This window comes from Psychrobacillus sp. FSL W7-1457 (genome assembly GCF_038593405.1).
Taxonomy (GTDB): domain Bacteria; phylum Bacillota; class Bacilli; order Bacillales_A; family Planococcaceae; genus Psychrobacillus.
Window position 1 is genome coordinate 2,420,299 of the sequence record NZ_CP151993.1, and the last position, 115,343, is coordinate 2,535,641.

The window sequence follows — 115,343 nt, forward strand, 5'->3', positions numbered from 1 at the left end:
TATGTTAATGATGGAGTCAAATAAACCAATAGCTGCTGCAAAACTATATTGACCTTCTAGTAACCCAGCTTGATATACATAGGTTTGTATGACATCTGAGGTTTCAGAGTTCAAGCTATTTTGTAATAATAAAACTTTTTCAAATCCTACAGACATAAAACTACCAATGTTTAAAATTAGAAGCACGACAATTGTTGGAAAAATGCCCGGTATGTTGATATGTAGAATTCGTTGTAATTTGGACGCCCCGTCGACTTCTGCTGCTTCATGTAGTTCTGGGTTAATGCCCGCTAATGCAGCTAAGTAAATAATGGAGCTCCATCCTAATGTTTGCCATACTCCAGACCAAACAAATATATGTCTAAACCAACTAGCCTCATCTAAAAAGCGAATTTGTTCCCCGCCAAATAGAGTAATGATTTGATTGACTAAACCGTTTACAGGATCCAAGAAAATAACAATCATCCCAACTACTACAACTACGGATATAAAGTGAGGAGCATATGTAAGTGTTTGAGCCCATTTTTTAAAAGCACCATTTTTCAGCTCGTTTAATGAAAGGGCCAAAATAATTGGCAAAGGGAATAATAACAATTGATATAGACTAAGAATGATTGTATTTTTTATTAATCTCCAAAAGTAGTATGAATCAAAAAAGCGCGTAAAATGATCAAATCCAATCCATGGACTTCCCCAAATCCCTTGATTAGCCATAAAGTTTTTAAAGGCTATTTGTACTCCATACATAGGAACATAGTGAAAGATTAAAAAATATAAAAGCGCAGGAAGTAAGAAAACATAGAGCTGCCAGCTTTTTAGGAAATTTCTTTTGATTTTAGCAAAACGACTCACTTTCGGAACAACCCCATGCTTTGCTTTTGTTTCATTAATGTGCATATTTTTACCCCCTTCTCCCCGTTTTTCTAATATTGCAGAGGAAGATACTTCCTCTGCAAATTAGAAAGCAACTCATTTATTAATCTTTGTATCTTTCATACGCCTTTTGTTGAAGCTCCATGAAGTCCTTTAATCCCATTTTTTCAATGGTTCCCACATAAGAGTCCCATTCAGTTAAAGGAGTTTCTCCTGTTATAAATTTCGCTTGCATTTCTTGTACGTATTTATCAATATCTGCTTTTAAAACTGATACTCGATCATTTTCCTCTGCAGTATAGGTAAAGTTAGGCCATACTTCATCTATTAAATATGGTTCAAGCTCTTTCGTAGCCTCTTTATCACCTGGTGCATTCTCTGATCCAGTGAAGTAATCATCTGTAATCATTACGGGATGATTTCCACCTGGATTGATTAAATATTTTGCTAGTTCTTGTGTCATAGTAAGTCCGTCTTTACTATTTGTGATTTTATCTAATAGCTTCGGTCCATCAGCTGTTTGTTCAAATGTTTCTCCTTCAATTCCCATGAAGAACATTAAAGCTCCCTCATCACTGTAGAAATGATCTAACCATCTTACCGTTTCAGCAGGGTATTTATTTTCACTCGTAATAGCAAAGTTCCCTAAATCTCTTAATGGAGAGGTAATTCCTGTGTATAATTTTTCCCCACTCGGGCCAGCTAGTGCATTACCTACCACATAGTCCTTACCGATTTCTTCTCCAAATAGTTCAACAGGGTTGTAGAATTGAGTAGCTCCATACAACTCCTCAGCTGCAGCTGCCAAATATTTAGGTACGTCAATGGAGTAAATTCCTTGATCGATTAAGCCCTCTGAGTATAATTTATGCATATACTCTAACATTTCTTTATACTCTGGAGCAGTTGGGAAGAAACGAAGCTCACCAGCTGAGTCGGTATCAAGTAAGGTGTGAAGAGATCCTTTGTTTTGTACACCGAATGCACCGGAAATCCAATGTAGTATACGAGTCATAGAAACACTACTTAAAGGAATCTCGTCATTTTTTCCATTTCCATTCAAGTCAGTTTCTTTTACTGCCTTCAAGTAAGCATATAGCTCATCTAAATTCTCAGGGTTTTTCATACCTAATTGATCTAACCAATCTTGTTTGATCCAAGGCTTAGCACCTATTAATAGAGAAGTGAACTCTGGTGAATAAATAGTAGGGAACGAATAAATATTCCCATCTGGGAAAGTAAGTCCTTTCTTAATTTCCGGATTTGCTTCTAACACTTTACTTAGGTTAGGTGCATAATCCTCAATTAAGTCGTTTAATGGAATAAATGTGCCTTGTTGGCCGTATTTCTGTAAATCCCCTACTGGAATTGTTGCCGCATAAAACACGTCAGGCAATGTTCCACTAGCTAAAGCAAGATTTCGTTTTTCTTGTAATCCATCGGCTGGTACCTGCTGCCAGGTGATATCTATATTTGACATTTTTTCATATTCATTAAGTATTAATACATCGTTCCAGTCATCAGCTGTAGTAGCTGACTTACCAGCAAAAATGTCCAATTTAATTGTTTCGTTTACAATGGGCATTCCAGTTTTGTTAAAATTTTTGCTATCTGGTTCTACAGTACCTTTTGCTTCATCATCCGAACATGCTGCTAAGGCTAATGCTGCTATAAGTGCTAACGAAATTATCTTTTTACCTCTCATTTGTAATACCCCCTAGTTTTTTTAAAATAGTCAATGCGCTATTTCTGTAAACATATCTTCCCTCCCTGCTTATGTATCCCTCACCCCCTAAAATGTCTGATTTTCAAGTAAAGTTACTGGAAGTTTTCCACTAACGGAGACTTTTCCAAATATTGCTTGAGCTGCGGTTCTTAGTGCAAGATAAGTAAACTCGTAGGTTGCTAAGTATGCAGCTACCTTTGGGAAAAACCTTAAATCATACGGATTTCTCATTGCTACACCAACAATCGGAATATCTATTTTTAAAAGTCTATTAAACAACTCCATCTCAGAACTTGAACCCGAGACGGAAAGAGTACCAATAACAATTACATCAAATTCTTTTGCTCTTTGAATGAGTAAATCCATATCATTTAGAGTGAATGATTCAGGAAAATCATAAGCCTCTACTTGATCACTAAATTCCTTCATTGCATCACTTAGTGTTGTTTTTATTTCCTTTACATCCTCAACACCGTAAATAGTTTGGTTAGGTGGATTAATTACTAATATATTTTGATCCATCTTTAAAGGAAGTAGGCCCTCATTCTTCACGATTGTAATGCTCTCTTTAAATACCTTCTCAGCTAATATTTTATGTTCTTCACTACCAAGGGAAACAAACTCGGAATGGAAGGGAGTGTTTTCCCAAGACAAATATTTTTCCTTAAGTCTATTAATGCGATTAAGGGAAGCCTTTAAGCTCTCTTCTTGTAATACACCCTGAGCTAAGGCTAGCTCTAATTCCTTTATCGTACGTAGCTGTACTTCATGTGTATGTGAGACCATTACTAAGTCTACGCCTGCATTAAGGGCCTCAACGGCACCTTTTTCAGTACCAATTGTTTCTGAAATTGCCTTCATTTCCAGACAATCTGTTGTGACCACACCGTCAAATCCAAGTTCCTCTCTCAACAGCCCACTAATCACTTTTTTGGACAAAGTAGCAGGGACATTTTCTCTATCCTCAATTGCAGGAAAATAAACATGAGCAGACATAATAGTATCTGCCCCTTCTGCAATGCAAGCTTTGAATGGTACAAGCTCTACTTCATCTAACCTTTCTCTTGTATGACCAATCACCGGTAAGGATAAATGAGAATCTACATTTGAATCACCGTGGCCTGGGAAATGCTTTAGCGTAGTGATCACTCCAGCACTTTGCAATCCCTTCATCGCATTTTTTCCAAATTCAGCTACTAAATGTGGATTTTCTCCAAAAGAACGAACCCCAATAACCGGATTATCCGGGTTATTATTTACATCTAGTACAGGTGCTAAATTCCAATTAACCCCTAACTCTTTTAGCTCTTTTCCAGTGGCAAGGCTTATATCAAAAGCATTTTCTGAGTTTTCCGTTGCCCCAATGGACATTGCTCCAGGGAATGTAGTTGCACCTTTCCCCAATCTACGCACTACCCCATTCTCTTGATCCAAGCAAATCAGAAGAGGATATTCATAGCCTGCTTTTTGTGCTTCACGCTGAAGAGAAGAGGTTAAATTTAAGAGTTCCTGAGGTGTTCCAACATTATGACTGAACAATATAATTCCACCAATTCGGTGTCGATGGATCTGCTCAACGATACTCTTTGGTGCAATTTTCCCTTTAAATCCTACAACCATTAATTGTCCAACTTGAATAGACGCAACCTGTTGACTCAAATAAACACCTTCTTTATATTAATCAATTTAAAAAATAGTTCTCATAAAAACAACTTTTCTATTAAGTCTGAATATTAAATAACATATCATATTTATTTTGAAAATGAAACATGATTTTTGAAATTTATAATTATTTTCGTTTTAATATTTCAATTTATGTTTTAATAAAGATAGATTTCATCCATATAAAAAACCTGAAGCCTAAACGGCTTCAGGTTTTGAATAGCTTACTTTTTGGTTTTTGTTTCCTCGGCATTCTTGCTTTCCATCCCTGTGTAAGAAATAGATGTTACACCATAAGTGTAACGCTTATTCGGATCCACGTTCTGATCTTGAAAGTTAGCAAAGCCGTTTTGGTCAAAAACTACCCCGACAATATTTTTAGGGTCATTGTAATCCCCAGCGTGATTGCCCTCGAAGCGGTAAATCACATATTTCCTAGCATCTTTCCGCTTCTTATTGTCGATTGATATTTGAACAGAGTTCCCATCATTTTTAGCAGTCACTAGTATAGGTTTTTTAGGTTCTTCTGCTCCGTTCCATGGAGTAGGAGGGGTTAAGGATTTTGTCTGATAAATTTCATTTTCTACTATATCAGCATAGCCAAGCTTATTTGCAAGGATATCCCGGAGAGTAAAATGCATTTGGCCCATCGTCTTTCCATTTATACGGTTGTCCAAAATTTGCTCTGGTAATTCATACGGATTGTCCCACGCCGTATCAAAGTTAGCATTTACTTTGTAATCTGCCATTCCAATGTAAAGATTTATCGGATATCCTTCTGTTTGTCTACTCCACCACTCTAGAAGTACCGAATAGTTTGCTATAGCCAACTGACGAGACCAGTATACTTGCGGTGTAATATAGTCTATATACCCTGATTGAATCCACTTTCTACTGTCTGCGAAAAGTGAGTCATAGTGTGCAGATCCATTTGTCTCGCTTCCATTCGGATCATCCTTACTATTTCTCCAAATTCCTGATGGAGAAATACCAAATTGTACCCAAGGCTTAATTTGTTTGATATTACTATTAATATGTTGAACTAGCTCATTCACATTATTACGTCTCCAGTCACCGATGTCGTTAAAGTCAGTACCATACTGTGCGTATGTTGCAGCGTCATCAAAATTAACTCCTGGATAGAAATAATCATCCATATGAACCGCATCCACGTCATAATTTGACACTAGTTCTTTTACAGTGTCTATTAAGTAACTTTGGACACCTGGAATTCCTGGATTTAAGTAATATTGAGTCCCATGCTTAACTACCCATTCAGGATGAATAGAAGCTATATTATTTGATGCTAGTTCCTCTAGTTTTTGATTAGCCATCGTAACTCGGTAAGGATTGATCCAAGCATGTAACTCCATACCATGTTCATGTGCAGTATCTAGCATAATTTGCAACGGGTCGTACCCTGGGTTTGTCCCTTGCTTACTACCTGTGATGTAACGTGACCAAGGTGCTAACTCAGATGGATATAATGCATCTGCAGTTGGTTTAACTTGAAAAACAACCGTATTAAAATTTTTTCTTTCTAACTCTTTGATGGTAGAGCGAGCCCATGATGTATAAGCAGCTTCATCCATACCTGGCTTCAAGTCTATATTTGCTACAGTAGAAATCCATGAAGCTCTCATTTCAACCTTAGGAGAGATTGTACTCACCGCACTTCCTGTTTCGATACTTGTAAAGAATAGAGTAAACGTAAGTAACACAGCAATAAAGGCTTTAAAATACCTTCTGTTCATTCTTTTCCTCCTCTTTCCAATTTATATTTTATAAAACTAAAAAATACCCTCCTTTTCCATAAGATTTATATAATACTAAGTTATTAGTGTGATGCTAGAGAAGGAAAATCTATAATTCACTACCACATGTAATTGTGGTTTCTTCTTGGCTCACTTTCTCCACTTTAGATACTTATTACCGCTACAAAACTATTACTTCACAACACTATTACTCAAAATAACTAAATTTTACAAAATATTAGCAATAATTTGTATATTATTTGAATTGATAAAAAAAGTCAATATAATTCTTTTTAAATAAAATATAGTTTCATTATTTTCCAATAAAAAAACTCATTAATTACTACTTAAACTTAAGTGTAACGAATGAGTTTCTTATATTTATGAAATAAAGATTTATTTTCCTTTGAAAAACGCGAGAAATTAACTTAAGGCTTTTCTATCGAATTTTCTATTGTCTCAATAAATTCCAACAAGGAATTTAAATGCACGTTTTCTTCCCCAAACATAATTTTAATAAAATCAATGTACGCCATTGCAACCTCTTCATTTTTGTACCCTTGCCAGTCAAAAGGAAAAAGAGCATATGCATGGCGGTGTAAAAGCTCCGTCGTAAGCATTTGTTTAGACGGGTCTTTTTGAAGATATTCTTGTACATGCTGATTTATTTCTTCCATTCGATCTACTCCTGTTTGAGGAGGAGGAGAAGAAGGATTTACCTGCTGAGTCAAACCAAACTTACTAATTGTGATAGTATCAGTAATTCCAGCACTACCCAAAAGTAAAAGTGCTAGTGTTTGAACGGTCGGAGAAACGTCAGGATATTCTACAATTGCCTTAATTTCAGGAATAGCTGAATGGATGTCTTTATAAAAAGCTTGCTGTAGGATTTGCTCCTGTTCAACAAAGCTTAGTTGTTTAAACGTTTTTAACTCAAGTTGCTCCTTCTCAATAGGTATAAGAGCATTTCCCTCATTATCATCTATAAGCGGTTGCTCATTAGCAAGGCGATTACTTAAATCTTTTAGCTGATTAAAATTGGTCTTTCTTTCATCTGAAAAATTATATTCAGTTAAAATTCGGTTAATCACTTGATTTAACTCGTAATACTCCTTTAAATCTAATAATATAGTCAAATAAAGCTCTACTATCTGTTCAAAAACCGGAGATTTTTCTTCTAGTAGGCCCTCACATATTTGCTTTGCCTCTTTGGCCCTCCTAGTTTCTAACAAGGTAAGCACATAAACACTTAGAATCACATCATCGAGCACCACATATTTCTTCGCTTCGTCAAAGCAAGCTGCTGCTTTAACATAATTATTAGCCTCCGCATAGGCAAGCCCATCACTTATTAATGTGTCCACCATTCCCGGAAACACAATTACATTTTCATTTGTTTGGAGGTTATGTTTTTTCTTCTTCAATATATTCAGCCGCCTTTTATATTCACTATGTATATGTATTATTTTATACTAACTCTTACTTATGTACTAACTACAAACTGTAAAAAAGGCAATTCATTTATAATCGCAAGAAATAAAATCAGCCTGGTTATATTTTACCTATTATAAAAATAACTATGTGAGAAATTAACGTTATTAAGATAGGGTATTATTATTATTATATAAAAATAAAAGGATATCCCTAAATAATTCTTTCAAGGAATACCCTTTCAAACACTCACTTATTTATTGAAGCTATCTTCTTGTCTACTAATTGTATCATTCATCGGAAAGTCTTAGTTTTCTTTGGCTTTTTGTGTATGGTTTTTTTCCGTATTTGGAGGCTGCTCCTGGAAACTATTAGGCTGTCTAGTATCTTTTTCATCTTTGGGATGAGCAGAATTACCTTGCTCTTGAAAGCTATTTGGTTGTCTCATATCTTTTTGTTCGTTTTTTTGTTGCATTAAGATTTCCTTCTTTCTCTAGATGGATTTACTATATATATTCCCTTTTAGAGATTAGTGAAACCCTTAGAGAAAAAATTAAGCCATCTGTATATAGATTACAGATGACTAGGACTTACGCGATTTGTTCATTGTTTTCTTCCATAAGACTGTTATAAATAGAAAAATCAGCCTCGTATGAATCTATATAGGTAGACAAGCTATGTTTTTTAACAAATTCTAAATGAACAGGATCTACTATTTTATATGTTTCGTTAAGTGTCCCCGCATTAGTCCAGGCTGTTTCCTCAAAGACAAGATTCATTTCATGTTCTTCCAAAATCACAGATAACATTTCTAAATTATTGTAAATTTCTTTTATCGAATGATTTCGTTTCATATGAAAAATTTCTTTTGTTCGCTCCAGAGTATTCATTAATGCAACACGATCCATGGCATGACCTAGCTCATGCATTGTTAGTATTTTAACATATAACTCCATTGTTAAAGAGCAAGGCATCTCTTCTATGGCTATAAATAATCTGTGCAAATCTACTCCGATATAATTGCCTATAAAGTTGTAGCTCATATTAATCCCTGAATTGTCTTTATAAACCTCCATTGTCATGTTAACCGAGTGCACTGTTGAATGGATTATTTCTTCTATATTATTTTGTGTTTTAACATCTGTCATTTTGTTTCTTTTTTACCCCTTGTAAGTTTATTCTAAGGACGAGTTTTCAATGAGTAATACTATATAACAACAACTAAAATTTTACAATATTTTAGCATATAATCTTCAAGCACAATTCAAGTAAGTGCATAATGAGCTTAATATGCTTTTTAATAAGCAATTAGAAGTGATTTTCACTTATCTGTATCATTATCCATGGGCACGCTAGTTGCGATCTCTTTTTACCTTTTACAATGCAGTTTGGATACTATACCTAACATTAAATCGTTATGAAGTGACTAATGAAGATGTAATTATACTTATATCATTTCCGAGGAAATAAACAATATTCTATCTTTGAATACAATAAGGAATTCTTTGTACCTTTGCTTAAAAGTCAATAACCTGCTTGTAAGTAGGTCTTATATAAAGTTCCTTACAACATTCTAATACAAAAAATACCCGAGTCATAATCGACTCGGGTATTTCAGATATGTTCTTCTTTTTGTATATCAGATTGTAGTAATTAGTTATTACCTTGTTGACGAGTTTCCCCGCCCTTACGTCCAATTTCCTTATAGACGTCTTTATTATGGTTACCGGTTGTTGCTTCTCCGCCTTTACGTCCGATTTCCTCGTAGAATTCTTGTCCGTGATTATTGGATGTGGCTTCTCCACCTTTACGTCCTGCTTCTTCTACAGACATTTTACCATTATTGTTTCCTCGATTGTTTGTAGCCATTAAAATCATCCTCCTAGTAATACTTAATACTCACTATTTAGATTCTTTTTTAAATTTCATCTTACTATAATTTGATCTGGGATTAATTATTGTTCGGTTTCGTATAACTTAGGTTTAGTTGTTACTATTGTTGCCGGAATTACTTTGTGACTCTCCGCCTTTACGGCCAATTTCCTTATAAAAGTCTTTGTTATGATTATCGGAAGTGGCTTCTCCACCTTTGCGTCCGATTTCCTCGTAAAATTCTTGCCCAAGATTATTGGAGGTAGCTTCTCCACCTTTACGTCCTGCTTCTTCAAACGACATGTTTCCATTGTTATTTCTTCCGCGATTGTTTTGGTTGTTGTTAGCCATATTAATTCCTCCTTTTGCTTGTTTTGAGCTTTTATCTCAAGCTCACTAATCATATTCCCATCTAATAATTGCTGAAACATTTTCTTGTTAAAATAGTACCTTCCTCTTAAGTGTATAATTAAATTAGTATGTTTTTTAACTGTTCTATTACTTTTTTGAATGCACGTTGATTGTCTACATGTCTAAACGTATGAAATATATCTCCATGCTTACTAACTCTTTCTAAAACAATTGGAATTGTAAACAAAGTGGGACTCAGCTCTTTATTTACCTCATCCCAATTTACTGGAGTAGCAACATAGCCACCCACGTTACCGCGTGTAGAATAGGGAGCAATAATTGTTTTCCCTTCATGGTGCTGCACGTAATCCAGGTAAAGCTTGTTATCTCTATTTTTTTTCATGCGTTCAGTCGTAAAAAGGTTTGGCTCCTGCTCACATAGAAAATCGCAAACAAACTTAGTAAAAACCCTAGTGTTCTCGTAGGAGAAAATACCTTTAGGTAGTGGAATATAAATTTGCAATCCCTTTCCCCCTGATGTCTTAATAAATGAAACAAGAGAAAATTCATCGAAAATAGCTTTCATTCTAACTGCTGCTTCAACTGCCATCCAAAAATAATCCACGGACGGGGGATCTAAGTCAAATACAATTTCTGTTGGCATTTCTGTATCAACTGTTTGAAAAGGAATATGGAATTCTAGTGCTAGCTTATTTCCCAGCCAAAGAAGAGTTTCGATATTATTACAAATAACATACCTATTATCTTCAAAAAGTTTGGTTTCTACATATTTAGGGATGTTATCCTCCCAATTTTTTTGATAAAATCGTTCTTCCCTTATCGTTCCATGTGGGTATCTAATGACAGTCAAGAGTCTATTTTTTAAAAAAGGTATCATATAAGAAGAGACTCGTTGAAGGTAATAGAGATAGTCCTCTTTTCTAATATCATTTGAAAGCCATATAGGCTTGTCCGGATGAGTTACTTTCACTTTTTCGGGCAGAGGATATAACTGTAAATTAAATTGTCTTTTTGTACACTCAGCTGGTTCACAATCAAAATTAAATCGATGGAACCTTGGTTCTCTCAAACTTTTTCCATCAAAATCGATTGAAGCAATATCCACGCATATCGAAGGTTCTATGACCCACTTATTTTTCCCAACCATTTGACCGTTAGTATAAAAAAAGTTTTGAAGCGTTAGAAGCTCTTCTTCCTTTAGACCGTGGCTAAAGTTGACCACTTCTATTAATTTATCCTGTTCATAGATAGCTCCAAAAAAATAATTATTGTTCTTATCAAATGAGGTTAGGATGATGGTTGCAATCTTCCAATTTTTGATTTTGAGCCAATCAGTTGAACGCTTTCCAATAGTCCAAAAACTATTCTTTTTCTTAGCAACCATTCCTTCTCCATTATGAGCTACAATCCTTCCCCATAGTTGTTGACTCAATTTACTTTGTTCAATTATTTGTAGTCGTTTATTATTTTCACAATCAGCAGTAGGTAGACTAAGCTTCTTAAACATTAGACTAAGCTTCTCTCTTCGTGTAACAAGTGGAAGACTATGAATGCCATCTCCATTAATGGTCATGAGATCAAAAATTACTAGGTGGCAAGGGAATTTAGCAGCATGCTGTTCAATTGCATCTTTAGTTCTCATCCTGCCTCTTGTTTGAACGACTGTAAAATTACTCTTATAATTATTTACTAAATGTACAATCTCCCCGTCCATCACTATTGGTAAGTATGGTTTTATTTTGTCCTGAATGGAAATGCAAAATTGGATAATTTCTGGAAACATTTTATTAAGAACGTTCTCATTTCTACTTTTTATTATAGGTTCCTCATGCCATTCTAATATACATCGAAAACCATCATATTTAGTTTCATATATCCAATCCTCATCTAAAGGAATATCGTCACTAGGAGTTAAAAGCATAGGTTTAATATTTTTTCCTACTTTCTTTTTCATTAGCTTTTGATAAATTTATCTTCCTCATACATAAAAACTGTCGAAAGATATCATAGTAAGGGAAAAGAAAAGCAGGTGTAACACATATGCATACAGTTTGGAAAGGAAGCATCAGTTTTGGACTTGTCAATATTCCTGTAAAGCTTCATACTGCAACTGACAATAAAGATATTAAATTACGCCAACTTCATAAGGAATGCATGAAGCCTATTTCCTATAAAAAGGTTTGTGAGGGCTGTAGTGAAGAAGTGAAAGCTGAAGATATCGTGAGGGCTTACGAGTATTCTAAAAACAAGTTTGTCGTCTTGGATGATGAGGAACTTGAAAAGCTACGAAAGGAAAATGAGGATAAAGCCGTACAAATAATCGATTTTGTGAAACTAGAAGAAATTGATCCTATATATTTTGAAAAAAGCTATTTTTTAGCTCCTGACAATGGTGGCTCTAAGGCATATTCCCTTTTAAGAAAAGCTTTAGAGGAATCTGGCAAAATTGGCGTAGCTAAAATTATTATAAGAGCTAAAGAACAGCTAGCAGTTGTGCGTGTATACAAGGAATTGCTCGTCATGGAAACCATTCATTTCCCTGATGAAGTGAGAAAGGCTTCAGACGTTCCAAATATCCCACTTGACCAAACAGTCGTACAAAAGGAATTAGAAACTGCCTTGCTATTAGTCGATCAGCTAACTACTGAATTTAACCCTGAAAAATACACAGATGATTACCGCACTGCACTTATGGAATTAATCGAAGAGAAAAAAGTTAGCAGTCCGCCTATTGAAACGGACAGTAAACAACAGCCTGCAGCCGCATCAAATGTTACGGATTTAATGGCAGCGTTACAGGCTTCATTAGATAAAACAAAAAAGAAAAAGACGCCTGCTCGGAAAAGAACTCCAAAAGCAAAGACATCTTAAGCTTATTTTATATCAAAGCATACTTCCTAGATTCAATATACACATAATTTATTGAAAACAGCTTAAGCTAGTCCCAAGCTCTCTATATATTACGAGGGCTTTGTTTTGATTTTAGGAACTCCTTTAACCTACAATAAAAGGAGAGAGAATCATAAAAACTGACACTGTAGCAATAACATAAGTAACTGAATTGGGTAATTTTTTTCTTCCTTCTCCTTTATACCAACCTGAGAATTGAAGTCTATTCCTATATAGTACAAATAGTAATAATAAAATCGCCACGCCACCTAACCAAGAATAAGTTCCAACCTCGAACCTAATATAGAGTGCATTCAGTAAACCACTCAAAATTACACCAAGGATTGCAAAAATGAAAATGATACGAAGAATTTCTAAAAGCATTCTTATAAGCATTTAGATGCATCTCTCCTTTAAAATCACCTAGAAGGTCATCCTTTTTTAGTTTTACTTGTAGCCATAAAGATAATAATAAGTGCTATGATTGCTATAAAAGCAAGAACTATAATAGTAAATAAAAAACCAGGCTAGAGATAGTATAAAAAGTAGACATGTTAAAACACGACCTTCATACTTATAGAAAATAAAGGGAGCGTGTTTATTATGATAAGGACAAGTAGAGAAATGCGTGATTATCTGGTGAAATTGGTAATCGAAGATGGAAGAAAGGCAACCGAATTAGGATATGAACATGGGATCAAGCCGCAAAGAATTCGTGCCTGGGTAAGGGCCTACAACAAGAAGCAGGAGCTTTCAAATAATGAACAGCTCATCTCTTCTACAGAACTGAAAAGACGCATAGCAGAGCTAGAGAAGAACGAAAAAGAACTGAAGGAGGAAAATGAAATCTTAAAAAAGGCCATGCATGTCTTCGCCAAAGGCCACACGTGATATTTACGTTCATAGAGGAACATCAAAATGAGTTTCGCGTGGTGAAGATGTCTGAAGTTTTAAAGGTTTCAACTAGTGGTTATTACAAATGGTTGAGAGAAAAAGAGAAACGGAACAGAATTCAAGAGGAAAAAGAAGAAATCAACCAACTGATCCGAACCAGCTTCATTGAAAGTCATGGAACTTATGGCAGCCCGCGAATCGCAAAAGATTTGGAGGCGCAAGGTGTTCACGTGTGTGAGCGGACAATAGGGAAACGAATGAACGAGATGGGACTCCGTGCGACATCAGCGACCCCTTACGTGGTGACGACGGATTCCAATCACCAACATCCTATCTATCCAAATCTGCTTGAACGCAAATTCTTGGCGGAAGCACCTAATACCGTATGGGTAACAGATATAACGTATATCTGGACTATACAGGGGTGGTTATATCTGGCGAGCGTGATGGACCTTTTTTCACGAAAAATTATTGGCTGGAGTATTAGAGACAATATGAAAAAAGAATTACCCTTCGAAGCCCTCCAACAGGCAATTATGATAAGGGACCCAGGGGAAGGACTAATTCATCACTCGGACCGTGGATCGCAATATTGTTCGCAGGATTATACCGGATTATTGACCGAAAGAGAAATGAAGGGCAGCATGAGTCGCAAGGGAGATCCTTATGACAATGCCTGTATCGAGTCGTTCCATGCGACGATCAAGAAAGAGTTGATCTACCGCCATAAATGGGAGACGCGTGAGCAAGCAATCAAAGCGGTTGGGCATTATATTGACCAATTCTATAATACGAGAAGAAGGCATTCCACGTTGGGTTATGTGAGTCCTGTAGACTTTGAACAAGCGTTCATTAAAAGTTGTCTTTTGGCTGCAGGGTGAGAAAATCAGAGATGGTGGAAATAGGATAGGTATGGTTGTGACCTATCCTGTTTTCACCATCCCAGCAAGCGACAGCGCGGTAGTGGAAGAAAAAAAGTTGTGAATTAATTTGTCTACTTTCTTTACAGAAGACCAAGGCAATGCTATTGTTGGCATTCCGGCACCTCCATTTACCTAATATTAGCACAGTTATTTTACATTTCCCACCATATCTCAATTCCCTACAACAAACAAACGCGAAAATTCAAACATTCATCATTGTTTGAAATAACATGAATGTTTCTAACACAGGGGCAACTTCACAGGGGCACTTTATAAAGGAGATGTTTTATTTGCGCTTATGGCATCAACATTTACTAAGCTCTTTACCGAAATCCCAGCTGTTGGCACAATGGCGCGAGTTAAACAGTATTTTTGCGAAAGAAGATCGCCATATTTTAATAAACTATATCTATGACTACCCAAAAGATGATCTGTTTGCTTATACCCAATTGGTCTTACTGGAAATGCGTAAACGCAACATAAATATACGTACAGTAGACAAAATGGAAAAATATTTTGAAGGTCGCTCTTATAAAACGCTAGCAGATCCATTTGAGCATCATCATACGAAAGAATATTTAGAGATATGTTTTTTCAATCTAAAAGAAAAATTTATGCGTGGGCAGAAGGATTTTAATACTGAACAGTATGAATCCTTAATGTCCGTGTACAAAAAGGAAACGTGAATGTAAATACATTCACGTTTCCTTGAACCTTCATGTGTGTTTCTCATCCATGGCGAAAATCATTTTTTCTTCTTCAAACGATCCTCATAAAACACATTAAAGTTTGGATCCACCACGCCTATATTTAAATATCTAGCCTTGTAATCTCTTAATAACTCAAAGAATTTCTTGCTTAAAAATAGTAAGACAACTAAGTTTACGAAGGTAGGGATCGCTGTAGTAATATCAGCAAAGTACCATACCGCCTTCCCTGGCAGATTATACATCACAGCATAAACAACCATTAGGAATCCAGGTATTGGGTAAAGCCATTTAAACCAAAGCAAAATCTTATATTTTAACGTTAACTTCTTCTCATCTCCAAATACTTGTCTTAACAAAATTTCGTAATACGTATACCAGCCTGTAGATGTAGTTAGACCGAAAAGGAAAATAGAAATAGTGATTACATATCTACCAAACTCACCAATTCCAATTTCAAAAGCTGACAGTGTCAGCGCTGCTCCATCTAATCCTGATGACCAGACACCAGTGATAATTATAGTAAATGCTGTTATTGTACAAACGATAATTGTATCTACAAATACTTCTACTGCTCCCCACATTCCTTGTTTAATGGGATGACTAGTTTTAGCTGTTGAGTGAATCATTGGGGATGTCCCCCATCCAGCCTCATTACTATAAACTGCTCTTGCCACTCCCATGCGTATTACTTGAGCGATTGCAGCACCAGCAAATCCTCCTACTGCAGCAGTTCCAGTGAAGGCACTTTCAAATATTAAAGCAAAAACGGGAATAATCTCAGAGTAATTTTTTAAAATTATAAATAACCCCGCTAGCACGTAAAAAATACACATAAAAGGTACAAGTCGGCCAGCGATTTCTCCAATCCGTTTAATTCCTCCATAAATAATAATATAAATGAGAACTAGATAAATGAAGGATGCAGGAATCATACCTATATTAAATGAAGAACTTAATGCCTCGGAAATCGTATAATTTTGAAGCGTGATGAAGAATGTAGTAAAAATCCCAATGCCAAAAAGAATGGCAGGTATCTTCCAAAACTTAAAGTTTTTCTCTTCTCCTAGACCCTTCTCCATATAATAAGTGGGTCCACCAAAGGGCTGTCCTTTTTCATCTGTATTTCGATAATGGACTGATAAAGTTACCTCAACTGTTTTGGTAATCATCCCTAGTAAAGCAGTAAGCCACATCCACAGGACAGCACCCGGTCCACCAATAGCTATAGCGGTTGCGACACCGCCTATATTCCCAACACCGACGCTACCTCCTATCGCTGTGCTTACAGCTTGAAATGGCGTTAATATACCCTTTGTATCAGCTGATTTATCTTTCTTTTTAAATAGTTCCCCGAAAGTTACCTTGAAAATATGAGGCAGATAGCCAAATTGAAACAATTTACTTCCTATCGTAAAGTAGAGTCCTACAAAGAGAACTGTAAATATTAATGGTAAACCCCATAGCCATGCTACTATCGTTTCCAATAATGCTTCCATGCTGTAACCCCCTTATTCTATTATTTTCTATATTTTATTTCTCCGCCAATAATAGTCATTTCTACTTCTGTTTCTAAAAGTTGATCTGCATTTTCCATAGTAAATGGATTTTTGTTCAATACAGTCATATCCCCAAACTTTCCTCTTTCTAAAGTTCCTTTGGTATGTTCTTCATTAGTAGCAAAAGCCCCTCCAATAGTAAACATTTTAAACGCCTGATACATGGTAATTTTCTCTGCTTCATTATAGCCATTATGTACTTCCCCTATCTTTTTACGAGTAACGGCTGCATGAATTCCTAGCAAAGGATTTAATGGCTCTATTGGTGCATCAGAGCTACCCGCAGTGATTACACCTCGTTCAAGTAAAGTTTTAAATGGATAGGACATATTAGCACGAGTCTCCCCGATACGGTCGACAATCCAAGGATAATCGCTTGCTACAAATCGAGGTTGTACATCTATTATTCGATGAGGACTGCCCAGTCGTTCAATTAAGTCATTATTTAAAATAGACACATGTATTAGCCTATCTCTAAAAGCAACTGGCTTTAAATGGTCCAGGTTATCCAAAACGTCTATTAATGCCTGATCACCAATGGTATGCACTGCAATTGGCATGTTAAATTCTCTACAATTTTTCATAAGTTGCAAAAGCTCTTCCTTATCGTACATCGCGCTTCCATAATTACCTGGATTGTCCGCATAAGGCTCAGATAACAGCGCCGTTCTTCCTCCCAATGCACCATCAGCAAAAAACTTTATCGCCCCGATCGTCACCTTATCATTACCAAACCCAGCAGACATACCGGCATCCTTTAGTTCTTCCAGATATTTATAGTCCATTAATAGATTACTTCGTGGACCCATTCCTTCTTGATTGATAAGTTCATCAAAGAGCTTGTAAGTTTGCTTTGCACCATTCAAATATGTAGGATCGTTCGTATGAATACTTGTCATGCCAAATTTTAGAGCTTCCTTTAAGCCCAACTTTAAAGCAACTTTGAGCTGATCATAGCTTTTTGTTGGAATTTTTTCTGTAATTAAATCTGAGGCTGTCTCAAGCAATAATCCAGTCGGTTTATTCGTTTCCAAACTAGTTACGACTGTTCCTCCAAAAGGTACTTGCATATCCGAATGATACCCACTTTGCTCTAAAGCCTTTGAATTCACAAGGAAGGCATGACCACAAATTCTAGGTAAAAATAATGGTGACCCGGGTGAGACATAATCTAATTCTTCAATGGAAGGAATTTGCTTGTCGGGAAAAATATTTTCATCCCAGCCTCTACCTAAGATCCATTCACCAGGTTGAATAGAGCTAGCCTTGTTACTAATAACATTTAGTAGTTTCTCTTTCGTTTCAATTCCAGTCAGGTCTAACTCCTGTGCATTAATCCCTACACTCGAAATATGTAAATGACTGTCTATCAATCCTGGAAATACGTACTTACCATCCAAATCGATTACGGTCGTATGATCTCTCCCCCATTGAAGGAGCATATCCTCACTCGTTCCTAAATCTATAATTTTTTCATTTTCTATCACAATGGACTGGACAAGCGGCTCCTCCAAGTTCATCGTGAAAATGTTGCCGTTAGTATACATTATTCGCATCTACATTTTCCTCCCTTTTTCGTCACTACTTTATTCTAACAATTTATTTAATATTCAGATATATATTATTGAATTTTTATCGTGATTTTGATGAATAAAAGCAAATTAGAACTAGAAAGAAAAACCTTAGATAAATCTAATGTACTACAGTTTCCTTAGGAATCGGCTTAGACATTGTCTTTCTAACAATGAGACTCGTAGTCATTGCCACTGATAATATAGTCATAATCGAGAGTAAAAAAGAATCCATGGAAAGTAAAAGTCCTCCTACTACTAACACTAGTGAATCGATTACAAAGATATTAATCCCTACATTTACACCTGTTTTGGCACTTATAAACTGCGCGATTAAATCCGTTCCACCTGTACTTGTCCGGTACCTAAGCATGAAACCTATCCCGATGCCTACCATCGAACCACCGACTAAAGCACTTGGAACAGAATCGAAAACTACTAATGTACTGAAAGGTTTAAGTAAATCAATAAAAAAAGAAGAAATAATCATTCCGTGCAAACTATTATAGAAATACTCACGGTACTTAAACCAGGCAATCACAAATATTGGAATACTAAAAAATATAATAGTAGCACCTGTTTTAAAACCCCATAAATAATTTAAGATTAACCCTATACCTATTACTCCACCGTCTAATATCTCATAGGGGACTAAAAACATATTTATTCCAAGTGCGATAAAAATACTGCCAAAGATAATTACTAAACCCTTTTTAAATAAATACATATGAACCTCCATTGTCTGGATATGTATTTAATTTATGTACAGTAGGAGGACAAAATGTCTAAATCTTATTTGTTCTAAACAAAAAGAAGGTTAGTAGCGTCAAACACTACTAACTTTCTTTTTAGTGAACTATTATATACTTCTACTATGCTTTTGAAGATACTTTTCAATGTCGTTATATAAGCCACCTTGATTGGAATATCTAACATAATTCTTGGCTGTCCGTAGCCAATCCAATGTAGAAGGCTGCTGATTACTTAGTGCCTCCAGCATATCATCTGTACTTAAAGGTCTTTCGTTCCCAGTAGTTAAAATTTCAGAAAGGACATTTTCTGATGCTATTTCTATGACGTTTTCTATATCTGCACCAGAGAAAAACTCTGTTTTTTGGGCTAATAGCGCTACGTCAATTTTTTCCGCATACCGATCACTCAGTTTAAGCTGAAAGATTTGCTTCCTCGCTTCTTCATCGGGAGGTGCCACAAATATGAGTCTGTCAAATCTTCCGGGACGCTTGAGTGCATTATCTACATCCCACGGAGTATTAGTAGCAGCCATGACTAGCACTTCATCTGTACTTGTATCAATACCCTCCATTTCGGAAAGAAATGTATCGATTATCCCCCTATGAGTTGCAGAGGATTTAGAACGGCTAAAGCCGATTGTATCTACCTCATCAAAGAACATAATGCTTGGTTTCTGGAAGCGTGCTTTGTCAAAGATACCTTTTAAATTTCTTTCGCTAACACCTATGTAAGGATCAATGATGTCCGTAATATGCACCGGATAGAAGTTTGCTTTACATTCTCCCGCTGTTGCTCTCGCAATAAATGTTTTACCACAACCTGGAGGACCATAGAGCAGCACCCCACCACCTGATTTTTTCTTAAACTTTGCAAACAACCCTTTATTGTAAAAGGGACTAATGATACGGAGCGTGATCGTTTTCTTTAAATCCTCTAAGCCAGCGACGTCTTCAAAAGTAATATGGTGAGACTTCTTATTAACTACCTTAGGCTTTTCATCTCCATCGATTACCTTTAGTTTTGTCTTTAATAAACTCAGGTTATCTTTTTGTTCAACTAAATAATCTGCTTCTACTTCTTCCACTTCTTCTGATTCTACATTTTCCTGTACGTTAGTAGTAAAAACCATTTCATTGTTCACTGGTTTTTGCAAGTTCATACTTACGATAGATAACTCTTGAATTATTTCCTTTCGAAGTTCCTCGTCTTCACAGCAAGAAAGAGCAGTAGAGAGGGATTGCACTGCCTCAAAAAGATTTCCACTTTCTGCTTGTTCCTTCGCTAGCCAGTAATGTGCTTGAGGATCCTGTGGGCTTTTTTTTACCATTTCATGTAGCCACTCTATTTTTTCCACTTACTCACCTTCTCTTCTTTAATAATAACTTCACTATTGGTTCGGACACCCATATATAGATACAAAAAACCACATACAAGGAAAATAAAGCTCCTCCTGCAGTATCAAAATCTAATGAAAACAAGAGAATAGAGACACCAATGCCCACAATCCATGTATAGTGCATACCTATTTTATGAGCCCAGCGACTAATGGCTAGTAATGGATGGTTTATAATCTCTAATTCTTGAAGAATATTTAATAGCTTCTCATTATTCGGATCTAATGCAAATGCCTGGCGAAAATATTCCTCTGCCTCTTTTGTTTTATTTCGATTTTTGGCCGTTACCCCTAAGTGAAGAAGTTTGTTCAGTTCGTTATCATTTGAATTAATATAAGTTTGAATGGTATCTAAATGATCTTTTTCTTTTTTTTCGTCACCTTCGATTAAATAATGTAACCGTAGAATACGTCCGTCCTCAGGATCTAATTCAATCGCTTTTTTTATTAACCTCGAAGCCTTTTTGTTTTGACCTACACTCTTCATCAAATATGCATAGCTAGCATGAATATCTGCATTATTAGGATTCAGTCGAAGTGCTTCAAGAAATGCTTTTTCAGACTCCGGCCACTCTTCCATGGAATAATAGATTAAACCCAACAGATGAAAAGCAGATTCCTCATTTATACCTAATCGTAGAGCTTCTTTTACTTCCTTCTCAGCTAACTCAAAATTGTTTAGACTATAATGACTGTATCCAAGATAATACCAGGCTTTCTCATTATTCATGTGCTCATCCATATTATTCTCTAGCATTTCTATAACCTGTTCATAACGGTCCATTTGAAAATAATGTTCTATTAAATCAAATGAATTCATCTCTTTCTGAATCATTCTATAGTCACCTTCCCCAGCATCTATATAAGAGAAATAGTTATTATTAATATCATTTCTACTGCCACACTGGTAATACACCAAATGATGCCAGGAACAACAAGTGACTTAGTATCACCCTTTGTAGACACATGTAAATTAAATGAGCCCTTTAACAAATTATAAACAGCTGCGAAGCATATAATTGCCATTACACTCCCCATTAATCTATAAGTAGATCTTTCAATATCAATCATTTGATGGGTATAGGCATAGATTAAAAAAAATTTCAAAATAAACAGCACAGAAATTATGCTTAAAAGTGTATACAAAACCTTCTTTTTAACTTTAAGCCAAATAGCATTCTGTAAACCAAGTGCGCTAATCGCTACAAGCTGCCCAAGAGCCGCCACGACAAATAAACTCGATAAATTATAGCTTTTCGTTTCCTCTATTTGTTCTCCTGATAAACTAGGAGAATAAAGATCTCCCTCCATTTAGTATTTCCTCCCTTCCTACTTATGGTATATACATAATTTTCTATTTATTCCCTTGTAAAGTCAAATATTTATATAATAATCGTGCAGCAATTTCATAAACCCCATTTTTACTGTAAAATACGAACATTAAAGAGAAAATCATTTTACCGAGCTTATAAATTCGTATAATTTTAATTGCTATAATATTCTAACGGTTCATTTAGTCAAAAAGACAGGAAAAAACAAAAAAGCTTTCCATCCCTGTTAGAATGGAAAGCTAGCAACAAGATTAAATTTTTCCTTAGCCAAATAGATTGCAGACTGTTTTAGTCGCAGTTTGCTAGTTGATTAATTACTTTAAAACATTTTTCTTATGCCACTTAAGATACTTTTTATGCTCTTCCTGTCGTTTTATACGTATTTTCGAATGAATCATATATTTTTCATAATCCATTTCTTTTATACGATCTGAAATATGGATTTTACCTTGACCATCAAATGCAATATACCCCTTTCTATATAATGCATCATGGTTTGAGCAAAGCAAGATTCCATTAAAGGGATCGAGTTTTTCTTCCTCTGTACTGTCTTTCCAAGCCTTTGCTGGTGAAGCATGTAACAAATCTGAAGAATTAATGCTACAGATAGCACATTCATTATCCCATATCGGAGAAAGGGCTAGCTTAAACCTTTGCTTACCTTTACGGATTTTCGACTTTGCCTCCGACTCCATTATTGCTATGATTTGTAGTAGGAGATTGCGTTCCTTAAACAGAACTGGACTGATCGCAAATTCCAGCTGTTCTTGTTTTTCAAGGTTTACATTCATCTCGGCTATTAACTCTAGAAGCTTGATAGCCAATAGCTCGTTACAGGGATAAAGATACCCTTGGTTTCCATCCCCATTTTCTTGAAAAGCTGAATACTTTATCGGGAGTAATAACTCTATCTCTTGAAAATATTCCTTAATACTTAATGGGTTATGTAACTCCTCATAAGATGTTTCTACTAGATATCCCTTTTTCTGATATTCCTTGTCATAAGGGTTAACTGCCTCGTAGTAATCTCTTTTAGCAATACTAACTGCCACAATATCACCTTTTACATAATGGAAAATGCAGTCCCCTGCTTGCACTTCTTTCATACGCTCCCAAAACGGTGGACGCATCCCACTCTTATCAACCTGTTTGGACCAAATAATACTGTGCTGTTTTTCTTCTATATACGTTTGTCCTTGCATGACAATATAAAAATTCATATCAATACCTCTACTCTCCAATAAACCATTACAAATATTATAGCAAAAAAACAACAAAATATTATAGGTTAATACCTCTTCCAATTTTAGTTAGATTATTAAAAAAAGTTCGAAAAGCATATATATAACAGCTCTTTCCATTCATAACAAAATGAAGAGAAAAAATATATGAAAATAACTACTATAATATGATAAGGTAGAATATCTAGAAATTAAATTTAGAAGGTGAAGAAGTGTTAGAAGTAAATGAAAGTAAGTTAGATCAATATATAGTGCATTATGCAGGAGATTCACTCATTTTAGGTGACGAAGCTTATCCCCAGCCTGAGGTTATACTAGAAGCAGCGTTCACTCAGCTAGCATTTAACAAAGTGGATTTTGAACAACAATATGATTTTTTCCACCAAACAGATTTAGGCTTAAACGAAGTATACACATACGTGAAAACTATCTTTGAAAATAAAAATAGCTTCTTAGAACAATCCAAGAATATAGCAGTTCATTTACAAAGTGTGTCCCAGCACCCTAATATTAAAAACGGTGAATTATTTATCGGACTGTTTGAAAACTGCATTTGGAATACAGAAGCTAAAAGAGCTATTTCCATCGTTAAAATCGATGAAAAAGAAATGTATTTAGACGTTAAAAATGAACAAGAAAAAGTTATTGTAAACGGTGTAGATGGTATAAACGTAAAGAAAATAAACAACATAGCGGTAATTCTAGATATGGGTGCAGACGCACCACCAGCTGTTTTTATGAAAACGAAGAAAAAGGAAGATGTTGTTTACTGGCAAGAACGTTTTTTAAATATTAGAGTCGCGGACGAGCATTTCCAAAAAACTAGTCTTGCTCTAACAGAGTGCAAAAAATATATCGTAAAAGAAGAGAGCTTTACGAATACAGAAAAGCTAGGACTTCTTAATAAGACACTCGATTACTTTAGAAACGAAGAAGCATTTGAAGTAGACGAATATATAGAAACGGTATTTGAAAAAGCGGATCAAGTACAAAAGTTATAAATTCAGTAAAACCTTTTGAAACTGTTATTTCAGAAAGTGCGATTGCTAAGATTGAAAAGAATTATAAGCGTAAAATCAAGCTAGATTCTAATATTGAAATACAAGTGAACGTTAGAGATATCGAGCAAGTTGAACAGCTGATTGAGGTTGGTTATGATGAAGTGACCAATCGTAAATTTTATAAGATTTACTTCCAAGAAGAGCTATAAAAGAATACTATCTTGTTTATTATAAAAAAGGCTATCTAAGAGATGAGTAGATTCATCTCTTAGATAGCTTATTTGATATTATTGAATTGTCTCCGTCGATTGAACTGCTTCGGGTTTCTGATGTTTCTTTTCACTTTCTGTCACATATAGGGCACATGTTAAATCTCCAGTACAATTGACCATTGTTCGTGTCATGTCTAGTAAGCGGTCGATACCAATGATTAACGCGATACCTTCTACTGGTAAATTAACAGATTCCAGCACCATAGCCAGCATGATCATGCCTGCTCCCGGTACAGCCGCAGTTCCTATAGAGGCAAGTACAGCCGTTATTACAACAGTAAGCATTTGGACAAACGTTAAATCAACGCCATATACCTGAGCAATAAAAATGGTTGCAACCCCTTGCATAATAGCTGTTCCATCCATGTTAACTGTTGCTCCTAAAGGTTGTACGAAACTACTAATCCCCTTTGGAACTCCAAGTTTATTTTGTGCAATATCCATAGAAACTGGCAAAGTAGCACTACTACTTGAAGTACCGAAAGCGACAGTTAAAGCAGGGATATATTCTTTAATGACCTTCACTGGGTTTTGTTTAGCTAAAACCTTCAATGCCCCCCCGTAGACGATAACTGAATGAACAGCTAATGCTAAGAATACGACAAACATATACATAAGCATTACTTTTAATGCGTCAAATCCTTGTTTACCTACAGCCGAAGCTAATAACCCAAATGTACCGATCGGCGCAAATTTCATAACTAATGTCACCAAAAACATCATCAGCTCATTTGCCTGCTCCATAAGTCTTTGAACACTTTCTACCTTGCTTCCTAAATAGCTAATACCTAAACCAATAAATACAGCAAAGAAAATAATTTGGAGCATATCTCCGCTAGCCATTGCTTCAATTGGATTAGCTGGGATTATACCTAGAAGTGTTTCAGAAACTGGTGGTGCTTCTGCCGCTTCATAATCAGTTGCTCCGACTTCAAATTGCCCACTTTCTCCTGGTTGGAAAACTAATGCAAGTATTATTCCTATTGTAATCGCTATAGCTGTTGTAGTTAAAAAGAAAAGCATAGCCTTTGCGCCCATGCGCCCCAGCGATTTAGGATCTCCTATATTAGCAACCCCTACTGCTATGGAGAAAAATACTAAAGGTACAATCAACATTTTTATGAGATTTAAAAATATTGTTCCTAATGGTGTAAACAAATAATTGTCTGCCGTTTTAAAAAAATCAGGTGCAGCTAAATTCAAAATCACCCCAACGAGTGCACCCAGTACTAATGCCCACAAAATCTTAGTTGCTAACTTCATTTGACCACCCTTTACTTTAAAATATTATATAAAAAAAACTATTAGCAGGTTAGTGATCTCTTTGTTTAAATAACTGCCGCATCCTTAACACGAATAAAGAAAATAATACTATAAGTATTTGATCGAATCTTCTATTATGTAAATCCTTTAATCTCATTATTCGATGTTTTCTAAAAACAAGATACCCAATTAAACTAATCACTTACTTGCTAATACTTTTTATTAATTTAACTTAACTTTCTACTTTATAAGTTCCACAAAATAATAGATTCTAATCCTAAATATTAAAAAGTTTAGATTTTTTAGCTTAAAAAGTTATTTTAGGCACTAAATACTAATTGTCTTTTATACCAAAATAGCATCATTCCCAGTAAAGAGAGTGATGCTATTTAAAATGTAATTTAAATAAAGATACCAACTAAAGTTGCTGTTAAGAAAGATACCATAGTAGCAGCGACTAATAACTTAAGACCATGTTTCGAAATAATAGAAGCTTTCTCTCCATTAATTGCTTGAAGAGAACCACTGACAATTCCGATAGAACTGAAATTTGCAAAACTAATCAAGAATACAGAAACTACTGCAACTGTTTTCTCCGATAGGTTAGGAATTTGATCTCTAAATTGTAGCATTGCTACGAATTCATTTGTTGCAAGCTTAGTACCCATCGTTTGACCTGCTATTAAAATCTCACTTGCAGGAACACCCATTAACCAAGCAATTGGAGCAAATACATATCCTAAGATCTCAGTAAATGTGATACCGACTGTAGCTTGGAACCCTGCATCGATTAACGCCATTAAACCTACATAAGCAACAAGCATAGCAGCAACGATTAATGCCACTCTACCACCATCTAAAGCACCCATTGAGATAGATTCAAATAATGATTTAGCCTGTGACGCTTCCTTGATGTCAATAACTTCTTCTTCTGTTGAAGAATCCGGAGCAATAATTATACCGATGATCAAACCTGATAAAGCATTTAGAGCCATGGCACCTAAAACATATTTAGCTGGCAGCATCGTAATATATGAACCCATTATAGATGCGGATGCAGATGCCATAGATGTAATAGCCATCACAAATAATTTGTTTTTATCCATCTTAAGGACATGTGATTTAATAGCTAAAATACCTTCTGATTGACCGAAGAAAATATTATTTACCGCATGGAAAGTACTTACACGAGATAACCCTGTAATTTTAGATAAGAATCCACCTAAATACTTAATAATGATTGGTAAAACACGTAAGTAAGTTAAAACCGAAAGTAGCATAGATGTAAAGATAAGAATCACTAATACATTTATAAAGAATACGGATCCACCTTCTGGTACCCATCCACCTACTACAAAGTTAACCCCTTCTCGTCCAATGTTAATGACTTTAGTAAACCCATTCCCAATTCCTTCTATTACAGTTAATCCTACTGTAGTTTTAAACATGATTAATGTTAAAACCACTTGAAGAACCAACATAACCCCAACAGCTCTATAATTAATTGCTTTCTTATTATTGCTTATTAGATAAGCTAATCCTAAGACTACAACTAACCCCAGTATTCCAATTAAAATTGACATTCTCTCTACCTCAATTTTTCTATATTTTAGTTTCAACAGCTATTACTTGTTGTATTTTGTTAGTTCGCAAAAGCACTAAAGTCTCTTTCTAAAGAAGTACAGAGTAAGTTCTAAATAATTTTAGAAAACGTGATTGGGACCGCTTTCAAAACCATGTGAAATGTAGATTGATGTCTCAACTGATTTCCATTATCGTTTAAAATTAGTAAACAAAAACGCTTTCAAAAAATAATATTTTAAAATTACTGGATGTGCTTCCTCTGCGTTGCTTCTAGTACTTTTACTCGTTTTGTCATTCTACATTGAAAATATTATTTTAGTCAAATAATTAATATTTTAAAATTTTTAAAACAACTAAATGCCTAATATTCAAAATTTTCCCTTGGAATAAGCATTAGGAACTACGGAACACTAATAATTTCTATTTAATAGAAATTTTTATAGGTCATATTTCTCTCCACAAAAAAAGAAAGAAGGAGTTGTTAGTAAACTCACTTCTTTCTAATGGAAGTTAATAGTAATATTATTCAATATTTCTGTGTTTTTTAGGAAGGTATTACCACAATATAATTTGAAATTATACGCTTTACTCACATATCTATACTTTAATAATCCTACATAAAACCGCTAAACCAAATTCCTAAGAATGTTCCAACGTAATTCCCAATAATATATCCTAATGTCCCAACTATTAAGATTGGGCCTACTAAATTACTCCATCCCTTCGCTATTGCCAGCGCTGCAGCTGTGGTTGGTCCTCCAATATTGGCATTTACGGCGAGTAGTGTTTCTTCTAATTCGAATTTGAATACCTTCGCCCCTACTAAAGAAATAGTAAGATTAATAGCTACAATGATAAAAGCAAAAACTAACAACAAAGGAGCATTATTAATAATTAATGGTATGGACGCTGGAATACCTATTACAACAAAGAAAATATGAATGAGATAAGTTCCAATTTCTTGGCTTCCTCTTAACGAATCAAAGAATTTTGGAAACAATAATAGAGCAAGGAAAGTAAATGTCGTTAACAACAAATACTGATCTCCTATTAATCCGTTCAAAAGATTGAAAAGAAAATTTACATCTTCTCCTGATGGGATAAGCGTATCAAACCAAGTTGATACCTTTTTTGCTAAAATCACTAATGCAAATGCTATTCCCACTGACAGAGCTATATCTTTTAATGATATCTCTTTCGGTTTCCAGTAAGTCTTCGCCTGATTATCCTTGTCGTAATTCCCTCTAGATTCTAACTCATCTATATGAGGTGTCTTATACTTTTTACGGAAAAATTGCATGGTAGGAATGATCATTAATATCACAAACAAAAGCGCCATGTTCAAATTATCAGCAACTACTGCTGAGGATACAAGCTCACCAGGTGTCTCAAACTTAGCAGACATAGCTGCGAAGTTAACTCCCCCTCCTATATAACTAGCACTAAACATTGCAGCTAGCTTATCCAGCAGTGGTATATAATCCTTTAATATAAAAAATGCAATAATCGTTCCGGCAACAGTTCCAATGGAGCTTATCAAGAAAATCAGTAAGAGCCTGCCACTTTCTTTAAATAGCTTTTTAATATTTACATGAAATAAAAGCAGTGGGATAGCAAGCGGAACAATTATAGTCCATACCGAATCATAAACTGCGGACTCAGTTGGTATAATACCTGTGTTAGACAGAAATATGGCTATCAATAATGCGATAATTGCTCCAGTTATTTTAGCAGCCCAGCTGAACCTCTGCTCTAAAAAGATACTTAATGAAGCAACGATAATAATGATTCCCCAAAGTGTAAGCGTATCATCCGCTTGTATTAATGTATTTCCCATATTCTCCTCCTCATTTTCTTTAATCATGATACTTTTATTTAATCTATTATATTATTAATTTTTAAATTTTCAAAATATATACCATATCGAAACATTGGATAGCTTTTAAAGGATGTATTATAATTTACTGTGCTACATCAATGAAGATAATTAAATGAGGAGCTATACATAATGAAAAAATTTATGAACCAACCCGAGAATATGGTGATGGAAATGTGTAACGGATTAGTCCTAGCACATCCAGAGCTAGAATTTTTAAAGAAGTATAAAATTATTAAAAAGAAAACGATTGATCATAACAAAGTTAGCTTAATTAGTGGTGGAGGTAGCGGACATGAGCCTGCACACGCTGGATTTGTAGGCAAAGGCATGCTAGATGCTGCTGTTTGCGGAGATGTATTTGCCTCCCCTTCTCAAATCCAAGTGTACCAAGCTATTAAGGCAACAGCTGGTGAAAAAGGTCTTTTAATGATCATCAAAAACTATAGCGGTGATATGATGAATTTTAAAAATGGAGCTGCTTTAGCCAAAGAAGATGGTATACAAGTGGACTATGTGAAGGTAGACGATGATATTGCTGTAGAAGACAGCTTGTATACAGTAGGAAGACGAGGAGTTGCCGGTACTGTTTTTGTACACAAATTAGCCGGAGCTGCTGCAGCGGAAGGTAAAGATTTAAATGAAGTCAAAATTGTGGCCGAAAAAGCTGCAACTAACGTACGGAGCATTGGTGTAGCTTTTACATCTTGTACCGTGCCTGCAAAAGGAACACCAACCTTTAAATTAGCTGATGACGAAATAGAATACGGTGTAGGTATTCATGGAGAGCCTGGTATAAAACGAGAAAAAATGCTTTCTGCGGATGAGCTAGCAGATCGAATGACCACTGACCTTATAAAAGATTTAGGTATTAACGAAGAGGATGAAATTGCAGTATTAGTAAATGGCTTTGGAGCAACTCCTTTACAAGAATTGTACTTGTTAAACAACTCCGTTACGCGAGTACTATCACAAAAGAACATTAAAGTGAATCGCATGTTCGTAGGCAATTATATGACGAGCATCGATATGGCCGGGGCTTCTCTAACATTTCTAAAATTAGATGATGAACTAAAGGAATTACTTTCAAAACCTAGTGACACACCAGCCTTTAAAGTAGACGGACCAGTTGATCCAATTGAATATACGGAAGTGTTAGAGGAAAAGACAGATAAGCTAGTATCCTTTAAAACTGAAACTGATGAAGACTATGCGGTAATACAGAATGAAAAATTAAACTTACACAACATGATTTACTTAATAGACAAAATGAGTGAAGTTATTATACAAAACGAGGTGTCTTTCTGCGAATTAGATTCCCATGCTGGAGACGGTGATTTTGGGATGAGTGTGGCTAAAGGTTTTAAGCAATTGAAAAGAGAATGGAATGACATTATTCAGCAGCGTGACCTAAACATCGGATCGTTTTTACACAGTTGTTCCCTAGTAATTATGGAATATTGCGGAGGAGCATCAGGACCTATTTGGGGATCTGCATTTAGAGCGGCTGGAAAAGCAACAATGGGTAAGAATGACTTGTCTATAGCTGAGTTCGCTGACATGCTCCAGGAAGCTGTAAAAGGAATTCAAACTACTGGAGAACGTTCCTTTGGGCGAGGTGCTGAAGTTGGAGATAAGACACTGATCGATGCTTTAATACCTTGTGTAGAGTCTTGGATGGATAGCGTATCTACAGAAAAAACATTTAAAAAAGCCTTTGAACAAGGGGCTATCGCTGCAGTTGAAGGTGCCGAAAAGACAAAAGACATTGTAGCTCGTATGGGACGAGCAGGCACAGTAGGTGAACGAAGCCTCGGTTACCCCGATGCAGGTGCCTATGGCTTAGGAGTAATCTTTACAGAGCTTTCCAACTCTATCAAATAACGATAAACGACCTATCTCTCCATAAGGAGGATAGGTCGTTTTAAATTATATTCTTTATATTTTTACATTGGTAATCAATTCAATACTTTTTCTCTTTTTACTACGCTTTTTCTCTTACTAGATAAGATTCTCTCTAATCGATTACGGTTATACCGTTGTGCGATTATAATTGGACCATTGAATAAAAAGGCATACAGAACCATGACCCATCCTGCCCACAAAGGATTCCAAAGAAAAAAGAAAATGGAAGGTAAGATGGATAGCCAATGGGTTAGTTCTGCCCTTCTTGACTCTATTAAAAACTTGAAAAGGTAATCCCTATTTTTACTTATAAGACTCTTTTTCTCAAAGCCCTTTTGGATGATTTTTGTTCCATCTGGTATCAGATGCTTCCATTTTTTAACTTGGAAAAGTCGTGACCATAGCTGATTTGATTTTTCCCATTCTCTAATACGATATAAATTATTATCATTTTCAAATTTACTAGAAGGAATAGCCGCCATGCAAAGCGATATAGCTATATGAAAAAAAGTCCATGCTACTATATCTATTAAAATAGTTTCCATTATAGGTAACTCTACCAGCTGTATTGGATTCCCCTTATACATTTATTTTTCTACCCTTCCAAGTAACCGTACGAAACAGCTTTGTTCGCACCAGTGACCAGGAAAAGATTCCAATAAAAAAGAAAAATAATATTGGATAAATTATAAATACATAAAATCTAAAGTTACCAGTACGGCGTGCCATTAAATAGACTTGTATCATAAATCCTACATAACAAATACAGGCAATAGCAATCCATGAGACAGAACCAATATAAAATCCTAATATCAGTAATGCAATGGGAAGAAAGCTTCCACTGATCCAAGTACTTATTAACGACATTACAAGTGGATGCGTAGACCGAGAGGCAGTACCAAAATTTTTTGTCCATCCTTCTATTAATGAGTTCATGCCTTCCGGATACATTTGAAAGTTAAGTACTCCTCTACCGCTAATACATCGCACTGGTATACCAATTTTTTTAAAAGCCTTCGCAAGCTCAAAATCATCCATAATCGCTTCACCAACAACAAAATGTCCTCCAGCATCCATATAGTCCTTTCGGGATGTAAGAATACAGGGACCGAATGCTCCAGCACTTTCCAATCGAGTACTCCACACAGTAAAGACATTCATGCCAGTTATCACAATAATATTAAAAATGGCAGAAAAGTTTTCATACAGCTTATTAACCTTGTGATAAGGCTGGACTGATAAAATACCTCTCTCTTTTAGTGATTGATAGTTTAAAGCTAACGTTTTTAAGCTATTCTCGTTTTCCAGCCTTGTGTCAGCATCTAAAAATAATAACCAATCTCCAGCTGCAGCCTTTGAGCCAATCCAGCAAGCGGCAGATTTTCCCTTCCAGCTAAGGTCTCCCTCATGGGTTTGTATAACCCTGCCTCCAAAGTCATTCGCAATTTGTACTGTCCTGTCAGTGGATTCATCATCAACAACAATAATTTCCTTCGGCTTTAGAGACTGTTTTTGTAATGATTCAAGCAATGGCTGTAAGCGCCCTGCCTCATTTCTTGCTGGAATAATAACTGTGATAGAAGGGTTTCCAGATAGTTCTTCTTTTATTTGTCCCGGTACTGGGATTTTCCAAAGCATCAAAACACCACAAATCATTGCTAGGATGAGAAAAGCAACTATAATCATAAAAAGTAACTGTAACATAAGCCCACCTCTTCCTTATGATTCTTTTCTGTCTCTCTCCTCAATCATCCCGCTCACCTGCTGACCACTTAGTGTAACCATAGGCATACCGCCACCTGGATTCACTGTGCCACCTACAAAGTATAGATTATCGTAAAGCTCACTATGTTTAGTATTCTTAAATCCGTGATTTTTCTTTTTCGAGGAAACTGTTCCATAAATAGAACCTCGATGGGAATAATACGTACGTTCAATGTCATGTGGTGTCCACATATCCTCCGTGACAATATGCTGTCGAAGCCCTTCCAATCCCATTTTTTCAAGCTTAATCAATACTCGTTCTCTTAGCTCTAAATAATCGTTATCCGTAAAGGGCTTATCTTGTATATAAGGAATATGAGGTAATATTTTTATATTTTCATGTCCAGGAGGCGCCTGACTTGGGTCTGTTTTATTTGTATTTACCAAATAAATCGTTGGATCATCAGGTAGCTCATAGCGATGGAAAACCTGATCCATTTGTTCTTTCAAGTTATCCGAAAAGAAAAAGTTATGGTGAGCTAATTGAGGATATTTTTTATTAACCCCTAGATGTAATACTAAACCCGAGCTTGAAGGTTCAAACTTATTTTCTAGCTTTTCTACATAGGCTGGCTCTTCTTCTAGTAACTTTTCATATGCTGGAATTACCTCCATATTAGAGATAAAATAATCTGCACTAACTCTTGTTCCATCGGCAAGCTCTGCAGAAGCAATACGCTTGGCTCCGTCTCTATGTAATTGCTTTACCTCTTTTCCAGTGTGGAAGGATATGCCAAGCTCCTTACCAAGCTTCACCATCCCACGGGCGATTCCATGCATACCTCCTGGAACATACCATACACCCTGTGCATGCTGCATATAAATCATCATATTTAATACTGCGGGTGCATCATACGGAGATGAGCCAACATACTTAATAAAGTAAGAAAGCATAATTCTTAAATTAGGATTGCTTATTCTCTTTTTTATCCCATCATACATAGTAGAAAAATAATCAAAGCCTTTTAGTGACTCTATGAATCCATGCTGCTTAAACACGTCCATGGTGTTATCTAATCCTTTGCCTAAATACCCTTCTTCTGTTACTTCATATATTCTTTTTGCATATAGAAGGAATTCCTCATACTCTCGTATATCCTTTGCTGACAAGTTCATATTTTCTTTTGCCATCTTTTCGAGATTCCCGTATAAATCAATAGTTGTTCCATCTGTAAAAAAGGAACGCCACTCATGTTCTAATCTAAATGTCGATATATAATCCGACATATTACGGTCACTACGTGTAAATAGTCGGTTAAAGATATGTGGCATGGTAAGAATAGAGGGTCCTAAATCAAATCCAAAACCATCTTGTTCTAGTCGATTTAGCTTTCCGCCTAGATGATTGTTTTTCTCATAAAGGGAAACAGAATAACCTGCCTGTGCCAATGAAATAGCCGCAGATAATCCACCTAATCCCCCACCTATTATTACGACAGTCTTTTGTTTTTCTACCATTATGAAAGCACCTTCCTATTCACTACAAAACGAGCTGCCTGATGGATTTTTTGCATCTCAATTGGTGAAACATAATTTTTTACATGAAAACAATCATAATTATTTTTTCTCACCGCATTTAATATTCCCCGATAAACCTTTGCTGCTAGTAATACCTGAAAACGACTATCCTCATCAAAATAAAAGATAGAATGAAAGAAATTGTCGTACAACTCCTCCGCATGTTGCGCTAGGGATTCCCAAATGCGAATAAAACTGGAGTTAATAGTGGCATTCTTTAAATGATCCGCGCTGTATAACTCTGAAGCTAAAAGAGACTGAGGTATATAAATTCTATTTTTTATCTGGTAATCTTCGCCGATGTCTCGCAGAATATTCGTAATTTGCATAGCTATACCGAGGCTAATAGCCTGCTCTGTTAAATCTATGCTACTGCCTTGTGCAAGGACAGGCAAAAGCATTAAGCCAACTGTTCCAGCTACATAATAGCTGTATTTCTCCAATTCCTTAAGCGTCATTGGTTCAGTAAAATTTATATCCATCCGCTGACCCTCCAATTGCTCATAAAAGGGTTCAATGCTCATGTTATATCTATTAAATACGTCCCGAAGTGCTAGCCACATTGGATGTTGAATTTCTTCCCCTTTCTCAAAAAGCTGCAGCTCCATGATTAAGCGTTCTAGCTCTTCCTTTTGTCTAACCTTGGAACCATTCTCATCGACACTGTCATCTGCTCTCCTGCAAAAAGTATAAATAGCAAATACAGCATTCGCTTTGTCCTCTGGCAGCTGACTAAAAGCGAAATAAAAGCTCTTCGAGTTCTTTTTAATGATTTCTTCGCAATACCGATAGTAATCCTTTACCGTTGTATCCTGTTTTCTCACCAAATCCTTCGCCTCCTTCTAATATTTATAGGACTTGCGCATCCTCTCTCATAGCCTGCTAATAACAATAGCTGGACAATAATTGGAGTAAGCGAACAAGATTTTCATAGTTTCACTTTTTTAATTGGTCACAAGTTCTGGAAAGCCCGCTTTATTTTTTTCTTTTATACCATCATCCAATAACAGTTCTTCGGTTGCGATCTTAGCAGAGAGTAAGACGATAGGCACTCCTGCTCCTGGATGCGTGCTACTTCCAGTAAAATATAGATTTTCACAGTTTTTTGCTTTACTCTGTGGACGCATATGGTTGCTTTGCGTCAGTGTTGGCTGTAGACCAAAGCAAGCACCGTTATATGCATTAAATTTCGACTCAAAATCTAATGGAGTCATATACGTTTCAGAAACAATTTCCTCTTCAATATTTTCTAACCCTTTAACATTCTTTAGAGAATCCATTACTTTTTTCCGATAATATTGAACCGTTTCATCTGTCCATTCATACTTCGAGGAAGATAGCTCAGGAACTGGCACAAGAATATAAAGCCCGTCCTTTCCTTCTGGTGCAAGACTAGGATCTAATTTAGAGCCTACGTAAACATAGAAAGAAGGCTGCTCCAACTTGTTCCCATCAAAAATATCAGTGAGGTTCTTCTCTAACTCTTCAGTGATAAAGAAATTGTGTACATTGTCCAGTTCATCGTATTTTCGATCCATACCTAAATACATCACGAAGCAGGAACAGGAATATTTCATACTATCTATTTTTTTATCCGTATACTTTCCTTTGGATTTAGTATCCTTGACTAAATTTTTCATTGCATAAGGGAAATCAGCATTGCACATAACAAAATCAGAAAGAACTTCTTTTCCTTTTACTCGGATACCATAAGCCTGTTGATCTTTTATAAGCACCTCATCTACAGATGCATTGTAATAAACTTTGCCACCTAGTTCCTTAAATAACCGCTCCATTGAGGAAGCCATTGTATACATTCCACCTTTGATAAACCAAACTCCATAGAGCATTTCTATCATTGGGATAATTGTGTATAAAGAAGGTCCATTGTATGGCGACACTCCTATGTATAACGTTTGAAAGCTGAGAATTTGCTTTATGCGTTCATTTTTTACATACTTCCCGATAAAATGGTCTGCACTATCAAACGTTTTTAACTTAAGCATTTGACGAATCGTATTTGGATTATAAAAATCAGTGAAGTTACGGAAAGGTCTCTGAAGAAAATGATTTTTTGCTACAAGATAACGTTGGTAAATTTCCTGAAGATAGTTTAAAAAGCCTTTTGAATCTTCCTCTGATATATTCTCTAGCGTCTTCATAAGCTCTACCAAATCAGAAGAGATGTCGTATTTTTCCTCCGCCTTTGCTCCGAAGTAAGTTGAATACATCGGATCAATTTTTTGCATAGGGATGTAATCGTCCGGATCTCTGCCCGTCAACTCAAATACTTCCCTATATAGCTCAGGCATCATCACAATACTCGGCCCAAGATCAAATTGATAACCATCCATGTCAATTCGATTCATTTTGCCACCTGGTAAAGCCTCCTTTTCATATAACTCCACTTCATATCCAGCATGCTGAAGGCGAATGGCACTTGCTAATCCAGCTACCCCTGCTCCAATAACTACTACTCTCTTTTTACTTTTTGGCATTATTTATTCTTCCTCTCCGTCAAATATTGTCTTTATCCTACAAACGTTATTTGTTTTAATTATTCACAAACATTATACAAAAGTCAATCAATTTGTATAACCTTTATTTGTTTTACATTATACAAACATTATATAAAATTATTTCTTTCTATTATAAAATTAAAAAAACCCCCTTGTGCTCCTTTAGCACAAGAGGGTTCTATACTATGATTTATTATTCACTTTTTTCGTGAATTATTTTTTTGTGTCGCTTGATCAGCCTTTTTAAATTCCTGCTGATACAAAACTTCTTGAGTTGATGTTAAACCATTGTCTTTTACAGTTAATTGCTCATGTGGCGGTTTACGGTCTGGCATCATACCACTCCTTTCAAAGTATATTATTATGTTGTTCTTTGAAAGGAGAGATATACTACATCATGCTAATTTTAAAAAAGTATAATAATCCTGTCAGGGATATGTTATCCAACTTTTACTTATATCATGCACTTCAGCTATTAATCTTGTTTTAATTCAACATTATCGAGCAACGTACGAACTTCATCCGTTGACTTTGTATTCATCAATTGATTTCTTAATTCACTTGCCCCTGGGAAGCCTTTAACATATATTTTGAAGAAACGATGAAGTGCCGAGATGGAGCGTGGCAATTCCTCTGCATATTTGTCCTGTAAATCCAGCTGCAACCTTAAAAGGTCAAGGTATTCCTGTGTACTATGCTCTTTTGGCTCTTTTTCAAATGCAAACGGATTTTTAAAAATACCGCGTCCAATCATAACTCCATCCACGCCATATTGTTCTACTAGCTTAAGCCCTGTTTCTCTATCAGGGATATCACCGTTTATAGTTAAAAGCGTGTTTGGCGCAATACGATCACGTAGCTTTTTAATTTCTGGAATCAGCTCCCAATGTGCGTCAACTTGGCTCATTTCCTTTCTAGTACGTAAATGAATAGAAAGGTTCGCAATATCTTGTTCAAGAATATGCGTTAGCCATTCTTGCCATTCATCTATTTCTGTATATCCAAGTCTTGTCTTCACACTTACTGGCAATCCACCAGCTTTTGCTGCTTCTATAAGTTCAGCTGCTGTGTCTGGACGAAGAATTAGACCGCTGCCCTTTCCTCTTGTTGCTACATTCGGTACAGGACAGCCCATATTTATATCAATACCTTTAAAACCTAGCTCAGCCATTCCGATACTCATTTGACGGAAAAATTCGGGTTTATCTCCCCAAATATGCGCAACCATTGGCTGTTCGTCCTCAGTAAAAAGTAATCTTCCGCGCACACTTTTTTGGCCCTCTGGATGACAATAGCTCTCCGTGTTTGTAAATTCCGTAAAGAAGACATCAGGTCTACCTGCTTTACTAACAACTTGACGAAAAACTACATCTGTCACATCTTCCATTGGTGCAAGTACAAAAAAAGGTTTAGGCAATTCCTGCCAAAAATTTTTAGTCATATTTATATTCCAACCCTCTCGTAATGGGATTCATCTTCAACCACAGATCCCAGTGTTATTAAAAATTATGATTTAATTTACATATAAAAAGTTATTGCACATATAAAGAGAGCTATAAAGATCTCGTTTGGCTAGGCAATAAAGTCATTTTTATAGTATAACCTAGCTTTTTCAATTTATCTTCATACATGTTTCTCTTATAAAGATTTTCATTTTGCAAGAAGTAAATTTGGTAGTTCTGCTCTTTATTTATTTCGTTTAGTGACACATTTAAAACAAGGAGTCAAAAGACAGAAAAAATGCCCCAAACCCCTTTATATAAAAGGATTTGAAGCACTTTTAGTTAGGTTCAAACTTCGATCACCTGAACCAATCTACGTCCCAGGAGAGATTCGAACTCCCGACCGACGCCTTAGAAGGGCGTTGCTCTATCCAGCTGAGCTACTGAGACAATATTTTCTTTCCGAATTAAAATACTGGAAAGACAATATTTATTATCATGTATATTTGATTTATTGTCAAGGGTATTAATCATTTTTTATAAATTAATAAGGAAAAAAGAACATTATTTCCTATCCTATCCCCTTATTTCCTACAGAAGAAGCAATTAAGCTATTCAATTGTTTCTTTAAATGCTTTTCTCCCTGTATAAACTTTATTAACTTCTATCGTTATACTGCTAATAGAGCTTTCTGTCAAAGGAACTTTGCCATCCTTCTGTACTTTTTTCCAATTCTTCACATCACTTCTATATAAATATTCTGATAGACGATAAATATCCACGTCTTTTTCCAGTCCTTCTAAATAGGTTTCTTCGATTTCTTTTTTAATTTGTTTCTTCACAAATTGTCGAATCTCTTTCTCTGTAATCTTCCCCTCAAAGCTACTTAGTAAAGCATTCATATTTAATTTTACTTCAAATTTCACTTCGTCGCCTTGTACTTTAGGTTTTACTTTTATTTTGAGATTATCTATCGTAATCGAAACAAACTTATCGTTACGAGGAATCGTAATTTCCCCTTTTTTTGTTTCCTTAGTCATCCATTGTAATCCATTAATCTTTTCACCTGAGATAAAACCTTTAAATTCGTCTGGAGTAACGACACCTACCCCCTCGAATTTCGGTAGTTTATCTTTTTCTTTTTCATTCTCCCAATTATCGTCTATTTTCACATAGGGTATGTTTACTTCGTAACTAGGTTCATTTAAACGGATAACAAGCTTCCGAAAATCTATTGGTTCTACATAGGACTCTTGTTGGTATGAACTCATAGGATCGGCTAGTTTAAGTCTAGTCATGGCACTGTTAAAAAGAGGATTTAATAACATGATTTCACCGATAGGATCTTTCGTTGTATATACCCACGTTTGATATCTAATCTCTCTAAATCTTAAAAAGGCGTTAATAACAATATTAGCTCTTCCTTCTTTCAGTGCTTCCTCAGAAAGAACCATATACGTCATATGTCCCCAGAAAAGCTTCAAATCCATTGATTTGTATAATTCGAAGAATGCCTCTTCTATGGTGTCACCTTTAGCCTTTCCAACTTCCACCTGAATAGCATCCTGGTTTGGTTGCTCAGTCTTTGCAATATTGATGAAGTCGATGATTTGAGCATGTATTTCATACTTATCCTCTTTATAATCTATCCCTATTGCATAGATGTATCGTATTCTATTTGGTTCATCCACATCCCAGCAGCTGGTAAGTAGAGGTAGAACTAAGCAAAGAATGCACAACTGTTTAGTTATTCTCTTCATCATCTTCTCCTCCAATTCGAGTAGAATCCTGAGGACTTAAAGCATGTGGGCGCTCTTTATAGTTTTTGGGTGCTGACCTTATAAGCGACTTTTTAATGGTAGCCCAACTCAAATCGGTTGCAATATTCATATATGGAACTCCAAATATTCTAATACTTGATAAATAAAGAAGTAAAAAATATAAAGAAATAAAAAACCCAAACAATCCTAATATAGAAGTAATCAGTATGAGTATGATTCGAACTATACTTACAGCTGTGACAAGCGACTGATTCACTAAAGTGAAGGTAGCGATGGTAGATATAGCTATCACCACAATCATGGCGGGGCTTGTTAAACCTGCTCTTATAGCTGCATCCCCTACAATTAGGCCTCCTACCACACTAATGGTTCCTCCGATTACAGTTGGCAATCGTAAGCTTGCCTCCCTAAATAACTCGAACATAACTAGCATCGTCAGCATTTCAAGGGCTGAAGGCAACGGAAGTCCAGAATTATTTTGAACAACAGTGGCTAGTAATTGAAAGGGTAGTTGGTCCTGATGAAAAGTAGTAAGCGCTAGCCAAAAGGCAGGTAAGGCTAATCCTATCATTAGACCAATTATTCTCAGCACTCTTTCAGCACTACTAAAAGCCATCGGATATTCTACGTCTTCCCCTGATTTTAATAGCAAAAATAAGTTGACTGGGGTTATTACTACATAAGCCACGCCATCAACTAGAATAAGAAACCTTCCCCTTACCAAGGCTTGTACAGCAAAATCTGGCCTTCCAGTATAATCATTTCTAGGGAAGATGGGAGATTTTTTATTTATTTTTTCCAGCAAAAGTTCTCCACTAAAAACAATATCAATATCAACTTCCTTTAATTGACTCATAATATCCTTTAGGATGTCCTTGCTAGCAATATCATCCATATAAAGTACAGCAACTGTTGTCTTTGATCTTTTTCCTAGTTCCAGTTTTTCCACATTCAAGGAGTTTGTAGGTAATCTTTTTCTTATTAAAGCAATATTAACCGAAATATCCTCAATAAAATTATCCCTTGGCCCCTTAATAAGTACTTCCATCCTGGATTCCTCAGGACTTCTATTAGGCTTTTTAGCAATATTACTTGAAAATGTTAGATTTTCATTCTCAATATGAAGAATTAGATAACCATTAAATATTCTAGTGATTATATCTTCTTTTGCCTCTACCTTTTGTAAATCTGGTATATGAAGCTTATTCAAAATGAACTCCTCAAGTGGTTCCTCGCCAACCTCAGTGCACATTTTTTGTATCCGAGGAACAATGGTTTCATTTAGTAGTTGGAGATCGGTCATAGCATCACAGGTAATGAAATGGACTTTATATTTCCCATAGTTATACAACTGAAAAATGACATCTTCATTCTTCTTGAATAGTTCCTTTATTGTGTGAAGATTTAGTATCCCCTCCGGTGATTTCACTTTGTTTATCTCCTTTCCTACGTTTTTTCTCTTTTTTAGTTGTTTTTTTATGAAAGAAAGCTATCAAGAACAGGAAGATTGATACGAATAAAAAGAACACGAACGTAGTTATCAGAAAGTAGTTACCTTTAATGTAAAGAAATAAGTTGTCGTTTATTACCGTTAATATCATACAAATGATAAAAAACGCTGGGGCTAAGATGAACCATACAGACTTCTTTTTATTCATTTTAAGAAGGTCAACTGTGATGAATAAGAGAAGTCCAACACGTATAAAGGCCCCGGTTAACCATTGGTAGATGGAAAAAAAGTCTAGATGTTCAATGAACTGCCCAATGGTAACTAAACTCCATTCCTCATATGCCGGATAATTTTGTTCGGCTGCCTCGTGAGGTCCAAACTCTGTAATAGCCCCCAATAATGGACCTAAGGTTAGCCCCATTAACAAGAACAGAATGATTGCAAAATGGAACCATCTCATTTTGTCCTTAATATGTTGTTGTAAAAAGAGAAGTAGTATTAGCTCGATATAACCTGCAGCAGGAAAAACACTGGCTTTTAGCACTGGCTCCCAGCCATGCTCCAAAAAAGGTCGTAGTAATGAATAATCCTTCACTTGAATATTCACAAAGGCTACAAAAAAACCTAAAACTAAAACACCAAACAAGACCATGACATTTACAATGGCAATAGTTTGAATACTGCTAGTTGCTAATAGGATGCACAAAACGATATAAATTATTAATAAGACGATAATGGAGGTGGTAGGCAAGAAGGTTGTTTTCACCCATTGCATCGCTTCACGCATTGTAAAGGCCGCCAATACGAACAGATAGATCCCTACTACGTAACGAAAAATTGTACTAGTTTTGGGACCTGTTGCCTCCTGAAGCCACTCCAACAATGGCCTCTGTTTAGCTTGCTTATAAATATAAACAAGTATAAAAATCCAGAAGCCCATGATTACTGCAGCCAATATGACAGAAATCCACCCATCTCTACCTCCTACCTCTAAAATAGGAGGTAGAATAGTGACATGATTTTTTAATCCAATCATAGTCATGGATAAAGCAACAACGTGTAAAATACTTATTGGACCGACTTTTTTCAAATTCATACCTTCTAACGTTTTATAATACTTTATAGTTTTGACAACTTTTAAAGTGTTTATAAGGTAAAATAGATATAAATTGAGAACTATCCATAAATAAACTAAGTGGAGTTAAAATAGGATGTGTTTTTTCGAAATCGATAACATCCTGATACAACTTATTACTAGAGAAATTTATCTTTACGCAGAGATAACCTTCGAGCTAAGGATTGCTCTAAAACAAAAAAGGGTTAAGATAAAATTCACCGAAAATAAAAAGCCTCGCAAACTTTACTAGGTCGTAAAGTTTGCGAGGCTTTAATTACAATTATTTATAGTTTTTTATTACAGCGGATGCTTACCAGGATAAGGATATCTCCCAAACAACTACAATGGGGTATTTCTTACAAGAAATAAGCTACCTAAAAAAACGTGAAATCAAGTTGACCGATTTCACTTTTTTTTATTGATAGACTAGCTATGTCCCAGTCTCTATTCTTATTCAACTACTGAATAGTTTCCGTGCTCCATGGAAATCACATATTCAGGCTTCGGTGGTTTTCCACCGTGCTCTTTAATTTTATTTTTGTGACCAGCGATATGTTCAGGGCTCTTTTCCCATGCTTTCCATGCTTCTTCCGATTCCCAACGAACGATCATAATGACTTCTTCTTCACCGCGACGAACATTTTTTACTAATAGCTCACGGCCGATAAATCCTTCTCTTTGCTCTATTAGAGATGGCCCTTGATCAGGCTTTTTCTTAAAACGCTCTAATACCTTCACTGAATTTCCTTCTGTTAATGTCCATTTGCGAATTTGTACGAACATTGTCATCCCTCCAAATTATAACGATTGTATGTAATATCTCTCTTATTACTCTTCTAATTCGTCCACTCTAATCTGTTGACTTGGTTCGTCAACTTCTACTAATTCAAATAACTGGGCAAATTCATCCATTAACATTTCCACAGCTTTCAGCTCCCCCACTAACACCGAGTTTACTGACTGCAGCTCTGGAGTAGCGAGCTGTTTTTTTAGAGAATTCGATTTCGTCTGCATTATTTCATAGAAGGCCAAAGCTCTTCCCCGACGAAATGTTTTTGCTCCACGTCTTTTTCCATTTCCTCTATACGAACCATTTTGTTCTTCACAGTGATTAGAGATTCTTTCTCTATGGGAATCATTTTTCATTTTTCATTCCCCTTCTGTATACATTTGTATACTTAAAATTGTATACCGATGTATACAATTTGTCAATTAGAAGTAATAAAATATACTAAATAGTATACCAATTTCCATTTAATCCACGCTAAAGTATATTATTCACCATCACCTAAAAAAAACGCCTTAAATCCTTAATATTAAGGGGCTTAAAGCGTTTTTTTAGATGGTTAAAACTTATTCTAAACCTTGATACGACTCATCTGTTTACTTTTGTGCAATTAATTCTCTTTAACTGAAGCATCTACTGTTTCGTTATTAAAGTAGTTATTATACTTGTCCATATCAAGACGACCTTCCCATTTCGCCATGACTAATGCTGCTAATGTATTACCACATATGTTAACTACTGTACGCATCATATCTAATAGACGGTCAATTCCAAGAATGAAGGCTAGCCCTTCTAAAGGAATACCTACTGCACCGAGTGTTGAAAGAAGCACCACAAATGATACTCCCGGCACACCTGCTATGCCTTTCGATGTGACCATTAACGTTAAAACTAAAATAATTTGATCTGTTAAAGACAAATCAATATTGTACATTTGTGCAATGAATAATGCTGCAATTGCTTGGTATAAAGTAGAGCCATCTAAATTAAACGAATAACCTGTTGGAATAACAAATGACCCAATATCTTTTGGTACACCTGCTTTTTCTGTTTTCAGCATAATACGCGGCAATACAGTTTCAGAGCTTGCAGTGGAAAATCCTAATATGAGCTCATCTTTAATCATTTTGATAATGCGGAACATGCTTAACCCAACAATTTTAGCCGTAATGCCCAATACAACTACAATAAAGAAAATCATCGCAAAATAAACTAAAATCATTAGTTTCCCTAATGGAATTAAAGAAGATAACCCAAATGTGGAAACAGTTGTTGCAATTAATGCAAAAACACCAATTGGCGCAAATTTCATAATTAAATTCGTTACCCAGAACATCGCGTCAGCTACACCATGGGCCAATGCTAACACCGGTTTACCTTTATCGCCAATAGCTGCAACCCCTAAACCAAACAATACGGAGAAGAAGATGATTGGCAACATGTCCCCCGCTGCCATGGAGGAGACAATATTTGTAGGTACAATACCGACAATTGTATCCATTATGGTATGATCTTCATTTGCCATTTCTTCCGACGTTTCAACATACGAAGAAATGTCTCCTTTTGTTAACTCATTCATATCGACACCGCTACCAAATTGCGTTAGGTCAGCTAACAATATACCTAAAATAATAGCAACTGTTGTAATGATTTCAAAATAAATAAGTGTTTTAACACCTAGTTTTCCAACTTGTTTTAAAGAACCTTGACCGGCTACACCAACAATTAATGTCGAAACAATAATTGGGACTACAATCATTTTAATCATATTCATGAAAATCGTTCCGAATGGAGTGATGTATTTTAAAATATTATCGTTTCCATAAAATATACCGCCAACAATAATACCTAAAATCAACCCGATTAAAATTTGCCAAGCTAGACCAATTTTTATACGCTTGCTCATTTCTTTTAATACCCCCTCAATACTGTAGTTAAAGAATAAATTATCTTAAAATAATATATAGTTTTTCATTATACTAGAATAGAAACGAAAAGTTAAGTTTTTAAATACTATATAAATAATTGGTAAGAATAATTTAATTCTTTCGATTATAAAAAAATGTATCAACGGATGATATTGACATCATCAACAGTTAGTACCGCAAATAAATTAGAATGCCCTACTGGAAAAGTTGCGGTTATTTTAATGTTTTAGTTAATGGACCAAACATAATCTGACTGTATAGGAAAGAAGGCTATTTGCGAGGTTCTTTGCTAGGACACCTTGTAGTTTTGGAGCTAGTAATACATGATTCAAATGGGGTATCAAGCTTTCAAAGAGTTTACTCCTACTGCAATGCTTAGGAATTTTAGTTGTAGTAATTGCTGCGGTTTCTCATGAAGCCTCTTATTGTTATGGCAATTGGCAATGACTTTAATACATATGCACACCAAACAATTATTGAAAATTATGTTTATTATGTAATTGTTTAAATACATTAATCGTTGAATGATAAGCTTCTTATTGTTTAAAAATTACGGAAGTCGACAACTCGTAGAGTTTACCCAAGCTAGAATTGGAATCATCCCATGAAATGTAGATTTTGAATAGTAAAAGGGTCTGATCTGAATTAACTCTCTGGTCAAACCCAAGAATAAAAAGCACCTCAAACCCTTGAAAATAAAGGATTTGAGGTGCTTTTTAGTTCATTAAAATTATTTTTGAACCCATTTACGTCCCAGGAGAGATTCGAACTCCCGACCGACGCCTTAGAAGGGCGTTGCTCTATCCAGCTGAGCTACTGAGACCAAGTACTCCCCCACCACACAGATAGGAAAGACAAGATTTATTATATAATGATAACAAATGAATGTCAACACTACTTTAAAAATTGAAAGAAACTTCTTCTATTAGTTTATGATCAGAGGAGAAGAATAGAACTTGCCAACTATCTTTTTGTATCTCGATAATCGAATAGCTTTTTTCCTTACGTCCCCTTGGCTGATGAAGACTACCAGGATTGACAAATAAAATGCCATTTTGAAGTTCTGCTCCAAGCAAATGTGAATGGCCGAAGCAGACAACCGTCGCTCCAACTTCCTGCGCCCTATAATTTAGAGGCAATAACGTGGATTTGACTTGATGACGATGGCCATGAACTATTAAAATGGTTTGGTCTTCCAACGAAATAATTTTTTCCTCTGGAAAGCCAAGATCATAATCACAATTCCCTTTAACAACAGAAACAGGTTTGTCTTCAAAATAGGAGGCCTCTAACTCACTATCTCCACAGTGAATGATTGCATTGACCTTACCGGAATATAAACGGATTACCTCTTCCATAGCCATTATATCGTTATGCGTATCACTCATGACTAAAAGCTTCATCGAACAGCCACCACCCTTATAGTAAATCAGGTAATTTTAACTTCAATTGCTTAATAGCATTTCCACGGTGAGAAATAGCCCCTTTTTCTTCTGCAGATAATTCGGCCATCATTTTATTCTCGGACGGAACAAAGAAGACTGGGTCATAGCCAAAACCGTTATTCCCTTTTCTTTCTTGAGCGATAACGCCTTCGCATGTTCCTCTGACTGTGAATGGTTTCATCGTAGGAGATGCCACTGCAATCACACAAACAAAGCGGGCACTTCTTTCGGATTCTTTTGCGTTTTTAAGCTCTTCTAACAGTTTGGTGATGTTTGCCTCATCACTCTTCTCTTCTCCCGCATAACGCGCAGAATAGACACCAGGACGACCGCCTAAGGCATCTACTTCAAGGCCGCTGTCATCCGCAATTACTATCGATTGTAAATGCTCAGCTAACGCAGTCGCCTTTAACAAGGCATTTTCTTCAAAGGTTGTACCTGTTTCCTCAACATCCATTTCTTTTGCTACGTCATGTAGGGTTAGCACTTCGTATCCAAGGGGATTAAATAATGCTTCAAAATCCTTTGCTTTCCCCTTATTTTTAGTTGCAATAATTATTTGTTTCATGTTCAAATCATCCTTTCTCATCAATTTTAGAAGCTAAATCTCCTAATGCCGCTCGTTGGATATCCATTAACTGCTGGATCCCAGCTTCACCATACTCTAGAAGCTCCAATAGCTCAGTTTTTGAGAAAGTTGCTTCTTCGCCCGTACCTTGAAGCTCAACGTACTCACCACTGCTAGTTTGTACTATATTCATATCCACGGTTGCGGAAGAGTCCTCTACGTAATTTAAATCTAACACTACTCCAATTTCATCAACTATTCCTACACTAGTAGCAGCTAGGTATTGACGTACGGGAAACTTAGGAAGCTGCTTTTGCTCGTAAAGCTTTCCAAGTGCAATTGTCAACGCCACAAACGCTCCAGTTATACTAGCAGTTCTTGTCCCTCCATCAGCTTGGATGACATCGCAGTCAATCCAAATTGTTTTTTCCCCTATTACTTCGAGGTCTACTACCGATCGCAATGCTCGTCCTATTAGACGCTGTATTTCCATCGTACGACCAGTAACCTTCCCTTTAGACGATTCACGCTGTGTACGTGATTCTGTGGCGCGTGGAAGCATAGAATATTCTGCTGTAATCCAACCCTTGCCTTGTCCTCTTAAAAAAGGAGGCACTCGATCTTCAATTGTTGCATTACAAATAACTTTGGTATTACCTACCGTGATTAATACCGAACCTTCTGGGTGCATTAAATAATCTGTCTCGATTGTTACCTTTCGCAATTGCTTTGTTTCTCTTCCATCAAATCTAATCATATATGTCTCCTTTTTATGTACCTGAACAGAAGAAAACCCCGCTATTTGAGGATTCTCTTAACAGGGTTAATGAAATGAAATTGTCCGTATATCTGCATTCGACAAGTTTAACCATTTTTCGACAATTGTTTTAAAGATTGGCACCGAACCGGTCGTATAGAAAATCGGTTCTTTTTGTATCTCAGTTGGATTGCGTAAATGATGATAATCTAAGTACTCCAAAACATCCTGGGCGGTTTCTTCAGCTGATGATAGTACATTTACATGTTCACCAACTGCATCCTCAATATGCTTTTGCAATAATGGATAATGCGTGCAACCAAGGATGACCGTATCAAAATGCTCTGATTTTAAGGGCTGCAAGGCTTCAAAAACCATTTTTCTCGCAAAGTCACCCTCATATTCATTACTCTCAACAATTGGAACAAAAGTAGGGCATGCAAGCGGAATGATTTTACTAGATGTATTCAGAGCTGCAATCGCTTTTTCATAAGCCCCACTTTTAATTGTACCGCTTGTACCTAACACTACAATTTCATTTTTTTTCGTTGCTTTAATAGCCGCTCTTGCTCCCGGGAAAATAACACCTATCACAGGGAAAGGCATTTTCTTACTCAAGGAGTTTAGAGCTACTGCTGTCGCAGTATTACATGCTATTACAAGCATTTTAATCTTCATTTTAGATAAGGCAATTGCCATTTGCCAAGTAAATTTACGAACTTCTTCACTAGTTCTAGGTCCATAAGGACATCTAGCTGTATCACCAATATAAATAATTTCTTCGTTTGGGAGTAGATGCATAATTTCTTTTGCAACTGTCAAACCTCCCACACCAGAGTCTATCACACCGATTGGGGCTTTCACGTCAATTCCTCAGTTCTTTTTCATCTCAAGATGTAATTTTGCTAATAAAGTTGATAATGTTTGTGCTTCATCTTGGTCAAACTGTTTCAGCACATCTTTTAAGTATTGCTGTCGTTTGTCAATTACCTCTTCGATGATACGCTCGCCTTCTTTTAATAAATGTATTCGTACAACTCGACGATCTTGCTCATCTCTTACTCGCTGTACGAGTTCACTTCTTTCCATTCGGTCAATTAAGTCCGTAGTTGTACTAAAAGCTAAATACATTTTATTAGATAAATCCCCGATTGTCATGTCTCCAATCTCAAATAGCCACTGAAGAGCTACAAATTGGGGAGGCGTTATCGTATAAGAATTTAAGATTTGTCGCCCTCTTTGTTTGATAATCCCTGAAATATGCCGTAGTTCTTTTTCTAAAAAAGCAACATCCTCGTGGTTTAGTTCCACTTGGTTCTTTTCTTCTGCCATGAATCTCACTCCTCAAAACAATAAGTCCTCTTATTATTGTGACTTGTTCTGAGGAAAATGGCAAGGATTCAAATCAATTCAATGATAATTCGCCTAGTCTTAATAGTTCAACAATTGCTTGAGATCTACCAGATACGCCTAATTTTTGTATCGTGTTAGATATATGGTTTCGAACTGTTTTTTCACTAATAGACAGCTGAATTGAAATGTCTTTTGTAGAATTGTCTTCTACTAATAATTGAAATATTTGACGCTCTCTGCTCGTCAAAATTGATCTTTGCTGATTACCATCGTACAATGCCATAGCCCCCTATCCACTCTCCTACTAACGTATGTAGCAAAGGGATGGTAGGTGACGGCTAGTAAATACTCTTTTGAAAAACTTCTTTTTCTTGTTCGGTCCATTTTGCAGATTTTCCCGTTTTCTTATCAATTTGTACGATACTGCCTCTTCCAGTAAACACTATATCCCCTTTTGTATTCTTTGCCATGTAATGGATATCAACCGAAGAACTACCAACGGAATTGGCTTTTACATAAATGTGGAGCTTCTCATCAAAAAATACCTGTTTCTGATAATCACATTGTAGATCAGCAACTACTGGTATCTTTTCTCCTTTAGGATTAAGCCAATCATTCATAAGCATAACCTTTTTAAAGTATTCAATACGAGCATATTCAAAGTAAGTGAATGGTACCGTATTGTTTAAGTGCCCATACATATCTGTTTCTGAAAAACGCACACTGACCTCCGTATAAAAAGAAAATCCCTTTTCCCATGCTTCTATGTCTTCTATGTATCCTGCTCTCATATAATAATCCCCTTTGTATTTAAAATGAATATCCACTTAAAAATGAATAACGATTCATTTATTATATCAGAAAATTTAAAATCCATCTAACAAATTATTAGTGAAAGGAATTAACATTTCATGAAGTTTCTTTGTCATATTTTGACGAACGGACAATACTTGAAAAAAGCCTTAAACGCCGACGGGAATTTTCCAATAAAAAAAAGCCCAGAATTTGCATTCTGAGCTTTTACATTTTTATTAGTCTACCATGTTGTCGCTTCCGAAGAAGTTTCTAAACATTTGAACTGTAGTATCACGGTTTAATGCAGCGATAGAAGTTGTAAGTGGAATACCTTTTGGACATGCAACTACACAGTTTTGTGCGTTACCACAGTTTGCAAGGCCTCCATCTCCCATGATCGCATTTAAACGCTCGTCTTTGTTCATAGCTCCAGTTGGATGCGCATTAAACAAACGAACTTGTGAAAGCGGAGCTGGTCCGATAAATGAAGCATTATCATTTACGTTTGGACAAGCCTCTAAACATACACCACAAGTCATACATTTAGACAATTCATAAGCCCATTGACGTTTACGTTCTGGCATACGTGGACCTTCTCCAAGGTCATAAGAACCATCAATTGGAACCCATGCTTTAACTTTTTTCAAAGCATCAAACATACGGCTTCTATCTACTTGAAGGTCACGTACGACAGGGAAAGTGCTCATAGGTGCTAATGTAATCGGTTGAGTCAATTGATCAATAAGTGTTGAACAAGATTGACGTGGACGACCATTAATAACCATTGAACATGCACCACATACTTCCTCTAAGCAGTTCATGTCCCATGTTACAGGAGTAGTAGCTTTACCATCTGTGTTAACTGGTCTTTGACGAATTTCCATTAATGCAGAAATTACATTCATATTTGGACGCCAATTTACTTCGAATTTTTCCCAGTAGGGTTTGGATTCAGGAGTATCTTGACGGTAAATTTCTATTTGAACCTTTTTGGTTTCTGTTGCCGTCACCATGATTATTTTGCTCCTTTCGATGATGAGTAATCACGTTTACGAGGAGCAACAAGAGATATATCAATATCTTCATAATGAATAATTGGAGCCCCTGTAGCTGGATCAAACTTAGCCATAGTAGTTTTCATGAATTCTTCGTCATTACGTTCTGGGAAATCAGGTTTGTAATGTGCTCCACGGCTTTCATTACGTTGAAGTGCTCCTAACGTGATAACACGTGCTAAGTATAACATATTTTTCAATTGACGAGTAAATGATGCACCTTGGTTAGACCAACGTTGTGTATCATCCATGTTAATGTTTTCGTATCTTTCCATTAACTCTTGAATTTTTCTGTCAGTTTCCTCTAGCTTGTCGTTGTAGCGAACTACTGTTACGTTATCAGTCATCCACTCACCTAGCTCTTTATGTAAAAGGTAAGCGTTTTCTGTACCTTTCATAGCTAGTGTTTGCTCCCACTTCTCTTGCTCAAGCTTCACTTCATTTTCATAGATAGAATCATCTAAGTCTTCTGCATGAGTGGAAAGCCCTTTCATGTATTTAACAGCATTAGGACCAGCCACGCTTCCACCAAATACAGCTGAAAGTAATGAGTTAGCTCCTAAACGGTTAGCTCCATGTTGAGAATAGTCACATTCGCCAGCAGCAAATAGACCAGGGATGTTCGTCATTTGATCATAATCTACCCATAATCCACCCATTGAATAATGAACGGCAGGGAAAATTTTCATAGGAACTTTACGAGGGTCGTCCCCAGTAAATTTTTCATAGATTTCAATGATTCCACCAAGTTTTACGTCTAATTCATGTGGATCTTTATGAGAAAGATCTAGATATACCATGTTTTCGCCGTTAATACCTAATTTTTGATTAACGCAAACGTCAAAGATTTCACGAGTCGCGATATCACGTGGTACTAGGTTACCGTAAGCAGGATACTTTTCTTCTAGGAAATACCAAGGTTTACCGTCTTTGTATGTCCAAATACGACCACCTTCACCACGAGCTGATTCTGACATCAGACGAAGCTTATCATCTCCAGGAATTGCCGTTGGGTGAATTTGGATGAATTCTCCGTTTGCATAGTAAGCGCCTTGTTGATAAACGATACTTGCTGCAGATCCTGTATTAATAATAGAGTTAGTTGTTTTACCAAAAATGATGCCAGGACCACCAGTAGCCATGATTACAGCGTCTCCACGGAAAGCACGGATTTCTGATGAGTTAAGGTTTTGCGCTTTAATACCGCGACAAGTTCCTTCATTGTCTTTGATAATACCCAGGAATTCCCATCCTTCGTATTTTGTTACTAGACCTTCTACTTCAAAGCGACGAACTTGTTCGTCAAGCGCATAAAGTAACTGTTGACCAGTTGTTGCACCAGCAAATGCTGTACGGTGCATTAAAGTTCCTCCAAAACGACGGAAATCTAATAGACCTTCTGGTGTACGGTTGAACATAACTCCCATACGGTCAAACAAATGAATGATTCCTGGAGCAGCGTCTGCCATTGCCTTAACAGGAGGTTGGTTTGCTAAAAAGTCTCCACCATAAACAGTATCATCTAAATGAACTGCAGGTGAATCCCCTTCACCTTTTGTATTTACAGCCCCGTTAATACCGCCTTGTGCACATACAGAGTGTGAGCGTTTAACAGGAACTAATGAGAATAGATCTACTTGTGTGCCTTCTTCGGCAGCTTTCATTGTTGCCATTAATCCGGCTAATCCACCGCCGACAACAATAAGTTTATTTTTTGCCATGCTATTTCACTCCTTAAATTTATAGTAGCTTAGGTGTAGAAGGGTCTTATACGAATGCTAAAAGTGCTTGTACACCAACTACAGATAACGCTAAGAAGATTACTAATGTTACATAAGTTGAAATTCTTTGAGATTTTGGTGATTGAGTAATTCCCCAGCTTACAAGGAATGACCAGATACCATTAGCTAAATGGAAGGTTGCAGAAATTACACCTACAATATAAAAAGCTAACATCCATGGGTTAGATAAAATTTCATTCATCATGTTAAAGTTAACTTCCTTCGCTCCAATTGCAGCTTGGAATCGTGTTTCAAATACATGCCATGCGATAAACACAACAAGGAATATTCCAGTAAAACGTTGTAAAATGAATAACCAGTTTCTTAGAGTACCATATCTGTTAGGATTGTACTTAACAGTAAATGCAATATAGATACCATAGAATGCATGGAACAACAAAGGAATATAAATTACAAACACTTCCAGCATTAGTCTAAAAGGTAGACTCTCCATGAAATGTGATGCCGTGTTAAAGGCTTCTTCACCTCTTGTAGCAAAATGGTTTACTACTAAATGTTGCGCCAGAAATAATCCAACTGGAATAATACCAAGTAAAGAATGTAATCGACGCATGAAAAATTCGCGATCTTTCGACAAAACAGTAACCCCCCTCAAATTTCCAATTAGCGATGATTAAACTATAGCAATAGAATAATAAATCATCACATGTTCACACCTTCTTGTTACGAATTTATGACATATCCATTGTACTCTCAACATTTTAGAGCGTCAAGGTATGTTTCCTGATTTTATTCATCTTTCTGACACTCATCTATATAATGATTAGTTTATTTTTTCACAAAGTATTCTCTCCCAGTGAAAATATTTTATGCTAGAATAGATTATAGTTTTTATTTATCTTTGGAAAGAAGGGTTGCTGTTTGAATGAAAGAGAACATTCACATGTAACTTCCTTTGGATATGAAATAATAAGAGATCACGTGCTCACTTCTATTCTCGGAAAACATGAAAAAGAAATATTGTACTGGGCAGGTAAGGACCTTGCTCGAAAGTTTCCACTCTATTCAATGGAAGAAGCCATCTCTTTCTTCCAAGAGGCTGGCTGGGGAAGGCTGGAGTTAGATAAAACATCAAAAGATTCGGCCCATTACACACTTGAAACATACAATCTTCCTCAAAGTGGAATCAATAGATGTCACCGATTAGAGGCTGGCTTTCTCGCAGAGCAGAAGCAAAAAATAGATGGCTATGAAACCGAATGCTATGATGAGTTTGTTAAAAAAACTGGATTGGTTACTTTCCATATTAAATGGGACTTAAAAAGTAAACGCTAAAGATACATAAAGAGGAGGATGGGGGCAACTTGCATCTTCCTCTCTTTTTTTAACTTAAGCTTTGTTAAAGTTATTGGTTGATTTTGACTAACATTTCTTTTTTATAGTGACTGTAAACAATAAAAAAAGGGACATTCAAATGGCTATTAAGCTCTTTATCGATGCATTAAAGCTGTTCTCATTTATTGAATGGAGCGACAGACGGCGACTCCTGTGGGATGAGTGAGACAGATAAGACATTACAACCACGCGCGTAAGCGATGGGTGATGGCTTATCGCTCACCCCACGGAAACATACTAACATTAGTAGTACAAACCAAAGGCCATGGTTTGTGCTACTATTTTTTTATAGTAGAAGTGAAGAAAAGCCGCCCGGACGCTGGGATCTTTGAATCCGTATCGGAAACCGGCTAACTTCACAACCCTATTAGAATCAGTTTAGTATGTTGGATCCTTAGAGACCGTGTAAGAAAAGGGAATCGTTAGGGCGATGTGAAGACTTCTATGGCTAAATAAAAGGAGGAGAAACACATGACACATGTGGTAGCGTTTGATGTCAGTAAGGGAAAAAGCACCGTAGTGATCTACAACCAATACAAACAATGTGAGTTTGAAGGGGAAATTCTCCACAACCGTTCTTCTTTTGAGGAATTAGATGGCACCCTTTGTGATCTAACCGTTCGTGGCCAGGCACCTGCAATCGTTTTCGAGGCGACCGGGTCGTACTCCAAGCCGCTTGAAAGGTTTCTCCAAGACCGTTCGTATGCCTATTGCTGTATCAATCCCCTGGAGGCTAAAATCCAGATGACCAGGTTGCGAAGGCAAAAGACGGACAAGGGGGATGCCCATGAATTGGCCAAGTCCCATTTCAAGGAGGAACGCAGGGAGACCCATCAGTCAGCGGAGGATTATTATGACCAGATGCGTGCCCTCACCCGTTACTATGAAGAGGTCAATGCGGAAGTAGAACATGTGTTTAACCGGATGCATGCTATCTTACAACTTAGTTTTCCAGAACTAGAAAGCTTTTGTTCGACTAGCTCGGTTCTTTTCCTGAACATCGTACAAGCATATCCACACCCTGATGAGGTGCTCGATTGTTCTAAGACGATTCTGCGCAATCGTCTAAAGAAAAGTACCGGAAAAAATATCTCGGTCAAACAGGCAGAGGAAAAGAGTCTGACCTTGATAGAGCTGGCAAAGAACTCCTATCCTGCAATCAGCCGTAAGGATGTGCGATGCGAGCAGCTAAGAGATTATGCCAAGAGAATTATTGAACTGAAGGCGAAGAAAGCACGGTTGGTCAAACAGATGGATGACCTTTCGAAAGACCGAAAAGAATATCAAATCCTGCTTTCTATTCCGGGGATCGGAAAAGTCACAGCCGGCAGGATCATCGGCGAACTGGGGGATATCAGCCGCTTCCACAACCATAAGCAATTAAACGCCTACGTGGGGATAGATATGATGAGGTATCAGTCAGGGACCATTTACAAGAAAGACAAAATCAATAAGCGAGGCAACAAAAACCTCCGAAGGATCTTGTTCTATATGATACAGACGATGCTTTCGTGGAGGAAAAAGAAAAAGAACCACCTGGTGGAGTATTATGACAAATTAAAAACGCAACCCCAGAGAAAGCCTCATAAGGTTGCGAGTATCGCGTGTGTGAATAAGTTTTTGAAGATGCTTTTCCACCTCATTCAACACGACTTAATGTACGATTACGAAAAGGCTACGACCATTTTGTAACCGTTAGGTTGACTATACCATATTTGGCCTAGTAAGAAAAAGCAATTTAAGCTAGGTCTATTTAGTATGCGGAAATTTAGTTTGGTTGGGGAGGGGTACCCCTCCCCAACCAAACTAAATACCTAAACTCCTAAAATAAAGATATAAATACTTGACTAAGGGTAAGAAAGCGTCCGGCTGGCGCGGAAATCAATTTCTACACTCTGATTTAAAGATTTCTTTACACATAAATCAACCCTACCCTTTAACATAGCCTTAACTTATTACTTAATTTATAGCCAAATCAAATTCATCATGGAGTGCATTCGCTGCTTGAATCATATTGCCTTGAGGCACTACAACTGAAACCTTTATTTCTGAGGTACTAACCATTTTAACTGGTATGTTTTCCTTGCTTAATCGGTCGAACATTTGTGCAGCGACACCAGGATTAGATACCATCCCTGAACCTACAATAGATACCTTAGCTAAACCCACCTCAAAATCTGCAAAGGTAAAACCTAGATTCTGTTTCTTTTTCTCTAAAACGTGAATTGCTTCCGAAAGAGATTCTTTTTTTATAGAAAAGGAAACGGTAGGCTTCATTCCTTCGACAATCGACTGGACAATAATATCTACATCAATATGGTTATTGGCAAGGGTAGTAAATATGGAAGCGAGTGAACCATTAAAAGGCACTGTATACTCAATCGTTAAACGTACTATATCTGATTCAAAAGCTACCCCTCGTACTACTAAATTATTCTCCACATCTACTTCCTCCTTTAAAATGGTTCCTTCCGTTTCTTCATAGCTTGAACGTACTCGTAATGGAATCTTATAGTTCTTTGCAAATTCCACTGCTCTAGGGTGCAGTACTCCAGCTCCTAAATGAGCTAACTCCAGCATCTCATCATATTCTAGCTGTTCTAGTTTTCTTGCATGAGATACGTAGCGTGGATCTGACGTATAAACGCCATCTACATCCGTATAAATATCACAAATGTCTGCTCCGATAGCTGCAGCTATGGCGACGGCTGTAGTGTCTGACCCTCCTCTTCCTAAAGTAGTAATCTCCCCTAATTCCGACATACCTTGAAAGCCGGCCACAATTACTACGCGATTAGCCATTAAATGCTCATTTATCTTCTGGCCATCCAATTGTTTTATTTTTGAATTTCTATGTACTTCATCTGTAACTATTCCAGCTTGCCAACCCGTCAACGATAACGTCTCCACTCCAAGTGAATTTAACTGAATAGCAAGTAAGGACATAGTTACTTGTTCTCCTGTAGCAAGCAACATATCCATTTCTCTTTTTGTTGGATTGTTAGTGATTTTACTAGCCATTTCCGCTAAGTCATCTGTTGTTTTTCCCATGGCAGATACAACTACGACGATATCATGTCCTTTCTCCTTTTCTAGTTGTACCCTTTTTGCTACGTTACCAATTAACTCCATGGAGCCTACAGAGGTTCCGCCAAATTTCATCACAATTTTACTCATTTACCTATCTCCCCTTTATCTCCTTGAGCGGACAACAAGAAAAGCGCAAGCGCCTATCCCTGCCCCGAGGGGCAAGGCGCTGGAGCTAGACATCAACTTATCCACAGGTTCATAATCTTATAATTTCCTAAACAATAAAAAAAGCTTCCCACATATTTGCGGAAAGCTAACTCTTCTCATACACGGTCAAAAATGATTGCCCATGTGAGATAGCCCTCCAGAATATATATTCTGACAGTCCTGCATCTCTTAAATACAGAACCAACATAGGAAAGGAAAAGCTTTTCTATGTTTCGGCGAACAACCCTTTCCTAATCGGTCGTAGGATCTTTCATCCTCTCGATTAGTACTCTTGCAATTCGCACCTCTATCTTCACTGTTTGAATAGTGAATATTAAATTGTTTTAAAGATAACATAAGATTATTCAGAAGACAATAAATTTTTCTGAAAATGAGCCATTAGATTATCAGCTAATTTACTTGGGAGTCCAGATTCTATTAGTTCTTCTCTTGATGCAGCTTGCATTCGTTTGAGGGAGCCAAAATGCTTAAGAAGCATTTTCTTACGTTTTGGACCTATTCCTTCAATTCCATCTAACGAGGAGGCAATTGTATGCTTCCCTCTCTGTTGTCGATGGAAAGTAATTGCAAATCGATGGACCTCATCTTGAATTCTTTGAAGAAGATAGAATGCTTCACTCGTTCTTTTCATCGGGATAATCGCTAATGGGTCACCATATAACAAGGAGGATGTTTGATGCTTGGCATCTTTCGCTAGTCCTGCAATTGGAATATCTAAGCCAAGTTCATCCTCGATAATTTCTCTTGCTGCTTCTATTTGTCCTTTACCCCCATCAATAATGATTAAATCAGGTAGAGGCAATCTCTCTTTTAGTACACGAGTGTAACGTCTACGAACGACCTCACGCATAGCGCCATAGTCATCATGCTTTGCTGCAGTTTTCGTTTTATACTTCCGATAGTCTTTTTTATATGCTCTGCCATCAACGAATACAACCATGGCAGAAACCGCATCGGTACCGTGAATATGAGAATTATCAAAGGCCTCAATTCTGCTTGGCATGGCAATTCCCATAAGACTACCTAGTTCTTCTACTGCCCCTACAGTTCGTTCCTCTTGTCGTTCAATCAAATGGAACTTTTCTTTCAAAGCTATCGCAGCATTTTTTTGTGCTAAATCCACTAGGTTCTTTTTTGCACCCTTTTGAGGAATAATAACCTTCATTTCCAACAACTCAGAGGCTAACTCTAAATCAGTCGTATTAGGTACAAATATTTCCTTTGGTTTAATATGCTCTGGTTTGGAGTAGAACTGACCTAAAAAGGTAAGAAATTCTTCCTCCGGGTCACGGTAAATTGGGAAAAGAGAAACATCTCTTTCTATCAACTTTCCTTGACGCACAAAAAACACTTGGACACACATCCATCCCTTATCTACTGTGTATCCGAAAATATCACGATTTGTGAAATCATTCATCGTCATTTTTTGTTTTTCCATCACTTGATCGATATGTGCTATTTGATCGCGATACTCTTTTGCACGTTCAAACTCCAGCTGCTCTGCTGCTGCATTCATTTTTTCAGTTAGCTCTTTCTTGACCGCTGCATGGCCACCGTTTAAAAAACTAGAGATTTCATGAATAATTTCGGTGTACGTTACCTCTTCAATTTCTTTCACACAAGGGGCAAGGCATTGTCCGATATGGTAATACAAGCAAACTTGACTAGGTAGCTTTTGACACTTTCTTAATGGATATAATCTATCCAGTAATTTTTTTGTTTCATGAGCGGAATGAGAATTTGGATATGGTCCAAAATATTTCCCCTTATCCCTTTTAACCTGTCTCGTAATAATGAGCTTAGGATTCTTTTCCCCTGTAATTTTTATATATGGATACGTTTTATCGTCCTTAAGCATGACATTGTATTTTGGATCATGCTTCTTTATGAGATGGAGTTCTAGAATTAATGCCTCTAACTCGGACGATGTAACGATATATTCGAAGTCGACTATTTCTTGAACTAATCTTTGAGTTTTTCCGTCATGTGATCCCGTAAAATAAGATCGTACACGATTTTTTAATATCTTTGCTTTACCTACATATATAATGACGCCTTGTCGATCCTTCATCAAATAACAGCCTGGCTGATCTGGTAGAATTGCACATTTTTGTTGTATAAGTTCGTTCATCTCATCACCTGTTTAAAAAAACCGGGAACCTTAGAGGACCCGGTTTTTATTATTATGCGTTTTTCTCAACGAATTGAACTAGTGCTTCTTTTGGTTGGAAACCAACAGCTTTGTCTACTGGTTGACCGTCTTTGAATAACACTAATGTTGGGATAGACATGATTCCGAATTGACTAGCAGTCGCTTGGTTCTCATCAACATCCACTTTTACGATTTTAACTTTATCGCTCATTTCAGCGTCCATCTCTTCTAAAACCGGAGCAATCATTTTACAAGGTCCGCACCATGTTGCCCAAAAATCTACTAACACTAACCCTTTTTCTACTTCTTGTGAGAAGGTTTGATCTGTTCCGTGTACAATTGCCATAAATAATTCCTCCTTTAGTAACTCTTTAATGATTATAGCAGACAAAAAATCCTACATCTACAATTTAGCTTAGACACTTGTATAGGCTCTTATCCATATAAAAACTCGGCCCATTATGAGCCGAGTATTTTCTTAAGCATTTACTTTAAGTTTTTTGAACTCTTCTGTAAGCATTGGAAGAACTTCAAACAAATCCCCAACAATTCCATAGTCAGCAACCTTGAAAATATTTGCTTCTGGATCTTTGTTAATCGCTACAATAATTTTTGAGTTAGACATACCTGCTAAATGCTGGATTGCTCCAGAAATACCAACAGCTATATATAAATCAGGTGTTACAACTTTCCCAGTTTGTCCGATTTGTAGTGAATAATCACAGTAGTCAGCATCACAAGCCCCACGAGAAGCTCCAACTGCACCGCCTAATACGTCCGCAAGCTCCTTCAATGGTCCGAAGCCTTCCTCACTCTTCACTCCACGTCCTCCTGCAATAACAACCTTTGCTTCAGACAAGTCAACACCTTCAGAAGATTTGCGTACCACTTCTTTAATAACAGTACGAAGGTTTGTAATTTCTACCGATAACGATGAAACGTCGACAGATTTACTATCGTCTTTCGCAAGTGGAGCGATGTTATTAGGACGAACAGTTATAAAATCGATTCCGTCTTTTACTTTTACTTTTTCAAATGCTTTTCCAGAGTAAATCGGACGAATATAAACTGCATCATCCCCTTCTCCTTCAATAGCTGTTACGTCAGAAACTAATCCGATTTGTAATTTACCAGCAATTTTTGGTGATAAATCTTTTCCTAAAGCAGTATGACCAAAAACAATAGCTTCTGGATTTTCTTGTTCAACTACTGCCATAAATGCTTGACCATAGCCATCAGAAGTATATTGCTTTAAATGTGGATGTTCTACCGTAATGACACGGTCTGCACCATATTTCCCTAGCTCAACAGCTAAGTCCTGGACTGCATCCCCTAATAATACTGCTACTACTTCTCCACCATCAGAAATTTGCTTTGCTGCAGCGATTGATTCATATGATACGTTACGAAGTGCACCCTCACGTGCTTCCCCTAAAACTAATACTTTTTTAGACATGATTTGTTCCTCCCATTTTATAAATGATTCGAACCCTCTTTAATTTCGAGATGTTCATAGATTACTAGAAACTAAATGTTATACTACTTTCGCTTCTGTATGAAGAAGGCTCACTAGCTCTTTCACTTGATCAGCTAGATCTCCTTCTAATACTTTTCCAGCTTCCTTTTTAGGAGGTAAGTAAATTTCGATTGTTTCTGTTTTAGCCTCTACATCATCTTCGTCAATATCAAGGTCATCTAATTCTAGTTCTTCTAAAGGTTTTTTCTTCGCCTTCATAATACCTGGTAAAGAAGGGTAGCGTGGTTCATTCAAACCTTGCTGTGCAGTAACTAAAAGAGGTAATGATGCCTCTAAAACTTCTGTATCCCCTTCAACGTCACGTTTGATTGTAGCAGTTGTTCCATTGATTTCAAGGTTTGTAATCGTAGTTACGTAGTTAATACCCAATAGTTCTGCAACACGTGGTCCAACTTGACCTGAACCGCCATCAATCGCAACGTTACCTGCTAAGATTAAATCTGCATCCTTGTCTTTTAAGTATTCGGATATAATATGAGCAGCAGTGAACTGGTCCATTTCTTCTATGTCGTCTTCTGTATTGATAAGTACTGCTTTATCAGCACCCATCGCTAGAGCTGTACGTAATTGTTTTTCTGCATCCTCACCGCCCATTGTAAGAACAGTTACTTCTCCACCATGTGCGTCGCGTACTTGGATTGCTTCCTCTATTGCATACTCATCGTAAGGGTTGATGATGAACTCTGCACCATCCTCTTGAATTTTTCCTCCGCTTACAACAATTTTCTCCTCTGTGTCGAACGTGCGTTTAACTAGAACATAAATATTCATGTTGAAGTCCTCCCCATATTGTTATTTACCTTTAAAGTCAGGCTGTCTTTTTTCGATAAATGCTGATATACCTTCTTTTGCATCCTCTGAAACAAAAACTGTTCCGAAGGCATTCGCTTCTGCTTTTACACCCTCGTGATAAGATTCAGGCTTCACATATTGAAGCATTTCCAATGCTGCCTTTACTGCAACTGGGCTTTTCTTTGCAATTTTAGCTGCTAGCTCCCCAGCCTTTTCAATCAATTCTTCCTCTGGATAAGCATGGTTTGCTAGCCCGTATGCAGCTGCATCTTTCCCACTGATAGGATCGCTTGTTAAAAGCATTTCTGCTGCTTTAGCAAACCCAACATAGCGTGGAAGACGTTGGGTGCCGGCAAAGCCAGGTATTAATCCCAACTGTAGCTCTGGCAATCCAAGCTTAGCATTGTCAGCAACTAGTCTAATATGACAGCTCATTGCCAGTTCCAATCCCCCACCTAGTGCTGCACCATGAATGGCAGCAATAATTGGTTTAGAGAATGTTTCGACTCTTTCAAATATAGTTTGTCCACTAGAAGCTAGCTTTGAAAACTCTTCTCCAGAAGTCACTGTGGTAAATTCCTTAATATCTGCCCCTGCTGAGAAAAATCGTCCTTCTCCTTTTAGAAGGATCACACGAACGTTATCGTCGTGCTCCACTTCGTCTAACAAGCTATTAACTTCTAAAATGACACCCCTTGCTAGTGCATTTGCAGGAGGACGATTCAGAGTAACAGTTGCTACATGATTTTCGACATTCCATGACAAAAACTCCATTTACCCACATCCCTTTTTAGGTTGTTATCCCTTTTAATAATAAACGATGCACTTTCTCTGTAAGTCCGACCAAGTCATATTTATACTCATTCATCACCCAGGAAGTAGTCGTCTCATCAATTGTACCAAAAACCATTTGTCTTGCTAAGCGAATATCTACAGAATTTTCGAATTCCTCATTTTTTATACCTTCTCTTAAGATGGTGTCGAGCAATGTCAAATAATTTTTTAAGATAGCATTTATTCGTAAACGCAAGGCTAGATTGGATTGACGAAGCTCCAATTGGGTTACAGTTGCTAGATGCTTATTACTTGCCAGTACCTTAAAATGATTTTCAATCATCTTATATAATTTTTCAGAGGCACTGATGTCCTCTTTTAAAATTTCTTTCAAGTTATCAGCAAACACTTCCATTTTTTCTTCAAAAACCGATATTAAAATATCTTCCTTGTTTTTAAAGTATAAATAGATTGTTCCATCTGCAACACCAGCTTGTTTAGCTATTTTAGAAACCTGAGATTGATGGTATCCGTTTTCAGCTATGACGATGATTGCTGCGTCAATAATTTGTTTATACTTAGGTTTGTCTTTCTTCAATGAATTCACCACCAAAAAATAAAAATATGAATGATGATTCATTCATATTTTTATTTTATATTCAATTTTTTATATTGTCAATAAACAATTAACTCTCAACTGCTACCTTCTTCAACTTTTCTCTTTCTTCCTCTATCAGATTTCTTCTTAAAATTTTCCCGATGGCAGTTTTAGGAAGCTCATCTCTAAATTCATAAATTCTAGGAACCTTAAAGGAAGCAAGGTTATCACGACAATGTGTATTGAGATCTTCCTCTGTCGCAGTTATACCCTCTTTTAATACAATGTATGCCTTTACTGTTTCTCCTCGATATGGATCTGGTACTCCAGCTACTACACATTCTTGAACAGCTGGATGTTCGTATAATACTTCTTCTACATCACGCGGATAAATATTATACCCACCAGCGATTATAAGGTCTTTTTTACGGTCTACAATATAAAAGAAACCGTTTTCATCCATGTACCCTAAATCACCTGTTAATAACCATCCGTCTCGCATCGTCATTTCCGTATCTTCTTTGCGATTCCAATAGCCTTTCATTACCTGTGGGCCTTTGACAGCGATTTCACCTATTTCTCCATGTGGCAATGACTCAGTAGATTCTGGTCCAAAAATGGTAGCTTCTGTATCTGGCCAGGGAACACCAATGGAGCCTTTTACCCGGTCCTCACTGTATATTAAATTTGCATGTGTAACAGGAGACGTTTCAGTTAAACCATAACCTTCTACTAGTCTTCCACCTGTTATTTCTTCAAACTTTTCTTGAACCTCGGCTGGTAGGGCTGCTGAACCACTTAAACAAGCTACGATAGAAGATAAGTCATACTTTTTAACATCTGGGTGATTTAAAATACCGATGTACATAGTTGGAGCGCCTGGAAATAGTGTGGGCTTTTGTTTATCAATTGTTTTTAGTGCCGTCTCAACATCAAACTTAGGTAATAATATCATACGATTGCATTGCATGACAGAAAAAATCATTACAGTAGTCATTCCATATACATGAAAGAAAGGTAAGATACCTAAAATCGACTCTTCTCCTTCACGACATTCATGCAACCATGCTCTACTCATAGAAACGTTTGAAATCAAATTCTTATGCGTGAGCATAACGCCTTTAGGGAAGCCAGTAGTACCACCAGTGTATTGAAGTAAAGCTAGATCTTCTTCAAAATCGAACGTTAAGTCAATAGTATCCGTCTTACCGACCTTCATAATTTCAGTAAATAGATGGTTCATACCTCGATGCTCAACTTTTACACTAAAGCCATATTGCTTCTTTTGTATAAATGGATAGATAAGATTTTTAGGAAAGGGCAGATAATCCTTAATTCCTGTGATAATGATATTTTCTAAATCTGTTTCTTTAATTACCTTAGTAACTCTAGGAAAAAGAATGTCCATAGCTAAAATGATTTTTGCTCCTGAATCCTTTAACTGGTACGCGATTTCTCGTTCAGTGTACAGAGGATTTGTTTGTACAACAATACCACCTGCATATAAAGTCCCAAAATAACCTATAACCCCTTGTGGACAGTTTGGCAGCATGATTGCTACTCTGTCCCCTCTTTGCAATCCTAGTGACTGCAAATAATTCGCAAACTTCATCGATGATTCGTAAAGCTCTTTGTAAGTTACATCTCTCCCCATGAAATGTATGGCTATCTTCGCTGGAAATTTCTTGTACGCTCTCGTAAGATACTCTTGGACAGGAATAGTTTCATAGTCAAGCGTGTGTGGAACTTCCGGCGGATAGTGAGAAAGCCATGGTTTTTCAATCATTTGTTTGCCCCCTTTGTATGATTTTAATAGAGTGAATATTCCTATTTTTTATTATAGATAAAAATGAATGACAATTCAATTCATAAAAAAAGAAAAGTAGTAGTCCCTTTGCATTTCCAATACAAACTAAGAAAGTAATAGGCCTGACAAAACATAAACGTTAGTGTAATCAACTTAAAGCAACATAAAAAAGAGACTGTACTAATTCGTTAATTCATTCAATTGAATTTACTAACGCATTATTACAGCCTCCTCTGGAGCTTAAATAACTCTATGAATTTTTTACTATATATATTATGCCAATTGCTAGAAAAAATATTCCAACTACAATTAATACCTTTGATAATTTCTCCATCTTTATCTCTCCTAATTAAATACTCGCACCAATAACAAATGATAATCCTACAGAAATAATTAACGAAATAAATCCAACGGATCGATTATCATTTTCTATTTCTTTATCCACATTAAAGCCTGGAGTAAAAAATTCAAATAACCAATAGGCGATAATTAGAAGAGCGAAGCCATATAGTCCCCAACCAATCATCTCAAAAAGTGTATTATGCTCTTCAATTGAATATTTAAAGATATTACATACACCGAATATCTTCCCACCGGTGGCTAGTGCCACTGCGACATTTCCATTTTTAATTTCCTGCCAGTTTTTATATTTGGTCACGATCTCAAACATAACCATGGAAACTATTAAACATAATATAACCACACTAAAATAACCTGCAGATTCTACTAATGGATTTGACCAAAAACTACCTAGCAGCATGATATAGCCCCTTTCAAACTTTTCTATCTTTACGATTTATAAAAATGAAAGTTTCATTTTTTTATATAGCTGAATGAATTTCCATTTCCCAGTGCTTTTGTTAATAAGAAAATAACGAGTTATATCTACTTTTACTAATAAGGGGAGGAAAGAGAATACGGATTAAATGACATCTGTTTCTCCTTCCTTCCAACATTACTTCAGTTCAACGACAGTAACACCGTGTCCACCTTCGCCAGCCTCACCGAATCGATAGCTTTTTACTCGCGAATGATTTTTCAAGTACTGCTGAATAGCCTGTCTTAGGACACCTGTTCCTTTTCCGTGAATAATAGAAACTCTCGGATAGTTCGACAATATCGCATCGTCTAAATATTTTTCTGTTCGAATAATAGCATCCTCGTAGCGCTCTCCACGTAAATCCAACTCAAGCTTCACATGTGCATCTCTACCTCTTACTGCATTCACTGATACGCTCTGTTTCTGCTTTTCTGGTTTTATAAATTCTAAGTCTGATTCATCTAGCTTCATTTTGAGCATTCCAATTTGTACGGACCATTCGGATTTAGACACCTTTTCTAGTAAGGTCCCTTTTTGGCCAAAGCTTAACACCTTTACTTCGTCGCCCGACTGTAATTCTTTTACTCGTTCATTTATTTTTTTCTGTTTTTTCAATACAGGATTGTTCGGAAGGGCTTCATCTAAACGTTTTTTAGCATCTATTAACTCATGTTCCTTCACAAGCTTATGTGTATTAGATTGCATTTTTCGTAGCTCTCTAATAATTTCGTCCGCTTCTCTTCTTGCCTCTTCCACTATTTTTCTAGCTTTGTCTTTCGCTTTTTGTTCTAGTTTTTCTTTTTTCTCATCGTATTCTGCAAGTCTTCGCTCAAGATCATCCTTTAAATGCTTAGCCTTTTCTAACTCAGCCTCGGTTTCTTCTGCATCTCGCTCAGCTTGTCTACGACTATCCTCTAGGGAAGCAATCATAGAATTTACCTCTCCACGGTCGGTACCCGTATAGGTTTGTGCCTGTGAAATAATATGGTTTGGCAAGCCTAAACGCTCTGATATTTCAAATGCATTGCTTCGCCCCGGGACTCCTATTAAAAGCTTGTATGTTGGACTGAGTGTTTCAATGTCAAACTCCACACTTGCATTAGCCACACCAGGTCGGTTGTAGCCATAAGCTTTTAGCTCAGGATAGTGAGTAGTTGCCATGACACGAGCTCCTGTTCCATGGACAGCATCTAGAATAGAGATCGCAAGAGCTGCTCCCTCCTGAGGATCAGTTCCAGCACCAAGCTCATCAAACAAAATTAATGATTTTTCGTTATATTTTTTTAGAATATCCACAATGTTAACCATGTGAGACGAGAATGTACTTAGGCTTTGCTCAATAGACTGCTCGTCGCCAATGTCAGCAAACACGGACTCAAATAACGCAAGCTCCGACCCGTCTAATGCTGGTACTGGTATCCCGCTTTGAGCCATTAAAGTACAAAGACCAACCGTTTTCAATGTAACGGTTTTCCCTCCCGTATTTGGACCAGTGATTACTATAGCAGTAATATCCTTCCCAAATTCAATTGTATTAGGAACAGCCTGTTCTACTGAAATAAGAGGATGTCTCGCTTTCACCAAACGAATGTAGCCATTATTATTAATTTGTGGCATCGTACATTTTTCTGCCTGTCCATATTTAGCCTTTGCTAATATGACGTCAATTTCGCCTAGTATATTAACTAACAGGAATATCTCATGTCCAACAGCCTCTACCTCGCCTGACAAACGAATAAGAATACGTTCAATCTCTTCTTGTTCTTTTACCTTTAATGCACGAATATCGTTGTTTATTTGGACTACCGCTGATGGTTCAACAAAAAGTGTTTGTCCAGAGGAAGACTGATCATGTACAATTCCACCGTAATGGCTACGATATTCTGATTTTACCGGTATAACATAGCGGTCGTTTCGAATGGTAATAATTGAGTCGGAAAGCATTTTGGATGCATTGGCCCCACGAGTATAGCTCTCTAGCTTCTCACGTACGCGACTCACTTGAATTCTTAACTGCTGACGGATGGAGCGCAGCGTGCTGCTTGCACTATCCAGTACACTTCCGTTTTCATCGATACAGTCGTTTATCTCATGCTCTAAAGCCGTTAAAATCGGCAAAGAGTCCTTTTTAGATAGAAAATGTGGGATTGCTACTGACTCTGCATCTGCGACGTTCTCAAGGAAATTTCGAAGGATTTTACTAGCTCTTATCGTACTCGCAGTCTCCATCAGCTCCATCGGACTTAGCATCCCGCCAATTTGAGCCCGTTTTGCATGTGGACGTATATCGACGATACCTCCCATTGGAACATTGCCTCTTAGCCGTAGTATGGTAAGTCCCTCATCCATCTCCTCTAAAAGCTTAGTTACTTCCTCGTAATCAACAGATGGAACTAACTTTTCTATATGCGTTTTTCCGATAGAGGAAGTACAATATTTCCCTACCTCTTCTCTGATCTTATAATATTCTAAAGTTTTCAGTGCTCTTTCGGCTATCACCATGGCACCTCCTATTTATTCTTCACATACTGTTTGAACTGATCAAATGTCCATGTATTAACAATGTTGTCCTTTTTCAGCCATGCTTTTTGAGCATATTTAACCCCTACATCCATATATCTTAATTGATCGATATGATGGGCATCTGTATTAATGGCTATCAGAACGCCTTTTTCCTGTGCCAGCTTCAAGTATTCTGTCTCTAAGTCGAGACGATGTGGGTTTGCATTAAGCTCTAGTATTTTTCCAAATTCACTAGCCCAATCTATTAACATTGGCACATCTGGTTCATAGCCTGTACGACTTCCAATAATTCTTCCTGTAGGGTGAGCAATCATATGAACGTTTGGGTTTTCCATTGCGGTACGAAGTCTTGCCATAATTTTATCTTGTGACTGGCTAAAGCTAGAGTGTATAGACGCGATTACGAAGTCTAGCTGCTCTAGTAGCTCGTCATCAAAGTCCAGGGAACCGTCAGGAAGTATATCCATTTCCGTTCCAGCTAATATTTCAATATCGTTATATTTTGCATTTAATCCTTGTATCGTTTCGATTTGCTGTAGCAGTCTCTCTCTTGAAAGACCATTAGCAACTTTTAAGTAGTTAGAGTGGTCTGTTATCACCATATGGGAATAACCTTTTTCACGACAAGCCTCTACCATTTCTTCAATAGAATGAGCTCCATCTGACCAAGTGGAGTGCATGTGAAAATCGCCCTTAATATCCTCAAGCATTACTAGACTTGGTATCTTTTCTAGCTTGTCTAGTTCTGTCCCATCCTCTCGTAAAGTAGGAGGTATAAACGGTAAATCGAAGAATGAATAAAACTCTTCCTCTGTTTCAAAGGACTGTACGGAGCCGTCCTCTTGCTCCACACCATATTCACTTATCTTCAGCCCTTTTTCTTTGGCAATTTGTCTCATTTTAATATTATGATCTTTAGATCCTGTAAAGTGATGTAATGCAGAAGCATATTGATGAGGTTCTACTAACCTAAAGTCTACATCTACTTCGTTTTCAACATCTAACGTAACTGATACTTTAGTGTCTCCAGCTGCAATAATTTTTAGAAGGGGAAGCTTCTCTAGTAATTGCTCTCTGACCTTTTGATGGGAATTCGTCGCAACGATAAAATCGATATCCTTACTAGATTCTTTTACTCGTCTATACGAACCTGCAACGGAATATTTAACAACTTCATCTATATTCGCTAATGTATCTTCGATAAAAGCAACAATAGGCTCAAGCTGCCAAATAGCAGTTCTTTCCGGTTTGGTTTGAAACACTTCTAGCTGTGCAAGTATCTTTTCCTCTGTTTTGGCCCCAAATCCTGCTAGTCCGCGAACCTTCCCTTCCTCACAGGCAGTCTTTAACTGTTCGATGGATTCAATACCTAATTCTTTGTACAGCTTGGCAATTTTCTTTCCTCCAAGACCCGGGATTTTTAGCATAGGCAACAGTCCACTTGGAACTTTCTCTTGCATTTCTTTGAGAAGAGAGGATTGTCCACTTTCCATTAAATCAGTGATTACCGATCCAGTTGCCGCACCAATACCCTTAAGCGAAGTTATATTATCCATTTCAGACAAGCTACGATCATCTAGCTCTAAAACTTGTGCTGCTTTTCGAAAAGCAGATACCTTAAAAGGATTTTCTCCTTGGAGTTCCATATATAATGCAATTTTTTCTAATGTTTTAATTATCGTCTTTTTATCCACCAGTAGACCTCCTTTAAGTAAGAAAACATAAGTCTTTCACAAACTATAAGTTAACTATTTAAAAAAACTTCCCTCTACTGAGAGAAGTTTATCTTAGACATTGTTACTTTTCCAAATAAATATACCACCAGTTTTTGACCATTTCAGATAAAATTGGCGTATGCTCAAGCATCCATGAAGTTAAGAATGAGCCTGATACAGCATTTTGGATAAAATCAATTGGTAAAAGCACAACGACGTATAGAAGTACGAATAAAATGAAATAGAATTCAATAAACCCTAGAATCGCACCAGTTACAGTGCTGACAAATCCTAGTATAGGCAAGTACTTTAAAAAATCAAACATAGAGGCTAATAATTGTAACCCGAACTTAACTACCATAAATATCAGTGTGAATGCGATAATACGGTAAAACGTTTGATCGAGATCCAAAGTCTCTACTGCTATCGTAAATGTGGACTCTGAGGTTACTGCAGGAAATGGAATCCAGAGAACAAATTTATCCGCCAGTGGTTTATAATAAGTGTAAGCAACAATTAGAGCAATGATGAAGCCTACCATATGAATGAGCTGTACAATCAGCCCACGTCTAGCACCAGTTACAAAACCGGCAATTAATAAAATCAGTATAATTAAATCTAACATTTTTTCAGTCCTTTAGCCTTTTCAATTCTTCTTCTAGAAGTTCTAATTGTTCTTTTACTTTTATGTAATCGTTTACTGCATTAACAGCGGTAAGCACTGCCAATTTTGCGATGTCTAGCTGTTGATTGTGAGAGTGTATTTCTCTCATTTTATCATCTACCATGGAGGCAACGAGTCTCATATGACCAGAAGTTTCTGTACCTACCATTTTATAATTCTGTCCATAGATATCAACAGAAATTCTTGTTTTCTCTTGTTCTGACAAAGACATACCCTCCCCCAGAAAATCCTATGTATAATAATAACACGAAATAGATTACGATGTGAAGAAAGGAACATATGAATGTCAAATGAAGTTTTACTAATGCCCGCAAATGAAATAGAAAAAGTTAAGGCACATTACTTAAAATACAAAATCGAACGCTCGGCACCGGGAGTCGTTTTCGCTGCTAAGCTATCAGATACAGCAATCACTATCTATAAATCTGGGAAGGTTATGTTCCAAGGAAATGGCGCTTCTAGGGAGGCAGCTCTATGGAATGGTGGAACCTCCTCTACAACAACTACTGTAAAAAGCCCCCTAACGAAAGGTGACACGCTCCCGGAAAACTTTGAATTACAATCTGTAGTTGGTTCAGACGAAACTGGAACCGGGGATTATTTTGGACCTATTACGGTAGCAGCCTGCTTTGTACCTTCTCATCAAGTAGAGCTTGTAAAAGAGCTCGGTGTGAAAGATTCTAAAATGCTCACAGATGAGCTAATGCGTCGTATTGCTCCAGATTTGATGAAAACCTTAACACATAGTGTGCTCGTATTAAAAAATGAAAAATATAACGAAATCCAAGGACGCGGCTGGTCACAAGGTAAAATAAAGGCTATGATGCATAACCAAGCATTGAAGCATGTTTTGAAAAAAATGGAACCCGAGAAGCCATCATACATCCTAATTGATCAATTTGCTGAACGTGGTATTTATTATAACCATATTAAAATGGAAAAGGAGATCATTCGTGAAAATGTTTTGTTTTCCACAAAAGCAGAGCAATTACACGTTTCCGTTGCTGCTGCCTCTATTATAGCAAGATATGCTTTCTTAAAGGAAATGGACCGCCTCACAGAGATAGCCCAAACTCCAATTCCTAAGGGGGCTAGTGCAAAAGTCGATGAGATAGCGGCAAAAATTTATTTAAAGCATGGCGAGGAATTCCTCAAATCCATTACCAAATGGCATTTTGCAAATACACAAAAAGCCATGAAGCTTGTGCAAAAAAGGAAATTTTAAAGGATGGGAAAATAAATGAACATTATAGGGGAAACAGAAAGATTACGCCTTGTAGTATTTGAGGAAAGCCATGTAGAACCAGCAAAGCTTTTTTGGGGAGACAAAGAAGTGATGAAATTATGTGGTGGCTCGGCTACCGTCGAAACATTGCCTAAAACGATCGAGTTTTATCACCACTGTCACGAAAATAATAATCTATCCGTTTATGCAGTGATGGAAAAAAGTACAGGAGGAATAATTGGAGCAGCTGGCTTCAATGTTGAAAATACAATAGAGGAAGTAGAATTGATTTATCATTTCAATAAAAAATCTTGGGGAAAAGGGTATGCAACAGAAGCCGTGGGAGCTTGTATGAACATTGTAAAACTTCATCCAAAGGTTGAACTTGTCTCAGCTTCTGCAAGCAAAGAAAATGTTGGATCCCTCAAAATTTTAGAGCGAGTGGGCTTTACTTATATGGGGTTGAAATGGTTTGAAGATACACAGCAAGAAGAGCCAGTGTATGAATGTAGATTGAATAAGGAAACTATATCACAATAGATTATAATATGCTTTTATGGAGGAATTTCGTGAGAATATTATGAAATTCCTCTTTATTTAATTGGCTATGTTAAAGAGTAGGGTTGATTTATGATACATAGAAAAAGAAATCTTTAAATTCGAGAGTAGAATTGATTTCCGCGCCAACCGGACGCTTTCCTCGGGGTGAGCGATAAGCCATCACCCATCGCTTACGCGCGTGGATGTGATGTCTTATCTGTCTCACTCATCCCCTAGGAGTCGCCGTCTGGCGCTCCAATCAATAAATGGGAACAGCTTTAATGCATCGATAAATTGCTTATAAATTTACTCGCATAAACTAAGCCGAAAAACTGTCACGAACTCCAATTTCATAATTTATTTTTGATCTTAATAATCATTTGAATGTCACTTTTATAATGTTTACAGTCACTATAAAAAAGAATGGTTAGTCAAAATCAACCAAAAAATTTAACAAAGCTATTTAATTTAATGGCACCATATTTCTTAAAGCCTACTTATTTAAGATTAGGTTAGCCTCATTTACAACACGGCGTACAAGTTGTTCAACCGTTTCCTCTCTAGCTAATGTTGGGCTTTGGCCCGACCATAGAGACATGAAATCTGCATTCTTTTGCTGAGTGGCCGCTTTTCTTAAGTTTTGGGTAAGAGCATTTTGGACGGGAAAGGGCGGTAGCTTGTTTTCATGCACATGCATTTCTTTCATAAAACGATTTTCAATTCCTCTTGCTTCCTTCCCGGAAAATGCTTTCGTACTCACTATGTTCTCGCTTTTTGCTTGCAGTACGGCTTGTCGATGCACTGGGTGTGCCCCACTTTCTTTGCAGGTTAAGAAGGCAGTTCCCATTTGTACGGCATCTGCTCCTAAACATAACGCAGCAGATAGTCCTCTGCCATCCATTATTCCTCCTGCTGCAATAACTGGTATCGATACCTGATCAGCAACTTGGGGAATCAGTGCCATTAAGCCAATCATGCTGTTAGGGGAATCTACTAAAAAGTTCCCACGATGCCCTCCTGCCTCACTTCCTTGTACAACTACAGCGTCCATCCCCGCCTGTTCGATAGCTATGGCTTCTGGCACAGTAGTAGCTGTCCCTATTGTCTTAATCCCGTTTTGTTTAAGATTTTCAATAGTTTTTTTGGAAGGAATTCCAAATGTAAAGGAACAAGCGGCCACTCTTTCTTCTATAACAATCTTTAGGAGTTCCTCATATGTTTGCTTTTCAATTTCTTTTGTAGGTAAGTCCGGTTCTTTCATTTTATGATTTAAAAGGAGCTCATAATTGTCTATTAGCTGCTTAGATTTTTCAACCTGGTCCTCATTCAATTCAAAATGCTCAGGAACGAACAAATTTACTCCGTAATTTGCATTCGTAAGTGCCTTCACCTGATTTATTTGCATTCGTAATTGATCAGGCTTTAAATATCCTGCACCAATCATTCCAAGGGCACCTTGATTGGAGACTTCACTAACTAGCACAGGAGTCGTAATTCCTCCAGCCATTGGCGCTTGAATGATAGGGAACTTTAAATCTAATGCCTTCAAAAAATTATTTCCTATCATAGAAAACCTCTCCTTATTTCAGTTCTTTTTAACTTTCCACTGTTCATAATAAGTAGCTTCAACAGATATCTTTTTTGTTCGCAACCATTCAAATGCTTTTAAGACTAAGGGCGAGGAATTTTCCGTCGATGTTTCCTGTTCCGAAATCCAAACAGCTCCTAGTGAGTCCTGTCCTTCAAACTGCAATGGTGCAGATATCGATCCCCCTACATGCTCAACTTCATAAAAAACGGCTACATGGTGTACAGCCGTGCCTTCTCTCCAATCGGTGTGAATAATAAAGTCAGCTGCTCCAATCTGTTTACGCACATCGATTAATAACCCTGTTTCTTCCTGGAATTCTCTTTCAATTGCCTCCTGCAGCGATTCACCTGTTTCTAAATTCCCACCTGGAAGGTCATAGCGGTTGATATAAGGGCCACCATTTTTCTGAATAACTAGAAGCTTGTTTTCATGTATACAGATACCATACACTCCAAACGCTCTATGAAAATTCAACTGAACTCTATTATTCCATCGCATAGCTTTTTCCTCTAATGTTTGCACAAACTTGTCCTTACCATTAATATAACTCTCCACATCATAAGGAAACTGCTGGGCAAGAGCTTTCTTTAGCTCACCGTATTTCTTGGCCTCCACAGAATGTTTTCTTAAATAATCTCTAAAAATAAGATGTCTCTCTATTTCAGGATTCCCTTGTTCATAAATATGTACATGATGAGTCCTATTGTCTCCCCCTTTTTAAAAGTAGCGTCGACCTGGTAAACCGTTTTCTCCTTTTGGGGTATAGCCAAGCGCAATCATTCTTTCATTGTACAAATCTACTCGGTTAATATCCCGAACAATTGGCATGATATCAATAATCGGCTTTGCGGAAATCCCTTCTATAGCAGTGCTCCCTATATGGTGAATTTCTAATAGTTCTTCCTTAAATATATTGTTTATATGCTCTGATTCGTGTTGAAAATCAGTAGCCCATTTCTTTGTAAACTCTTTAACTTCAACTTTTCTCATTATAATCCCCACTTTTATTTAAGAAGTTCTACTAAATCATTTTTATAGTCTATGACCATATTTAAAATGTTCATGTTATTTTCCTTTAAATCATTCATTACCTCTTTTGCAACAGCTTTTGCTAATTCATATTTTTCATGATTTATTTGCCCAGTAAGTAAAGCCTCTTCAAGCTCCTCTTCATCCACGAGAAAATAATCACCAGATGGAAGGACGATAATATCTAAATATAAATCATCCCACCAAGGTCCTTTAACGTCAATGCCTTGTTCGTGACATATATCTATATACCATTGAACTACCATTCCGGTATGATCGAACATCGTCGTCACCGTATAGTTTTCCCCCGATGGGTAAAGCTGTAGCCACATATACCCCTGGTCCGCAATACAAACTTTCTTTGCATCATAACTAACCCATAATGGGTTTGCCGTCTCTACTAAATGTAAAAGGGATGCCCCTCCAGTAAACTGTTCGGAACTAATCTCTACAAAAGTATATCGTCTTTTTAAAATTCTTGACCATCCCGGGCGTTCACCGTATTTTCTTATAACCATCCTAATTCTCCTTTAATAGGATAATGTCACTTCTATAGTGATTAAAGGTAAATCCAAATTGTTTAATCCATATAAATCAATTATCTCTGGGATTTCCCTTCTATTATTTAGTGTGATAGATACACTGTTGCCTTCTACAATGATCTCTCTGCGTTTAGAATCATACAAGGTATCTCCTTTTTCTATAAGTATATCGGTAGATAAATACATATAAGTGGCAATTGGAGTAAAGTGGATGAGTATGCCAACTCCTAAATCATCGTCCTCGTATATCCTATCTACCTTACTTTCTATATTTTCTTTGCTAGAACTAATATTTTTAAATAAATGAAACACTTCCATTCCCTCCTAATTGTTTTGAAACGTATAGGGTGCTGCTGAATTTAACAAGCTGTTTATTCCTCCTGGGTGATAGGGCATCCATTTATTAGCGGTTTCATGATCCACCCATCTTAGCTCTGCTATTTCATCTGGATATTGTATGCTACACTCTCCATTAAGTACGTTCATTTTGAATGTTACAAACAATACCTGGCTATCCTTGTGTGTAAAAAATGCTTCATTTAGTGCCACTACTCTCTCTACTTCCGTTATTAATCCAGTTTCTTCTTGAATTTCTCTTCTAATTGCTTGCTCAAGTGTCTCGCCAGGCTCGACTGTTCCACCTGGAAGTGTCCAACCTGCCCCCTTATTTTTGACCATTAGTATATTTTCTTCATTCCTATCCGTTATTAAGCCGTATACCACGTCTACTCTTTTCAATATATGATTCTCCCGTAAATTAATTTTTAGGAAGAGGGCTTAGACTCAATCCTTAAACTATTGAACAGCCTCAATCTAATAAAGAAATTATAACAAAATTGATAAATTTATGTTCTGAAATTTTAGAATATTCACCAAACAAACGTTCCGAGTCTTTAGGATTAATTTTCTAAAAAAAGGGTATATATTAATATATTTATTTAACAATTAATACGTCTCACTAAGAGTTTTTTCTTTGTATGGAAGAGCTTTTGGTGGGAGGTGATTAGTTGAGAAGAGTCTATGGAGTAAAAAAACTAACGACATATTTAGATTCTGTTGGCTATCCGCTCACAGAAGAACAAATCCACCAATTGATTCTAAATAAAGAAATACCACATCTTAGACCAATCGGAGATATTATAGTCTTTAATTTAGAACACATAGATTGGTGGATCAGTCACAAAAAATCTCCATAGAACAAGCCCTGCCTTTTATGGCAGGGCTCTAAATTTTTGGAAGTATAGTTTTAAAAGTTAGTTTTAGGACAGTAACCACAAGCCCCTTGCCCGGGGATATCCATCGACATACAACAGCTCCGTCGGATCGGCTGATTGACTAGCACTGCTGGATTTCTTCCTTTTGTATATTCATAAAAAAGAGATTTAGTTGAAAATGATTTCCAAGCCTCAGTACTCTCTAAAATTTCAATATCATCCATCGCCTGAGATGCAGTAGATGGATTCTCTAAAAGTTTTTCATATATTTTAACAATGGAAACAAAAAAGCTTTCCCAAATTACCAATGGCGAGATACTTGTTGTCTTTCTCAAATATTGAACAATCTCGTACCCTTGCTTCTTTAATATTTTCATAATCACGTCTTCTCGTTCTGTTTCTTTCACATAACGAAAATCATTTGGATTGATGAACATAGCAATGGTGTAGGCATCATACTCCTTGGTGACATCGAAATGAAGTTCAGTATGCTTACCATCCCAAATCATGTCATAAGCCGCTAACATATAAAATTGATTGGCAAAAAACATACCATATCTTTTAGCAAAATGAGAAACAGCTGCTACCTGATTTTCTGCATCCGTAATTCCTTGCATCAGTTTTGCAAAATCATCCTGGAAAAATTCTTTGCTGAGGCGTTCTAAAGTGAATAGTGTACGAAGCGGCCTAGTCGTATATATTCGATGTTCATTTAATATAAATTCTTGTTCAAACGTAATTGCTGGCATATTCTCACCTATTCAAATAATTTATTCAATACTTCTATTTTATCGGAAGGGACCGTCATTGCAACATTTCCAGCTTGAACGAGAGAAAACCCCTATATCGATTGCGGAATCGGTATAGGGGTGTATTCGTTATACCTCTAAAGATGTCTCTTTTGGAGTAGGAGCCATTTTGGAGATGATCATAGTTAACAGTACAGATACTACAACACCCCATAAAATTCCTAAGGCAAGTGAGGCAATAGAGCCAGCAACTATACCAACTCTTGCTCCCCAAACGGAAACCTGACTGTTACTTGAACCCATTGAAAATTCTTGACCCTTTTTCTTTTTCCAAAGTAAGCCGACAACTAAGACTGGCACAACTCCTCCGCCAGCCATCGAATAAGCCAAGGAGAATAAATCTATAATAGAGTCTGCCCAAATAGCTGTCCCAATTGTAAAAGCCCCAATTACGATAACTCCAATTCTCGTTAACTTTAAGTAATAGGAATCTTCCTTAGGTTTCATATTTGGAATCACTAAGTCGTTTACAATGACGACTGCGGCGGAATGTAAAAGAGAAGAAGCACTCGAGATAGCCGCTAAAAATATCATGATAAAAAACGCGAGAGCAGCCAATTGCGTCATTTCTTCTAAAATAAGCCAGGAAATAGCCTCATCTGCAGCTAAATTAGGATTCTGTATTTTTACTACCATTCCAGCTAGTGTTGCAAAAACAGTAAATACAATTGCTACTATTCCACTGATTAGCATAGCTCTGCTTGCTGCCTTCGGATTTTTTGAAGCAAAACACCGCTGCCAATATACTTGAGCAGCCAGTATCCCTAAAGTTCCTGTAACAAATAGAGAAATAACCTCTATAGCAGAAAGATTCATTTGAGCTAACTCGATTGCCCCTACATTTTCCAACCCACTTTTTAGGGTCGTAAAACTAAAATCCACTTTATCGAATACTTGTATGTAAAACCAAACAGCGATGGCAATGAGTATTCCTCCCTGTATGAGGTCAGTCCATACAACAGAATACATACCGCCAACTGCTGTGTAAATGATAAACACCGCAGAAAAAACCAATATCATCATAAGAGGATCTGCTCCAGTAAAGGCTGAAAATAGCGCCCCCATCCCCATTGCTTGTCCACTTACCCAAGCTATCATTATAGAGGAAGTTAAAATGGCTATTAAACCACGAGATAATCTATCTCCTATGATTAAATCATCCATCATTTCTGCTAGTGTATTATATGTAAACTTTGCCGCAAAACCTGCAAATACAAGTGCAAATAATATTTTTGCACCCTGTTCTCCAATGACGAATGGCACATTAGCTATTCCAATCTCATACCCCTTTGAGGAATGGCCTACGAAATTGCCGACCCCCATGATGGTCGCAATGTCTGTAAACAATAATAAGAAAAATGGCAATGTTCCACCAGCTATTGCGTAATGAGAAAAGCTTGTATCTGCTTTTTTCTTAAATAGGAAAGACATTCCTATAAAAGCTAATGATAATATTATCGTAACTGTCCATGTCCAAAACGATAAACCCATTAAATCCCCTCTCCTTCGTGGTTAATACAAATTTTGTTAATAAAATAAGTGAATTATTAAAAATTTGCTATTACTTTACTACCCAATACTTGATAGATATAAACCAGAAAAAAGAACGAATAAATATCTACTTATCTAATAGTAAGATTAGAAATTTCCATAAAAAATTGGGAGTCTCTCTTTTGCTAAAGAAATAGGCTCTGTTAAAGATTAGGGTTGATTTATGACGCATAGAAAAAGAAATCAGAGAGTAGAATTGATTTCCGCACCAGCCGGACGCTTTCTTACCCTTAGTCAAGTATTTATATCTTTATTTTAGGAGTTTAGGTATTTAGTTTGGTTGGGGAGGGGTACCCCTCCCCAACCAAACTAAATTTCCGCATACTAAATAGACCTAGCTTAAATTGCTTTTTCTTACTAGGCCAAATATGGTATAGTCAACCTAACGGTTACAAAATGGTCGTAGCCTTTTCGTAATCGTACATTAAGTCGTGTTGAATGAGGTGGAAAAGCATCTTCAAAAACTTATTCACACACGCGATACTCGCAACCTTATGAGGCTTTCTCTGGGGTTGCGTTTTTAATTTGTCATAATACTCCACCAGGTGGTTCTTTTTCTTTTTCCTCCACGAAAGCATCGTCTGTATCATATAGAACAAGATCCTTCGGAGGTTTTTGTTGCCTCGCTTATTGATTTTGTCTTTCTTGTAAATGGTCCCTGACTGATACCTCATCATATCTATCCCCACGTAGGCGTTTAATTGCTTATGGTTGTGGAAGCGGCTGATATCCCCCAGTTCGCCGATGATCCTGCCGGCTGTGACTTTTCCGATCCCCGGAATAGAAAGCAGGATTTGATATTCTTTTCGGTCTTTCGAAAGGTCATCCATCTGTTTGACCAACCGTGCTTTCTTCGCCTTCAGTTCAATAATTCTCTTGGCATAATCTCTTAGCTGCTCGCATCGCACATCCTTACGGCTGATTGCAGGATAGGAGTTCTTTGCCAGCTCTATCAAGGTCAGACTCTTTTCCTCTGCCTGTTTGACCGAGATATTTTTTCCGGTACTTTTCTTTAGACGATTGCGCAGAATCGTCTTAGAACAATCGAGCACCTCATCAGGGTGTGGATATGCTTGTACGATGTTCAGGAAAAGAACCGAGCTAGTCGAACAAAAGCTTTCTAGTTCTGGAAAACTAAGTTGTAAGATAGCATGCATCCGGTTAAACACATGTTCTACTTCCGCATTGACCTCTTCATAGTAACGGGTGAGGGCACGCATCTGGTCATAATAATCCTCCGCTGACTGATGGGTCTCCCTGCGTTCCTCCTTGAAATGGGACTTGGCCAATTCATGGGCATCCCCCTTGTCCGTCTTTTGCCTTCGCAACCTGGTCATCTGGATTTTAGCCTCCAGGGGATTGATACAGCAATAGGCATACGAACGGTCTTGGAGAAACCTTTCAAGCGGCTTGGAGTACGACCCGGTCGCCTCGAAAACGATTGCAGGTGCCTGGCCACGAACGGTTAGATCACAAAGGGTGCCATCTAATTCCTCAAAAGAAGAACGGTTGTGGAGAATTTCCCCTTCAAACTCACATTGTTTGTATTGGTTGTAGATCACTACGGTGCTTTTTCCCTTACTGACATCAAACGCTACCACATGTGTCATGTGTTTCTCCTCCTTTTATTTAGCCATAGAAGTCTTCACATCGCCCTAACGATTCCCTTTTCTTACACGGTCTCTAAGGATCCAACATACTAAACTGATTCTAATAGGGTTGTGAAGTTAGCCGGTTTCCGATACGGATTCAAAGATCCCAGCGTCCGGGCGGCTTTTCTTCACTTCTACTATAAAAAAATAGTAGCACAAACCATGGCCTTTGGTTTGTACTACTAATGTTAGTATGTTTCCTCGGGGTGAGCGATAAGCCATCACCCATCGCTAGCGCGCGTGGTTGTGATGTCTTATCTGTCTCATTCATCCCGTAGGTGTCGCCGTCTGGCGCTCCAATCAATAAATAGGAACATCTTTGATGCATCGATAAATTGCTTATAAATTTACTTGAATAAACAAAGCCGAAAAACTGTCACCAACCCCAATTTTATAATTTATTTATGATCTTAATAGTCATTTGAAGGTCACTTATATAATGTTTACAGTCACTATAAGAAAGAATTGTTAGTCAAAATAAACCAATAACTTTATCAAAGCTAAGAAATATTAGAAGTAGTTCGAACTTTGCCGGACCATTTTCGTGAAATATTTTAGAATACTAAAAAAATAGTAAGGTGGAGTTTTATAATGGATAGTAGAAGCTTACCAATGCAGGATTAGAAATCCTAAAGGAAAACAGCAAGTGGAATAAAATTAAATGTGAATGAATGGCTTGAAATGTAACCACCATTTCTTCAATTATCGGATCCTTAAGTAAAAATCATAGGCTAGTAAAGGCAGCTTTTCTTTCCTGTTTCACGAAGGTCACAAGTTAGTTGAGCAACGATTTTAACAGTGAAGTACATAAAAATTGGAGAGAAGTGGAAAGAATGAATAAAATATATATTATATCTGGACCAGCGGGGGCTGGTAAATCCACGATTTCAAAAGGGCTTGCAGAACAGTTTGAGAATAGCGCCTATATTGAAGGTGATTTAATAAATCATATGGTTGTTGGAGGATATCTTCCTCCTTGGAAAAGTAAAGAATCTCTATCGTTAGTTTGGGATAATATAGCCGATTTAAGTATCAACTTCGTACAGGCAAATAAGGATATAATCATTGATTATGTTGCGTTTCCAGATGAAGTAGAGAGATTCTCTGAAAAGATTTATGCTGAGGTTAAAAACGCGGAAATTAGGTGCGTTGTTTTATGGGTCGAGAGAAAAGAACTTTTAAGAAGGGATTCTTTAAGGATCCAGGAACATCAGATGGGATTAAGGTGTGTAGAATTACTAAATGAATTTGAAGCTAAAGGAAAAAATAAACGCTTTCTCTACGATACAACCTACTTACAGCCATCTGATTTAGATGAAGCTTTTGTGAATATAAAAAACAATTCCTCTTTTAAATATTAAAGGCTATGTTCTATGGTTGGTTTTGTATGTGAAAAGTTACACTTTAACGAACGGGACAGGTTAGTTGTATAAGAGGTGTATTTGAAAAAGCAGCGAAATAGTAAATAAAGTTGAATTGTTGAGAGGGAGATTATTATGTTAGAAGTAAGAGCTTTAGAGAGCATAGATTATGAATTGATTAAAGAGGCAGAAAACGTTATTGAAAAGAATTATAGATACGAACGACATCACATTGGATCAGCGGTAAGGACGAAAACGGGAAAGATTTACTCGGCGGTACACGTTGAAGCCAATGTAGGAAGAATTACAGTATGTGGCGAAGCAATGGCTATTGGTAAGTCTATATCTGAGGGCGACCATGAATTTGAAACGATTGTTGCAGTAGCCCACCCTCATCCACACGAGGATATAGAAAAATGTTGGGTAATGCAATTAATACCAGAAAAATATACAAGTGATACTGAATGACCTTCTTAAATGTAGTGTAGTGAATTAATTTGAAAATCGTATAATTGAATACAAAGAAAAACCCCTTCTTTCAAATAAAACTAGGGGTTTTTGCGTTTTAATAGACTTAGGGATATGTGAAAAATAGGTGACTTTATTAAAGTAAAACTCCTGTTAATGAAACAGTGGTTGAACTATTCTGTAATCCTTCTTTAAAAACACAATAAAAATGTCAGCCTTTCCATGACAAGCTATTTACTCCGAAGACAAGAAGGATTCACCGCACCGTTTTTAATGTCGATTTTTTATTAAAATGAAAAAATCCTGTTTTGTGCTACCATACACGGTTATTAAATTTAACCAAAAATCTCAATATCTTCCAGATTCAATTTACTAAAATCGACCTTAACTCCTCCCATTTCATAGATAACATTGGATCTATTGTTAAATCCACCATGATCATCGTTGCCTACCGTTATTAACATATTATTTGTTTGACAAAAGTCAACGAGAACTTTTGTTGTTTCTTCTGTATGGGTCGTGTAATAGCATTCAAAGCCATCTGCACCCATATTTTTAAGTACTTTTAAACGAGGTACTATTTCTTTAAGATTGTTCTTCAAGTTTTCTCCGATGTGGGCAATAACGGCTTTACCATTTGCTTTATGTATTGCATTTATTACATATTCTATCGATGGAAATGACCTTTTTGATTGAACATGATAATCGCTGACGAGCTTAAAAAAACTAGAAACATTATTAACTAAATTTTTGGTTTTTAAGTAATCAAAACCTTTCCACCCACCGTTATTTATATTTCTATTGTAAGAGTTAAATTCCTCTATACTTATTTCCTGATAATCAACACTCATACTTTTGATTAATTCTAAATCAATATCAGCATAAACCGACTCAGATTGTTTGCAAATATTAATAATCTCTTTGTTTTCAAAATCGAAATCATAAGCGAGGACATGAAATTCTTTACCTTTAAAAGAGGTAGAAATTTCTGCACCTCCAATTAATTTAATTTTGTACTCTTTACACAATTGAACAAGCTCGTTATAAGCTGCTGTTGTGTTGTGGTCGCTTACACATAATAAGTCAATGCCGAGCTCTCTTGCCTTCTTGACAATTTCCTCAGGAGAACGGGTGCTATCGGAGTAGTACGAATGAATATGTAAATCTGCATACATTATAATTTCACCTCTAATTTGTAAATGGATGTCTTATTCCTTTTTTCTTATATACTATTAATTCTATTATTCGATGACGGTCATTTACCTTTATTTCATTTCCATTAAATATAATAAATACGAAATGAATTTCAGTATTCCTCCTTAAAATAAAAAACTATCAAAATTTACAGAACCTATTTTGCTTGTTATATTATTGTGGACAGTGTCGTATTGAACATGGAGTGCCTTAAATGGGCCTAGAGAAAATATCCTAGCATATTTTTTAAGTGTATTTAAAATCAACCCTTCCTTTTAACATAGCCATATTAAATTAAAGTGAGCTCGGAGACACGAGCTCATTTTATGTTTTGGCTATGTTATAAAGGCAAGATTTGATTGTTCACCAGATGGTTTTTGCCTGAAAAACTACAGGAACAGTTTGATAGCAAAGTGTAGTAACAAAACGACTATCCAAAACGTCTAATTGATAAAGGATGGGTGTTTTTTGAAAAGGAAATATATCTGCTTTTACTTCCTTATCTTTATATTTCTCTTCGTCACGGGTTGTGCAAAAAATGAAAAAGAAAGCAACGTTGCAAAAAAGAATGACACAGATACAGAGGTCATAAACGTAGTACAGGAATATTTTCAAAATCAGAATACGAACCAACATAGCTCAGTAAATGAATGGAAAAACGCATCGGTGAAAAAAATTATGGTAGATGAAACATTTAAAAATTTTGATCATTCATATATAGGAAAAGAAATATTTTTAGTGACAAAAGTAGATTCAGTTGCATCACCACTAGTATTTGTTGATATGGAAACATTTGAAGTCATAGCATTAATGCCAGGGGAATAATTTCTCTGTTTCAGGTTTCCTTCTTGAAATAACACATCAGTGAAGTTAATACAACGATTAATCTTTATTTTTTATGAAGGTAATTACACCAATGCTAAATACCAAAATACCGACTAACATCAATGAATATATAAATCCGTTAAGAATTGGTACATATTCTTCAGCTAAACTTTTGTTTCGATACACGATCTTAACTAAACTGTACCCTAATGGTGTACTAATCAGTATGACACTTATTCCTAAGATAAAATAAGTTACAGCTTGTTTATTCATAAATTCTCCCCTTAAGCTAGTATCGATATATGGACACAAGTTAGTTAAGTCCTCTCCTATAAAATAGAGAGGACGTTCCGAAATGAGACATAAGCGTTCTAATCAGGCTATTAAACTCTTTCTCTCTTTTAAAAGAATATGATTAAAACAACTTACGGATACCAGGACAGCTTAGTATCACTATCTAATGGTAGATCTTTAACTTCAACACTTAATGTATCAAACCATTTATTTAATATTTCGTCCTTGGCTAGCTTTGAGTACTCGTCGTCTTCCCATATTATATGTGAAAACCAAGCGCTAGTTTGCCATTCAAATTGCAGCTCCGCAAATGCAATGGTTGGGTGATTGGCCTGTATGAAGTTATCATTTACTGCTTTCACAACATCGGTTGCTTGAGGAAGCAGTTCGTTTTCAATTTTTTCTTTTATATCCTGATGCTCAAGCTGATGCCACATAACTAAACTTCCATCTACTTGATAAAAGATATCAAAAGAAGGTTGTTCCCCAAAATCGATGAGGACAAAAGCTCGTTCAACAGAATTGTTGGTTGCCTTAACCGTGTTCACAATAATATTTTGAGCCATTTCCACCCAATAATCCTTTGCTTCTTCTACAGGTGACTCAAGATAGAACTCGGATTCCAGTTCAGAAACAGCTACTTCTCCCTTATTAATATCTTCAACTTTTTTAAACAAGCGATTAAAAAAACCCATTTTTACACATCCTCAACAAGTTATTTTTTCCAAGGATTAGCTATATTATAGCTTTCATGATTTCGAGTATATTTATAAATTCTGTTCATTTCTTCCTAAGAAGCTTTCGATTTCTATTCTTCTACTCTACATGGGTCCACCCTCAAACCCAATTGGCCAACCATTTTCTTTGAATTTCACCTTATATTGATATTCATGCGGTTTTTCGCTATAAAAACCTATTGTAAAGCCGGTATAAAGCTGATCATCAAAATTAATTATTCTTCCAAAGGAAATCGTAGATAAATAATAGTCCTCCGATTGTTGAGTAGGAAAAAATTCTTTCAAGTAATTTAATGCACGATTAATATGCTGAGGAATATCTTTTAGTATTTTCTCGGCCATTTCTATACAGCTGACATAAGGCTTTTTATCATCACCTTGTATAAATATTTCTACCTCTTCCCACTCCCCTATATCCGCACGACAAAACCACTGCTTCGGTAGAAAGGTATCCTCTTCATTTTCAAGATTGTTGTTTGCTAAATTCAATTTCTCTGCTTCACTTTTGGTTAAAGGCTTCGATAGAATTAGCTGTTTCTCTAATATTTCTTTCGTGTATGTATTGTTGTTTGGATCAAAGGTACCCATTCGCACACCTCCAATTTCGTAACTTTTTATACCTATTTTAACATAAATATACTTATACTTTCAGAGTTCAACTAAAAGGAGCAACACCTATTTTGGTGCTGCTCCTTTTTCATTTATTTAATTCTTTTAGTTATTCTCTAAAAGTATTGTGGTTTTCTGCAAGGTTTGGGGTCATCTCCGCAAGGTTTTGACTCGTTTCCGCAAGGTTTAGAGTCATTTCTGCAAGGTTCTAACCCATCTCTGCAAGGTTCGCTATTCTCTGTAAGGTTCTAACCCATCTCTGCAAGATTTGGGGTCATCTCCGCAAGGTTATCAGCCTTTATCCTCGGAGCTCGGCTCCAGCTTGCTCAGCTAGTGCTTTTAGAACTTTGTTATGTGCATTGACTACTTCTTCATCCGTTAATGTACGCTCTGGATCGAAATACGTTAGAGAGAATGCAACTGATTTTTTGCCTGGTTCCATTTTTTCTCCTTCATATAAATCGAATAAATGTACACCCTTAAGCAATTTTCCACCTGATTGTTGGATAATTGCTTGTAGCTCTCCAGTAGCTTTTTCCTGATCCACTACTAATGCGATATCGCGAGTAATAGAAGGGAATTTAGAAACTGGTGAATAGTACAATGTTCCAGCATCTTTGTTTAATACCTTCATTAAATTCAGTTCGAATACATACGTATCCTTTAAGTCACGTGCTTTTTGTTCCGCCGGGTGTAATTGACCAATAATACCGATCTCTTCCCCTGCCAATTGGATAGTTGCAGTTCTTCCTGGATGCATTCCTTCTATTACAGCACGTTCAAAGGTTAACTCACTTGTATGGCCAAGTAGGTCCATTAAGCCTTCAACAATTCCTTTCAGAACAAAGAAATCTACTGCTTTTTTCTCCCCTTGCCAGCTATGCTCAACCCATTTACCAGCAATAACGCCTGCTAAATGCTCTTGCTCATGAGGTAATCCAGATGCTGTTTCTCCTAAGAAGACAGAACCAATTTCATACAATGCAACGGTATCTGCTTGACGAGCAGTATTATACGTTACAGCCTCTAGCAAATGGGGAATTAGGCTTTGACGTAGCGTGCTACGCTCCTCACTCATTGGCATTAACAGTTCCGTTACAGGAGCAGTTTCTAAAGCAAACTTTTGTGCTACTTCTTTAGAAGTTAATGAGTACGTAATTGCTTGGTAAAGTCCTGCGCCTTCCATAAAACCACGCACTTGGCGACGTTTTGCTTGGTAGGATGTTAAACCACCTGGTTTAGACTCTTCCACTGGTAATGTCATTGGAATTTCATCGTAACCATACATACGAGCGATTTCTTCCACGATGTCCTCAGGAATTTTAATATCCTGACGTCTAGTAGGTGCTTTAATATATAAATATCCATTAGCTGCTTGGAATTCAAATTTCAAACGGGACAAGATAGATGTCATATCCTCTAAAGATATCTTCATTCCTAAACGACTGTTAATGAAATCTGGAGAAACGATGACTTCAGCTGGAGATTTATCTAACTCGTCTACTACCACGGAACCAGCTAGTACTTCACCATTTGCAAGCTCTGCTAATAGGCTTGCTGCGCGCTCTGCTGCCATCATTACACGATTTGGATCCACACCTTTTTCAAAGCGAGCACTTGCATCACTACGTAGGTTATGGTCTTTCGATGTTTGACGTACAGATCCAGCTGCAAAGTAAGCTGACTCGATTACAACGGTTGTCGTACCTTCATGAACCTCTGAATTAGCCCCACCCATTACTCCAGCTATAGCAACCGGCTCTTTACCGTTAGTTATTACTAAATGATTAGATTTAAGTGTTCGTTCTTGGTCATCGAGTGTAACAATCTTTTCTCCTTCAGCTGCAAGGCGTACAACGATTTCCTTTGTCGCTAAACGGTCATAGTCAAATGCATGAAGTGGTTGACCAAACTCCATTAATACATAGTTAGTAATATCAACTACATTATTATGAGGACGAATTCCAGCAGCCATCAGACGATTCTGTAGCCATAATGGAGATTCTTTTACTTGTACGTTTTTAACTACCTTAGCAATATACAAAGGATTTTCTTCTATTGCAGCCACACGAAGCTTCAAATAGTCTTCTGCCTTTTCGTTGCTCTCTGTATAAGCAGCCTCCGGATATTTCATATCCTCTGAAAGAATAGCTCCTACTTCATAAGCAACTCCTAGCATACTTAGTGCATCCGAACGGTTTGGTGTTAATCCTAACTCTAGCACTACATCGTCCAAGCCTAATAAAGGAAGTGCACTTTCACCTGGTACAGCTGTTTCAGGAAGAACATAAATACCTTCTGCATACGCTTTAGATACGAGACGACCTTCAATACCTAGCTCTTGAAGAGAACAAATCATTCCATTAGATACTTCACCGCGTAGCTTCGCTTTTTTTATTTTAATGCCGCCTGGTAGTACAGCTCCAGGACGTGCAACGATTACTTTTTGACCAGCGTCAACATTCGGAGCACCACAAATAATTTGAGTGATTTCATCTCCTACATCCACCTGACAGATGTTTAGCTTATCTGCTTCTGGATGCTTCACTTTTTCCTTTACATATCCAACTACTACATTTGCCATGCCTAGAGAGCGATCAATCACTGCATCTACTTCTATTCCTGAGCGAGTAATTTTCTCACCTAAGTCTTTAGGGTCAAACCCTTGTGTGTTTACATATTCTGATAACCATTTCGTTGATACTAACATGTCATTTCCTCCTTACACTTCTGTTCGGTGGAATTGCGATAAGAAACGCACATCATTTGTATAGAAATGACGAATATCTTCCACTCCATATTTCAACATTGCAATACGCTCTGGTCCCATACCAAACGCAAAACCAGAAAGCTTTTTAGAATCATAGCCAGCCATCTCAAGAACATTAGGATGAACCATACCTGCTCCTAGAATTTCAATCCAACCTGTTTTCTTACATACGTTACAACCACTTCCTCCACATTTGAAGCAAGAGATATCCATCTCTACAGAAGGCTCTGTGAATGGGAAGAAGCTTGGACGCAGTCGAATTTCACGATCTTCTCCGAACATTTTCTTCGCGAATAAAGATAAAGTACCTTTTAAATCACTCATACGAATATTTTCACCGATGACTAAACCTTCGATTTGAGTGAATTGATGAGAATGGGTAGCATCATCATTATCACGACGATATACCTTACCAGGACAAATGATCTTAATTGGTTGCCCTTCTTTTGCTTCCATCGTGCGCGCTTGAACTGGAGAGGTATGCGTACGCAATAGAATATCCTCTGAAATATAGAAGGAATCCTGCATATCACGAGCTGGATGTCCTTTAGGTAAATTCAACGCTTCAAAATTGTAGTAATCCTTTTCTACCTCAGGACCCTCGGCAATTTCATAACCCATGCTTAAGAATAGATCTTCGATTTCCTCCACTACACGTGTGAGTGGATGATGATTACCTGTTTTCACTGGTCTTCCCGGTAATGTAACATCGATAGACTCTTTTGCAAGCTGTTCTTGAATCGCTTGTTCTTGAAGTAATGTCATACGTGCTTCTAAAACGGCAGTTACTTCTTCACGCACTACATTCACAAGTGCTCCCATTTTTGGACGTTCTTCAGCTGGGAGTTTACCCATACCCTTTAATAAATCTGTGATCGGTCCTTTTTTTCCTAAATACGCTACTCTCACATCATTTAATTCTTTTGTGTTTTGTGATGCTTCAATTTTTTGTAATGCTTCTTCTTTTAACTGTTGAAGTTGTGCTTCCATTTGAAAAATCCCTCCTAATTGACAAAATAAAAAATCCCCGCCCCTATAAAAGGGACGAGGACTAATTTCGCGGTACCACCCTGATTATTGCACAACAAAACGTGCAATCACTCAATTCGAATAACGGCTCTACACCGGCACACCTTTACAGTAAATACTGGTCCCGGTGGCAGCTAACGGGGTGAACTTCTATATGAATTCTCCATTTACGCTTCCAGTCTAGGCGCAAAATCCCTACATTCGAATAATCATATATACTTTTCCCGATGACAGCTTTTCTTATTTATCAAATTATTATCTATTATACGGACTTTTAAACATTTCATCAAGGGTATTTATCTCAATGTAAGCCCATAAAGAAGAATTCCTGTTGCGACTGCGACATTTAAAGATTCCGCTTGGCCCAATAAAGGAACAATAATATTTTGGTCCGTTTGATCTAAAAGACTTGCTTGTATGCCACTACCTTCGTTTCCTACTATTAATGCAAACGCGTCACTTTTCTCTACTTCATGAAACGGCGTTGAATTTTCAAATGCCGTTCCATATACTTTTACATTTTTCTTTTTGAGCTGATCGACCCAATAGCTCAAGTCACCTTTTAAAATAGGTATGTGGAAATGAGAGCCTTGAGCAGAGCGAAGCGTTTTAGAATTGTACGCATCAGCTGATCCCTTTCCAAGAATAACAGCGTCTATCCCTGCAGCATCAGCCGTACGAATCATCGTTCCAATATTCCCTGGGTCTTGAACCGCATCGATCAATAAAAATTTACTCCAATTTTCTTGTTCATCTGCTTTAGCTGCACTTTGTTTACAATGTGCAAAAATGCCTTGTGTATGCTCTGTTTCAGCAAGCTCTTTTTTAATAACATCATTAATTTCTACTATTTCTAGATTGTCTACGTCCCAACTGGCAGGAATTTCACTTGTATCGCTTAACATGATAGTTAAGACAAGTTCTTTTTGTTTGATTGCTTCTTCTACTAAATGATAGCCTTCAATGATAAATTCACCAGTTTTATCTCTTTCTTTTCGAACACTGAGTAATTTTTTCCAATGCTTTACTAAGGAGTTTTGAGGAGATTCGATTCGTTTCATATTATGTACCGCCTTTTTCTAAAGTGCTGTAAAACTAAAGTTTTAGCATCTTTTCATTGTAAAAAATTATATCACGTTCTTTCGGTAGTTCATATTTATCTTCTATCAATTAAACAAAATTATGTATACCTGAAGAAACATGGGGAAAGATAAAGACAAGGAGTGATGAAAATGGATTTTCAAATTCGAGAAGCAATAGCAGCTAACCTAAAGGGTAATTCAGCTACTGATATTAAAGAAGTGGTAGAAGATGCGATTAACCGAGGAGAAGAACATTTATTACCTGGTCTTGGTGTAATCTTTGAAAAATGGTGGAAATCGGCTGATGAATCCAGCAAACAAGCAATGCTCAATAATGTTTCTACTGCATTTGCTCAATAAGTATTAGCTAGTGGAGACCGTACATACTACGGTCTCTTTATTAGTTCGATTTTAGTGCCATGGCCAGAGCCTGGTAAGCGTGTGTCTAGGACATCATACCAGACTTTCACCTTGTCCCCGACCTCTATATCCGATAGTTTTTCATCAAACCCAAAGGATGAAGATTGTATAGATTTAGATGTAACTTCCTCCTTTGTTAAAATTCTATCTATTCCTGGTTGCTCTTCATAAATAAAAACATGAGCATCAGAGACCTCTGCTACTATACCCTCCATTATAAATCGCTCTTCCTGACTTTCTTCATTACAACCCCATAAACTAACAACGGATACCAGTATTATAAGAAACCCCAAATATCGAATCATTGGTTAACCTCCCAGCATTATTCATACTCTTCTAGAATTTCTACAACTTCAATTTTTCCATCCACTAACATCTCTGGTAATCCACTATTTACATTTCCTTGCCAATACTCTCTTGCCTGTTCTATTTTCTTTGCAAAAGGTACACCATCTTCCTTTGGCAAATGGCTTGCATCTCCCTCAAAAGTTTTACCATCAACTCGAAGCTTAACAAGCTGCAAGACCTGCCGATTATAGGAATTAAATAAGTCTACCCATTTGAGTGCATCCTCTAAGCTTTTTGTAGCATATAGACAGGATAATCTAGATGGGTAATTCGGATATTCCTCTAATCTAACCATTTCTACTATCGTTTCGCGGATTGCTCTAGTCGTTTGATCCAAATATTTAAGACCAACCTCTGCTTCCTCTTTAGTTAAGTTAACCCCTTCATTTGTATATTGGTTTTGAAAAATTTGAACAAAGTCTTCTCCCTTGGAATTTAATTGTTCTTTTTCGAAAAAGAAGTGGTATAACGTATTCTTTTGATTCTCACTAAAATCAATTATCTGTCCCACCCTCATCTTGTTTCTTGTAACAATATGATAAACAACTAGTTCATTCTCCGTCATTTTTTTCTCCTTTTATTAATAAAATAGAAAATAAAATATTTCAATTCACTAAACTACTAAATTATTTTATTTATTAGATAATTTGTTCTTGATTTATATAATATACTGTATATAATTACTCTATGAGTTTGAATAATTAGAAAAATCATAAAAGTTATACATCTAAATTATAGCAAAGAGGCGAAGCGAATGAAGATTTTAATGGAAAATATTGTGGAAGCATTGGAAGAACACCTAGAACAAGATCAGATTTCCACCAACCAAACTATCCGAGAATTACATGGAAAAGATGAATCCTACCATTCTATTAGCTTGCCAGACATTGTCGTTTTCCCTAAAAATTCGGCAGATGTCAGCAATATCATGAAGACTGCTAATAAACTTGGAGTTCCCGTCGTACCGTTTGGACGTGGCACGAGTTTAGAAGGGCATGTTATTCCCTATGATAATGGAATAACTATCGATTTTTCTTTAATGGATAAAATATTAGAAATAAGAGAACAGGATTTACTTGTGGTAGTGCAGCCAGGTGTAACGAGAACACAGCTGAACATGGAGTTAAAAAAGTATGGTTTATTCTTTTCAGTTGACCCCGGTGCTGATGCTACTCTCGGTGGAATGGCCGCAACAAATGCCAGCGGGACTACAACTGTGAAGTACGGCGTTATGAGAGACCAAGTTCGAGACCTAGAAGTAGTGCTTGCGGATGGAACAATCATACATACAGGAAACTTGGCAGCTAAATCTGCCTCTGGATTTCACTTGAATGGGTTGTTTGTTGGTTCAGAAGGTACATTAGGCTGTTTTACAGAACTGACTTTAAAAGTGTACGGCATCCCAGAATTCACGACAGCTGCTAGAGCAACATTCCCTACTGTCAAACATGCAGTAGAGGCAGTAACCTCCATTTTACAGGCAGGTATACCGATTGCTCGCGTAGAGCTAGTAGATGAAAGCTCTATTCGTCAGGTAAATCAATTTAGTGAAACTAACTACGCTGAAAAGCCAACTCTATTCTTAGAATTCCATGGCAATGAAGCTGGACTTGCTCAAGATGTAGAATTTACTCAAGAAATTGTGAAAGACCATGGCAGTGAGGATATTCAATTTGAAACAGATAACGCTGCTCGAAACAAACTTTGGGACGCAAGACATAATCTAGCCTATGCTTACATTCATGGAAACGTAGGAAAGAAGCTCATGGTGACCGATGTTTGTGTTCCTATTTCCGAGCTAGCTGACGCTGTCATATTTGCACGTAAGGAACTTGATGCTATTGGGTTAATAGGAGGTCTTACAGGTCATGTCGGTGATGGAAATTTCCATGCCCTTATCATGATTGATATGAACGATTCGGAAGAAATACAGAAGGCAGTGACCTATAACGAAAAAATCGTACGATACGCTCTGGAACGAAAAGGTACTTGTACAGGCGAGCACGGGGTAGGTGTCGGGAAGCAAAAATACCAGGCAGCTGAACATGGGGAGGCACTTCAAGTTATGGAAAAGATTAAAGTTGCTTTAGATCCCAACAATATTTTAAATCCAAACAAAATTGTAAAACTTGAAAGAGAAGGTGAGTAATATGAAAACATTAGAGAAAATCAGTAGCTTTGCTGGAAAGTATTTTGCTTTCCTAGTTATCTTAATTGCAGTAGTTGCTTTCTTAATACCAGAGGCATTCTTACCTTTTCGTAGTTATATAACTTTATTACTTGGAGTAGTTATGTTTGGGATGGGGCTTACGCTTAAAGCAGTTGATTTCAAACTGATTATTACTAATCCTAAACCAGTAATTATCGGTGTAGCAGCACAATTCCTCGTAATGCCTTTAACCGCATTTGCTATTGCGTACATTCTACAGCTGCCTAATGAGTTAGCAGCTGGCCTAGTTCTACTTGGCTCCGTACCCGGTGGAACTGCATCCAATGTAATGGTTTACTTAGCGAAGGGGAATGTACCACTTTCTATTACGATGACCTCCTTCTCGACTCTAATGGCTCCATTAATGACGCCAGTTTTACTCCTATGGCTAGCAGGGCAATGGATGCCGGTAAATGCCATGGATATGTTTATGTCCATTGTACAAGTGATTATTGTTCCAATCGTTCTTGGTTTACTTATTAAAAAGTTATTACCAACTGCTGTAGAAAAAAGCGCAAATGTTGTACCATTAATCTCTGTATTAGCTATTATCATCATTGTTTCAGCTGTAGTAGCAGGTAATGTAAATAACATCGCTTCTGCAGGACTTTTAGTTTTTGTGGGAGTATTCCTTCATAATGGTGCTGGCCTATTGCTTGGCTATTACACCGCAAAGATGATGAAGCTTTCCAAATCGGACTGCCGTGCCATTTCAATTGAGGTTGGTATGCAAAATTCAGGCTTAGGCGTTGCACTTGCAACTGCCCATTTAGGACCGTTAGCTGCACTTCCTAGTGCCTTAGGAGCCGTTTGGCACAATATCTCAGGTCCAATTATAGCAACTATTTGGTCAAAGAGTGCTGGAAATGAGGAAGAAGAAATAGAAGCTATCCCGTTAGAAGGTAAGCCTTCACAGGTTTAAATTTAAATAGGAATGGTAGTGTATTAATCCACTACCATTCCTATTTTTGTTTATCCGTTACTCATAAATTATTTTTCTGGTACCTGTAATTCCAATTCTTCATACATAATAGGCTTAGAATATTGGAAGGTAGCTAAGTTTACTCTTTCAATTTCACTTGCCTTGAATACTTGCTTAAAGCTATTGTCTTCTATTCTCTTTGCAAACGGAGCTTCCTCGAGCATTAAATTATTCCCGTGTTCATCCTCTAACCATATCGGATTTCTAGTAAGTCTATTATCGTAAAGTGATTCGCTGTTAACGTCAAAATATACAATAATTTGCTCTTCATTTGACTGAATCTCTGTAACGGTAATATCCCCGAAATCTCCTTGACTTAACTTAAGAGGATAGCTCTGTCCTTCAAGAGGAATCATCACTTTTTCTAAGGGAATATGGTCCTCTAGCTTATAAGGAATAACTCTAACCTTTTTAGTTCCTTCTTTTAGTGGACTAAAGAGATATCCAACTGTTGTTTCAACCACACCACTTTCCGTATCACCATGTGCATCTTTTCCTAATAGATCAAGTACATTTCCATGATCATCTACTAGAAAAAATTCTAAGTCATATGGCTCTAAATTCATTTCTTCCTCTTTGGAAGTTATTTGAACAGCTAAATCTGTTCCTGCTGGACCTATTTTCAATGAGTTAATTTTCACTTTCATTTCTTCAATCATTTGAGCCTCTTCTAGACGTACTACCATCACCTGATTCGACTGTTTGACATGAAATTGGAAATTCCAATTACCCGGTATCAGTCCAATAGCGTCTATCCTCATGTTTAGCTCGAATTCTTCTGGGAGCTCCTCAGTTGGATTGATCTCCACCATCCCCTTATACTTTTGTGGTGTTATAAATTCTCCTGAATAGCTAGAACTGAAATTGATTTCTCTTCCATTTATCTCGATTGTTGGTCTTTCTAACTCGCCAATTGCCAACAATGATTCTTGTGTGTAACCGAAAACAAGTCTTGTTCCGTCATAAAACATTTCATTGATAGTTAAAGTAATACCACTATCCTTGGAAGATTGGTCGATTATCTGTGTTAATCCTTTTTGCCCAGCTATTTGTAAACCTTCATCTTGTACATCATTAAAAAATGTACCAATAAGTGGAACGTGTGAAGCTATTTTAGCCATTGCAGGAGAAACACTAGCCGATCCAACAAAAATAAATAACGCGACAGCGGCTGCAACTGCTGTATAGGACACTATTTTGAGTTTAGATTTTTTCTTCTTTATCGAAGGAGCAACGTTTTTTATGATTTTATCTAGCTTCTCCAGTGGCACTTGTATATTATCCATTTCCTTTTTTAAATCTGGCCATTGCTTACTCATTTATACAATCCTCCTTTATTGTTTTTCTTAAGAGAATTAGTCCTCTGTGGATGTTTGTTTTAACTGTCCCCTCTGGACATTCCAAAATTTCGGCTATTTGCTTAATGGCATAATCCTGATAATACCGTAAGACTAATACCGACTTATATTTTTCGTCTAGCTCCATAACAGCCTCTAACAAGTCGATTTCTTTTTCAGGTGTTATGTAAGGCTTTACTTTATTTTCAAGTAAGTCTCTGTCCATGGGCACTACCCTATTCTTCTTTTTTATATGATCTAAGGCAGTATTTATAAGTATGCGAGCCAACCACGTTGAAAAATATCGCTCTTCCTTTAAATTTTTGATGGAAATCAACGCTCTATAAACGGTTTCCTGAAAAACCTCTAATGCATCCTCTTCATTTTTTACATACATAAATGCTATTTTATATAGCTTTACCTTCTCCTTTTCCATGAGATCCTGGAATGCTTTATGGTTCCCTTTCATAGCTTTTTGTACTTTCTTCACATCCGACAACTGAGTACCCCCTTTCGTTCTATATGTTAGATAAACGAGATATGTAAAACGTTTCATTTTTTTATGTATTAAGTAATTGAAGCATAATGCGTTTTACAAATTTAACCTAAACATTTTCTATGTATTGATTGTAAGTGGCGGGCGGCGACACAAGTCGGGACGAGTGAGACAGATAAGACATTCATAACCGCGCTTGTTGTGCTGTGGATGATGGCTTATCGCTCACCCCGCGGAAATCAATTTTCACCTCTATTCTTAAAGTATATAAGTGCCTTTACTCTCTTTTTATCGTACGTGTTTATCCTCTTATAAGAATAAAATAGAATTCACCTACCAGTGAGATATAATTCTGCAGGTAAAGATACTAATTTTCAATAGATTAGAGGAGTTACTGCTGTAGTAAGATTGGAGTTGAGAAAGAAGATATATCTATATTGACGTATATTGGGGAATGGTTGTACATGACTGAGGTTTTTATCTCTTGCTCAAATAAAATAAAAAGCGATCCCAGCGTCTCCCGGAATCGCTTTTCCTATGTAGCGATGAAGTCATCCTTCTAGATAAGCAACATCGCATATATATAAACTGTAGGACACACCCTGTCGTTACAGCTTATTCAAAAATTTTTAAGCCATCAAAGAAGCAAGTACAGCTTTTTGTGCATGCAAGCGATTTTCTGCCTGCTGGAATATATATGAGTTAGGTCCATCTATTACTGAGCTAGAAACTTCTTCTTCTCGATGAGCCGGAAGACAATGAAGGAACATATAATCTGCTTTCGCATTGGCTACTAGCTTGTCATTAATTTGATAATCCTTAAATTCCTCCAAACGCTTAACAGCTTCCTCCTCCTGCCCCATGGAAGTCCAAACATCTGTATAAACTACATCTGCATTCACCGCAGCTTCTAGTGGATCATTAGAAACAAACAAGGAACCTTCGTTTGCAAGAGCGATTGCCTTTGCCTTTGCCATAATCTCTTCATTTGGCTCATAGCCAACTGGAGTTGCTACAGCAATGTGCATTCCCATGTATGCAGCAGCAATCACTAAGGAATGTGCAACATTGTTACCATCACCAATAAAAGCTAGTTTCAGACCTTTCGTATGACCTTTCACTTCTTGTACTGTTAATATATCTGCTAATGCCTGACATGGATGGTAGAGGTCTGTTAGGCCGTTTATAACAGGTATACTTGCATGCTCCGCAAGCTCTTTAACCATAGCGTGTGAATTAGCACGAATCATAATACCATCTAGATAACCCGAGAGGACATGTGCTGTATCATAGACAGATTCTCCTCGACCAATCTGCAAATCTCTAGCGTTCATGAACATACCATTTCCGCCTAGCTGCTTCATCCCCACCTCAAACGAAATCCTTGTACGTGTAGAGTGCTTTTCAAATATCATTCCTAATGTCTTCCCTTCTAACAATGGAGGACATTTACCAGCCTTCGTTAAAGACTTTAAGTTTGTTGCCAGTTCTAGTAATTCAGTCACTTCTTCCTTAGAGTAATCCAAAAGTGTTAAAAGATCCTTTCCTTTTAAACTATCAACTAATTTAAGATTTACCCACTCCAATAATTTCATACTCATAATCCCCTTTACCCGTATCTTCTGTAATTGTTATTATAAGTATGAATATTTATAAAGTCAAGCGAATTTATATACATTTTTTATACATAAAAAAACTAATGAGGAATACTGCTGTATTCTTCATTAGTTTTGTTTAATTAGTTAAAAGTTATATTGTTTACTGTATCACGATCAAGCTTTTTGATAACTTCAACAATCAATTTAACTGTATTTTCATAATCATCTCTATGCAGAATTCCTGCATGCGAATGAATATAACGAGTAGCGACACCGATTGACAAGCAAGGTACACCATTTAAGGAAATATGCATAGACCCTGCATCTGTTCCTCCACCAGCAATTGTTTCAAATTGATAAGGAATATTGTTTGCTTCCGCAGTATCCACTACAAAATCACGTAATCCTTTATGAGATACCATAGAAGCATCAAATAGGACGATTTGAGGACCGTCTCCCATTTTACTAGATGATTCTTTTGGAGTGATTCCTGGAGTATCACCAGCAATACCCACATCAACTGCAAAGCCGATATCAGGGTTAATTTTTGCTGTAGAGGTTTTAGCTCCGCGAAGACCTACTTCTTCTTGAACATTCCCGACACCATATACGATATTTGGATGATCTTGGCCTTGTAAATTTTTCAATACATCTATTGCAATAGCACAACCAATGCGATTATCCCAAGCTTTTGCAAGTAGAAGTTTATCGTTGTTCATTACAGTGAATTCAAAGTATGGAACGACCATATCGCCTGGTAATACTCCCCATGACATAGCTTCTTCTTTAGAGGAAGCACCAATATCTATAAACATTTCTTTAATATCGACAGGCTTTTTACGTGCTTCTGGGCTAAGAATATGTGGTGGTTTAGAACCGATAACACCTGTAATAGTTTCGCCCTTACGAGTAACAATCGTTACACGTTGAGCTAGCATTACTTGTGACCACCAGCCTCCCACTGTCTGAAAACTCAAGAATCCCTTGTCATCAATTTTGGAAATCATAAAACCAACTTCGTCTAAGTGACCTGCAACCATGATTTTAGGTCCGTTAGCATCTCCCACTTTTTCAGCGATTAAGCTACCAAGGTTGTCATATTCAATTTTGTCTGCATAAGGGGCAATATATTTTTCCATTACTTTACGCGGTTCACGCTCGTTACCGGGAATCCCTTTTGCATCCGTAAGTTCTTTAAGCATTGTTAATGTTTCATCTAATTTTGTCATTATTTCGCCCTCCTAAATATACTCACCAATTAATTATATGATAAATTGAATGCTTATTCAAAATATATTTTTAAAATTCTAAAGATACATAAATACATCTGAATTAATCGGCACCGGCGCCGCCACCACTATCACCACTGCCACCTCCATGGCTTCCACCACTATCTGAATATGTAGTGGAGCCTCCAGAAGAACCATCTCCAGAAAATAGAAACCCTTTTGTCCATCTCCATGAATCCTCTACATATTTCATAGGGTCTGTGTCTGTTAACAGTAATCCAGCCAATAGGGTAGCACCCGCTGTTTCTAGTGGATAAGACTGGCGACTTCGTTTAAACAAATAGGCTCGAATGATCCACTTATCTTCCTTGTGCAATACAGTATGATTTTGTTTGCTTAGTGCTTTTCTAAAAGTCCTTATAGAATCCTTAGCTCTGACTGCGTTCATCGATAAAATGTTCCTTGGTACAGTAAAATATAAAACAATGAAAGCAAGCAACAAATCATACGTTTGATTAAGTAATGCTTCATCTACTAAATTTACGCTAGCAAAAAACATGAAACCTATATATAAGAATAAAAATCGTTTTGATTTTTTCTTCCACCATAGTATTCCGATATATATAAGAGACACTGCTATAATGCATACAATTCCCCAGATGCTTCTTAAGTCTGCATAATATGCAATAGAAAATAGTATAGCCAATATAATGGTCGCTATACTTAAAATCCCAAGTGGAATACGGTTATTAAAAGCACCAGCCTCAATCATCTCTGATTCAACTGCTAACTCCCATTGCTTCTGCTTTTCTTTAAATATTTTTTTCCGCTGAGCAAAATAGCCTTTTTGCCTTTTCTCATCTCTTGCTGCTCCTGCGACATCGTGTAAGTTAAACGTCCATTTGTTAGATCCATTTTTTACTCCGAATAGCCAATCTATCATTGTATTTTCGAAATCTGCATTCCCTAGACTTCGATTGACCAGCTGAAACTCTAATGTCTCTCTAGGAGCCTTTGGATCATTTTGAAAACGAACTGCCGCTTTTCCTTTGCTTACCTTTACTGCTCCTTTTTCCACTAATGAAAATAATCCTGCCAAAAAGCTTTTTTTATGAGTCTTGCCGATTTGATCAACAAAAAACATATATAAAGCATCCGTCTCTATCACATCTTTTTCAGAGCCAATCCTCCATAAATGTCTCTGTGGTAATAAAACAATTAATAAGACAGCAACAATAAGCATTCCCATCATAAATTTTGGGATGAGATTCTTTACCATTTCATTTTTATCTAAACGACTCTGCATCTTATCAAATTGTTTTTGCTCTAAAGCAATGGCTCCACTTAAAGTTTGTGCTGACTTAATCTTCGGCATTGTCGTCATTACGGAAGAAGGAAAATAGAAACTAGTCTCAGTAGTAGAATACGCCTCCGATTTAGGAGTCACAAATCGAATACCATATTGGTTTTTTTCTCGTTTTCCCGCATGTCGATCAAACATAAATCCCTCGAAAGTATCAGGATTTAGTGGTTGCGGAAGTATAAAATCGATTGTCACATTTTCGTAAGCTTGATCATGTGCATCCCCGCTAAAGTATGTCACCTTTAACTCACTGTAATTGTCATATGTCTTAACAGCATTCTTTAAAGTATAAGCATAGAAGTATGACACCTTCTCATTAGTCTTCTTGATGTTTGTGCGAAAATGGCCTTCCTCATAGGAGACAGTTAATGGAATCATCGATTCTGCTCCCACAAAGCCTGGCTCCATGTCTAAGCTAGTAAGCTCATAGGAATAAAAATCTACTACCTGCCCATTGTATGTATCAGGAAATTCTCTATAAAGGTTATGAAAGGTACCATCAAAAGTATAGGTAAATACCTCATTAACTAGTAAGTCACCATTGGGTTGAATCCATGACTTTATATGTACTTTATCAATACTATAAGTTTTAGCTTCTCCGATGGAATGAAAGGATAGGAAAACTAAAAAGAAAACTAGGTAGGAAACAATCGATTTTTTCATGTGACACCCCCATACCAAATTTATATATATGTATCGTACGAACAAGAGATTATTAAGTTTCATTTTTGTCATTTAATCCGAAGATGGATGGTTTGTGTATTATATTTTTCAATCTATTTAAAAGGATTATTACCAATTTAATAGAATAAAGTCATAGAACAACATTAGTGCAATAGAACTGCTAGAGGGGTGAGCGAATTGAATAGAAAGAAAAAGTTATTAGTCAGAATCTCCATAGGTTTAAATATTTTTCTTATCTCACTTGTAGCTTGAGCAATGGTTACTATGAACTTTGTTAATGAGCAAGTTCTTCTTACAGAAGTACAATATAATTTGGTCGAGCTGGACGGTTTAATAGGCTACCAAATCGATGAAAGCTGGTCTGAGCCCAACATGGTTACAATTGAATTAAGTGAGGTATTGAATGGTCTTTGGCTTAGTATTACTACTGGAGAACAATTAGGAACCCTATCTAAGAGTGATAAGGAAATTCTTCAAAAATTGTATTCCAGATTAAGTCAATATCCAAAACATGAATTATATCATTTCGGAGATCTTACTGATGAAGATAAAAAGAATTTTGAAGACCTAAGGGAGGCACTTCGAGAAGTAGGAATAGGATTAAATATTGCTATGAGTGATATGGATTCTTTTATGATAAAAGCAGAGAAATTAGTAGGCAAAATTAATTCTCCAATAAATTAGAACTTCTAGCTCGGTTGCCCTTTCAATGAATAGTTATAAACTGAACAAAAACTTGTATTTAGACTTATGAGGTGACTTAGTAAACAACAAAGTAAAAGGAGCATGACAAATTTGTCTCAAGCTCCTTTTTAATGTGTACTTTTAACATGACTATCTTTAATTCAGTATACTCGCTTATTTACCCGACGAACCAAAGCCCCCTCTTCCTCTATCAGAATCGGTTAAGCTTTCCGTTTGCTCGATTTTCACTTGTAAAACTGGAGCTATAATCATTTGAGCGATCCTCATATGTTTTTCTACTGTAAAGTCTTCTAAACCATGGTTTATTAATATGACTCTAACCTCACCTCTGTAGCCCTCATCTATCGTTCCAGGACTATTTAAAACGGTGATGGAATGTTTTAACGCCAAACCACTTCTGGGTCTAACCTGTGCCTCTGTTCCTTTTGGTAGTTCCATCTCAATTCCTGTTCTTATTAATGCTGATTTCCCAGCTTGTATTACCTTTTCTTCAATTGAATACAAATCCATTCCTGCATCGCCTTCATTTGCTCGGTTCGGTAGCTTTGCATCTTCATGAATTAATTTTACTTTTAACGTTTGTTCCATTTCAATCCTTCTTTCCTTTGTATAGATTTATATGTATTGTGAAAAAATATATTTATTTTCTTTCAAAAAAAAATAAATTATTTTGAAACCAAACTACTTCTTCTATCGTATAGCAGGTATCATGTATTTTACAAGGAGGACATTTTAATGGTCCATATTATACGATTACTAATAATTATACTTATTATATATGTATTCTATAGAATATTACGCTATTTATTTGATCCGAGGCGAAAGTTGGACGAAGCAAATGAAAAAGAACAATATTATTTCTATGACGATATAAAAAATGTACGCAAAAATTTCTTTATTACTTATAAAGGTGCTATGTTTGAGGGCGAAAAATATCTTGGTACTACTGATCAGGCTTTCGAGGTAGTATCTATTTTCATTTGGATTAAAGATCCTTCTAAACTACAGGGATTCACAAAAGAGGACTTCCACTTCCTTCAAAACGAAATACGGATGAATTACCCGAACGCTAAAATAAATTGGAAGAGTCCAATTGAGCAGCTGATGAAGGAACAGGATTAAAAGCATTTATCACTTTTGAAATAATGTCGGTAGATTAAGTAATCAGGACTAAACTATCTTGTAAAAAAATAACTCGACTTTGCTGGTTGCTATCAATCAACAAAGTCGAGTTATTTTAGAGTCAAATCAAAAATTATATAATGTCGTAATCGCAAAATAAACTAAGATTCCCAGGATAAATATACCTGCCAATTTCTTAATAGATAATCCCCCTTTTAATCACCAACAACAGTTAAGCTAATCGGACAATTTCTGGAATGACGGCTTCAACGTCTTCGATATTCTTAATAACGTATAAATAATCCGCTTCCTCTTCAGATGGATCAGTAACGTCTTCTCCATTTTGACGCATCAAGACTTCCTCAAAATTTAAGGCAGTCCTTAATATAGAAGTGCTTCTCTCACTAGTCTTGATCCTTTCTAATAATACCTCTTCCGGTATATCAAAGTTCACGACAATTGTCGTAAAGCCAAGACTCTTATAATACTCTAAAAATCTTACTCTACCACCAATGCCTCTATTAGAGTTACATAAAATTAGATGGCAATCAGTTTCATTTAGTGCATAATCAACAATCATTTGGGTTAGTCCGTACTTTAACTTATTGCTTGCAGTCTTAGGTAATAAGCTTTTGTAATGAGTATTTAGAAATTCCGCGTGATTGTCCTGATCAATCACTACTGAGTTTGGTAACTGCAGTTCTAACGCCTTAGCAAATGTAGTTTTTCCACTATGTGTTTTTCCAACGGTCATTATAACAATTCTTTTTTTCATATAATTGACTCTTTATCTAATGAGATAAATAAGTTCTCGACGTTAAAATATGTACTAAGAGGCTCTTTTCTCCCTGCTTCATGCCATTGATTGTATCGTTTAAAGACTTCCAAAGGATTATTATTCGCTTGTTCTTCCACCAGGTATTTGATGGTTAAAAAGCTTCTACAATAATCAAACATGATATTAGTTAAATCATGAACATAAGAGTTAGACCCAAACTCATCTATACTTCTATTTCCATGCTGTTCGTTAAAATGAGCAACTATTGCACGTTCTACTTTCGAGATTATTTCAAACGCTTCAGTGGTCATTAAATTTTTTCTAGAAATATAGTCACACATTCCTTCTTCAAACCAAATACTTTCCCTTTCTTCATCAAACTCATCTGGGAATAAATCAATATGATGAACCATTTCATGGCCAGCTATTGTCAGAATATGCTCTTCTTTGAAATTGCGGTAGAAATCCTTTATATACTCATTTTCCACGTTCCCATATATATTCATAAAAAAATTTCGCCATTCCATAATATCAGGGGTCATATAGACTAAGTGTCGATTTGTATACGCTGGTATGGGAACATCTGAAAAGACACTGGTTGCTATGTCCCCCGGAGTCCAAATAAATCCTCTCGGAGAATCATTCAATTCATATCCTTTTTCTAATAATGCTTTAAATTCATTCAGTTTAACTTTAAAGGATTCTATGATTTCTAGATATTTGACTGCTTCATATGGCGTTTCAAATGCATAAATATGCTTCATTTCATCAATCACTCCATTTTATTTTAATTGAATCAATCATTAATATGATTTAAATAAGAAAGTAGAATTGATTTCAGCTATGGCGACGTCTTCTCTATCTCACTACTTGCGTTGCCGCTAATTGCTGCAATCTATAGATAAATTATATATTAATTTAATTAAAAATTCATATTTTTGTAAAAACCTATATCTCTATTTATACTTTTCTACCAGCTCTTTGCTCTTTTTTCTGGTTTTTATTATTTTTTTCAAATAAAAAAAGAGCCTAACAATCTAGGCTCGTTCCAAGGCTTCTATTCATTTCTTACACTCAAAGGAATAATCACTTGTTAAGTTATTATGTATTACCAAAGTCGAAGCTCCCCCAGTTTTAGTGCAACCGCTGGTGAGTAAGTTAATTTCCTTTGTATGAAAATAACTAGACGTAACAATTATTAAAAGGAGTCCTATTATAGTCACTCCTATTAGACCTATCATTGGTAGTAAATACTTATTGTATTTAGTCATCATCTCAGTCCTCTCATTAAGTTCATACGAATTACCCTTCGGAATTATGTTTTCTACTACTGAGACTAGAATATTATGGGACTATTATCTGTCAGTAACCAGACAATTAGAAAGACATACACGATCAATAGCATAAGAAAACCTACACGAAAGCTAGTATGCAATGTTTTATGACGAAATAGCTGCATCCCTAAATACGCACCTATTCCTCCACCAAAGATTGCGAAAGTCCATAATGTTTTTTCCGATATTCTTTGTCCCCTTTTCTTTGCTTGGGACTTATCATAGCCCATCAATAGGAACGCTGACACCGACATTAATAAAATAAAAATAAGAATCACATTAACCATAATAATCCTCCTTAGAAAAGCATAAGCCCCTATCTCTGCCCCGACAGGCAAATGGGGAAAAGCGAGGAGGCAGCTCTCCAGCCACCGCAGCTTTTATCCATTTGACCCCGAGGGGCAAGGGGCTGAAGCTAGACAATATGAAAAGCATAAGCCCCTATCTCTGCCCCTGACAGGAAAACTAAATTAGATTGTAAAAAAAGGCTGATAGAAAATCTATCAGCCTTTTCATCTAACTTATTTGTTGATTGCTTTTTTTGCTAAATCAGCAATTTGTGTAAATGCTGCTGCATCAGTTACAGCTAATTCAGCTAACATTTTACGGTTTACTTCGATTTCAGCTAATTTCAATCCGTGCATTAAACGGCTGTAAGAAAGTCCGTTCATACGAGCTGCCGCATTGATACGTGTGATCCATAGTTTACGGAATTCACGTTTCTTTTGACGACGGTCACGGTATGCATACATTAAAGATTTCATAACCTGTTGGTTTGCTACTTTATATAATGTATGTTTAGAACCGTAATAACCTTTAGCTAATTTTAATACCTTTTTACGACGCTTGCGCGTCACTGTTCCGCCTTTTACGCGTGGCATGTTCATTACCTCCTGCTATTCTTTCGAATAATTTGATTTCGTTTAAATTATTTCATGTAAGTAAGTAAAGTTTTGATACGTTTGTAATCGCCTGAAGAAGCTACTTTAGTTTTACGTAGTTTACGTTTAGCTTTAGTAGATTTGTTAGCGAATAAGTGGCTTCCAAAAGCACGGTCATGTTTTAATTTACCTGTACCCGTTTTTTTGAAACGCTTTGCAGCTCCACGGTGAGTTTTCATTTTCGGCATGTCGAATTCCTCCTAAACAATTGTACTCTATTACTGTTTTTCGTTCTTCGGTGCAAGCACCAAGAACATACTGCGTCCGTCCATTTTCGGTTTTGACTCGATAGTGGATACTTCCGCACAAGCTTCTGCAAATCTATCTAAAACTCGTTGTCCGATCTCTTTATGAGTAATGGCACGACCTTTAAAGCGAATAGATGCTTTCACTTTGTCTCCTTTTTCAAGGAACTTGATCGCGTTTTTCAATTTCGTTTGGAAATCATGCTCATCGATAGTCGGGCTCAAGCGAACCTCTTTCATTACGATAACTTTTTGATTTTTACGAACTTCACGATCTTTCTTTTGCTGCTCAAATTTGAATTTACCATAGTCCATGATACGAGCGACCGGTGGCTTGGCTTGAGGAGCCACAAGGACAAGATCCAAATTTACACGACCTGCTATTTCAAGTGCTTCGTTACGTGTTTTTAAACCTAATTGATCACCATTTTGATCAATAACGCGTAGTTCGCGTGCTCGAATGCCATCGTTCACATACATGTCTTTGCTAATAATGATCCACCTCCAGATAGTGTCGCGAATACATGGTTTGGGCATAAATTCCGTAGAAACGAATCAGTCACGCCGTTTTCGATCCAATAAAAAAGCGAGCAGACATCTGTTAATGTCTGCCCGCCGATATGAGAAATATGTAGCAACTACATATTACAGTCGATCGTGTGCTTACCAGTCAACAACCAATGTGTCGAGCAGGTGAGAAGCGGGCAGCCTCTTCTTATACCACAAACTTGTATTCAATAACCTAAATAACTATACCATCCACAAAACTATTTGTCAACAATATAATTATATAATTAATTGTGTGCTACTTCTTCTTGCAAACGAGCTAAAAATTCGTCGAAAGGAATACTTTCGGATTTTTGCTCTCCATATTTACGAACGTTTACATTACCTGATTCTAACTCTTTATCTCCTAGCACTAGCATATAAGGAATCTTTTGCATTTGTGCTTCGCGAATCTTGTAGCCAAGCTTTTCTTCGCGGTCATCCATTTCTACACGGAACCCACCTGCAACTAATTGCTCTTCAATTTGCTTAGCATACTCGAAATGTACTTCATTAGAAACTGGAATAATCTCAACTTGTACTGGTGCCAACCAAGTTGGGAAAGCTCCTTTGTATTCTTCGATTAGGAATGCAACAAAACGTTCCATAGTAGAAACTACTCCACGGTGAATAACGACAGGACGATGCGGTTTTCCATCTTCTCCTACATATGTTAGATCAAAGCGCTCTGGTAGTAAGAAGTCTAATTGAACTGTTGATAATGTTTCTTCCTTACCAATAGCAGTTTTCACTTGAACATCTAGTTTTGGACCGTAGAATGCTGCTTCGTCTTCTGCTTCAATATAATCTAATCCTAATTCATCCATAGCTTCTTTTAGCATACTTTGAGCTTTTTCCCACATTACATCGTCGTCAAAGTACTTTTCTTTATTGTTAGGGTCTCTGTAAGATAAACGGAATGAGTAATCTTTCAAGTCAAAGTCTTTATAGACAGAGATGATTAATTCAACAACCTTTTGGAATTCCAATTTAATTTGATCTGGACGTACAAATAAATGGGCATCGTTCAAAGTCATCCCACGTACACGTTGAAGTCCTGATACTGCTCCAGACATTTCATAGCGGTGCATTGTTCCTAGCTCCGCGATTCGTAGAGGAAGGTTACGATAAGAATGCATACCGTTTTTGAATATCATCATATGGTGCGGACAGTTCATTGGACGCAATACTAGTGTTTCATTGTCCATCTCCATAGGAGGGAACATAGAGTCTTGGTAATGCTCCCAATGTCCTGATGTCTCATAAAGTTCTTTAGACCCTAAAACTGGTGTGTAAACGTGTTTGTAACCAAGCTTTAGCTCCTTGTCTACAATATAACGCTCAATTACGCGTCGGATAGTTGCACCGTTTGGTAACCATAGAGGCAAACCTTGTCCAACCTTTAAAGAGTTAGTGAAAAGCTCTAGCTCCTTACCAATTTTACGATGGTCACGTTCTTTTGCCTCTTCCAACATTTTAAGATGCGCTTGAAGGTCCTCTTTTTTAAAGAATGCAGTTCCGTAAATACGTTGAAGCATTTTATTGTCACTGTTACCTCTCCAATATGCTCCTGCAATGCTTAACAGTTTAAACTCTTTTAGCTTTCCTGTAGAAGGAACATGAACACCACGGCAAAGGTCAAAGAAATCTCCTTGCTCGTAAATCGAAACTTGTTCTCCAGCTGGTATCGCTTCAAGAAGCTCTACTTTATACTCATCATCCTGAAACTTTTCAAAAGCTTCTTCGCGAGAAACGTCATGACGAATAATTTCGATGTTTTCATTAATAATTTTTTTCATTTCTTTTTCTATTAACGGTAAGTCATCAGCTGTAATTGGCTCTGGTGAGTCAATATCATAGTAGAAACCATTTTCAATGACTGGTCCGATTCCTAGCTTTACATCTTTAAATAGACGCTTTACTGCTTGTGCCAGTAAGTGAGCTGAACTATGACGCAGAATTTCTAACGCTTCATCTGACTCGGGAGTAATAATCGCAATCTCTCCATCCTCAGTAATTGGTGTTTTAAGATCGATCAGCTGACCGCTTAATTTACCTGCTAAAGCTTTTTTTCGAAGCCCTGGACTAATAGATTGTGCTATTTCTTCTGTAGTTGTTGATGAAGGAAACTCTTTTACTGCTCCATCTGGAAATTGTAATTTAATAACATCTGCCACGTTGAACACTCCTTAATAATTTTTAGATTAAGTATTAGCCTAAGACTGCTCTTCCCTAGAGCAGATTAGTTGGTTTAGGTAAGACGATTCATTATTTTTAGACAAAACAAGAAAAGCGGAGGCGCCTGTATCTGCCCCGACAGGCAAATGGGGAAAAGCGAGGAGGTAGTTCCTCAGCCACCACAGCTTTTATCCATTTGACCCCGAGGGGCAAGGCGGTGGAGCTAGACATCAATTGATTCACATGTTCAGAATTTTTTAATTTCCTAAACAACAAAAAAACCCCGTCCCGGTAAAGGGACGAGGTTTAAATCGTGGTTCCACCCTTCTTCTATCTATACGAATATAGACGAAGCTTTGCATCGGTTAACGGACCGGTGACCGGCAAGCTGCTACTACAATTTCACAGCTGCTGCTCGGAGGTGGTAAATCGATTGCCGGTGCTTAAGAAGCTTTCAGCCAAGGCTTCTCTCTCTAAAAAGTCGTACAAACTGATCATTATCCTCTTCAACGCATCTACTTGTTCTTATGAAAATGATTATACGCCACGACTTTAGCATTTGCAAGTAGTTATTTATGCTCTCTCCAGTTCTTCCCTTGAAGAGCAACTGGTATAGTCAGCGCCTTGATCCGTTCCATAATACGTCCTGCTTTTACTACCTCTTTTTCTCCTCGTTGAGTATAAGAAAGATGATGCTGTAATTCATCATAGTTAAAGTTAGAAGACATAAAGGTTGGAAGCTGTTCTGACATCCTGTAGTGGAGAATAGTTCCTATAATTTCATCACGAGTCCAGCTAGACATTGTTTCTGCACCAATATCGTCTAGCATAAGCACAGGTGCTTTTTTTACAAACTCTACTTTTTCAGGAAGAGATTGATCTTGTATAGCCTGTTTCATTTCGCGAAGAAATTCAGGGACGTATACAACTACTGAATGAATATGTCTAGCTGCTAGTTCATTTGCTAGTGCGCCCAATAAGTAGGACTTACCGACTCCAAACTTCCCGTAAATATAAAGTCCTTTTGCAGGCAATTTATTTGTTCTTTCCCATTCATTTAAGAAGTCCTTAGCAGCTCGAACTGCTACAACACGGCTATCATCTTGTAAGTCTAAGCTTGAGAGACTAGCCTCCATCACCTCTTTAGGCATATGAATACTGTCTATCATAGAGGTCACTTTTTTACGCTCATCCTCTATAACCCCTCGTTTACACCTTACATACTCAACATCTATTAGGCTCCGGTCTAACACTAGCTTCGGCTCATAGCCCTTCATAAAATTCGCACATTCGTCTAAGGAAGGACAGCCCTTGCAATCGTGAGACTGTGATTTATATTCATATAACTTACTCAAGCTCCGATTAATTACCTGTTTAGATATTACATCTGAGTTTTCCTCTATAAATGCTTGTATATTCGGTTCCTCTAATACTTCCTGCTGCAACTCATCCAATCGAGAAGTAAATTCAGGAGTGACTACTCTTTTGAGCGTTTCATTAATCCGTTCCATTTCCTTCACCTACCTTTTCATCATTCCTAGTTCTTCTAATAGCTTTTGCCTTTCAGCATCTATATCTTGTATGCCATTTGTCTCTTTTCCTGTAAGCTTTAACTCGTCATCTTTTTTATAAAACCAATCTGGCACCTTTTCTTCTCTAGTCGGTTTTTTCGAATATGTCTTTTGCTTAGATCCTTCGCTTTTCCATTTCATGTACTGCTCATGCTCGTTTCTTGCTAATTCCATAGCTTCCTTAGCTGTTTTAACGTCCTTGCGCATCCAGTGAGAAGCAATCTTTTCTGCATAATTCTTCGTCAGCTTCATGTCTGTACGAAGAAGCACATATTGTAACAGGACATTAACTACCCCGATAGGCATTTTATAATGCGTGACAAAATAATTGGCTAACTGAACGTCTGCAAGTATAGGTTCTTTCCCATTAGCAATATCCTTCAAGACCTTTGCAGGAGCAGTCGTTTCCAAATATTGAATCAGCTCTTCTTCTTTGGTTAGTTTCTTTTCATCTGTTTGTACTACTTTCGAAGCTGGTTCTATTTTTTGAATAACTGGGGCAGTGCGAGAGACCGTTAACTTATAATACTCTGCACAAGCTTTTTTCAATCTAGCATCCGAAAGACGAAGTTCATCATCCAAAGCTAGAATAACGACCTTTTGCATTTCTACCGGCGATAGATTATACAAAAATGCAAGCTTTGCAATTACTTCCTTAGCTTCTGTTGTCATGGCAGACTTCGGAACCAGTTGCTCAGATAGACCATCTTGTAGCAAGGAGAAATCGAAATCCTCGTAATAGAAAGGTACAGAACTATTTCGTGTCTTTGACTGGAAATTTTCTTCCGTTGATGCAGGTAAACCTGTTTTAGTAGTTGGTTTAAAAACATCCACAAAGGTTCTTGAGACGTCTGTATACTCATGTTGCCAGTTAGACGTTTGAATGTAACGGCTTCTAAGCTGTTTATATGCACTTTCTCCAATTTTGTTTAGTAGGTACATGGATAACAAAGGATCCTTTAGAAAAGATTCCGCATCTAGAGGAGCTTCAAGTTCATAGCAGAAGCTGCGTCCATCTCCATTGGGCTTTTGCCATGTGCGCAGCAGGCCAATTGCTTCTAGCGCAATTCTAGCTTGAAAAACTTTTCCCAATGATAAACCAAGGACATTTAATAAATGATAATGTGTCCATTGGTTTTCACTTTGCATTTCTCCATCAGCCCATAACGTCAAATAAAGGCTCATGCTTTCTGCTCCGACTAGTGGCTGATAAAATAACGTCAGCAGCTGACGATCATAGTCAGAAAAAGAATACGGCAAGCGAATCATATATGTATCTGTCGAGTGTAGCTCCTTATATAACATCACTTGTTTACCTACTCCTTAAATAATTGCTTATAATGAAGGATTCTTTTTTAAGATTTCCTTTAACTCATCAATGAAAACATTTATGTCTTTAAACTGGCGATATACAGAAGCGAATCTTACATAGGCAACCTCATCAATCTCAGCAAGCTTGTCCATGACCTTTTCGCCAACTTCCTCTGATTTAACTTCAGAGTTACCTGTTCTTCTTAGTTCCTTTTCAATATAAAACACAACTTCCTCTAATTGGTCAAGTGCAACAGGTCTCTTCTCACATGCACGTATTAGCCCTCGCAATATTTTCTCTCGGCTGAATTCTTCTCGAGATCCATCTTTCTTTACGACAATTAAAGGAGTTTCCTCTACCTTTTCAAAGGTCGTGAAGCGAAACCCACAATCCTCACACTCTCTCCTTCTTCTAATTGCCTTATTATCATCTATCGGTCTGGAATCGACCACTTTAGTGCCATTAAATTGGCATGCTGGGCATTTCATAGAACCTCTCCTAAACGTTTGCTTTAATTTTGTATACCTATTATAACAACTTTTCCTCATAAAATCGAAAAAGCAGAGGAATAAATTCCTCTGCTCACTCAGTTTTGTTCATGTTTCATTACACTTGAACTGTCATGCGTTCTTTAGGTGCCTTGACTGGACCCATTCCACGTGGCATTTCGAGCGTTTCGCGTGTTCCAGCATTAAGAGCATCTGCAATATAGTTAGCCGCGATTGATGGATCTAAATCACCACAAGTATACACATCAATGCTTGCATAACCGTGCTCTGGAAAGCTGTGAATCGTTAAATGCGACTCGGAAATTATAACGACTCCACTTACACCTTGTGGTGCAAATTTGTGAAATGCAACTTCTCTAACTTCTGCACCTGATTTTAGTGCAGCATCAACAAATGTTTGTTCGATAAATTGCATATCGTTAAGTTTGTCGAAATCGCACTCCCATAGTTCTGCAATAATGTGACGTCCCATTGTCTCCAATGTCCGTTTCCCCCTTTGATAAGTTTTATTTTTAACATCAAAGTTGACTACCACGGGGGAAAGTTAGTCCTAAGAGGTCCTAACCCTTTAAGTAGTCTATGTACTAGAAGTACACGATTTCCATTATAAAACATATTAACTAATAGTGCAATATAAAAAAACCTCTTTCTAGTAATACTAGAAAGAGGTAGGCATTATGTTAATATTAGGAAAAACACTCATTAGTGAAGCATAATGTCAGACTCAATTAAATTAAATAAAATAAGTTATTACGATATTACAATCCACTTGCAACTTTTTTAGCTAAGTCTACCACTCTTGCTGAATAACCCCATTCATTATCATACCAAGCAAGTACTTTAACTTTTGTTTTACCCATTACCATAGTAGTCAGTCCATCTACAGTACTAGAATTAGTAGTTGTATTGAAATCAATCGAAACCAATGGCTCATGAGTAATTCCCAAAATGCCCTTCATAGAGCCCTCGGCTGCTTTTTGGAACGCAGCATTTACTTCTTCCGCTGTCACTTCTTGTTGAACATCCACAACTAAATCTACTAAAGAAACATTAGGAGTAGGAACGCGTAAAGCCATTCCATGAATCTTTCCTTCTAGCTCTGGCAATACAAGTGAAAGGGCTTTCGCTGCACCGGTCGAAGTAGGAATAATAGATTGCCCACAAGAACGCGCACGTCTTAAATCTTTATGGGGGTTATCTAAATTATTTTGGTCATTTGTATAGGCATGAACTGTAGTCATTAAACCGTTTTCAATACCAAAGGCATCGTTTAATACTTTTACTACTGGTGCCAAACAATTAGTTGTACAGCTTGCATTTGAGATGATTTGGTGATTTACTACGTCTAGCTTTTCATCATTTACACCAATGACAATCGTTGCATCCTCATTTTTGGCAGGTGCTGTAATAACGACCTTCTTAGCCCCAGCTTTTATGTGACCTGATGCTTTTTCTCCATCATTGAATTTACCAGTAGATTCAATTACGATATCCACATTCAATTCTTTCCATGGAAGTTTTTCTGGCTCACGCTCGTTTACGATCTGTACATGTTTACCATTTACGATTAGAGCATTATCTCCAATCTCAATTTCTCCAGAGAAAGTTCCATGTGTAGAATCATATCTTATTAGGTGAGCTAAAGTTTCTAATGGGTATCTAGCATTAATAGCTACTACATTAAGTTCCTCTTGTACGATTGCTTGGCGAAATACCATTCTTCCGATTCTTCCAAAACCATTGATTGCAATTGAAGCTGACATATAATAAGTCCTCCTATAACGTGTGATACTTTTTCTTTTATAATCATGCATTAGTATAACACAATTTTAGAATTATGTAGCCTTAAAATACCCTGTTTTTAAATTCGTTATTTTCAAATAATTATTACTTCCAAGCTCTAAGAATTTTTTCTAGCTGCTCCCTAGTTGACTCCAAAGTACCATTATTATAAATGACAGCATCTGCGCCCTTCTCCTTAATAG

Annotated in this window: 111 protein-coding genes, 2 tRNA genes, 2 pseudogenes, 1 riboswitch and 3 other annotated features (2 of these 119 only partly in view); of the genes and pseudogenes, 19 read left to right on the forward strand and 96 right to left on the reverse strand. The window is 36.8% G+C overall.

Annotation, left to right across the window (positions count from 1 at the left end; all coding sequences use genetic code 11):
* The 10 genes and pseudogenes from NSQ95_RS11780 to NSQ95_RS11825 form a co-directional block, all read right to left on the reverse strand.
* A protein-coding gene (locus tag NSQ95_RS11780; protein WP_169359854.1) for an ABC transporter permease subunit crosses the window boundary here: on the reverse strand, positions 1-897 show its 5' portion. 60 nt of this gene lie to the left of the window's left edge; 897 of the gene's 957 nt are visible here — the first part of the coding sequence; it begins with the start codon at positions 895-897; the stop codon falls past the left edge of the window.
* A gap of 79 nt (positions 898-976) precedes the next feature.
* Entirely contained in the window at positions 977-2,578 is a 1,602-nt protein-coding gene (locus tag NSQ95_RS11785) for an extracellular solute-binding protein (RefSeq protein WP_169359853.1), read from the reverse strand.
* An 87-nt stretch (positions 2,579-2,665) separates the two neighbouring features.
* The gene (locus NSQ95_RS11790; protein WP_342559679.1) at positions 2,666-4,258 is read right to left on the reverse strand and encodes a glycoside hydrolase family 3 N-terminal domain-containing protein; all 1,593 of its coding nucleotides are present in this window, start codon (positions 4,256-4,258) and stop codon (positions 2,666-2,668) included.
* A 227-nt stretch (positions 4,259-4,485) separates the two neighbouring features.
* Positions 4,486-6,015, reverse strand: a complete 1,530-nt coding sequence (locus tag NSQ95_RS11795) for a family 10 glycosylhydrolase (RefSeq protein WP_340883126.1) — start codon at positions 6,013-6,015, stop codon at positions 4,486-4,488.
* Between the two features lie 428 nt (positions 6,016-6,443).
* The gene (locus NSQ95_RS11800) at positions 6,444-7,439 is read right to left on the reverse strand and encodes a DUF3196 family protein (RefSeq protein ID WP_340883125.1); all 996 of its coding nucleotides are present in this window, start codon (positions 7,437-7,439) and stop codon (positions 6,444-6,446) included.
* A gap of 314 nt (positions 7,440-7,753) precedes the next feature.
* Positions 7,754-7,921 carry a hypothetical protein gene (locus tag NSQ95_RS11805; protein ID WP_298471596.1) on the reverse strand — a complete coding sequence of 56 codons (168 nt, stop codon included), beginning with the start codon at positions 7,919-7,921 and terminating at the stop codon, positions 7,754-7,756.
* 115 nt (positions 7,922-8,036) lie between these two features.
* Positions 8,037-8,594, reverse strand: a complete 558-nt coding sequence (locus NSQ95_RS11810; protein ID WP_340883124.1) for an integrase — start codon at positions 8,592-8,594, stop codon at positions 8,037-8,039.
* A 529-nt stretch (positions 8,595-9,123) separates the two neighbouring features.
* A pseudogene (locus NSQ95_RS11815) lies at positions 9,124-9,315 on the reverse strand (KGG domain-containing protein); the annotation flags it as partial.
* Between the two features lie 114 nt (positions 9,316-9,429).
* Positions 9,430-9,669 (reverse strand): KGG domain-containing protein, encoded by a 240-nt coding sequence (locus NSQ95_RS11820; protein ID WP_340883123.1) that lies wholly within the window; start codon positions 9,667-9,669, stop codon positions 9,430-9,432.
* A 118-nt stretch (positions 9,670-9,787) separates the two neighbouring features.
* On the reverse strand, positions 9,788-11,644 hold the full coding sequence (locus NSQ95_RS11825) for a DNA ligase D (RefSeq protein ID WP_340883122.1): 1,857 nt from the start codon (positions 11,642-11,644) through the stop codon (positions 9,788-9,790).
* 86 nt (positions 11,645-11,730) lie between these two features.
* On the opposite strand from NSQ95_RS11825, the gene NSQ95_RS11830 reads away from it, so the two are divergent.
* On the forward strand, positions 11,731-12,561 hold the full coding sequence (locus NSQ95_RS11830; protein ID WP_340883121.1) for a Ku protein: 831 nt from the start codon (positions 11,731-11,733) through the stop codon (positions 12,559-12,561).
* A 123-nt stretch (positions 12,562-12,684) separates the two neighbouring features.
* Here the strand turns inward: NSQ95_RS11830 and NSQ95_RS11835 are convergent, their stop codons facing one another.
* Positions 12,685-12,975 carry a hypothetical protein gene (locus tag NSQ95_RS11835; RefSeq protein WP_340883120.1) on the reverse strand — a complete coding sequence of 97 codons (291 nt, stop codon included), beginning with the start codon at positions 12,973-12,975 and terminating at the stop codon, positions 12,685-12,687.
* 207 nt (positions 12,976-13,182) lie between these two features.
* On the opposite strand from NSQ95_RS11835, the gene NSQ95_RS11840 reads away from it, so the two are divergent.
* From NSQ95_RS11840 to NSQ95_RS11850, 3 genes are all read left to right on the forward strand, one after another.
* The gene (locus tag NSQ95_RS11840) at positions 13,183-13,470 is read left to right on the forward strand and encodes a transposase (RefSeq protein WP_340883119.1); all 288 of its coding nucleotides are present in this window, start codon (positions 13,183-13,185) and stop codon (positions 13,468-13,470) included.
* On the forward strand, positions 13,467-14,354 hold the full coding sequence (locus NSQ95_RS11845; protein ID WP_340883118.1) for an IS3 family transposase: 888 nt from the start codon (positions 13,467-13,469) through the stop codon (positions 14,352-14,354). Before NSQ95_RS11840 ends, NSQ95_RS11845 begins: the two co-directional genes overlap by 4 nt.
* 332 nt (positions 14,355-14,686) lie before the next feature.
* Positions 14,687-15,082 carry a pyrimidine dimer DNA glycosylase/endonuclease V gene (locus tag NSQ95_RS11850; RefSeq protein WP_340883117.1) on the forward strand — a complete coding sequence of 132 codons (396 nt, stop codon included), beginning with the start codon at positions 14,687-14,689 and terminating at the stop codon, positions 15,080-15,082.
* 59 nt (positions 15,083-15,141) lie between these two features.
* Here NSQ95_RS11850 and NSQ95_RS11855 read toward each other — a convergent pair whose 3' ends face one another.
* The 7 genes from NSQ95_RS11855 to NSQ95_RS11885 form a co-directional block, all read right to left on the reverse strand.
* Positions 15,142-16,602: an amino acid carrier protein gene (locus tag NSQ95_RS11855; protein WP_340883116.1), complete on the reverse strand. Its 1,461-nt coding sequence runs from the start codon at positions 16,600-16,602 to the stop codon at positions 15,142-15,144.
* A 20-nt stretch (positions 16,603-16,622) separates the two neighbouring features.
* Complete coding sequence (locus tag NSQ95_RS11860) at positions 16,623-18,218, reverse strand: amidohydrolase (protein WP_340883115.1); 1,596 nt, start codon at positions 18,216-18,218, stop codon at positions 16,623-16,625.
* Between the two features lie 136 nt (positions 18,219-18,354).
* Positions 18,355-18,960, reverse strand: a complete 606-nt coding sequence (locus tag NSQ95_RS11865) for a YitT family protein (RefSeq protein ID WP_340883114.1) — start codon at positions 18,958-18,960, stop codon at positions 18,355-18,357.
* Positions 18,961-19,092: 132 nt separating this feature from the next.
* Positions 19,093-20,340, reverse strand: a complete 1,248-nt coding sequence (locus NSQ95_RS11870) for an ATP-binding protein (protein WP_340883113.1) — start codon at positions 20,338-20,340, stop codon at positions 19,093-19,095.
* Positions 20,341-20,344: 4 nt separating this feature from the next.
* Entirely contained in the window at positions 20,345-21,214 is an 870-nt protein-coding gene (locus NSQ95_RS11875) for a tetratricopeptide repeat protein (protein WP_340883112.1), read from the reverse strand.
* Positions 21,215-21,237: 23 nt separating this feature from the next.
* Complete coding sequence (locus NSQ95_RS11880) at positions 21,238-21,690, reverse strand: hypothetical protein (protein WP_340883111.1); 453 nt, start codon at positions 21,688-21,690, stop codon at positions 21,238-21,240.
* A gap of 334 nt (positions 21,691-22,024) precedes the next feature.
* Positions 22,025-22,930, reverse strand: coding sequence for an HNH endonuclease (locus NSQ95_RS11885; RefSeq protein ID WP_340883110.1), 906 nt, complete (start codon positions 22,928-22,930; stop codon positions 22,025-22,027).
* Between the two features lie 233 nt (positions 22,931-23,163).
* Between NSQ95_RS11885 and NSQ95_RS11890 the strand changes: the two genes are divergently transcribed.
* On the forward strand, positions 23,164-23,952 hold the full coding sequence (locus tag NSQ95_RS11890; RefSeq protein WP_342559680.1) for a nucleoid-associated protein: 789 nt from the start codon (positions 23,164-23,166) through the stop codon (positions 23,950-23,952).
* 287 nt (positions 23,953-24,239) lie between these two features.
* On the opposite strand, the gene NSQ95_RS11895 is transcribed toward NSQ95_RS11890, so the two are convergent.
* From NSQ95_RS11895 to NSQ95_RS11905, 3 genes are all read right to left on the reverse strand, one after another.
* Complete coding sequence (locus NSQ95_RS11895; protein ID WP_340883108.1) at positions 24,240-25,487, reverse strand: dicarboxylate/amino acid:cation symporter; 1,248 nt, start codon at positions 25,485-25,487, stop codon at positions 24,240-24,242.
* A gap of 401 nt (positions 25,488-25,888) precedes the next feature.
* The gene (locus tag NSQ95_RS11900; RefSeq protein ID WP_340883107.1) at positions 25,889-27,070 is read right to left on the reverse strand and encodes a nucleoside transporter C-terminal domain-containing protein; all 1,182 of its coding nucleotides are present in this window, start codon (positions 27,068-27,070) and stop codon (positions 25,889-25,891) included.
* 614 nt (positions 27,071-27,684) lie between these two features.
* Complete coding sequence (locus NSQ95_RS11905; RefSeq protein WP_342559681.1) at positions 27,685-28,908, reverse strand: DUF819 family protein; 1,224 nt, start codon at positions 28,906-28,908, stop codon at positions 27,685-27,687.
* Positions 28,909-29,079: 171 nt separating this feature from the next.
* On the opposite strand from NSQ95_RS11905, the gene dhaK reads away from it, so the two are divergent.
* Positions 29,080-30,831, forward strand: a complete 1,752-nt coding sequence (gene dhaK / locus NSQ95_RS11910; RefSeq protein WP_342559682.1) for a dihydroxyacetone kinase subunit DhaK — start codon at positions 29,080-29,082, stop codon at positions 30,829-30,831.
* 74 nt (positions 30,832-30,905) lie between these two features.
* Here dhaK and NSQ95_RS11915 read toward each other — a convergent pair whose 3' ends face one another.
* From NSQ95_RS11915 to NSQ95_RS12035, 25 genes are all read right to left on the reverse strand, one after another.
* Entirely contained in the window at positions 30,906-31,439 is a 534-nt protein-coding gene (locus NSQ95_RS11915) for a glycosyl-4,4'-diaponeurosporenoate acyltransferase (RefSeq protein ID WP_298471641.1), read from the reverse strand.
* Positions 31,432-32,556: a glycosyltransferase gene (locus NSQ95_RS11920; RefSeq protein WP_342559683.1), complete on the reverse strand. Its 1,125-nt coding sequence runs from the start codon at positions 32,554-32,556 to the stop codon at positions 31,432-31,434. Before NSQ95_RS11920 ends, NSQ95_RS11915 begins: the two co-directional genes overlap by 8 nt.
* A gap of 15 nt (positions 32,557-32,571) precedes the next feature.
* Entirely contained in the window at positions 32,572-34,074 is a 1,503-nt protein-coding gene (crtI, locus tag NSQ95_RS11925) for a phytoene desaturase family protein (RefSeq protein ID WP_342559684.1), read from the reverse strand.
* A complete protein-coding gene (locus NSQ95_RS11930; protein WP_342560811.1) occupies positions 34,074-34,958 on the reverse strand; it encodes a phytoene/squalene synthase family protein in 885 nt (294 codons plus the stop codon). The genes crtI (NSQ95_RS11925) and NSQ95_RS11930 overlap by 1 nt, the downstream gene beginning before the upstream one ends.
* A gap of 120 nt (positions 34,959-35,078) precedes the next feature.
* Positions 35,079-36,632: a phytoene desaturase family protein gene (gene crtI, locus NSQ95_RS11935; protein WP_298471648.1), complete on the reverse strand. Its 1,554-nt coding sequence runs from the start codon at positions 36,630-36,632 to the stop codon at positions 35,079-35,081.
* Between the two features lie 218 nt (positions 36,633-36,850).
* Positions 36,851-36,988 carry a YfhE family protein gene (locus tag NSQ95_RS11940; protein WP_251553420.1) on the reverse strand — a complete coding sequence of 46 codons (138 nt, stop codon included), beginning with the start codon at positions 36,986-36,988 and terminating at the stop codon, positions 36,851-36,853.
* Positions 36,989-37,128: 140 nt separating this feature from the next.
* Positions 37,129-38,094, reverse strand: a complete 966-nt coding sequence (locus tag NSQ95_RS11945; protein ID WP_169361004.1) for a tRNA-dihydrouridine synthase — start codon at positions 38,092-38,094, stop codon at positions 37,129-37,131.
* A gap of 377 nt (positions 38,095-38,471) precedes the next feature.
* Positions 38,472-38,545: transfer RNA gene (locus NSQ95_RS11950), tRNA-Arg, on the reverse strand.
* Between the two features lie 161 nt (positions 38,546-38,706).
* The gene (locus NSQ95_RS11955; RefSeq protein ID WP_342559685.1) at positions 38,707-39,855 is read right to left on the reverse strand and encodes a Ger(x)C family spore germination protein; all 1,149 of its coding nucleotides are present in this window, start codon (positions 39,853-39,855) and stop codon (positions 38,707-38,709) included.
* Positions 39,839-41,305 carry a spore germination protein gene (locus tag NSQ95_RS11960; RefSeq protein WP_342559686.1) on the reverse strand — a complete coding sequence of 489 codons (1,467 nt, stop codon included), beginning with the start codon at positions 41,303-41,305 and terminating at the stop codon, positions 39,839-39,841. Before NSQ95_RS11960 ends, NSQ95_RS11955 begins: the two co-directional genes overlap by 17 nt.
* Positions 41,244-42,416, reverse strand: coding sequence for an endospore germination permease (locus NSQ95_RS11965; protein WP_340883097.1), 1,173 nt, complete (start codon positions 42,414-42,416; stop codon positions 41,244-41,246). Before NSQ95_RS11965 ends, NSQ95_RS11960 begins: the two co-directional genes overlap by 62 nt.
* A gap of 477 nt (positions 42,417-42,893) precedes the next feature.
* Positions 42,894-43,226, reverse strand: coding sequence for an antibiotic biosynthesis monooxygenase (locus tag NSQ95_RS11970; RefSeq protein ID WP_342559687.1), 333 nt, complete (start codon positions 43,224-43,226; stop codon positions 42,894-42,896).
* 45 nt (positions 43,227-43,271) lie between these two features.
* On the reverse strand, positions 43,272-43,589 hold the full coding sequence (locus NSQ95_RS11975; protein WP_340883095.1) for a hypothetical protein: 318 nt from the start codon (positions 43,587-43,589) through the stop codon (positions 43,272-43,274).
* A gap of 251 nt (positions 43,590-43,840) precedes the next feature.
* Complete coding sequence (locus tag NSQ95_RS11980) at positions 43,841-45,136, reverse strand: cation:dicarboxylase symporter family transporter (RefSeq protein WP_342559688.1); 1,296 nt, start codon at positions 45,134-45,136, stop codon at positions 43,841-43,843.
* Positions 45,137-45,907: 771 nt separating this feature from the next.
* Positions 45,908-45,981, reverse strand: a tRNA-Arg gene (locus tag NSQ95_RS11985).
* A 76-nt stretch (positions 45,982-46,057) separates the two neighbouring features.
* Positions 46,058-46,561: a metallophosphoesterase gene (locus tag NSQ95_RS11990; RefSeq protein WP_340883093.1), complete on the reverse strand. Its 504-nt coding sequence runs from the start codon at positions 46,559-46,561 to the stop codon at positions 46,058-46,060.
* Positions 46,562-46,577: 16 nt separating this feature from the next.
* Positions 46,578-47,171 carry an XTP/dITP diphosphatase gene (locus NSQ95_RS11995; RefSeq protein ID WP_342559689.1) on the reverse strand — a complete coding sequence of 198 codons (594 nt, stop codon included), beginning with the start codon at positions 47,169-47,171 and terminating at the stop codon, positions 46,578-46,580.
* Between the two features lie 7 nt (positions 47,172-47,178).
* Positions 47,179-47,928 (reverse strand): ribonuclease PH, encoded by a 750-nt coding sequence (rph, locus tag NSQ95_RS12000; protein ID WP_340883091.1) that lies wholly within the window; start codon positions 47,926-47,928, stop codon positions 47,179-47,181.
* Positions 47,929-47,994: 66 nt separating this feature from the next.
* Positions 47,995-48,792, reverse strand: a complete 798-nt coding sequence (gene racE / locus NSQ95_RS12005) for a glutamate racemase (protein ID WP_342559690.1) — start codon at positions 48,790-48,792, stop codon at positions 47,995-47,997.
* A 9-nt stretch (positions 48,793-48,801) separates the two neighbouring features.
* Complete coding sequence (locus NSQ95_RS12010; protein ID WP_169360995.1) at positions 48,802-49,260, reverse strand: MarR family transcriptional regulator; 459 nt, start codon at positions 49,258-49,260, stop codon at positions 48,802-48,804.
* Positions 49,261-49,333: 73 nt separating this feature from the next.
* On the reverse strand, positions 49,334-49,558 hold the full coding sequence (locus tag NSQ95_RS12015; RefSeq protein ID WP_225215939.1) for a LuxR C-terminal-related transcriptional regulator: 225 nt from the start codon (positions 49,556-49,558) through the stop codon (positions 49,334-49,336).
* Positions 49,559-49,619: 61 nt separating this feature from the next.
* On the reverse strand, positions 49,620-50,072 hold the full coding sequence (locus NSQ95_RS12020; protein ID WP_169360994.1) for a thioesterase family protein: 453 nt from the start codon (positions 50,070-50,072) through the stop codon (positions 49,620-49,622).
* Positions 50,073-50,312: 240 nt separating this feature from the next.
* Positions 50,313-51,089: a succinate dehydrogenase iron-sulfur subunit gene (gene sdhB / locus NSQ95_RS12025; RefSeq protein ID WP_205964149.1), complete on the reverse strand. Its 777-nt coding sequence runs from the start codon at positions 51,087-51,089 to the stop codon at positions 50,313-50,315.
* 2 nt (positions 51,090-51,091) lie between these two features.
* Entirely contained in the window at positions 51,092-52,852 is a 1,761-nt protein-coding gene (sdhA, locus tag NSQ95_RS12030) for a succinate dehydrogenase flavoprotein subunit (RefSeq protein ID WP_251553408.1), read from the reverse strand.
* A gap of 46 nt (positions 52,853-52,898) precedes the next feature.
* On the reverse strand, positions 52,899-53,510 hold the full coding sequence (locus NSQ95_RS12035) for a succinate dehydrogenase cytochrome b558 subunit (RefSeq protein ID WP_277347138.1): 612 nt from the start codon (positions 53,508-53,510) through the stop codon (positions 52,899-52,901).
* A gap of 284 nt (positions 53,511-53,794) precedes the next feature.
* On the opposite strand from NSQ95_RS12035, the gene NSQ95_RS12040 reads away from it, so the two are divergent.
* Both NSQ95_RS12040 and NSQ95_RS12045 read left to right on the forward strand, forming a co-directional pair.
* On the forward strand, positions 53,795-54,208 hold the full coding sequence (locus NSQ95_RS12040) for a YslB family protein (protein WP_340883090.1): 414 nt from the start codon (positions 53,795-53,797) through the stop codon (positions 54,206-54,208).
* A gap of 531 nt (positions 54,209-54,739) precedes the next feature.
* A complete protein-coding gene (locus tag NSQ95_RS12045; protein WP_342559691.1) occupies positions 54,740-55,960 on the forward strand; it encodes an IS110 family transposase in 1,221 nt (406 codons plus the stop codon).
* Between the two features lie 267 nt (positions 55,961-56,227).
* Here the strand turns inward: NSQ95_RS12045 and NSQ95_RS12050 are convergent, their stop codons facing one another.
* The 13 genes from NSQ95_RS12050 to zapA all read right to left on the reverse strand — a co-directional run bounded on the left by NSQ95_RS12050 (position 56,228) and on the right by zapA (position 71,134).
* On the reverse strand, positions 56,228-57,445 hold the full coding sequence (locus NSQ95_RS12050; RefSeq protein WP_342559692.1) for an aspartate kinase: 1,218 nt from the start codon (positions 57,443-57,445) through the stop codon (positions 56,228-56,230).
* 202 nt (positions 57,446-57,647) lie between these two features.
* A riboswitch (Lysine riboswitch) is annotated at positions 57,648-57,823 on the reverse strand.
* Positions 57,824-57,866: 43 nt separating this feature from the next.
* Positions 57,867-59,657: an excinuclease ABC subunit UvrC gene (gene uvrC, locus NSQ95_RS12055; RefSeq protein WP_340883088.1), complete on the reverse strand. Its 1,791-nt coding sequence runs from the start codon at positions 59,655-59,657 to the stop codon at positions 57,867-57,869.
* 52 nt (positions 59,658-59,709) lie between these two features.
* Positions 59,710-60,024 (reverse strand): thioredoxin, encoded by a 315-nt coding sequence (trxA, locus tag NSQ95_RS12060; RefSeq protein WP_053588706.1) that lies wholly within the window; start codon positions 60,022-60,024, stop codon positions 59,710-59,712.
* A gap of 132 nt (positions 60,025-60,156) precedes the next feature.
* Positions 60,157-61,134 carry an electron transfer flavoprotein subunit alpha/FixB family protein gene (locus tag NSQ95_RS12065; protein ID WP_169361110.1) on the reverse strand — a complete coding sequence of 326 codons (978 nt, stop codon included), beginning with the start codon at positions 61,132-61,134 and terminating at the stop codon, positions 60,157-60,159.
* Between the two features lie 78 nt (positions 61,135-61,212).
* Entirely contained in the window at positions 61,213-61,986 is a 774-nt protein-coding gene (locus tag NSQ95_RS12070; RefSeq protein WP_340883087.1) for an electron transfer flavoprotein subunit beta/FixA family protein, read from the reverse strand.
* Between the two features lie 21 nt (positions 61,987-62,007).
* Positions 62,008-62,781: an enoyl-CoA hydratase gene (locus tag NSQ95_RS12075; protein WP_342559693.1), complete on the reverse strand. Its 774-nt coding sequence runs from the start codon at positions 62,779-62,781 to the stop codon at positions 62,008-62,010.
* Positions 62,782-62,797: 16 nt separating this feature from the next.
* Complete coding sequence (locus NSQ95_RS12080; protein WP_340883085.1) at positions 62,798-63,379, reverse strand: TetR/AcrR family transcriptional regulator; 582 nt, start codon at positions 63,377-63,379, stop codon at positions 62,798-62,800.
* 88 nt (positions 63,380-63,467) lie between these two features.
* Positions 63,468-65,165, reverse strand: coding sequence for an AMP-binding protein (locus NSQ95_RS12085; protein WP_342559694.1), 1,698 nt, complete (start codon positions 65,163-65,165; stop codon positions 63,468-63,470).
* A gap of 370 nt (positions 65,166-65,535) precedes the next feature.
* On the reverse strand, positions 65,536-65,946 hold the full coding sequence (locus NSQ95_RS12090) for a DUF350 domain-containing protein (RefSeq protein WP_169361105.1): 411 nt from the start codon (positions 65,944-65,946) through the stop codon (positions 65,536-65,538).
* Between the two features lie 195 nt (positions 65,947-66,141).
* The gene (locus NSQ95_RS12095) at positions 66,142-68,505 is read right to left on the reverse strand and encodes an endonuclease MutS2 (protein ID WP_342559695.1); all 2,364 of its coding nucleotides are present in this window, start codon (positions 68,503-68,505) and stop codon (positions 66,142-66,144) included.
* 11 nt (positions 68,506-68,516) lie between these two features.
* A complete protein-coding gene (gene polX / locus NSQ95_RS12100; protein WP_342559696.1) occupies positions 68,517-70,223 on the reverse strand; it encodes a DNA polymerase/3'-5' exonuclease PolX in 1,707 nt (568 codons plus the stop codon).
* A 103-nt stretch (positions 70,224-70,326) separates the two neighbouring features.
* The gene (locus NSQ95_RS12105; protein ID WP_169361102.1) at positions 70,327-70,869 is read right to left on the reverse strand and encodes a CvpA family protein; all 543 of its coding nucleotides are present in this window, start codon (positions 70,867-70,869) and stop codon (positions 70,327-70,329) included.
* 4 nt (positions 70,870-70,873) lie between these two features.
* Positions 70,874-71,134, reverse strand: coding sequence for a cell division protein ZapA (gene zapA / locus NSQ95_RS12110; RefSeq protein ID WP_169361101.1), 261 nt, complete (start codon positions 71,132-71,134; stop codon positions 70,874-70,876).
* A gap of 78 nt (positions 71,135-71,212) precedes the next feature.
* Here zapA and rnhC point away from each other — a divergent pair, with 78 nt between their 5' ends.
* Positions 71,213-72,154, forward strand: coding sequence for a ribonuclease HIII (gene rnhC, locus NSQ95_RS12115; protein ID WP_342559697.1), 942 nt, complete (start codon positions 71,213-71,215; stop codon positions 72,152-72,154).
* A 15-nt stretch (positions 72,155-72,169) separates the two neighbouring features.
* Positions 72,170-72,694, forward strand: a complete 525-nt coding sequence (locus NSQ95_RS12120; protein WP_342559698.1) for a GNAT family N-acetyltransferase — start codon at positions 72,170-72,172, stop codon at positions 72,692-72,694.
* Positions 72,695-73,187: 493 nt separating this feature from the next.
* Here the strand turns inward: NSQ95_RS12120 and NSQ95_RS12125 are convergent, their stop codons facing one another.
* The 6 genes and pseudogenes from NSQ95_RS12125 to NSQ95_RS12150 all read right to left on the reverse strand — a co-directional run bounded on the left by NSQ95_RS12125 (position 73,188) and on the right by NSQ95_RS12150 (position 76,594).
* On the reverse strand, positions 73,188-74,261 hold the full coding sequence (locus tag NSQ95_RS12125; RefSeq protein ID WP_342559699.1) for a nitronate monooxygenase: 1,074 nt from the start codon (positions 74,259-74,261) through the stop codon (positions 73,188-73,190).
* An 18-nt stretch (positions 74,262-74,279) separates the two neighbouring features.
* Positions 74,280-74,783, reverse strand: coding sequence for an NUDIX hydrolase (locus NSQ95_RS12130; RefSeq protein ID WP_340885919.1), 504 nt, complete (start codon positions 74,781-74,783; stop codon positions 74,280-74,282).
* A gap of 18 nt (positions 74,784-74,801) precedes the next feature.
* Positions 74,802-75,275: pseudogene (locus tag NSQ95_RS12135) on the reverse strand (GrpB family protein); the annotation flags it as partial.
* 14 nt (positions 75,276-75,289) lie between these two features.
* Positions 75,290-75,832 carry a DUF402 domain-containing protein gene (locus NSQ95_RS12140; protein ID WP_342559700.1) on the reverse strand — a complete coding sequence of 181 codons (543 nt, stop codon included), beginning with the start codon at positions 75,830-75,832 and terminating at the stop codon, positions 75,290-75,292.
* 12 nt (positions 75,833-75,844) lie between these two features.
* Complete coding sequence (locus NSQ95_RS12145; RefSeq protein WP_342559701.1) at positions 75,845-76,168, reverse strand: hypothetical protein; 324 nt, start codon at positions 76,166-76,168, stop codon at positions 75,845-75,847.
* A 12-nt stretch (positions 76,169-76,180) separates the two neighbouring features.
* Positions 76,181-76,594 carry an NUDIX hydrolase gene (locus NSQ95_RS12150; RefSeq protein ID WP_342559702.1) on the reverse strand — a complete coding sequence of 138 codons (414 nt, stop codon included), beginning with the start codon at positions 76,592-76,594 and terminating at the stop codon, positions 76,181-76,183.
* A gap of 269 nt (positions 76,595-76,863) precedes the next feature.
* Here NSQ95_RS12150 and NSQ95_RS12155 point away from each other — a divergent pair, with 269 nt between their 5' ends.
* A complete protein-coding gene (locus NSQ95_RS12155; RefSeq protein WP_342559703.1) occupies positions 76,864-77,052 on the forward strand; it encodes a hypothetical protein in 189 nt (62 codons plus the stop codon).
* 50 nt (positions 77,053-77,102) lie between these two features.
* On the opposite strand, the gene NSQ95_RS12160 is transcribed toward NSQ95_RS12155, so the two are convergent.
* The 3 genes from NSQ95_RS12160 to NSQ95_RS12170 all read right to left on the reverse strand — a co-directional run bounded on the left by NSQ95_RS12160 (position 77,103) and on the right by NSQ95_RS12170 (position 81,040).
* A complete protein-coding gene (locus NSQ95_RS12160; protein ID WP_342559704.1) occupies positions 77,103-77,819 on the reverse strand; it encodes a Fe-S oxidoreductase in 717 nt (238 codons plus the stop codon).
* A 129-nt stretch (positions 77,820-77,948) separates the two neighbouring features.
* The gene (locus tag NSQ95_RS12165; RefSeq protein ID WP_342559705.1) at positions 77,949-79,370 is read right to left on the reverse strand and encodes a sodium:solute symporter family protein; all 1,422 of its coding nucleotides are present in this window, start codon (positions 79,368-79,370) and stop codon (positions 77,949-77,951) included.
* A gap of 449 nt (positions 79,371-79,819) precedes the next feature.
* The gene (locus tag NSQ95_RS12170) at positions 79,820-81,040 is read right to left on the reverse strand and encodes an IS110 family transposase (RefSeq protein WP_342559691.1); all 1,221 of its coding nucleotides are present in this window, start codon (positions 81,038-81,040) and stop codon (positions 79,820-79,822) included.
* An 875-nt stretch (positions 81,041-81,915) separates the two neighbouring features.
* Between NSQ95_RS12170 and NSQ95_RS12175 the strand changes: the two genes are divergently transcribed.
* Together NSQ95_RS12175 and NSQ95_RS12180 are read left to right on the forward strand one after the other, a co-directional pair.
* The gene (locus tag NSQ95_RS12175) at positions 81,916-82,443 is read left to right on the forward strand and encodes an AAA family ATPase (RefSeq protein ID WP_340883072.1); all 528 of its coding nucleotides are present in this window, start codon (positions 81,916-81,918) and stop codon (positions 82,441-82,443) included.
* Positions 82,444-82,578: 135 nt separating this feature from the next.
* Positions 82,579-82,911, forward strand: a complete 333-nt coding sequence (locus NSQ95_RS12180) for a cytidine deaminase (RefSeq protein ID WP_340883071.1) — start codon at positions 82,579-82,581, stop codon at positions 82,909-82,911.
* Positions 82,912-83,246: 335 nt separating this feature from the next.
* Here NSQ95_RS12180 and NSQ95_RS12185 read toward each other — a convergent pair whose 3' ends face one another.
* Positions 83,247-84,086 carry a PHP domain-containing protein gene (locus tag NSQ95_RS12185; protein ID WP_340883070.1) on the reverse strand — a complete coding sequence of 280 codons (840 nt, stop codon included), beginning with the start codon at positions 84,084-84,086 and terminating at the stop codon, positions 83,247-83,249.
* A 487-nt stretch (positions 84,087-84,573) separates the two neighbouring features.
* Between NSQ95_RS12185 and NSQ95_RS12190 the strand changes: the two genes are divergently transcribed.
* Positions 84,574-84,930 carry a hypothetical protein gene (locus NSQ95_RS12190; RefSeq protein WP_340883069.1) on the forward strand — a complete coding sequence of 119 codons (357 nt, stop codon included), beginning with the start codon at positions 84,574-84,576 and terminating at the stop codon, positions 84,928-84,930.
* A gap of 57 nt (positions 84,931-84,987) precedes the next feature.
* Here the strand turns inward: NSQ95_RS12190 and NSQ95_RS12195 are convergent, their stop codons facing one another.
* The 6 genes from NSQ95_RS12195 to NSQ95_RS12220 all read right to left on the reverse strand — a co-directional run bounded on the left by NSQ95_RS12195 (position 84,988) and on the right by NSQ95_RS12220 (position 91,430).
* Positions 84,988-85,203 (reverse strand): glycosyl transferase, encoded by a 216-nt coding sequence (locus NSQ95_RS12195; RefSeq protein ID WP_251553390.1) that lies wholly within the window; start codon positions 85,201-85,203, stop codon positions 84,988-84,990.
* A 152-nt stretch (positions 85,204-85,355) separates the two neighbouring features.
* A complete protein-coding gene (locus NSQ95_RS12200) occupies positions 85,356-85,919 on the reverse strand; it encodes a hypothetical protein (protein ID WP_340883068.1) in 564 nt (187 codons plus the stop codon).
* 126 nt (positions 85,920-86,045) lie between these two features.
* Complete coding sequence (locus tag NSQ95_RS12205; protein WP_340883067.1) at positions 86,046-86,549, reverse strand: hypothetical protein; 504 nt, start codon at positions 86,547-86,549, stop codon at positions 86,046-86,048.
* 319 nt (positions 86,550-86,868) lie between these two features.
* Positions 86,869-89,280, reverse strand: coding sequence for a phenylalanine--tRNA ligase subunit beta (gene pheT, locus NSQ95_RS12210; RefSeq protein WP_342559706.1), 2,412 nt, complete (start codon positions 89,278-89,280; stop codon positions 86,869-86,871).
* 12 nt (positions 89,281-89,292) lie between these two features.
* On the reverse strand, positions 89,293-90,330 hold the full coding sequence (gene pheS / locus NSQ95_RS12215) for a phenylalanine--tRNA ligase subunit alpha (RefSeq protein WP_169360282.1): 1,038 nt from the start codon (positions 90,328-90,330) through the stop codon (positions 89,293-89,295).
* Positions 90,331-90,377: 47 nt separating this feature from the next.
* Positions 90,378-90,610: a binding site (T-box leader), on the reverse strand.
* Between the two features lie 55 nt (positions 90,611-90,665).
* Positions 90,666-91,430, reverse strand: coding sequence for an RNA methyltransferase (locus NSQ95_RS12220; protein WP_340883065.1), 765 nt, complete (start codon positions 91,428-91,430; stop codon positions 90,666-90,668).
* Positions 91,431-91,601: 171 nt separating this feature from the next.
* On the opposite strand from NSQ95_RS12220, the gene sspI reads away from it, so the two are divergent.
* Positions 91,602-91,811: a small acid-soluble spore protein SspI gene (gene sspI, locus NSQ95_RS12225; RefSeq protein WP_169360284.1), complete on the forward strand. Its 210-nt coding sequence runs from the start codon at positions 91,602-91,604 to the stop codon at positions 91,809-91,811.
* 26 nt (positions 91,812-91,837) lie between these two features.
* On the opposite strand, the gene NSQ95_RS12230 is transcribed toward sspI, so the two are convergent.
* A complete protein-coding gene (locus NSQ95_RS12230) occupies positions 91,838-92,176 on the reverse strand; it encodes a DUF3221 domain-containing protein (RefSeq protein WP_342559707.1) in 339 nt (112 codons plus the stop codon).
* A gap of 17 nt (positions 92,177-92,193) precedes the next feature.
* Positions 92,194-92,784, reverse strand: coding sequence for a DUF2441 domain-containing protein (locus tag NSQ95_RS12235; protein ID WP_342559708.1), 591 nt, complete (start codon positions 92,782-92,784; stop codon positions 92,194-92,196).
* Between the two features lie 189 nt (positions 92,785-92,973).
* Here NSQ95_RS12235 and NSQ95_RS12240 point away from each other — a divergent pair, with 189 nt between their 5' ends.
* Positions 92,974-94,368: an FAD-linked oxidase C-terminal domain-containing protein gene (locus NSQ95_RS12240; protein WP_342559709.1), complete on the forward strand. Its 1,395-nt coding sequence runs from the start codon at positions 92,974-92,976 to the stop codon at positions 94,366-94,368.
* A 1-nt stretch (position 94,369) separates the two neighbouring features.
* Positions 94,370-95,350, forward strand: coding sequence for a bile acid:sodium symporter family protein (locus NSQ95_RS12245; RefSeq protein WP_340883061.1), 981 nt, complete (start codon positions 94,370-94,372; stop codon positions 95,348-95,350).
* A gap of 68 nt (positions 95,351-95,418) precedes the next feature.
* Here NSQ95_RS12245 and NSQ95_RS12250 read toward each other — a convergent pair whose 3' ends face one another.
* The 5 genes from NSQ95_RS12250 to NSQ95_RS12270 all read right to left on the reverse strand — a co-directional run bounded on the left by NSQ95_RS12250 (position 95,419) and on the right by NSQ95_RS12270 (position 102,096).
* Entirely contained in the window at positions 95,419-96,729 is a 1,311-nt protein-coding gene (locus NSQ95_RS12250) for a DUF4179 domain-containing protein (RefSeq protein ID WP_342559710.1), read from the reverse strand.
* Positions 96,722-97,237 carry a sigma-70 family RNA polymerase sigma factor gene (locus NSQ95_RS12255; RefSeq protein ID WP_342560812.1) on the reverse strand — a complete coding sequence of 172 codons (516 nt, stop codon included), beginning with the start codon at positions 97,235-97,237 and terminating at the stop codon, positions 96,722-96,724. The genes NSQ95_RS12250 and NSQ95_RS12255 overlap by 8 nt, the downstream gene beginning before the upstream one ends.
* 635 nt (positions 97,238-97,872) lie before the next feature.
* Positions 97,873-98,838, reverse strand: coding sequence for an ornithine carbamoyltransferase (argF, locus tag NSQ95_RS12260; RefSeq protein WP_340883059.1), 966 nt, complete (start codon positions 98,836-98,838; stop codon positions 97,873-97,875).
* A gap of 143 nt (positions 98,839-98,981) precedes the next feature.
* Positions 98,982-100,070, reverse strand: coding sequence for a M42 family metallopeptidase (locus NSQ95_RS12265; RefSeq protein WP_251553378.1), 1,089 nt, complete (start codon positions 100,068-100,070; stop codon positions 98,982-98,984).
* Between the two features lie 103 nt (positions 100,071-100,173).
* Entirely contained in the window at positions 100,174-102,096 is a 1,923-nt protein-coding gene (locus NSQ95_RS12270; RefSeq protein ID WP_342559711.1) for a DUF2207 domain-containing protein, read from the reverse strand.
* A gap of 276 nt (positions 102,097-102,372) precedes the next feature.
* Between NSQ95_RS12270 and NSQ95_RS12275 the strand changes: the two genes are divergently transcribed.
* Positions 102,373-102,801 carry a hypothetical protein gene (locus NSQ95_RS12275; protein ID WP_342559712.1) on the forward strand — a complete coding sequence of 143 codons (429 nt, stop codon included), beginning with the start codon at positions 102,373-102,375 and terminating at the stop codon, positions 102,799-102,801.
* Positions 102,802-102,975: 174 nt separating this feature from the next.
* Here the strand turns inward: NSQ95_RS12275 and dut are convergent, their stop codons facing one another.
* Positions 102,976-103,410, reverse strand: a complete 435-nt coding sequence (gene dut, locus NSQ95_RS12280) for a dUTP diphosphatase (protein ID WP_340883055.1) — start codon at positions 103,408-103,410, stop codon at positions 102,976-102,978.
* Positions 103,411-103,557: 147 nt separating this feature from the next.
* Between dut and NSQ95_RS12285 the strand changes: the two genes are divergently transcribed.
* Positions 103,558-103,944, forward strand: coding sequence for a sigma-w pathway protein ysdB (locus NSQ95_RS12285; RefSeq protein WP_169360295.1), 387 nt, complete (start codon positions 103,558-103,560; stop codon positions 103,942-103,944).
* A gap of 232 nt (positions 103,945-104,176) precedes the next feature.
* Here NSQ95_RS12285 and NSQ95_RS12290 read toward each other — a convergent pair whose 3' ends face one another.
* From NSQ95_RS12290 to coaE, 13 genes are all read right to left on the reverse strand, one after another.
* A complete protein-coding gene (locus tag NSQ95_RS12290; protein ID WP_342559713.1) occupies positions 104,177-104,719 on the reverse strand; it encodes an ATP-binding protein in 543 nt (180 codons plus the stop codon).
* Positions 104,716-105,486, reverse strand: a complete 771-nt coding sequence (locus NSQ95_RS12295; protein WP_342559714.1) for a hypothetical protein — start codon at positions 105,484-105,486, stop codon at positions 104,716-104,718. The genes NSQ95_RS12290 and NSQ95_RS12295 overlap by 4 nt, the downstream gene beginning before the upstream one ends.
* Before the next feature lie 572 nt (positions 105,487-106,058).
* The gene (locus tag NSQ95_RS12300) at positions 106,059-106,343 is read right to left on the reverse strand and encodes a DUF1294 domain-containing protein (RefSeq protein WP_340883051.1); all 285 of its coding nucleotides are present in this window, start codon (positions 106,341-106,343) and stop codon (positions 106,059-106,061) included.
* Positions 106,344-106,577: 234 nt separating this feature from the next.
* Positions 106,578-106,937, reverse strand: coding sequence for a 50S ribosomal protein L20 (rplT, locus tag NSQ95_RS12305; RefSeq protein WP_169360298.1), 360 nt, complete (start codon positions 106,935-106,937; stop codon positions 106,578-106,580).
* Between the two features lie 47 nt (positions 106,938-106,984).
* Entirely contained in the window at positions 106,985-107,185 is a 201-nt protein-coding gene (rpmI, locus tag NSQ95_RS12310) for a 50S ribosomal protein L35 (RefSeq protein WP_053588661.1), read from the reverse strand.
* Between the two features lie 30 nt (positions 107,186-107,215).
* Positions 107,216-107,737 (reverse strand): translation initiation factor IF-3, encoded by a 522-nt coding sequence (infC, locus tag NSQ95_RS12315; protein WP_251553479.1) that lies wholly within the window; start codon positions 107,735-107,737, stop codon positions 107,216-107,218.
* 81 nt (positions 107,738-107,818) lie between these two features.
* Positions 107,819-107,965, reverse strand: a sequence feature (ribosomal protein L20 leader region).
* Between the two features lie 71 nt (positions 107,966-108,036).
* Positions 108,037-109,965 (reverse strand): threonine--tRNA ligase, encoded by a 1,929-nt coding sequence (gene thrS / locus NSQ95_RS12320; protein WP_340883050.1) that lies wholly within the window; start codon positions 109,963-109,965, stop codon positions 108,037-108,039.
* Positions 109,966-110,258: 293 nt separating this feature from the next.
* Positions 110,259-110,485: a binding site (T-box leader), on the reverse strand.
* 50 nt (positions 110,486-110,535) lie between these two features.
* On the reverse strand, positions 110,536-111,477 hold the full coding sequence (gene dnaI / locus NSQ95_RS12325) for a primosomal protein DnaI (protein ID WP_340883049.1): 942 nt from the start codon (positions 111,475-111,477) through the stop codon (positions 110,536-110,538).
* Positions 111,478-111,486: 9 nt separating this feature from the next.
* A complete protein-coding gene (locus NSQ95_RS12330; protein ID WP_342560813.1) occupies positions 111,487-112,842 on the reverse strand; it encodes a DnaD domain protein in 1,356 nt (451 codons plus the stop codon).
* 30 nt (positions 112,843-112,872) lie between these two features.
* Positions 112,873-113,337: a transcriptional regulator NrdR gene (gene nrdR / locus NSQ95_RS12335; protein ID WP_169360301.1), complete on the reverse strand. Its 465-nt coding sequence runs from the start codon at positions 113,335-113,337 to the stop codon at positions 112,873-112,875.
* A 118-nt stretch (positions 113,338-113,455) separates the two neighbouring features.
* Entirely contained in the window at positions 113,456-113,839 is a 384-nt protein-coding gene (gene speD, locus NSQ95_RS12340) for an adenosylmethionine decarboxylase (RefSeq protein WP_169360302.1), read from the reverse strand.
* A gap of 277 nt (positions 113,840-114,116) precedes the next feature.
* Complete coding sequence (locus NSQ95_RS12345; RefSeq protein ID WP_169360303.1) at positions 114,117-115,121, reverse strand: glyceraldehyde-3-phosphate dehydrogenase; 1,005 nt, start codon at positions 115,119-115,121, stop codon at positions 114,117-114,119.
* Between the two features lie 124 nt (positions 115,122-115,245).
* Positions 115,246-115,343: the 3' portion of a dephospho-CoA kinase gene (gene coaE, locus NSQ95_RS12350; protein WP_340883048.1), read on the reverse strand. It continues 490 nt past the right edge of the window; only the last 98 of its 588 coding nucleotides appear in the window; its start codon lies off the right edge, out of view; it ends in the stop codon at positions 115,246-115,248.

What these genes read in the sequence shown, in the direction of transcription:
- NSQ95_RS11785 (WP_169359853.1), bottom strand. Translation starts at nt 2,578, where the DNA reads ATGAGAGGTAAAAAGATAATTTCGTTAGCACTTATAGCAGCATTAGCC.
- NSQ95_RS11795 (WP_340883126.1), bottom strand. Translation starts at nt 6,015, where the DNA reads ATGAACAGAAGGTATTTTAAAGCCTTTATTGCTGTGTTACTTACGTTT.
- NSQ95_RS11805 (WP_298471596.1), bottom strand. Translation starts at nt 7,921, where the DNA reads ATGCAACAAAAAAACGAACAAAAAGATATGAGACAACCAAATAGCTTT.
- NSQ95_RS11810 (WP_340883124.1), bottom strand. Translation starts at nt 8,594, where the DNA reads ATGACAGATGTTAAAACACAAAATAATATAGAAGAAATAATCCATTCA.
- NSQ95_RS11820 (WP_340883123.1), bottom strand. Translation starts at nt 9,669, where the DNA reads ATGGCTAACAACAACCAAAACAATCGCGGAAGAAATAACAATGGAAAC.
- NSQ95_RS11825 (WP_340883122.1), bottom strand. Translation starts at nt 11,644, where the DNA reads ATGAAAAAGAAAGTAGGAAAAAATATTAAACCTATGCTTTTAACTCCT.
- NSQ95_RS11830 (WP_340883121.1), top strand. Translation starts at nt 11,731, where the DNA reads ATGCATACAGTTTGGAAAGGAAGCATCAGTTTTGGACTTGTCAATATT.
- NSQ95_RS11835 (WP_340883120.1), bottom strand. Translation starts at nt 12,975, where the DNA reads ATGCTTATAAGAATGCTTTTAGAAATTCTTCGTATCATTTTCATTTTT.
- NSQ95_RS11840 (WP_340883119.1), top strand. Translation starts at nt 13,183, where the DNA reads ATGATAAGGACAAGTAGAGAAATGCGTGATTATCTGGTGAAATTGGTA.
- NSQ95_RS11855 (WP_340883116.1), bottom strand. Translation starts at nt 16,602, where the DNA reads ATGGAAGCATTATTGGAAACGATAGTAGCATGGCTATGGGGTTTACCA.
- NSQ95_RS11860 (WP_340883115.1), bottom strand. Translation starts at nt 18,218, where the DNA reads ATGCGAATAATGTATACTAACGGCAACATTTTCACGATGAACTTGGAG.
- NSQ95_RS11865 (WP_340883114.1), bottom strand. Translation starts at nt 18,960, where the DNA reads ATGTATTTATTTAAAAAGGGTTTAGTAATTATCTTTGGCAGTATTTTT.
- NSQ95_RS11875 (WP_340883112.1), bottom strand. Translation starts at nt 21,214, where the DNA reads ATGATTCAGAAAGAGATGAATTCATTTGATTTAATAGAACATTATTTT.
- NSQ95_RS11880 (WP_340883111.1), bottom strand. Translation starts at nt 21,690, where the DNA reads ATGGAGGGAGATCTTTATTCTCCTAGTTTATCAGGAGAACAAATAGAG.
- NSQ95_RS11885 (WP_340883110.1), bottom strand. Translation starts at nt 22,930, where the DNA reads ATGAATTTTTATATTGTCATGCAAGGACAAACGTATATAGAAGAAAAA.
- NSQ95_RS11895 (WP_340883108.1), bottom strand. Translation starts at nt 25,487, where the DNA reads ATGAAGTTAGCAACTAAGATTTTGTGGGCATTAGTACTGGGTGCACTC.
- NSQ95_RS11900 (WP_340883107.1), bottom strand. Translation starts at nt 27,070, where the DNA reads ATGTCAATTTTAATTGGAATACTGGGGTTAGTTGTAGTCTTAGGATTA.
- NSQ95_RS11905 (WP_342559681.1), bottom strand. Translation starts at nt 28,908, where the DNA reads ATGGGAAATACATTAATACAAGCGGATGATACGCTTACACTTTGGGGA.
- dhaK (WP_342559682.1), top strand. Translation starts at nt 29,080, where the DNA reads ATGAAAAAATTTATGAACCAACCCGAGAATATGGTGATGGAAATGTGT.
- NSQ95_RS11915 (WP_298471641.1), bottom strand. Translation starts at nt 31,439, where the DNA reads ATGTATAAGGGGAATCCAATACAGCTGGTAGAGTTACCTATAATGGAA.
- NSQ95_RS11920 (WP_342559683.1), bottom strand. Translation starts at nt 32,556, where the DNA reads ATGTTACAGTTACTTTTTATGATTATAGTTGCTTTTCTCATCCTAGCA.
- crtI (WP_342559684.1), bottom strand. Translation starts at nt 34,074, where the DNA reads ATGGTAGAAAAACAAAAGACTGTCGTAATAATAGGTGGGGGATTAGGT.
- crtI (WP_298471648.1), bottom strand. Translation starts at nt 36,632, where the DNA reads ATGCCAAAAAGTAAAAAGAGAGTAGTAGTTATTGGAGCAGGGGTAGCT.
- NSQ95_RS11940 (WP_251553420.1), bottom strand. Translation starts at nt 36,988, where the DNA reads ATGCCAGACCGTAAACCGCCACATGAGCAATTAACTGTAAAAGACAAT.
- NSQ95_RS11945 (WP_169361004.1), bottom strand. Translation starts at nt 38,094, where the DNA reads ATGACTAAAAATTTTTGGCAGGAATTGCCTAAACCTTTTTTTGTACTT.
- NSQ95_RS11955 (WP_342559685.1), bottom strand. Translation starts at nt 39,855, where the DNA reads ATGAAGAGAATAACTAAACAGTTGTGCATTCTTTGCTTAGTTCTACCT.
- NSQ95_RS11970 (WP_342559687.1), bottom strand. Translation starts at nt 43,226, where the DNA reads ATGTTCGTACAAATTCGCAAATGGACATTAACAGAAGGAAATTCAGTG.
- NSQ95_RS11975 (WP_340883095.1), bottom strand. Translation starts at nt 43,589, where the DNA reads ATGAAAAATGATTCCCATAGAGAAAGAATCTCTAATCACTGTGAAGAA.
- NSQ95_RS11980 (WP_342559688.1), bottom strand. Translation starts at nt 45,136, where the DNA reads ATGAGCAAGCGTATAAAAATTGGTCTAGCTTGGCAAATTTTAATCGGG.
- NSQ95_RS11990 (WP_340883093.1), bottom strand. Translation starts at nt 46,561, where the DNA reads ATGAAGCTTTTAGTCATGAGTGATACGCATAACGATATAATGGCTATG.
- NSQ95_RS11995 (WP_342559689.1), bottom strand. Translation starts at nt 47,171, where the DNA reads ATGAAACAAATAATTATTGCAACTAAAAATAAGGGGAAAGCAAAGGAT.
- rph (WP_340883091.1), bottom strand. Translation starts at nt 47,928, where the DNA reads ATGATTAGATTTGATGGAAGAGAAACAAAGCAATTGCGAAAGGTAACA.
- NSQ95_RS12010 (WP_169360995.1), bottom strand. Translation starts at nt 49,260, where the DNA reads ATGGCAGAAGAAAAGAACCAAGTGGAACTAAACCACGAGGATGTTGCT.
- NSQ95_RS12020 (WP_169360994.1), bottom strand. Translation starts at nt 50,072, where the DNA reads ATGAGAGCAGGATACATAGAAGACATAGAAGCATGGGAAAAGGGATTT.
- sdhB (WP_205964149.1), bottom strand. Translation starts at nt 51,089, where the DNA reads ATGGTGACGGCAACAGAAACCAAAAAGGTTCAAATAGAAATTTACCGT.
- sdhA (WP_251553408.1), bottom strand. Translation starts at nt 52,852, where the DNA reads ATGGCAAAAAATAAACTTATTGTTGTCGGCGGTGGATTAGCCGGATTA.
- NSQ95_RS12045 (WP_342559691.1), top strand. Translation starts at nt 54,740, where the DNA reads ATGACACATGTGGTAGCGTTTGATGTCAGTAAGGGAAAAAGCACCGTA.
- NSQ95_RS12050 (WP_342559692.1), bottom strand. Translation starts at nt 57,445, where the DNA reads ATGAGTAAAATTGTGATGAAATTTGGCGGAACCTCTGTAGGCTCCATG.
- uvrC (WP_340883088.1), bottom strand. Translation starts at nt 59,657, where the DNA reads ATGAACGAACTTATACAACAAAAATGTGCAATTCTACCAGATCAGCCA.
- trxA (WP_053588706.1), bottom strand. Translation starts at nt 60,024, where the DNA reads ATGGCAATTGTACACGGAACAGATCAAACCTTCTCACAAGAAGTAGAA.
- NSQ95_RS12065 (WP_169361110.1), bottom strand. Translation starts at nt 61,134, where the DNA reads ATGTCTAAAAAAGTATTAGTTTTAGGGGAAGCACGTGAGGGTGCACTT.
- NSQ95_RS12070 (WP_340883087.1), bottom strand. Translation starts at nt 61,986, where the DNA reads ATGAATATTTATGTTCTAGTTAAACGCACGTTCGACACAGAGGAGAAA.
- NSQ95_RS12075 (WP_342559693.1), bottom strand. Translation starts at nt 62,781, where the DNA reads ATGGAGTTTTTGTCATGGAATGTCGAAAATCATGTAGCAACTGTTACT.
- NSQ95_RS12085 (WP_342559694.1), bottom strand. Translation starts at nt 65,165, where the DNA reads ATGATTGAAAAACCATGGCTTTCTCACTATCCGCCGGAAGTTCCACAC.
- NSQ95_RS12090 (WP_169361105.1), bottom strand. Translation starts at nt 65,946, where the DNA reads ATGCTGCTAGGTAGTTTTTGGTCAAATCCATTAGTAGAATCTGCAGGT.
- NSQ95_RS12105 (WP_169361102.1), bottom strand. Translation starts at nt 70,869, where the DNA reads ATGTTAGATTTAATTATACTGATTTTATTAATTGCCGGTTTTGTAACT.
- rnhC (WP_342559697.1), top strand. Translation starts at nt 71,213, where the DNA reads ATGTCAAATGAAGTTTTACTAATGCCCGCAAATGAAATAGAAAAAGTT.
- NSQ95_RS12120 (WP_342559698.1), top strand. Translation starts at nt 72,170, where the DNA reads ATGAACATTATAGGGGAAACAGAAAGATTACGCCTTGTAGTATTTGAG.
- NSQ95_RS12125 (WP_342559699.1), bottom strand. Translation starts at nt 74,261, where the DNA reads ATGATAGGAAATAATTTTTTGAAGGCATTAGATTTAAAGTTCCCTATC.
- NSQ95_RS12130 (WP_340885919.1), bottom strand. Translation starts at nt 74,783, where the DNA reads ATGCGATGGAATAATAGAGTTCAGTTGAATTTTCATAGAGCGTTTGGA.
- NSQ95_RS12140 (WP_342559700.1), bottom strand. Translation starts at nt 75,832, where the DNA reads ATGGTTATAAGAAAATACGGTGAACGCCCGGGATGGTCAAGAATTTTA.
- NSQ95_RS12160 (WP_342559704.1), bottom strand. Translation starts at nt 77,819, where the DNA reads ATGCCAGCAATTACGTTTGAACAAGAATTTATATTAAATGAACATCGA.
- NSQ95_RS12165 (WP_342559705.1), bottom strand. Translation starts at nt 79,370, where the DNA reads ATGGGTTTATCGTTTTGGACATGGACAGTTACGATAATATTATCATTA.
- NSQ95_RS12170 (WP_342559691.1), bottom strand. Translation starts at nt 81,040, where the DNA reads ATGACACATGTGGTAGCGTTTGATGTCAGTAAGGGAAAAAGCACCGTA.
- NSQ95_RS12175 (WP_340883072.1), top strand. Translation starts at nt 81,916, where the DNA reads ATGAATAAAATATATATTATATCTGGACCAGCGGGGGCTGGTAAATCC.
- NSQ95_RS12180 (WP_340883071.1), top strand. Translation starts at nt 82,579, where the DNA reads ATGTTAGAAGTAAGAGCTTTAGAGAGCATAGATTATGAATTGATTAAA.
- NSQ95_RS12185 (WP_340883070.1), bottom strand. Translation starts at nt 84,086, where the DNA reads ATGTATGCAGATTTACATATTCATTCGTACTACTCCGATAGCACCCGT.
- NSQ95_RS12195 (WP_251553390.1), bottom strand. Translation starts at nt 85,203, where the DNA reads ATGAATAAACAAGCTGTAACTTATTTTATCTTAGGAATAAGTGTCATA.
- NSQ95_RS12200 (WP_340883068.1), bottom strand. Translation starts at nt 85,919, where the DNA reads ATGGGTTTTTTTAATCGCTTGTTTAAAAAAGTTGAAGATATTAATAAG.
- NSQ95_RS12205 (WP_340883067.1), bottom strand. Translation starts at nt 86,549, where the DNA reads ATGGGTACCTTTGATCCAAACAACAATACATACACGAAAGAAATATTA.
- pheT (WP_342559706.1), bottom strand. Translation starts at nt 89,280, where the DNA reads ATGTTAGTATCAACGAAATGGTTATCAGAATATGTAAACACACAAGGG.
- pheS (WP_169360282.1), bottom strand. Translation starts at nt 90,330, where the DNA reads ATGGAAGCACAACTTCAACAGTTAAAAGAAGAAGCATTACAAAAAATT.
- NSQ95_RS12220 (WP_340883065.1), bottom strand. Translation starts at nt 91,430, where the DNA reads ATGAAACGAATCGAATCTCCTCAAAACTCCTTAGTAAAGCATTGGAAA.
- sspI (WP_169360284.1), top strand. Translation starts at nt 91,602, where the DNA reads ATGGATTTTCAAATTCGAGAAGCAATAGCAGCTAACCTAAAGGGTAAT.
- NSQ95_RS12230 (WP_342559707.1), bottom strand. Translation starts at nt 92,176, where the DNA reads ATGATTCGATATTTGGGGTTTCTTATAATACTGGTATCCGTTGTTAGT.
- NSQ95_RS12235 (WP_342559708.1), bottom strand. Translation starts at nt 92,784, where the DNA reads ATGACGGAGAATGAACTAGTTGTTTATCATATTGTTACAAGAAACAAG.
- NSQ95_RS12240 (WP_342559709.1), top strand. Translation starts at nt 92,974, where the DNA reads ATGAAGATTTTAATGGAAAATATTGTGGAAGCATTGGAAGAACACCTA.
- NSQ95_RS12245 (WP_340883061.1), top strand. Translation starts at nt 94,370, where the DNA reads ATGAAAACATTAGAGAAAATCAGTAGCTTTGCTGGAAAGTATTTTGCT.
- NSQ95_RS12250 (WP_342559710.1), bottom strand. Translation starts at nt 96,729, where the DNA reads ATGAGTAAGCAATGGCCAGATTTAAAAAAGGAAATGGATAATATACAA.
- argF (WP_340883059.1), bottom strand. Translation starts at nt 98,838, where the DNA reads ATGAAATTATTGGAGTGGGTAAATCTTAAATTAGTTGATAGTTTAAAA.
- NSQ95_RS12265 (WP_251553378.1), bottom strand. Translation starts at nt 100,070, where the DNA reads ATGACAAAATTAGATGAAACATTAACAATGCTTAAAGAACTTACGGAT.
- NSQ95_RS12270 (WP_342559711.1), bottom strand. Translation starts at nt 102,096, where the DNA reads ATGAAAAAATCGATTGTTTCCTACCTAGTTTTCTTTTTAGTTTTCCTA.
- NSQ95_RS12275 (WP_342559712.1), top strand. Translation starts at nt 102,373, where the DNA reads ATGGTTACTATGAACTTTGTTAATGAGCAAGTTCTTCTTACAGAAGTA.
- dut (WP_340883055.1), bottom strand. Translation starts at nt 103,410, where the DNA reads ATGGAACAAACGTTAAAAGTAAAATTAATTCATGAAGATGCAAAGCTA.
- NSQ95_RS12285 (WP_169360295.1), top strand. Translation starts at nt 103,558, where the DNA reads ATGGTCCATATTATACGATTACTAATAATTATACTTATTATATATGTA.
- NSQ95_RS12290 (WP_342559713.1), bottom strand. Translation starts at nt 104,719, where the DNA reads ATGAAAAAAAGAATTGTTATAATGACCGTTGGAAAAACACATAGTGGA.
- NSQ95_RS12295 (WP_342559714.1), bottom strand. Translation starts at nt 105,486, where the DNA reads ATGAAGCATATTTATGCATTTGAAACGCCATATGAAGCAGTCAAATAT.
- NSQ95_RS12300 (WP_340883051.1), bottom strand. Translation starts at nt 106,343, where the DNA reads ATGGTTAATGTGATTCTTATTTTTATTTTATTAATGTCGGTGTCAGCG.
- rplT (WP_169360298.1), bottom strand. Translation starts at nt 106,937, where the DNA reads ATGCCACGCGTAAAAGGCGGAACAGTGACGCGCAAGCGTCGTAAAAAG.
- rpmI (WP_053588661.1), bottom strand. Translation starts at nt 107,185, where the DNA reads ATGCCGAAAATGAAAACTCACCGTGGAGCTGCAAAGCGTTTCAAAAAA.
- dnaI (WP_340883049.1), bottom strand. Translation starts at nt 111,477, where the DNA reads ATGGAACGGATTAATGAAACGCTCAAAAGAGTAGTCACTCCTGAATTT.
- NSQ95_RS12330 (WP_342560813.1), bottom strand. Translation starts at nt 112,842, where the DNA reads ATGTTATATAAGGAGCTACACTCGACAGATACATATATGATTCGCTTG.
- nrdR (WP_169360301.1), bottom strand. Translation starts at nt 113,337, where the DNA reads ATGAAATGCCCAGCATGCCAATTTAATGGCACTAAAGTGGTCGATTCC.
- NSQ95_RS12345 (WP_169360303.1), bottom strand. Translation starts at nt 115,121, where the DNA reads ATGTCAGCTTCAATTGCAATCAATGGTTTTGGAAGAATCGGAAGAATG.